Raw genomic sequence first — 115,343 nt, 5'->3', positions numbered from 1 at the left:
TCACGTTTTCAAAGTACCTGCCATTTCCAGCAAGGAGTGAATCATGCAAGCCGTACAGCGCGAGATTGCTGAACAGCTCAAGGTGCAAGCGCCGTTCAACGACCAAGCCGCCCTTGAGGCCGAGGTTGCCCGACGCGTGACCTTTATCCAGGACTGCCTGCGCAATTCCGGACTCAAAACGTTGGTGCTCGGCATCAGCGGTGGCGTCGACTCCCTGACCGCCGGCCTGTTGGCCCAGCGCGCGATGCAGGAACTGCGCGCCAGCACCGGTGACGAGGCGTACCGCTTTATTGCCGTGCGCCTGCCCTACGAAACCCAGTTCGACGAAATCGACGCCCAGGCATCGGTGGACTTTATCGAGCCCGACGAGCGCCACACCGTGAACATCGGCCCGGCGGTGAAAGCCCTGGCCAGTGAAGTGGCGGCGTTTGAAGGCAAGGCGGCGGTGTCCCGTGACTTCGTGCTTGGCAACACCAAGGCGCGCATGCGGATGGTGGCGCAATACACCATCGCCGGCGCGGCCAGTGGTTTGGTGATCGGCACCGACCATGCGGCGGAAGCGGTGATGGGTTTTTTCACCAAGTTCGGTGACGGTGCATGCGATCTGGCGCCGTTGAGCGGGCTGGTAAAAAACCAGGTACGCGCGATTGCACGGCACTTTGGCGCGCCGGAGTCGTTGGTGGAGAAGGTGCCGACGGCCGACCTTGAAGACCTGTCGCCAGGTAAGCCGGATGAAGCGTCACATGGCGTGACGTATGCCGAGATCGATGCATTCCTGCACGGTGAACCGGTGCGCGAAGAGGCGTTCAGGATTATCTGCGAGACCTATCGCAAGACTGAGCACAAGCGGGTGATGCCGTTTGCGCCGTGAGGTGAGCCAGATATTTTTGTGTTGATTGGCAGGCCGCTATCGGGAGCAAGCCCCCTCCCACATTTGATCGCATTCTCATGTTAGAACTCGGTCAAGTGTGGGAGGGGGCTTGCTCCCGATAAACGATAACCCGGTCTTACTTGACGACCACAGTGCCTTTCATCATCGAGATGTGGCCTGGGAACGAGCAGAAGAACGCGTAGTCCGTACCAGCAGCCAGCTTGGAAACATCGAAAGTCACCGAATCTTTCTCGCCGGCACCGATCAGCTTGGTGTGGGCGATGATGCGGTCGTCACCCTCTTTCAGGTAGTTCTTGTCGATGCCAGCGGCCATGCCGTCAGTGGCAACCGGTTGCATGTTGGCGGCAGTGGTCAGCACCCAGTTATGGCCCATGACGTTTTTCGGCAAGCTGCCCGAGTGTTCCAGGTTCACGGTGAACGTCTTGCAGCTCTTGTCGATCACGATTTCCTTGGTGTTGAAGGACATCTGATCGGTGGAGTCGACGGTGACATTGCACTCTGCGGCAAACAACTGGCCACTGGCCAAAGTCAGCAGGGAAACAGCAACGAGTTTGGCAAACATGTGAATCTCCAAGGCAGGGTTTATAAAACGCGGATTGCGGTAAGGGTGCCTCAAGCAGGCTTGAATTCTTATGATCTGAATCAACAGATTGTATACAACTTTAGGCTATCAGACTTATCAACACAATCTACCAGCCAAAGTAGCAGTACCTGCCTATGATCGGCCCATCACCCACTGGAGTCCGAACCATGCGCCTCAATCACCTGTTCAATGGCCTGCTGGCCGCGTACGCCTGCGGTAAGTGAAGGCAAAGCGCCCCTTGAAGCTGCTACCATGTCGTCACAAGGCAGCTGCGCGCCGCCACCCTCACCTTCGACCCTAGAGGATCGCCCATGGCCAAACCTAATTACTCCTTCGCCAAACGTCAGAGAGACTTGGCCAAGGAACAGAAGAAAGAGGAAAAACTGCAACGCAAGAAAGCCGCTGTCGATGAAGAAGCGGGCGCACTGAACCCGGACGCGGAAGGTGAAGTGGCAGCAGACGAGACCGAAACCCCGAAAGACCCGGCTGAATAAATTCTGTTGTGGTGAGCAGGCCCCCCCTGTCTCACCACACTCCACCGTTATTCCAGCGGCATCACCGTCACCCGCACCTCCGGGTCATGGTTCCCTCCCCCCAGAATTACCCCACGCAACGGCGACACATCGGAAAAGTCCCTGCCCCAGGCCAAGGTGATGTGCTCCAGTGCCGGCTGCACATTGTTCGTCGGATCAAAATCCACCCAGCCTGACACCGGGCAAAACACCGATACCCACGCGTGGGACGCATCAGCACCGATCAGCCGTGGCTGGCCGGGCGGTGGCTGGGTGAGCAGGTAGCCGCTGATATACCGCGCAGCCAAGCCCCGCGAGCGCAGGCAGGCGAGCATCAGGTGGGCGAAGTCCTGGCACACGCCACGGCGGCGTTCCAGCACTTCCACCAGCGGTGTGGCGACTTGGGTCGCTTCGGCATCGAAGGTGAATTCACTGAAGATCTTTTCCATCAGCGCCTGCACGCCCAACAACAAGGGTTCGCCAGGGGGAAAACAACTTTCGGAGAACTCGACGAAGGTTTTTTTCAGGTGCACGTAGGGTGATTCAAAGCGATACCGACAGGCTTCGATTCGCTCAGGGGTCATCGGCTGGCTGCTGTAGGTCAGGCTGTCACGGGTCTGATCCCAGGCCGGCGACTGCCGAAAATCCAGTACAGGCCGCGCCAGCACCTCCACGGTCAGCCCAGCGTTGACCAGCAATTCATCGTGAGGCCGTTCGAACGCCAGGCGGGTGATCGGGTTTCCGTATACATCCAGCTCATCGCGGCGCGAGGTCGGCTCCGGGCTGATATCCAGTTGTTGCGACGTGCAGCGTTGCCAGGCACAGGGTCGTGGCCATAAGTGCGCCAACTGCTGGGCCAGGGACACCGGGCTGTCGTAGTGGTAGTGGGTATCGTGGAAAATCTGATAGCGCGCGCTCATTACACCGACACCGTTTGCTGGCTGACATCATCCACATGGGCAAAATGGCGCAACGCGAGGCGATCCGACACTTGCCCGCTTTCATCGGCCACCGCTTGCAGCAGGTCGGCCAGGCCGTCCAACGCAGCACGTACGCTGGACTCGCCAAACAGCGGGTTCTCCAGGCAACCCAAGTCGAAACGCGCCAGGCGCTCCACCAAGGGCGCCAAGCCTGTTTCCCGTGGCACACCAAAATCATCATTAAGGCGACGCAAAGTGCGACTGACCAATTTGAGCTGGAACAGCACGGCATGGGGGTTCTGCTCGTCGAGCAGCAACAGGTCGAGCACCGGAATCAACTGCGGCACCGCCAAGTAGCGCGAGCGGTATGTGATGCTGCTGTTGCCCAACTCCAGCAACCACTCCAGCCCCGCCTGATCGAACACCGCGACGCCACGCAGGAATGCCGCCAGGCTGCTGCTTAAGAATTGCAGGCGTTCTATGCGCCGCCCCATCATCAGGAAACGCCAGCCTTCGTCGCGGGTCATGTCGTCCAGGGCAAACCCGGACAGCGCCGCCAAGGACATCACCAGGCGGTTGAGAAAATCCAGCAACTCGCCAAAGTCCGGCGCTTCACTTTCCAGCTCCATGGCTTCGCGTTGCAGCTCCACCAAGGCCTGCCAGTTCTCGCGGGACAACTTGCCACGCACCTGGGACGCCGCCCACTGCAAGCGTTGCAGGTTGGCGCGCAGGCTCGATGGCCAGTCATCACCGAGCAACGCTGCGAGCAGACGCTCCGGCAGTTCGCCCTCTTCCGGCAGCAGGCGCAGGTTTTCGCCCAGCTCCACCGCCGCCAGCAACGCCAAGGGATCGTCGCCGTCGACATAACGCGCCAGCACGATTCGCAACCAGCGCGCGCTGTCATCGCAGCGCTCGCAGTAACGGCCAAACCAGAACAGGTTTTCCACCACCCGCGACGGCAGATAAGGATCGCGGCGCACCAGGTCATGGGCACCAATCGTGCGCTGGGCACGCCACTGCTCACCACCGGGGGCGCGTTCGCCGAGCACCCAGGTGTCTTTGCTCGCACCGCCGCGTTGCATCGACACCACTTCGGCATCGGCTTCAGCGGCCACACGGGTCAGGCCGCCGGGCAATACGCGATAGCCCTCGTCACTGGCCACGGCGTACACACGCATGCCGATGGCACGGTGCTGCAGGTGGTCATCCACGGTGTGCCACACCGGTGCCTGGGACAGTTGCGCCAGCTCCTGGGCGACGTAGGCGTAAGGCCGAGCACGCATGCGTTCGGCCAGGGCCTCGCGTTGCTCATCGTTCAGATCGCGGCCAAACACCGGGGCGAAACTCTGCGAGGGGAACGCGGGTTTGATCAGCAGCTCCGGCAGTTTTTCCAAGGCTTCGGCGAGCACCGGTGCTTCACCGCACCACCAGGTGGCGATGGACGGCAGGATCAGTTCTTCGCCAAACAAAAACTCGTTGATTTTCGGCAGGAACCCCAGCAACCCGGGCGACTCCAGCACGCCGCTGCCCAAGGCATTGGCCACCAGCACATTGCCCTGGCGCACCGCATCCAACAGGCCCGGCACGCCGAGGGCCGAGTCGGTGCGCAGTTCAAGCGGGTCGCAGAAGTCGTCGTCCAGGCGCCGCATGATCGCGTGCACCCGGCGCAGACCGCTGAGGGTTTTGAGGAACACGGTGCTGTCGCGCACGGTGAGGTCGCCACCTTCCACCAGCGGATAGCCGAGCTGGCGCGCCAGGTAGAGATGTTCGAAGTAGCTTTCGTTGAAGCGGCCTGGGGTGAGCAGCACGATCAGCGGTGTCTGATCATCGCCGGGCGCCTGGCGAACCAGGGTTTCCTGGAGCGTGCGGAAGAAACCGGTGAGGTGCTGCACCTGCAAGTCACGGTACAAGTCCGGGAAGGCGCGAGACACGATGGTGCGATTTTCCAACGCATAACCGGCGCCCGATGGGGCCTGGGTGCGGTCGGCCGTCACCCACCAACGACCATCCGGAGTGCGCGCCAGGTCCACCGCGTACAGATGCAGGAAAGCACCGTCGGGGGGCTGGATACCCTGGCACGGCCACAGGAAATTGTTATGCCCGAACACCAACTCCGCCGGCAGCAAGCCTTCTTTGATCAAGCGTTGCGGACCATACAGATCAGCGAGCACGGCATTGAGCAGGCGCGCCCGCTGGGCGATACCGGCCGACAGGTGCTGCCATTCATCCGCCGCCAACACATGGGGCAGCAGGTCCAGCTCCCACGGCCGATCGGCCCCCTTGGGGTCGGCATAGACGTTGTAGGTCACGCCGTTTTCCTGGATCTGCCGCGTCAGCAGCGCCTGGCGCTGGGCCAACTGCGCGGGGGTGCTGCGTTGCAGGTGATCAAGCAAGCGCCGCCAATGGGCACGCACCGCGCCGCTGTCATCCAGCAGTTCGTGATAAGTGCCCGCAGTCAGCGGGTAACGGTCGAGCAAGTCGGACATGGAACGCTCGGCAGAGGCAAAGGGGCTCAGATTACCCTAACAAACACTGCAAATCCCTCTGTGGTTTCCAGGCTTTGTGGTGAACGGGCTTGCCCCGCGCGAGGCATGCTCGCTCACTACATTATCTGGAGTCACAGTTGGATAGGGCTCAGTCATTTTTATTGGGGAAACGCCGCAGATCCAGGGTCATAGGGAATTCGTCATTGATCACAACACTCGGTACGGTGAGCTTCCCAGGCGTGTGGCCGAGACGGAAAAACCGCGCCATGCGCCGGCTCTCAGCCTCATTGGCGTTCACCGGTAAGCTGTCGTAATTGCGCCCGCCCGGATGCGCGACGTGGTACTGGCAACCGCCCAACGAGCGTTGCATCCAAGTGTCCAGTAGGTCGAACACCAGCGGCGCATGGACCGGGATGGTCGGTTGCAAACAGTTGGCCGGTTGCCAGGCGCGGTAACGCACGCCAGCGACAAACTCGCCGACTCGCCCGGTGGGTTGCAGCGGCACTGGGATGCCATTGCAGGTCAACAGGTAGCGTTGCGGTGGCAACCCGCTCAACTTCACTTGCAGGCGCTCCAGGGACGAATCCACATAGCGTACCGTGCCGCCCACCGCGCCCTCTTCGCCCAATACATGCCAAGGTTCCAGGGCCTGGCGCAGTTCCAGTTCGATACCGCTGACGGCATAGTCGCCGACCTTGGGGAAACGGAACCCCAAATGCGCGGCGAACCATTCGGCACGCAGTGGGTAGCCGGCGGCGTTGAGTTCGACGATCACGTCGGCAAAGTCCTGCTCGATAAAGTGCGGCAGCAAAAAGCGGTCATGCAACTCGGTGCCCCAGCGCGCCAGTTTCGGCGGTGCGTAAGGCTCACGCCAGAACCGCGCCACCAGCGCCCGCAGCAGCAGTTGCTGAGTCAAACTCATGCGCGCGTGGGGCGGCATTTCAAAGGCGCGCAGCTCCAACAGGCCCAGCCGGCCGGTGGCGCCGTCGGGCGAGTAAAGCTTGTCGACGCAGAATTCGGCGCGGTGAGTGTTGCCCGTCACGTCGATCAGCAGGTTGCGCAGCAGGCGGTCCACCAGCCAGGGCGGGCAGTCCTCGCCGGGCTCGGGCATTTGCGCGAAAGCGATTTCCAGCTCATACAGCCCGTCGTTACGCGCCTCATCCACTCGCGGCGCCTGGGACGTCGGGCCGATAAACAAGCCAGAAAACAGGTAGGACAGTGACGGGTGGTTATGCCAGTAGCTGATCAGGCTGCGCAGCAAATCGGGACGACGCAGAAACGGTGAATCCTTGGGCGTCGCGCCCCCGAGCACAAAGTGGTTACCACCACCGGTGCCAGTGTGGCGCCCGTCGATCATGAATTTTTCGGTGGTCAGGCGGGTCTGTCGCGCCTCTTCATAGAGAAACTCGGTGCGCTCGACCAACTCATCCCACGTGGCGGACGGCTGCACGTTGACCTCAATCACACCCGGATCCGGCGTCACCCGGAAGTTGCTCAGGCGCATATCGAACGGCGGTTCGTAGCCTTCCAACAGCACCGGGCAGTGCAGCTCTTCAGCAGTGGCTTCGATGGCGGCAACCAGTTCCAGGTAATCCTCGACGCGCTCCAGCGGCGGCATGAACAGGTACAGGCGCCCTTCCCGTGCTTCGGCGCACAGTGCGGTGCGGGTCAGCCAGTCAGCGGACTCGTCGACCTCGGGCACTCGCTCATCGCTCGGCGCTGCTTCGCCGTGGCTTTGCAGTTGGGCACTGGTTGGCAGTTCCGGCTGATCCTGATTAGGGTCGGTGGGGTGCACGAACGGATACTCCGCCGCCGTCACCCACGGCTGCGAGGCCAACGGCAGGCGATAGCCAAGCGGTGAATCTCCCGGCACCAGGCGGCAGTGGTTATCGCGCAGGTACCAACGCCCACTTTGCCAGCGGTCATTCGCGGCCGTACGTGCCAGCGGCAGCACCTGGCCGATGACTTTATCCAGGCCCTGGCTGAACACTTTGCGCAGGCGTTCGCGCTCTAGGTCGTCGCTCAAGCGCGGGTCCTGGGCGGTGACGTTCTGAGGCAACGCACCTTCGCGCCACAGGTAGTAAAAATTGTCTTCGAAGGCCGGGAATACAAAACGCGCCGGCAACTTGAGGCGTTCGGCAACACTGGCCAGGAAGCGCCCGGCCAGCACGCCATCGGCACCGTAGTCCTCTTGCTCATCGGCAATCAGTGCACTGTTGTGCCAGATCGGCACGCCGTCGCGGCGCCAGTAACAGTTGAGCGACCAGCGCGGCAGTTGCTCGCCGGGGTACCACTTGCCCTGGCCGAAGTGCACCAGGCCCTTGGGTGCATAGTGCTTGCGCATGCGCTGAAACAGTTCGGCGGACAGGCGGCGTTTGTCGGGGCCAAGGGCCGCGGTGTTCCACTCGGCGCCGTCGGGGTCGTCGATGGACACAAAGGTCGGCTCACCGCCCATGGTCAGGCGCACGTCGTCCTTGAGCAGGTCGCCGTCGATCTGCCGGCCCAGGGCCTGGATCGCCAGCCACTGCTCTTCGGTGTAGGGCTTGGTGACCCGTGGCGCTTCCCAGATGCGCTCCACCGACATTTCGTGGGTAAATTCGCACTCGCAGGGTTCCACCAGCCCGCTGATCGGCGCGGCAGACGATGGATCGGGACTGCAGGCCAACGGGATATGCCCTTCACCGGCAAACAATCCGGAGGTTGCATCCAGCCCGATCCAGCCGGCGCCGGGCAAATACACTTCGCACCAGGCATGCAGGTCGGTGAAGTCCACCTCAGTGCCGGACGGGCCATCCAGGGCTTTGACGTCGGCGGTCAGTTGGATCAGATAGCCGGACACAAACCGCGCCGCCAGCCCTAGATTGCGCAGCAATTGCACCAACAACCACGCCGAGTCGCGGCAGGAGCCGGAGGCGTTTTCCAGGGTGAACTCCGGGGTTTGCACGCCAGGTTCCATGCGGATCAGGTAACCGATATCGGTGGCCAAACGCTGATTGAGCCCCACCAGGAAGTCCACGGCGGGCAGTGGCGTGCGGTCGATGCCGGCCAGGTAGGCGGCAAACTTCGGCGTCAGCGGCAGGGTTTCCAGGTACGGCGCCAGCTCGCGCTGCTCATCGGCGGCGTAGCTGAAGGGGATTTTTTCGGCATAAGGTTCGAGAAAGAAGTCGAACGGATTAAAGACTGCCATCTCAGCGACCAGGTCAACTTCGATCCGCAGCTCATCGGTCTTTTCCGGGAATACCAGGCGCGCCAGGTAGTTGCCCTGGGGGTCTTGCTGCCAATTGATAAAGTGCTGCTCGGGCAGCACTTTGAGTGCGTAGGACAAAATCCGCGTGCGGCTATGGGCCGCCGGACGTAAGCGCACGATCTGTGGCCCGAGTTCGACGGCACGGTCGTAGCGGTAATGCGTAACGTGGTGCAACGCGACATGAATCGACACGGCGGCCTCCTGCGAGCCAGGGCATGAACACAACGCGCGCAAGACTTATGCCAGAGCGGCAGCCATTGCGCTTTATCGTAAGACCCGGTGCAGTACAGCACCAAAACGGCGCCATCGTAGGTGCCGTGGTGCGAGGGTTGCACATATTTGTGGCGAGCGTGTGCAAACAGGTGGCGAATCTACCCAGTCAGCCGCGCTTACCCTTCGCGATCACCGCCTGGCGCAGGTGGCGTATTTCGAAGAGCTTTTGGCGCATTTCACGATGGCGCTTGCTGTTAAGCAGCAATAACCCCAGCAACGGAAACAGCACGGCCGAGCCATAGACCCAGCCATTGAGGCCGTATTGAATCATCGGCAGTACGAACAATAGGCAGGCGCCCAAATACCCCGCGACGAGCCGCGTCGCCCAGGGATACCCGCGCGCAATCATGACATTGCCAAAAACCAGCACCGCCACCAGCACCAGGATGGCGCCTCCCGAATAGCTGGACTTGAGGGCAGGATCGACACCGCGCAGATACGTCACGCCGGCCATGGACACCGCAGCCGAACCGGAGAAGATCGCCATAAAAATAGTGCCCATGAACACCGGGAAATATCGGGCCAGAAATCCGCCCATATCGGGAAAGCCGTTCATTCCGTCAGATCCTCGTACAGGCCGATAGCAATAGTTTCGGCCGTGCCCACGTGGCCGGTTCGATGGCTGCCCCAGATCCCCAACAGCCCCCCGATGGCATCCTTGAGCTGAGTCAGTGTGGCATGCCGGATTTCGGTGGAGCTGTAGCTCTTGGTCAACGTGCCGGCGCGCTGCTGCAATTTAAGCAACTTGGGGGTAAGGCTGGGGTCTTTCAGGCTCAGCAGTTCTTTGGTCAGCTTCTTGCGTTCCTGGCGGCTCAGGCTCTTGAGCAACTCGTACCAACTTTTGCCCAACGCAGCTGCTTTGTTGGCCTTGAGCAACCGAATCGTGGTCAAGGCACCTGTTCCGATACCCACCAACGAAGCCGCATCGAGAAGGGGGGAAACGGCGCCGTACCATGCGGCGTCATCCATGCGGTCGTTGGCATCCGGATCAAGCACTTCGTTATAAGTGCGCGCCACGCCAAACCCGCATTGAGCGCTGCTGGCCAATGCCGCCGTGATGCCAATGCCGACCACAAACGCGCTGGCACCGGCGGTGAACGGCACCGCGACGCTGCCGCTGAATACCACGATCCAACCGATCACCGCGGCGCTACAGGAAAGGCCCATGTCAAACGCTTCCTTCTGGAGGCGCCCTTCCCGGGGATCGGTCTTCACCTGCTCCACAAACTGTGCGGGCGAGATGTACTTCTGCGCCTCGCGCAAGATGATGCGCTTGGGTTTGATGCTGCAGATCGGCTTGAATTCGCGCAGGGTGATGACGTTGAAGTCGGCGTCGATGTACACAACGCCCGCGCCGACGATGCCGGGGTCGGCGTCGATGGCAGCGAACAGGCGCGGTAGGTTGATCTGGCTTTCGATGCGCTGGCGCGCCATGAACTGCGAACGGTTGAAGTCCATGCCGATGCCGGCCAGGGGGTTGCCCATGGGGGTGTTCTTCCTTGAAGGGGTGGTGACTGAGCTGACGCTATCGGGGGCAAGCCCCCTCCCACACTTGATGTGTGAATACATTCAACATCTGGGAGGGGGCTTGCCCTCGATAGCGATTTAATGGGCGCCACCTTAACAAACAGACTCCCCACCGCCTAGAAAGCAAAACGCCAGCACGAGGCTGGCGTTTTACATAGTCAAGCGGCGATCAACGCGGCACAACCGGCTTACGCGCGGGCTTGCCGCCCTTGCCCTTGGCCGCATCGCTGCGCTCTTTGGCCGCCTGTTTGTTACGTGCCTGGGCCGCGGCCTTGGCTTGCTCACGCTTGTCCCACGGATTGCTGCCATCGCTGCCACGAGGCGGCAGGCCAGTATGCTGGGTGAGGATCTTGGTGGTGGTTTCCTTGGCGACCTTATGGCTGCCGACCGGCGTCGAATTCTTGCGACGGGCGCTCTGGTAGCTGTCGGTGCTCGGCTGGTGCAGCGGGATCAGTTGGTCCTTGCCCGGCCCGATCAGGTCGGCACGGCCCATGCGGGTCAACGCTTCACGCAGCATCGGCCAGCCTTTCGGGTCGTGATAGCGAAGGAATGCCTTGTGCAGACGGCGCTGCTCCTCGCTCTTGACGATGGTCACCGCGTCGCTCTTGTAGGTGACCTTGCGCAGCGGGTTCTTGCCCGAATGGTACATCGCGGTGGCAGTGGCCATCGGCGACGGGTAGAACGCCTGCACCTGGTCGGCGCGGAAGCCGTTGCCCTTGAGCCACAGGGCCAGGTTCATCATGTCTTCATCGGTGGTGCCTGGGTGGGCGGCGATGAAGTACGGGATCAGGTACTGCTCCTTACCCGCTTCCTTGGTGTACTTCTCGAACATGCGCTTGAACTTGTCATAGCTGCCGATGCCCGGTTTCATCATCTGATTGAGCGGACCTTCCTCGGTGTGTTCCGGGGCGATCTTGAGGTAGCCACCGACGTGGTGCGTTACCAACTCTTTCACATATTCCGGCGACTCGACCGCGAGGTCGTAGCGCAGGCCGGAAGCGATCAAAATCTTCTTCACACCCGGCAAGGCTCGGGCGCTGCGATACAGCTGGATCAACGACGAATGGTCGGTGTTCAGGTTCGGGCAGATACCAGGGAACACGCACGACGGCTTGCGGCACGCGGATTCGATTTCCGGGCTCTTGCAGGCGATGCGGTACATGTTCGCGGTCGGGCCGCCGAGGTCGGAGATCACGCCGGTAAAACCAGGCACCTTGTCGCGGATCTCTTCGATCTCGCGGATGATCGACTCTTCGGAACGGTTCTGGATGATGCGGCCTTCGTGCTCGGTGATTGAGCAGAAGGTGCAGCCGCCGAAGCAGCCACGCATGATGTTCACCGAGAAGCGGATCATGTCGTAGGCCGGGATTTTTTCCTTGCCATACGCCGGGTGCGGAACGCGTGCGTACGGCATGCCGAACACGTAGTCCATTTCTTCGGTGGTCATCGGGATGGGAGGCGGATTGAACCATACGTCCACTTCACCGTGCTTCTGCACCAGGGCGCGGGCGTTGCCTGGGTTGGTTTCCAGGTGCAACACGCGGTTGGCGTGGGCATAGAGCACCGCGTCACCACGGACTTTTTCCACCGATGGTAGGCGGATCACGGTCTTGTCGCGGGTCATGCGCGGGCTGGCCAGGATCTGCACGACCTTGGCTTCTTCCGGGTCATCAACCGGACCCTTTTCCTGCTCGATGGCGCAGGCCTGGGTGTCTTGGGTGTTGACGTACGGGTTGATGATCTTGTCGACCTTGCCCGGACGGTCGATACGGGTGGAGTCCACCTCGTACCAGCCTTCGGGCGTGTCACGGCGAATGAACGCGGTGCCGCGCACATCGGTGATGTCTTCGATCTTGTGACCCCACGACAGGCGCTGGGCGACTTCGACGATGGCCCGCTCGGCGTTGCCGTACAGCAGGATATCGGCGGTGGCGTCGATCAGGATCGAGTTGCGCACACGGTCCTGCCAGTAGTCGTAGTGGGCGATGCGGCGCAGGGAGGCTTCGATGCCGCCGAGTACGATCGGCACGTTCTTGTACGCTTCCTTGCAACGCTGGCTGTACACCAGGCTCGCACGGTCCGGGCGTTTGCCGGCCATGCCGCCTGGAGTGTAGGCGTCGTCGGAACGGATTTTCTTGTCGGCGGTGTAGCGGTTGATCATCGAGTCCATGTTGCCGGCCGCGACGCCGAAGAACAGGTTCGGCTCGCCGAGCTTCATGAAGTCGTCTTTGGACTGCCAGTTCGGCTGGGCAATGATCCCGACGCGGAAGCCTTGGGACTCCAGCAGCCGGCCGATGATGGCCATACCGAACGACGGGTGATCCACGTAGGCATCACCAGTGACGATGATGATGTCGCAGGAATCCCAGCCAAGCTGATCCATCTCCTCCCTGCTCATGGGCAGGAATGGCGCAGGACCGAAACATTCGGCCCAGTACTTGGGATAGTCAAATAACGGCTTGGCTGTTTGCATGACGGTGACCGGTGTTGAGATGAAAAATCGCGGGCGCGGAATATAGCACAAATTTTGACCAATTCCGACGGTAATGGTCGGCTTTTAAACCGGCGATCTGCCGCTCCCGTATTCACCCCAGTTAATCAAGCACATACGGGGCTATTCCACTAACTCATCGGCAAAAACATCCTCGATAGGCTGGTTTCAATCAACCACAGCCCCTGGTGGCCCAGCCCATGAATACACGCCCCACCCCACCACCACGCCGCCCTCTCCTGACGGCACATCACGCGATGATAGGGCCTCAGTTGCCGTCCTGGCTGCGTCAGGCACCCGCCTCGCAGCTCAAGGATTTTCGCGACTGCCTGATCAACAGCAACCTGGCCCGGCACGACCTCAAAGCGCTGCTGGGCGAGATCCAAAGCCCTGAAGACTTTGCCCGCCCCCGCTTGCGCGCGGCACTGACTGCGCAGTTTTTCACGCTGATTGCCGATGAAAACGCGATCCTAGTGCGCGAATGGAAAAACCATCACCTGCTCGGGCTGATAAAAACCCATGCCAGAACCACCCGGCAGACGCTGCTAGAGGCGGCCCTGCAGAACTTCGAAGCCTCTGAAGCGCAAGAAGGCGGCATGGAAACCGGCACGGCAATTTATAACGTCACGGCAACCGGCGAGGTATCCAGTTCGATCACTGGCCCGGCATTCGCCAAGTTCTGCCGCAATCTGGACTTGGGCGGCCAATACCTTGCACATATCTTCAGCGCGCTTGAGCCGTCGTCGAGCTCCGCCTCGGGGCGCACGCCGCAAGAGGTGCGAAGGGTGTTTCGCGCTCAGGTGCAGCATGCCTTTGGGGTCGCGATACATATCGCTTATATGAACCGCCGCCTCACCGCCAAGCAGCATCTGCAACTGAACAGTCTGTACCGGTCGGGGTCACCCCCGGATATGCAGTGCCATCACCTGACGATCAACGAGGTGGTATTGCCGGGCGTGCTGGTGATTGAGGCGCCAAAGATCGGCCTCCCGTTCATCCTCTACACGCCCGACGATCCAAGCGCTGCGCTACGTCCGCACGCGAGCCTAGCCGAACTCAAGCGCAAGCTGGCCGAACGGCTGCTGGATGAAAACTACCGCGCCGTCTTCGAGCGGCTGGTGCCCTTGCAGCACCAAGGCAGCCTGCTGGACGCAACGCCGGAGCATTCCGGCTCAGACAATATCGAAATGGGAGGACGGATCTACACCGAGCCGGCCCATCTGAACCTTCCTGTGGACCTCACCGCATGCAGCGCAGATGTGTTCCTGTCCATCGCCGAGCACACCATCGCGCAGATCAAAAGTGATGCCCAAACCCTCGCGGCACTCACCGCAAACGTCGACGTGCTGAGCCGGCAAAAGCGTCTGCAGGGCTATATCGATGCGGGCAAATCCGTGCTGTTCTTTGCAGCGTCGTTCATTCCGATTGTGGGCGAAGTGCTGCTGGTGGTCAGCGCCGCCCAGTTGATCGACACGATTTACGAGGGATTCTCCGCCTGGAGCCGCGGCGACAGTGACGAGGCGCTCAACGATCTGCTGGATGTGGCGGACAATCTCGCCCTCGCCGCTGCAACCGCCGGCGCGATCAAGACCGCAGGTTTCACCGCCGGCTTGATAAAAGTCCGAGTGCGCAACAAAGGCTGGCGCCTGTGGCACTCGGACCTCACGCCGTACCGTCATCCCGACGGGCTGCCGGAACATCTGGTTGCCGACAGCCAAGGCTTGTATCAGCACGGGCAACAGCAGTTCCTGAAGCTGGATGATCACGCCCACGCCGTACGCCGTACCGCTGAGGGCAAGCAATGGGAACTGGCGCACCCGACTGACCCACACGCCTATTCACCACCGCTGCTTAGTAACCAAGCGGGCGGCTGGCGCCATCTGCACGAAACGCCCGGCGAGTGGGAGGACATCAAGCTCATTAAGCGTCTGGGCCCGGATGCGACGCAGATCAGGCAAGCGACGGTGGAGCCGATCCTGTTGCTCAGCGGCGTGGATAAGGCGGCGCTGCGTCAGATCCATCAAGAGATGGTGCGCCCACCGCCATTGCTGCTAGATACCCTCAACCACTTCAATCTGGAACAAGAAATCAATGACTTCGACCTGAGTCGCGCCGAGGGCACGACGCTCAGCCCGCATTCGCCGCAGATTCAATTCCACCTCCTCACGTCACTGGCGCAATGGCCCGCCAACCGCGTGCTGAAAATTGTCGATGAACAACAGCAGGAGGTGCTGAGCCATGGCACCGGTACAGCCGAAACCCGGATAGACGCGGCGCGTTTCCGGCGTGGCGAGTTGCTGCACGCACTGCAAGAGCAACTGCCCCAAGACGAATTCAACGCGCTGCTGCCACCGGTGTATATCGACTACTTCACCAAAGTCGAAAACCTGGCGCGGACCTTGGAAGAGCAAGCCGTGGGGCAAAAGCAGCGGCTGTTTACCTTACTCACCGCGCCGAATGAAAAACTGATGTCTCAGACCGAAAAGAGCCTTCACACCGCCGCGCCGACACTCTCCAAACGCCACCTTGAAGACATGCAAGGCACACTCTCGCAATCCGAGCGCCAGCAGCTGGAGGGGCTAACAACCTTACCGAACGCACAGCGCTGGGAAGCCGAGCAATACGCCCAGACCCAACAGGCAACGCGTTTGGGTGAAAGTATTTTTCTTGAATGCCTACGCAGCCGTGAGAGCGTGCCACTTGTTCTGCACACTCTGGAGCGCATCCCTGGCTGGCCGAAGGCGCGCCTGATCGAAGTACATGACGTAAGCCACGGCGGCCCGCTGCTGGGTCGGATCGGCACCGCGGAGGTCACAGCCCGCGATGTGTTGATTCGCCAAGGCGAGCTTTACGCCCTCCACAATGACAAAGGTGCGCCCATGCCTTTGCTCGGGGCTATCGAGCGCATGCTGCCGGAGTCAGAGCTCAGCGTAATCCTGCAACGCTCAGGAGCCGATTCGCTCGAGCAGGCGCTTTATAAAACCGGCTTGTCGGTGATGAACGAAGGCCCGCCACCCATTCGCACCCGAGTCGCCTCCGCACAGACATCAAGCGCAGTCGGCTTACCCTTAGACCCCTTATTCAGCGACCCCTCGCCGCCGTTGGGCCTGACACTACGCGCAGACGGCATTCATCAAGCTCCCCCGCTGGCCAACGGCAACTATCGCTATTACATCCAGGACAACCAGAAATATTACCAAGTCAAATACGACACCATGGGATGGCGCCTGCTCGATGCCCGCAGCCGCTTTCGTGCCTATCAGCCCTACCTGCGCCAGAAAACCCAGGGCGGCTGGGAAATTGATCAGGCCAAAGGCGCATTGCTCGGCGGCAAGGACTCACCTGTACGGCTGGAGGAAGGCATGGAATCCGGTGAGGAGTTTGAGTCGGCCGAATCGGTTAGTTTGAGCAGCGACTACGAGTCAGCCGAAGAGGGCGTGGTGAGGGCGCACTATTCTGCAACCGAGCTTAGCCAAATGCGCACCCACCGCGGCTACCAGTACAGCCAGAACTACCGGCGCATCTACGACCGCGCCAACAACGGCCGATACCCGTTGCGCGACACACTGGGCCGGCCTATGCGAATCCGGCAGATACAGAGCCACGGCAAATCGTTGACCACAGAAGCCGTCTTCGCCGCCAGCGAATTGCACCCCTACATTCGGTGGCAAGGTTACGAAAATGTGGCCCGCCTGTATGAAGACAAGCTTGAGGTCACCTCCTTCACCGCAGCTCATCAGAAATGTGCACAGGAAGCGTCGCTGATTGGCGAGGCCACAGTCGTCACCCGCCGCGCCCTGAAAAAAGGTCAAGCATTGGGCGTCTACGGTGGAGAACTCTTGCCGCTATACGTCGCCAGAGCAAGGCAGGATCCTTACCTGATGCCGATCAAAAACCTCAGGCCTACTACCCCGCACGCCGTGAATATGCAATTGGTGCTCTCGGGAGACAACGCGCTCTCAAGGATAAACACGATTTTCGAGTACGAAGGCGAATTGCCGATCCGGCAGGCGAGCGTGGGCTATAACGTTGAGGCCGCGCAATTTCGTATCCAGGCGCAAGTGGACGACAACACACAGGAACAACTGATACTCACGGGTCTGTTCGCCAGCGAGGACATAGCCGCCGGCGCCGAATTACGCTGGAACTACCAGTACGACGAATCTACCATCCGGGAGCTGTTTCCTCGCCCTTAGTACGGTTACTCGTCTTCGAAGTTGTAACTGCCCGGCGCCAGGTTTTCGAAGCGGGTGTATTTGCCGATAAAGGCCAGACGCGTGGTCCCGATCGGGCCGTTACGCTGCTTACCGATGATGATTTCAGCGATGCCTTTATGCTCGGTTTCCGGGTGATACACCTCGTCCCGGTAAACGAACATGATCACGTCAGCATCCTGCTCGATCGCTCCAGACTCCCGCAAGTCGGAGTTGATCGGGCGCTTGTTCGGGCGTTGCTCCAGGGAGCGGTTGAGCTGCGACAGGGCAACCACCGGGCAGTTGAATTCTTTGGCCAGGGCTTTCAACGAGCGAGAAATCTCGGAAATTTCGTTGGTACGGCTGTCGCCGCTGGAGCCTGGGATCTGCATCAATTGCAGGTAGTCGATCATGATCAGGGCGATATCGCCGTGCTCGCGCACGAGACGTCGGGTACGCGCGCGCATTTCCGACGGACTGATGCCCGCTGTGTCATCAATAAACAGCTTGCGGTCGTTGAGCAGGTTGACCGCCGAGGTCAGGCGCGGCCAATCATCATCTTCCAGGCGACCGGCACGCACTTTGGTCTGATCGATGCGGCCCAGGGACGACAACATACGCATGATCAGCGATTCACCTGGCATCTCCAGGGAGTAGACCAGTACCGCCTTGTCGCTGCGCAACACAGCGTTTTCCACCAGGTTCATGGCGAAAGTAGTTTTACCCATGGACGGACGGCCGGCGACGATGATCAAGTCAGCTGGCTGCAGGCCGCTGGTCATACCATCCAGATCGGTATAGCCGGTGGACAGGCCGGTGATGGCGTTGTCTGTGTTGAACAGGGTATCGATGCGGTCGATGGCTTTGGTCAGCAGGTCGTTGACGCTGACCGGGCCGCCGGTTTTCGGCCGGGCCTCGGCGATCTGAAAGATCTGCCGTTCGGCCTCGTCAAGAATCTCTTCAGCGGTACGGCCTTCCGGGTTGAAAGCACTGTCGGCGATCTCGGTGGCGATACCGATCAACTGGCGCAACGTGGCCCGCGCACGAACGATCTGCGCATAGGCCTTGATGTTGGCGACCGATGGCGTGTTCTTCGCCAGCTCACCCAAGTAACCCAGGCCGCCCACTTGGGAGGTCTGGCCCTCCTTGTCCAATTGCTCGGCCAGGGTCACTACGTCGATCGGCGAGTTCTGGTCGGCCAGCTTGGCGATGGCACGGAAGATCAGGCGGTGGTCATGACGGTAGAAATCGCCATCCGAGACTTGATCCAGCACGCGTTCCCAGGCGTTGTTGTCCAGCATCAAACCACCGAGCACGGCCTGTTCGGCCTCGATGGAATGCGGCGGCACCTTCAGGGCAGCGGTTTGCAGATCGTATTGCTCAGGAGCTGAAATATCGTTCATGGCCACTTGGAATTTGGGGTTTGTAGAAAAACAAAAGGCACGACCTGTAAACAGGATCGTGCCCGATGTTAACCGTCCGGCACACGAGGTGCCAGCCAGTTAGGTGTTGCTTAAGCTGCTACCACGACAACGCGTACGGTGGCTTCAACTTCAGCGTGCAGGTGCACGGCTACGTCGAATTCGCCTACGTTGCGGATGGTGCCGTTCGGCAGACGAACTTCGCTCTTCTGCACTTCAACGCCGGAGGCGGTCAGTGCATCAGCGATGTCGTGGGTGCCGATCGAACCGAACAGCTTGCCTTCGTCACCGGCGGTGGCAGTGATAGTCACTTCCAGCTCAGCCAGTTGGGCAGCGCGAGTTTCGGCCGAAGCTTTTTTGTCTGCTGCTGCTTTTTCCAGCTCAGCACGACGCTCTTCAAACGCAGCCAGGTTGGCAGCGGTTGCAGCGGTGGCTTTGCCATATGGCAGCAGGTAGTTACGACCGTAACCGGCCTTAACGTTCACTTTGTCGCCCAGGTTGCCCAGGTTGGCGACTTTTTCCAGAAGGATCAATTGCATGTGAAAATCCTCTAACTTTTAACCTTCACCGTTCGCGTTATCGGCGTCTTTCGGCGCAGAACGTCCGCGAAAATCAATCAGGCTGTCGACAATGGCCAAGACCACGAGTAACGGACCAATCAAGTGCATAAGCGGCAAGACAGTGACGTAAAACCCCACCAGCCAAAAACTGGCCAATTTTTTCTGCGCAACCAACCCATGAATCAAGGACAGGCCAGCGAAGAACAGCGGTACACCGCACAACGGCAACAAGATCAAGGTGTGCCAACCGATAAACGGAGCGACACACATGACGGCCAGCAGTGACAGCGCAACGCGCTTGGGGATTCGGATTGCGCGAAACTCGCTTCCGAAACCTCCGGGGTTATACAACAACGCTTGCCAGTAGCGCCCAAGAATCAGGCACAACACACTAAAGATCTGCACCGAAACCGACGTTGAAATGATCAACAGCGGGACTGTCAACGAAGCGAGAACTGCTTTCTGATCCGCCGAGAACTTCTCGTAAGACTCACCCATCACCAGCGGCAAAACGTGTTGAAACGTCTGCGCCAATGACTCGATGAAAGAACCGAATACGGTCCCCAGGCTCACCGCACACAACAACCCCACGGCCGTGCTGACCAGCAGCACACGATTCCAGGAATGACCAGCGCGCAAAACCAACGCCAGACTACAACTCCCAAACAGCACAAGAAGCGCTGTCGGGTCTTGCAGGAAATGCCAGCTCACCAACACTGACAACAACCCTAGACCCAGGACGCTCAAAGCGTCCGAACCGCGCCGCAGAAGCACAAGGCAACCTGCAGCAGCACTCAACCAAAACAACATCGGCAACACTGCACATCCAGCCACTACCAGAGTGGCCTGCACACGACCGCGCATGATGAACTCAGCTAAGGCGCGCATGCATTCAATCCCTTACTACTTGTCGACTGCCCGGTCTCAGCGGCCGTGGCTGTCGGTGTAGGCCAGCAGGGCCAGGAAGCGGGCGCGCTTGATAGCGGTGGCCAGCTGACGCTGATAACGTGCTTTGGTACCGGTGATACGGCTTGGAACGATTTTGCCGGTCTCGGATACGTAGGCTTTCAGAGTGTTGAGATCTTTGTAATCGATCTCCTTCACTTCTTCAGCGGTGAAGCGGCAAAACTTACGACGACGGAAGAAACGTGCCATTTGATAGGCTCCTTAATAAGGTCCGTGGATTACTCGTCAGCGTTATCGCTGCTGTCGCTGTCATCACTATCAGCGCTATCAGCGCCTTCGTGCTCAGGACGGTCGCGACGCTCACGGCGCTCACTGCGGTTTTCTTCAGCCTTGAGCATCTCGGATTGGCCGGTAACGGCTTCTTCGCGACGGATGACCAGGTTACGGATCACTGCATCGTTGTAGCGGAAGTTGTCTTCCAGCTCGGCCAGGGCCTTGCCAGTGCACTCAACGTTCAGCATCACGTAGTGAGCCTTGTGAACATTGTTGATTGCGTAGGCCAGTTGACGACGACCCCAATCTTCCAGACGGTGGATTTTGCCGCCGTCTTCTTCGATCAGCTTGGTGTAACGCTCAACCATGCCGCCGACTTGCTCGCTTTGATCCGGGTGGACCAAAAAGATGATTTCGTAATGACGCATGAATGCTCCTTACGGGTTGTAGCCTGCCGCTCAAAAACGGTCAGACAAGGAGTGAATGACACTTATGGATCTTGCCGCAGGGAGGCACATGCGTGCCTGCCGAGTGGGCAAGGGGCGCAATTGTAGAGAAGGGGAAGAACGGGCGCAAGGTGATTGGTGATTATTTGAACAATCTCCCACACCTCACAAAAACAAATGTGGGAGGGCGCTTGCTCCCGATTGCAGCGGGCCAGTCACAACAGCTGTAACTGAACCACTGCTATCGAGGGACAAGCCCCCTCCCACATTTTGACGCTATGTCAGGATCAGAATTACTTCTTCACCTTGGCCTTGACCTGGGCACCACGCTGACGCTGAGCTTCAAACAGGCACACGCCGGTCGCAACCGACACGTTGAGACTGCTGACGCTGCCTGCCATCGGCAAATGCACCAGATAATCACAATGCTCACGGGTCAAACGACGCATACCCTTACCTTCAGCCCCCATGATCAGAATGGTCGGTCCAGTGAGGTCCTGGTCATAAATACTGACCTCGGCCTCCCCCGCCGTACCCACGACCCACAGGCCGCGCTGCTGGAGTTTCTCCAGAGTGCGCGCCAGGTTGGTCACGGCCACCAACGGAATCACTTCCGCCGCGCCGCAGGCGACCTTGCGCACAACCGGCGTCAGGGTAGCCGACTTGTCTTTAGGCACAATTACTGCCAACGCGCCGGCAGCATCCGCCGAACGCAGGCAGGCGCCAAGGTTGTGCGGGTCGGTCACGCCGTCCAGCACCAGCAACAGCGGCGCACCTTCGGTGCGGTCGAGCAGCTCGTCGAGCATGGCTTCGCCCCAGACCTGGCTAGGACTCACGTCCGCGACCACACCCTGGTGAACGCCTTCGACCCACACGTCCATTTCACGACGCTCGGCCTGGCCGATGGCAACCTTGTTTTGGGTGGCCAACTCAACCAGCGCCTGCACGCGAGGCTCGCTGCGACCTTCCGCCAACCACACTTGTTTGACGCGTTTAGGGTGATGACGCAGCAGTGCTTCTACGGCGTGGACGCCGTAGATTTTTTCCAGACTCATGACTTGGCCTTAGGTTTGCGCGACCCGCCGCTTTTCGCGGGGGCCGAACCCGCTTTTGGCGGGCCTTTACGATGTTTACTGGGTTTGCTCGACGGCTTTTCCGCCCCTTGGGACTTTCCCCCAGACGCCGCTTTACCACCGCTTTTGGCTTCGTTGAGCAACTGCTGCTTCAACTCGCGACTCTTGCGCAGCTCGGCGTTTTTCGCCGCTGCGTCACTTGGACGGTAGGCTTCGGGGGCCTTGTCCTTGACGGAGGACCGGCGACCAGCCTTGGCTGGCGCAGGCTCGGCGGCCGCTGCTTTCGCAGGAGTTCCTTTGCCTTTGGCGGTCGGCGCTGCGGTTTCGACGCCGCGCTTTTTACGACCCGCCGGTTCGGCTGGCTTGTCTGGCATACCGAAGTCGATCTTGCGCTCGTCAAGGTCGACGCGCATGACCTGCACTTCCACCGTGTCACCCAGACGGAAGCTGCGACCTGTGCGCTCGCCCGCCAGGCGGTGATGCACGGGATCGAAGTGGTAGTAATCACCCGGCAAGGCCGTGACGTGCACCAGGCCTTCGACGTAGATGTCGGTCAGCTCGACGAACAGGCCAAAGCCTGTCACGGCGGTGATTACACCTGGGAAGGTTTCGCCCACGCGGTCTTTCATGAACTCGCACTTGAGCCAGTTCACTACGTCGCGCGTGGCTTCGTCGGCGCGGCGTTCGCTCATGGAGCACTGCTCGCCCAGCTGTTCCAGGGCCGCCTCGTCGTACGGATAGATCCGTGCTTTCGGTATGGTCATGGCGCCAGCGCGCTTAACGTGCGGGGTGTTCTGCTTGGAATGGATCACGCTGCGGATCGCGCGGTGCGTGAGCAGGTCAGGATAACGGCGAATTGGCGAGGTGAAGTGGGTGTACGCCTCGTAGTTCAAGCCGAAGTGGCCCTGATTGTCGGCGCTGTACACCGCCTGGCTCAACGAACGCAGCATCACGGTCTGAATCACATGGTAATCCGGACGGTCCTTGATGCTGGCCAGCAATGCCTGGTAGTCCTTCGGCGTCGGACCGTCCTTGCCTTTGTGCAGGGACAGGCCGAGCTCTCCGAGGAACGCGCGCAGTTTTTCCAGACGCTCCGGCGGAGGACCATCGTGCACGCGGTACAACGCAGGAATCTCATGCTTCTTCAAGAATTCAGCGGTGGCCACGTTGGCCGCCAGCATGCACTCCTCGATCAGCTTGTGCGCATCGTTACGGGTCGTCGGGGTGATTGCGGCGATCTTGCGCTCGGAACCGAAGACAATACGGGTTTCCTGGGTTTCAAAATCGATCGCGCCACGCACATGACGAGCACCCAACAGCACCTTGTACAGCGAGTAAAGCTGCTTGAGGTGCGGCACGACATGCCCGTACTCACCACGCAAAGCCTTGGCTTCGCTTGTTTTAGGCTGTTCCAGAATGGTACTGACCTTGTTGTAGGTCAGGCGCGCCTGGGAGTGGATCACCGCTTCGTAGAACTGGTAGTCGGTCATTTCGCCGGTTTTCGAGATAGTCATCTCGCACACCATGGCCAAACGGTCGACTTTCGGGTTCAGGGAGCACAGCCCGTTGGACAATTGCTCAGGCAGCATCGGGATCACGCGCTCCGGGAAGTACACGGAGTTGCCGCGCACCTGGGCTTCGTTATCCAGTGCAGAACCGATCTTCACATAGCTGGACACGTCGGCAATCGCGACGAACAACTTCCAGCCGCCAGAGAACAGACGCAACTTGCCGGGCTTGGCTTCGCAGTAGACCGCGTCGTCGAAGTCGCGAGCATCTTCGCCGTCGATAGTGACAAACGGCAGATGGCGCAGATCGATGCGTTTTTCTTTGTCTTTTTCTTCAACTTCAGGCTTGAGCTTGGCGGCTTCTTTCAGCACAGCTTCAGGCCAGACGTGAGGAATATCGTAGGTGCGCAGCGCGACGTCGATTTCCATCCCCGGCGCCATGTAGTTGCCGACAACTTCAACGATGTCGCCCTGAGGCTGAAAGCGCGCAGTAGGCCAGTGGGTGATTTTCACCTCAACGAACTGACCGACCTTCGCAGCGCCATTGCGGCCCGGGGTAATCAGCACTTCCTGCTGGACCTTTGGGTTATCCGGCACAACAAAGCCAATACCGCCTTCTTCGAAGTAACGACCAACGATGGACTCGTGGGCACGGGACACCACTTCGACGATCACGCCTTCACGGCGACCGCGACGGTCCAGGCCGGAAACGCGCGCCAAGGCACGGTCACCATCGAACACCAAGCGCATTTGCGCCGGGCTCATGAACAGGTCGTCACTGCCGTCATCCGGGATCAAGAAGCCGAAGCCATCACGGTGACCGGCAATGCGGCCAAGGATCAAGTCGAGCTTATCCACAGGCGCGTAAGTGCCACGGCGGGTGTAGATCAGTTGAGCGTCGCGCTCCATGGCACGCAATCGGCGGCGCAGGGCTTCAAGCTGGTCTTCGGTGGTCAGACCGAATTCTTCAACCAACTGCTCGCGGCTAGCAGGCGAACCCCGATCGGCGAGATGCGCCAGGATCAGTTCGCGGCTAGGAATAGGGTTTTCATATTTTTCCGCTTCACGAGCGGCCTCGGGATCGAGGGACTGCCAATCGGCCATTAGAGAGTTTTCACCTTGTCTATATGTGGGTTAGTTTGGCATACGCGTATTGAAACGGGAAATTTCAGGCATCAACAAGCGTTTTAAAGCCCTTAATGGCCCTCGCTGCGCACCTTGCACGACCATTGGCGAAATATTCCAGGCTTTTTTCATAGCAGGGGTTTACAGCTTATAAGCCTCTCCGTATAGTGCGCGCCATCGACGACGGCAACGTTGTTGATGATGCCCAGGTGGTGAAATTGGTAGACACGCCAGCTTCAGGTGCTGGTGATCGCAAGGTCGTGGAAGTTCGAGTCTTCTCCTGGGCACCAAATTCAGATCAAACCCGCGAAAGCGGGTTTTTTCGTTTCAGGCTTCTGATTTTTAACGTAAATCCCGATTTATTTTATTGAATCAGGGGTTTACAGATCAAAAAGCCCGCCGTATAGTTCGCCCCATCAACAGCGGCAACGTTGCTTGATAAAGCCCAGGTGGTGAAATTGGTAGACACGCCAGCTTCAGGTGCTGGTGATCGCAAGGTCGTGGAAGTTCGAGTCTTCTCCTGGGCACCAAATTCAGATCAAACCCGCGAAAGCGGGTTTTTTCGTTCCTGGGGCTGAAACTTTGCAGGTGATTCCCTCCTGGGTCGCACTTGAGAAGTTTTATCGTTTATCCTTGTAAGAATTTGTTGCTTACAAGTGAGGAACACCCCGGATGATGATCCGCGATACCCGCCCCAAGACATCCCTTCTGCGTGGCCTTACCATCACTCTGCTCGGCCTGGCCCTGCTCTCGCCCGCGGCCTACTCTACCGACAAAGTTTCCCTGACCCTATACAACGGCCAGCACAAAGAAGTCGGCGACGAACTCGCCAAGGCTTTCGAAGCCAAGACCGGCATTCACGTCAACGTACGCAAAGGCAGTAGCAACCAACTGGCCAGCCAGGTGGTGGAAGAAGGCGACCGCTCTCCCGCCGACGTCATCTACACCGAAGAATCCCCTCCCCTGAACAAACTCGGCGAGCAAGGCCTGCTGGCCAAGATCGACGGGAGCACCCTCGACGTGCTGCCCAAAGATTACGTCGGCAGCAACGGCGACTGGATGGGCGTGACTGCGCGCACCCGCGTCGTGGCCTTCAACCCGAAACTGATTGCCGAAAAAGACCTGCCCAAATCCGTGCTGGATTTCGCCGGCCCCGAATGGCAGGGCAAGGTCGGTTTCGTGCCCACCAGCGGCGCGTTCCAAGAACAGGCCGTGGCGATCATCAAATTGCACGGTCGAGAGGCAGCTGAAGAATGGCTGACCGGCCTGCGCGCCTTTGGCAAGGTTTACAGCAACAACATGGTCGCCCTTAAAGCCGTGGAGAACGGCGAAGTGGCCACCGTACTGGTGAACAACTATTACTGGTTTGCCCTTAAGAAAGAAAAAACCAACCTGGACTCCAAGCTGCATTACTTCACCGACGGCGATGCCGGCGGCCTGATTACCGTGTCGTCCGCTGCCGCATTGAAATCCAGCAAACACCCCAAGGAAGCCCAACAACTGCTGGCGTTCATGGCCAGTGAAGAAGGCCAGCGGGTCATCACCAACACCTCCGCGGAATACCCGCTGCGTAAAGGCATGGAATCCAACCGAGGCCTTAAGCCTTTCAGCGAGCTGCAACCGCCAAAAGTCACGCCTGCGGACCTTGGCAACGCCGAAGAAGCGCTGGAGCTGGAACGTGATGTTGGCTTGAACTGATGAACCCATCGCTACCCGCCACCGCCCTGCGCAGGGGATTGAGCCCTCGACGCAAACGCCCGTCAATCTGGCTGCTGCTTCCAGTGCTGTTTCTGGTTGGCCTGAGCCTGCTTCCATTGGCCTATGTCGGCCTTAAAGCCTGGCAAGCTGGATGGGCGGAGGCGGTGCATCTGCTATGGCGGCCTTATGTGTTCGGGCTGCTGCGCAACACCTTGGCGCTGATGGTTGGGGTAACGGTAACCTGCGGCGTGATCGGCCTGTCCCTGGCTTGGCTGCTGGAGCGCAGCAACCTGCCAGGGCGACGTATATGGGGCGTGATCCTGTGCCTGCCGTTTGCGGTCCCAGCGTTTGTCAGCAGCTTTACCTGGGTGTCCCTGAGCGCCAACTTTGAAGGGCTGGGCGGGGCGATCCTGGTGATGAGCCTGTCCAAATACCCGCTAGTGTTTCTGCCAGTGGCAGCAACATTGCGTAATCTTGACCCCTCCCTTGAAGAATCTGCTCGCACGCTGGGCCTCAATCGCTGGGCAGTTTTTCTGCGCATTACGTTGCCGCTGCTGTGGCCATCGCTGCTGGCCGGGGCACTGCTGATCGCGCTGCATATGCTGGTGGAATTCGGTGCGCTTTCGATCATCGGCTTGCAAACCTTCACCACCGCGATCTACCAGCAGTTCGAGCTGGAATTCAGCAACGCCAACGCTGCGATGCTTTCAGCGGTACTGCTGGTGATGTGCCTTACCCTGCTGTGGCTGGAACTGCGCGTGCGCGGCAAGGGCCGACATGTACGTATCGGCCAAGGCGCGGCGCGGCATGCCGAGCAGGTTCGATTGGGCAAGTGGGCGCCACTCGGCCAGGTGTACTGCCTGGCATTGGCGGTCATCGGTAGTGGGATTCCGCTGGGCATGCTCGGCTACTGGCTGGCCGTGGGTTCGTCGGCGGCTTTTCCAGTGGCAGAAATTGGCGAAGCGCTTCTATCCTCGCTGGCGCTGTCCCTGGGCGGTGCAGCGTTGTGCCTGGTACTGGCCGTGCCGGTCGGCCTGCTGGTGGTGCGCTATAAAGGCAAACTGGCGATCTGGGCTGAGCGTCTGCCGTACCTGCTGCACGCGCTGCCCGGCCTGGTGATTGCGCTTACGCTGGTGTATTTCGCCTTGCATTACGTGCCTGCGCTGTACCAGACGTCTGCGTTGTTGCTGATCGCCTATGCGCTGTTGTTCTTGCCACTGGCTCAGGCGCCGATTCGCACCGCCTTGAATAAGGCCGCGCCGCAGCTGGAGGAAGCAGCGCGCACACTGGGTGCTTCGTCGTTCAGTGCGTTTTGCCGAGTGACTTTGCCGATTATCTTCCCGGCGCTGGGGGCAGCGTTTGCGCTGGTATTCCTGGATGCGATGAAGGAATTGACGGCGACGCTGCTGCTCAGCCCGACTGGGCTGAACACACTGGCCACGGCGGTATGGTCGCATACGTCCAATGTGGAATTCGCGGCGGCAGCCCCTTATGCGGCGTTGTTGATACTGGTGTCGGGGCTGCCGGTGTATCTGCTCACAACGCGGATGTATCTGAGTCGCTGAAACCGCTATTGAGACAATGCTAAGCGCGAAACTGCCCCAAGCTCGCCTTCAACTGCGCCGCCAGCCCATCCAGGACTTTGCCACTGGCGGTCGTTTCCACCACCGCCTGCGCGGCACGCTCAGCCTGGGCATGGATCACCTCCACCCGACCACGCACTGCATGGGCGCCCTGGGCCTGATGCTCAGCCGCACGGGTAGCCAAGCCGATCGCGGCATGCACCTGCTCTACCGAAGCCTGCACCGTCTGCTGCAAGCGCTCGCTCTCACGCAGCACCAGTAAACCTTCGCTGGCCTGGCGCCCGGCCTTGCCAATGGTTTCCACAGCCTCACGCGCTCCCTGTTGCAACGCCACGATATGCGCCTGGATATCACCGGTGGAGCTCTGGGTTTTACTGGCCAGCGCACGCACTTCGTCCGCCACCACCGCAAAACCGCGCCCGGTCTCACCAGCGCGTGCCGCCTCAATGGCCGCGTTGAGCGCCAGCAAGTTGGTTTGCTCGGCGATACCATGGATTACCGTCAACACCACTTCAATCTGCTCACTTTGCTGAGCCAGCCGTTCGATCACCTGTGAGCCAGCCTGGACCTGCCCCGCCAACGCCTCGATCAAGCTGCCGACTTCAGCCGAAGTGCGTGAGTTTTCATCCGTGGCCTGGCGAATATCGACGACCTGTTGCAATGCCGCCTGCATGGCGTGGCTTTCGGCCTGGGCTTCGTCGGCCATCTGCGACAACGCGCGCAAGCTCTCGGCCACTTCGTCGCGCTGCAAGCCAGCCGCCGCATCAGCACCGGCATTACGCAAGGTCATGGCACCAATCTCCACACCGGTACGCTGGGCCACATCGCCCGCCTCGCGCACGATGGGCTGCAACTTATCCACAAAGCGATTGACCGCTGAGGCCATGTCGCCGATTTCGTCCTTGCTGCTGATCTGCACGCGCTTGGTGAGATCCCCCTCGCCCGCCGCCAGATCATCCATAGCGGCAATCAACAACTTCAGGCGATTGACCACGCGGCGACCGAGCACGACAGCGATCAACACCAATACGCCGAAACCCACTACGGCCAACCCCATGCCGATACGCCAGCGCAGCGTGCCCGCGGCCTCCTGCACGGCCTCGGTGGTGTTAGCAGTCATCTGGGTCGCAGTGGCCTGTGCCGACTGCAGGCGAGCACCCATGGCCGCCGCACTGTCGGCTGCGGCGCCTTTGAGACTATCGCCGACCAACTGATCACCACTGGCAATCAGGGCGGCAAAGCGCTTGTCCAGTGCTTGCAGGTCGGCCTCTACCGAAGCAGTCGATACGCCCATGAGCACTTTGCCGATTTCTACGCCATTGGGGCTGATGGAGGCCTCAACGTAGAACACCGAAGGGTCGTTTTTCGCGGCATTCAGCACTTTGTCCAAGGCGCGGTCACCTTGGCCTTTTTCCAGCAGCGCCTTGTTGATCGGATTTTCGCGATTCAGGTAACGGGTTAGATGCTCACCCGCTGCGTCGTCGTAGACCACAAACAGCACGTTGGGATTGCGCTGGGCCCGTCGGGCAAACTCGGACAATGTAGGTACGTCGCTGTCCCACATGGCGCGGGGCGCCACCGAAGCCAGCAGCTGCGCCATGTCGTTGGCGGAATCCTTCAAGTCTTTTTCCAGGGTCGCACGCAGCTGCTTCTGCTCTTCCTGCAGGCGTGTGGAAAGCCCTGCCGTCAGACGTTGCCGAGTGCTGGCAGACAAGCTATCGAGGCTTGACGTGACCTCCTTACCGGCTTGGGCCAACTCACCAGACAGCTTCTGGCTATCGATACCCAGACGATTACCCAAATCAGCTTCCAATGCGGTGACGGTGCTCCGGGTTAGAGCGACCGCCACCAGCACTTGCACCAAAAGGGCGATACCCAAGGTAACGAAGACCGGTCGCAACAGACGACTTTGTAACAACGACAGAACGGCAGACATCAAGAATCCCTCCACCACGGGTGCCATTAATTTGATAGCACCGCGAAAAAGAGAAACACAGCAAGGGTCGTGCCGCTTGGCAAACAGAAACGACAAAGGGCTCCCGAAGGAGCCCTTTGCTTTTTACATCAACAGCTTATTAAGCGAACGGATGACGCAGAACGATAGTTTCGTTGCGGTCCGGGCCCGTCGAAATAATGTCAATCGGCGCACCGATCAGCGCTTCGACACGCTTGATGTAAGCGCGGGCGTTGGCCGGCAGCTCTTCCAGGGTCTTAGCACCCACGGTCGATTCGGTCCAGCCCGGCACTTCTTCGTACACAGGCTGCAAGCCTACGTAGCTGTCAGCATCAGTCGGAGCAACATCATTGCCTTCCGCATCTTTGTAGCCGACGCAGATGTTGATGGTTTCCAGACCGTCGAGTACATCCAGCTTGGTAAAGCAGATGCCCGAGATGCTGTTCACATCGATAGCACGACGCAGGATAACGGCGTCGAACCAGCCGCAACGACGGGCACGACCGGTGGTAGCACCGAACTCGTGACCTTGTTTGGCCAGGTGCGCACCGACTTCGTCAAACAGCTCAGTCGGGAATGGGCCCGAACCTACGCGCGTGGTGTAAGCCTTGGTGATGCCCAGGATGTAGTCCAGGAACATCGGGCCAACGCCAGACCCGGTCGCAACGCCGCCAGCGGTGGTGTTGGAGCTGGTCACGTACGGGTAAGTGCCGTGGTCGATGTCCAGCAACGAACCTTGGGCGCCTTCGAACATGATGTCTTTGCCAGCGCGACGCAGGTCGTGCAGCTCGGCCGTCACGTCCAGCATCAGCGGCTTGAGCAGCTCAGCGTATTCCTTGCACTCGGCCAGGGTCTTGTCGAACTCAATGGCTGGCTCTTTGTAGTAACCGACCAGCATGAAGTTGTGGTAGTCCACCAGTTCACGCAGCTTGTCTTCAAAACGCGGCATGTTGAGCAGATCGCCCACACGCAGGCCACGACGTGCAACTTTGTCTTCGTATGCTGGGCCGATGCCGCGACCGGTCGTACCGATCTTCAGCTCGCCACGGGCCTTTTCACGGGCCTGGTCCAGCGCAACGTGGAAGGACAGGATCAGCGGGCAGGATGGGCTGATACGCAGGCGCTCGCGCACCGGTACGCCCTTCTCTTCCAGCTTGATGATCTCGCGCAGCAGGGCGTCAGGTGCAACCACCACGCCGTTGCCGATCAGGCACTGCACACCTTCGCGCAGGACGCCCGATGGGATCAGGTGCAAGACGGTTTTTTCGCCATCGATGACCAGGGTATGGCCAGCGTTGTGGCCACCTTGGTAGCGCACTACGGCGGCAGCATGTTCGGTCAGCAGATCAACGATCTTGCCTTTGCCCTCATCACCCCATTGGGTGCCCAGGACTACGACATTCTTACCCATAACACTTGTCCTCATTCGCGCAAACTTGGTGCCGGCGATGGCCGGCAGGAAAACTCAAGAAGCCAGTGGCGATACTTGCCAAAGCCCGTTCTGCAGAATCAATTGCCGGTCGCAGTCCGCTTCACGGGCGGCGGCCAATGGCTGGCCAGGCAAGGCCTGGACAACACGCTGACCCTCACTGCGCAACTGGCAAACCTGCTGCCAGAGTGCTGCGTCCGTACTGTCGGGCATCCAAATGCCACCAGACGGCAGCTCGACCTCAGCACGCCCCAGGGTCACCAGGGTTTTCAAATCGGTGGAGAAGCCAGTCGCCGGACGCGCACGACCGAAGTCGGCGCCGATATCGTCGTAACGACCGCCTTGGGCGATGGCCTGGCCAACGCCCGGAACAAACACCGCAAACACCACACCGGTGTGGTAGTGGTAACCGCGCAGCTCGCCCAAATCAAAGTACAGCGGCAAATCAGGGAAACGTGCCGACAGCTGCTCGGCAATCGCCAGCACATCATCCAGCGCCGCCAGTACCGGCGCAGGCGCACTGGCCAGGCGTTCACGCGCAGCTGCCAGCACTTCACGGCCGCCGCACAGATTCACCAGCGCGCGCAGCATGCCAGCCAGGTCGGCAGGCACACCTTCGGTCAGTGCGATTACTTCATCGATAGCCTTACGCTGCAGGGCATCGAACAGCTGTTGCTCTACTTCACCGGACAAACCGGCCGCACGGGCCAGGCCACGGTAGATACCGACGTGACCCAGGTCCATGTGGACATCGGGCACGTCAGCCAGTTGCAGCATGGCCAGCATCAAGCTGATCACTTCAACGTCGCTGCTCGGGCTGGCATCACCGTACAACTCGGCGCCCAGCTGGATAGGGCTACGGGAAGACGACAAGGCACGCGGCTGAGCATGCAGCACGCTACCGGCGTAGCACAGACGGCTAGGGCCTTCGCGGCGCAGGGTGTGCGCATCGATGCGCGCCACCTGCGGCGTGATGTCTGCCCGAAAGCCCATTTGCCGGCCCGATTGCGGGTCAATGACCTTGAAGGTGCGCAGATCCAGGTCCTGGCCCGCGCCGGTCAGCAGGGATTCCAGGTACTCGATATGAGGAGTTACGACAAACTCGTAACCCCAGCTCTGGAACAGATCCAACACCTGGCGACGCGCTACTTCAATGCGCGCAGCTTCTGGTGGCAGTACTTCTTCGATGCCATCTGGCAGCAGCCAGCGGTCTACCGTTGCCATTACGCCATTCCCCTTTGATCCGGGCGGCCAGCCCTCGGCCGAGCCTTGAGTGAAGCAGAAAATACCCGCCCCCTGCATAAACCACGCGCAAGAGCGACGTGACGAACGGCCTGTAAACGGCCTCGTCGGGCACTTTCCTCGAAAAACCTGTCACGCCTGCCGAATCAAACATGCAGACGCAAAAAAGCCGGGAATTTCCCGGCTGCCGCATCATACACCCGTTTTCTGAAAGGATCACCCCGCCAGGCATTTTAGCCGCCCGACGGAGTGCGCCCTACAAAATCACAGGCTGATTACTTGGACTTTTCCAGGTAGCGGAAAAAGTCGCTGCTTGGGTCCAGCACCATGACGTCGGTTTTGTTTGCGAAGCTTTCACGATAGGCGCGCAGGCTACGGTAGAACGCGTAGAACTCCTGGTCCTGGCCGTACGCCTTGGCGTAGATCGCCGCAGCTTGAGCATCACCATCACCACGGGCCTCTTCAGACTCGCGATAGGCTTCTGCCAGCAGTACGCGACGCTGACGGTCGGCATCCGCGCGGATACCTTCAGCCAGCTCGTTACCCTTGGCGCGGTGCTCACGAGCCTCCCGCTCACGCTCGGTGCTCATTCGCTCGAACACGCTGCGATTCACTTCCTTAGGCAGGTCGATAGCCTTGACCCGAACATCGACCACTTCGATGCCCAGCTCTTTTTCCGCCATCGTGTTGAGCGAACGCGTGATGTCAGCCATCAGTGCGTCACGCTCACCGGATACCACCTCGTGCAGAGTGCGCTTACCAAACTGGTCACGCAGGCCCGATTCCAGACGGCGCGACAAACGCTCGTCGGCAATCTGCTTGAGGCCGGAGGTCGCAGTGTAGAAGCGCTCGGCATCCTTGACGCGCCACTTGGCGTAGGCGTCAACCATCACGGCTTTCTTTTCCAGGGTCAGGAAGCGTTGTGTTGGTGCATCCAGGGTCATCAGGCGGGCGTCGAACTTGCGCACTTGGTTGACGTAGGGCACTTTCACATGCAAGCCCGGTTGGACATCCGCCTGAACCACGCGACCGAATTGCAGCAGCACCGCACGCTCGGTCTGAGCCACGATGTAGAAGCAGTTCCAGGCAGCGATGACAACGACGACGCCCACAATCAGGGCTGTCAGCGATTTATTGCTCATCAACGACTCTCCCTGGTACGTGATTGCTGTTGCAGCAAGTCAGCGGCGGCACGGGCGCTCGCTTCGTTGGCAGCGGCATTGGAGCCGGAGGCCGGTGCGCTGGTGCTGCTACGACCACCTTCGATCATCTTGTCCAGCGGCAGGTACAGCAGGTTGTTCTGCCCACCCTTGCTGCCGGTCACGAGGACCTTGCTGGTGTTGCTGAAGACTTCCTGCATGGTGTCCAGGTACAGACGCTCACGGGTGACTTCAGGAGCTTTGCGGTATTCGGCGACCAGTTTGGTAAAGCGATCCGCCTCACCCTTGGCGCGGGAAACCACTTCGTCACGGTAACCGTTGGCATCCTCAAGGATACGCTGGGCCTGACCACGAGCTTCCGGCACAACGCCGTTGGCATAGGTTTCAGCCTGGTTGCGCGAACGCTGCTCGTCTTCACGGGCGCGGATCACGTCATCGAAGGCTTCCTGCACTTCGCGCGGTGCAGCTGCGCTCTGTACGTTTACCTGAGTGACAGTGATGCCGGTGCGATAGGTATCGAGGAACCGTTGCAGGCGCTCCTTGATCTCGCTGGCCATCAATTCACGACCTTCGGTAAGCACCTGGTCCATCGCAGTGGAACCCACCACGTGGCGCAGGGCGCTTTCGGTTGCGTGCTGCAGGCTGATTTCCGGCTGATCAACGTTCAGCACGAAGTCCTGCAGGTTGCTGATCTTGTACTGCACGGTCAGCGGCACTTCGACGATGTTCTCGTCTTCGGTCAGCATCTGGCCCTGCTTGGTGTAGGCACGCTCACGCGTGACATTCTCCATGTACTTCTTGTCGATCGGCGGGAAGTAGATATTCAGACCCGGCCCGACCGTTTCGTAGTACTTGCCGAAGCGCAGCACCACGGCCTGCTCCTGCTCGTCCACGACGTAGACTGCGCTGTACAGCCATACGGACGCCAGCACGACAAGACCGAGGCCCAGCAGGCCATAGCCGCCGCCCTTGCTTGTGCGACCACCGTCGTCACCACCACGTTTTTTTCCACCACCGAACAACCCATTCAGGCTTTCCTGCAGCTTTCGGAAGGCCTCGTCGAGATCTGGTGGCCCCTTGCGGTCGCCATTATTGCGGCGCTTACCACCCCAAGGATCCTGATTATTCGAGTTGCCACCCGGCTCATTCCAAGCCATAGCGCTCTCCATCTGATAAAGCAAAGACGCGCCCACGGCGCGCCGACCAATGCTACAGAATGCCTGCTACTGCGGCACAACCGCTTTCGGAGGCTTTTATTGCAAAGTGTGTTGTTCGATGAACTCTGTCGGGACTACACCTTCACGGCTGACCAGCCGATTGAGCTCCGAGCGTGGCAACCGAACGGCCAGCAAGCTGACACCTTCTTCGTCGTGTTCTTCTTTCTGTACCGCGCCCAGCTCGAAAAACTGTGCACGCAGTCGAGCAAAACGCTGAGGCAAGCGCAAGGTGCCGACAAACAAATCGCTGCCGAGCAATTCGGCAATAGCCTGTTCAAGCAGCTCCAAACCACTGCCATCACGCGCCGACAGCCATACCCGTTGGGGCCTGCCATTCTCGTCGCGCTGGATTTGTGGCTCAACGCCTTCAAGCAAATCGAGTTTGTTATACACCTCAAGGATCGGCAAGTCCTGGGCACCAATCTCGCCAAGCACCACCATCACCTGCTCAATCTGCAACATGCGATCCGGTTCGGCCGCATCGATCACGTGCAACAGCAGGTCGGAATTGCTCGACTCTTCGAGCGTAGACCGAAATGCCTCGACCAGCTTGTGGGGCAAGTGACGAATGAAACCCACCGTGTCAGCCAGGACGATCGGGCCGAGGTCGTCAATGTCCAAACGGCGCAAGGTCGGATCGAGGGTGGCGAAGAGTTGGTCGGCTGCGTAAACGTCGGATTTGGTCACGTTGTTGAACAACGTGGACTTGCCTGCGTTGGTATAGCCCACCAGGGACACAGTAGGGATATCCGCTCGGGAACGCCCGCGTCGCGATTGCTCGCGCTGGCTGCGCACTTTTTCCAGGCGCCCCTTGATCTGACGCAGGCGAACCCGTAACAAGCGTCGGTCGGTTTCGAGCTGGGTTTCACCCGGGCCGCGCATGCCTATACCACCACCTTGACGCTCAAGGTGAGTCCAGCCGCGAACCAGCCGGGTGCTCATGTGGTCAAGCTGGGCCAGTTCTACCTGGAGCTTGCCCTCATGGGTACGGGCGCGCTGGGCGAAAATATCGAGGATCAGGCCGGTACGGTCGATCACGCGACACTCGAAAACACGTTCGAGGTTACGTTCCTGACTGGGCGTGAGGGTGTGATTGAAGATCACCAGATCGGCTTCTTCGGCGTGGACCAGGTCGCGCAATTCCTCGACCTTGCCGCTGCCAATCAGAAATTTGGCGGTTGGCCGATGACGCGGCACGTTAAAAAACGCAACGGTCTCGGCGCCGGCCGAATTTGCCAACTCCTGAAACTCCTGCGGATCTTCGCGCGCCTCAGGGTCCTGTCCATCCAAGTGAACGAGGATTACTCGCTCACCACCACCGTGGCGCTCAAAGAACAAAGGAGACTCCTATCAGGCGTTACCTGGCTCAGCGTCACCTTGTTCGTCACCAGCTGCGCTAGGCAGACGGATTGGACGAACTGGAACGACTGTCGAGATAGCGTGCTTGTAAACCATCTGGCTGACGGTGTTTTTCAGCAGGATCACGAACTGGTCGAACGACTCGATCGTGCCTTGAAGCTTGATACCGTTGACCAGATAGATGGAAACCCCAACTTTCTCTTTACGTAAAGTATTCAAGTAAGGGTCTTGTAGCGAATGCCCTTTTGACATGTGCCGCACTCCTTTAAGGATCAATAATAAAAAATCGGAAAATAGATAGCTCAAGGCCGTCACACCCCCAAGGATAGACGGCAATTGCAAGGACTCAGCTCAATATGGAGACCGTTCCCAAGTATTTCAAGGCGCGTGACAGATTGTCGCTGTCCAGGCTGTCCAACCAGTGCAAATCGCTCCAGCTGCGCAGCCAGGTGAACTGGCGTTTCGCCAATTGGCGCGTGGCAATGATTCCGCGCTCCTGCATTTCGGCTGACGTCAGCTTGCCATCCAGATGATCCCAGACTTGGCGATAGCCTACAGCACGTATCGAAGGCAACCCTGGATGCAGGTCACCTCTGGAACGCAGTGCTACGACCTCGTCGATAAACCCCTGTTCCAACATAATTGTGAATCTTTGTGCAATTCGTTCATGCAGCACCTGGCGATTTGCCGGAGCGATGGCCAGATTCGCCACAGTATAGGGCAATTGTGACTGTCCAGATGCGCCTGCGTCAGCACTTTGCGCACTTTGTTTAAGCCGCAGTTCAGTCATGGTCTGGCCGCTGACACGCCAGACTTCCAGGGCGCGACTGAGACGCTGGGGATCGTTAGGGTGAATGCGCGCGGCCGAGACTGGATCAACCGCAGCCAACTGATCGTGCAGGGCCTGCCAACCGAAGCGTGCAGCTTCTTCTTCGAGCTCCGCACGCACTTGAGCGTCGGCCGGCGGCATATCCGCCAGACCTTCCTGCAAGGCTTTGTAATAGAGCATCGTGCCGCCCACCAGCAGCGGAATATTGCCCCGCGCGGTGATCTCGGCCATGGCGACCAAGGCGTCGGTACGAAAGTCAGCGGCCGAATAGCTCTCGGCCGGGTCAATGATGTCGATCAGGCGGTGCGGATGCTGAGCCAATTGGGCTTTAGACGGCTTGGCCGTGCCGATGTCCATGTCCCGGTAAACCAGGGCAGAGTCGACACTAATAAGCTCGCAAGGCAACACCTTGGTCAGCTCAATGGCCAGGTCGGTCTTACCGGCGGCCGTAGGGCCCATCAGGAAGATCGCGGGGGGCAGGGCACTCATCAACGGCCGCGCAAGAACAGTTTGTCCAGATCGTCCAGGCCCATCTGGGTCCAGGTCGGCCGGCCATGGTTGCATTGTCCGCTGCGCTCGGTGTTTTCCATGTCGCGCAACAGGCCGTTCATTTCCGGCAAGGCCAGGCGCCGGTTAGCGCGGATGGCGCCGTGGCAGGCCATGGTGCCGAGCAATTCGTTGATGTGTGCCTGGATACGGTCACTGGTGCCGTACTCCATCAGGTCCGCCAGCACGTCGGCCACCAGCCGGTTGGCTTCGGCCTGCTTGAGCAGCGCGGGAATCTGGCGGATCGCCAGGGTTTCCGGGCCCAGGCGTTGCAGTTCAAAGCCCAGTTTCTGGAACACGCTGTGATGCTCTTCGGCGCAATCGGCTTCACGCTGACTGACGGAAAGAGACTCCGGCACCAGCAGCGGCTGACCGCTGAGGCCTTCGCTGGCCATGGCGATTTTCAGGCGTTCGTACATGATCCGCTCGTGGGCGGCGTGCATGTCCACCAGCACCAGGCCATGAGCGTTTTCCGCGAGGATATAGATGCCTTTGAGCTGCGCCAGCGCATACCCCAGCGGAGGAATATCACCGCCACCCTCCGGCAAGGCGACTGCGCCCGGCTCGGCGCCTGGCAGAGGCGCGAAGAATTCGCGGTAGGCCGCCTGGGCCTCGGCCACTGGCACGGTCGATTGCGGGCGCGGGGTGTATTGGTATTGATAGCCCGCGCTAGCCCCAGAGCCCGGTGCGGTGTAAGCAGGCTGCGACTGCGGCGATTGCAGCAGGTTGGCCGCCAGGCTCATTTCGCCCTGGGGGCCGAACTCACCCGCTTCGGGACCGCTCGGACGCACCACAGCGGTCACTATCGGAGCCGACAGTTGATCGTCCGGGCGCACATCGCCCAGCGCGCGGTGCAAGGTGCCATAGAGGAAGTCATGCACCATGCGCCCATCACGGAAACGTACTTCGTGCTTGGTCGGGTGCACGTTGACGTCGACGACCGAGGGATCGACCTCAAAAAACAGCACAAATGTCGGATGACGCCCGTTGAACAGCACGTCGCGATACGCCTGACGCACCGCGTGGGCCACCAGTTTGTCGCGCACCGCACGGCCATTCACGAAAAAATACTGCAAGTCAGCCTGGCTGCGGGAGAAGGTCGGCAAGCCAACCCAGCCCCACAGACGCAGGCCATTGCGCTCGATCTCGATCGGCAGCGCCTGCTCCAGGAACCCGCCGCCGCAAATCGCAGACACTCGCCGAGCGCGCGCGGCGTCGTCATGAGCCTCGTGCAGGCTGAGGATGGTCTTCCCGTTGTGCCGCAGATGGAAGGCCACGTCGAAGCGGGCCAGGGCCAGGCGCTTGATGACTTCTTGCAGGTGATCGAATTCGGTTTTCTCGGCCTTGAGGAATTTGCGCCGCGCCGGGGTGTTGAAAAACAGGTCGCGCACTTCCACCGAGGTGCCCACCGGGTGTGCGGCCGGCTGGACCCGAGGTGCCATGTCGCGGCCTTCGGTTTCCACTTGCCAGGCCTGCTCGGCATCGCGGGTGCGCGATGTCAGGGTCAGACGGGCCACGGAGCTGATCGAAGCCAAAGCCTCACCGCGAAAGCCCAGGCTCATGACCCGCTCAAGGTCTTCCAGATCGCGGATTTTGCTGGTGGCGTGACGGGCCAGGGCCAGGGGCAGGTCATCGGAAGAGATGCCGCTGCCATCGTCACGTACCCGCAACAATTTGACACCGCCCTGCTCCACATCGACATCGATGCGCTTTGCACCAGAGTCGATGCTGTTTTCCAGCAGCTCCTTGATCACCGATGCAGGGCGCTCAACAACCTCACCCGCTGCAATCTGGTTAGCCAGGCGTGGGCTGAGCAACTCAATGCGCGACCCGCTGTTCAAGGTAGATTCGCTCATTACTGCGCCGCCAATTCTGTGCCTGGGATGGTCAACACCTGACCGACTTTCAACTCATCGGTCTTCAGGTTGTTGGCACTGCGCAACGTCGCGGCCGAGACTTGGAAACGCACCGCAAGCATCGCCAAGGTATCGCCGGGCTGCACGCGATGGTCACGCGGGCCTTGGGCGATCTTGCCGGAGTCACGCAGCCAAGCGACGTAAGTGCCCGGCGGCGGGTTCTGCTGGAAGAACTGGCGCACGCCGGCACTGATGGAACGCGCCAACGCCTGCTGATGGCTCGCGCTGGCCAGCTTGGAGGCTTCGTTGGCGTTGGAGATGAATCCGGTTTCCACCAGAATCGATGGGATGTCCGGAGACTTCAACACCATAAACCCGGCCTGCTCCACACGCTGCTTGTGCAGCGAAGTCACGCGACCGATGTTGCTCAAGACCTTCTGGCCGACATTCAAGCTGGAAGTCAGCGAAGCGGTCATCGACAGGTCGAGCAGAACGCCAGCGAGCATCTTGTCCTTGTCATCGAGGGACACGTTGCCGGCACCGCCGATCAAGTCGGAACGGTTTTCGCTGTCCGCCAGCCAACGAGCAGTCTCGGACGTGGCCCCGCGATCAGACAACGCAAACACCGAGGCACCGAACGCAGCGGACGACGGCGCAGCATCGGCGTGAATCGACACAAACAGGTCGGCACCTTTCTTACGGGCGATTTCGGTACGGCCGCGCAGCGGAATGAAGTAGTCGCCGGTACGGGTCAGTTCGGCGCGATAGCCTTTCATACCGTTGATCTGACGCTGCAACTCACGGGCGATAGCCAGTACCACGTCTTTTTCATGCTGGCCGCGTGAGCCGGAAGCACCCGGGTCTTCACCACCATGGCCGGCATCGATCACTACGATAATGTCGCGTTTGCCAGCCGGGGCCGGTGGCGGCGGTGGCAACTTGACCTGGGGTTGCGACGGGCTGACAGGCACGGCAGGCACCGTTGCCACGCTCGGGGTTGGCGCAGGCGGCGGTGCCGCATCGGCAGCGTTGTCGAACAAGTCGACCACCAGTCGGTTGCCATATTGGGCATTCGGCGCCAGGGAGAAGCTTTTCGGCGTCACGACTTTTTTCAGGTCGATGACAACGCGCAAATCGGTGGGCGTGCGCTGGGCCGAGCGCATGGCGGTGATCGGGGTGTTGGCAGTAGACACTTTGAGCGGCGCGGCCAAGGTCGCACCGTTGATGTCGATCACCAGGCGATCAGGCGCCGTGAGAGTAAAGACGCTGTGCTGGACCGGGCCAGACAGGTCGAACACCAGTCGCGTGTTATCCGGTGCTCGCCACAGGCGAACACTTTTCACCTGTGAAGCAGCCAGAGCATTGACAGTCATTGCCGCAAGCAACACCCCTACGACAGCAACCAACGCGCGAAAGCGCATACCTAACCCCACCAATTATTTGAATTCCAATGCCAAAGCGGCGCACCACGACTCTGCGCGCGCACTCTGGGGCAACAACCTCAGCTGACGTCCTGATTCACGCGGCGTAATGGTAATGGTCAGGTCCGGCTTTGGCAAAAAGCCTGTGCCTTTATCTGGCCACTCGATCAGGCACAGTGCGTCTTCGTCAAAGTAATCACGGATGCCCATGTACTCCAGCTCTTCGGGATCGACCAAACGATAGAGGTCGAAGTGGAAAGCACGCAACGCACCGATCTCATAGGGCTCGACCAAAGTGAACGTTGGGCTTTTCACCGCCCCTGCGTGCCCCAAACCGCGAATGATGCCTCGGGACAACGTCGTCTTGCCCGCCCCCAGGTCACCTTCGAGAAAGATGAGCCCCGCTGCGCCCGTGACCTGCGCAATACGATGACCGAACGCGACCATGGCGTCTTCATTGGCCAGGAAAAGGATTACTTCAGGCACGGCGACTGCTCCTCCAACAATTGACGAATGGCCGGTATCAGGTCGCTGGCCGCCAAGCCGCGACCCAGGCTGCCCTGGCGGTCCCCCGCCGTAGCGTGCAACCACACAGCCAGGCAGCTCGCTTCATAAGCAGGCATGCCTTGGGCCATTAACGCGCCCACCAGCCCGGCCAGTACATCGCCAAGGCCCGCTGTGGCCATCGCTGGATGCCCCTGATCACAACGGGAAACACGTCCATCGGGGCAGGCAATCAAACTGCCAGCACCCTTGAGGATAGCCACTGCACTGAATTTCTGGCTCAACGCGCGCGCCACCTTAAGGCGATCGGCCTGAACCTCGGCTGTAGAAATGCCCAATAAGCGCGCAGCCTCGCCCGGATGCGGCGTAATCACGCTACCGCTCGGAAGACTCATATTGCCGGTAGCCAGCTGATTCAGCGCGTCTGCGTCCCACACCTGCGGCAGCAGCGCGTTGGCGGCAACCGATAGCAGGCTTTTACCCCAGGACGCCTCACCTAACCCCGGACCAATAACGATTACCGAGATTTTTTCCAGCAAGCCCATAAGCTGGTTCGCCGAACTCACGCCCACGGTCATGACCTCAGGCACGCGGGCCAACGCGGCAGGCACGTGTTCAAGGCGAGTGGCCAGGGACACCATGCCGGCGCCGCTGCGCAAGGCACTTTCCGCGCTCAACAGCGCAGCGCCGCCAAAGCCGCAGTCGCCACCAATGACCAACAAATGGCCGAACTGGCCTTTATGGGCGTCCGAGGAACGCGCAGCCAGTTGCGGCAAATGGCCGTGCAACAAGGACTGAACGTCGGTTATTTCGTGTTTTGTCTGCGGCATGCGTCTTCAAGCTCCGATGTCTGGCAGAATTATACGCATCTAACCTGTGGTTTCCCGTGTCTCATGCCCGCTATTACCTCTGATCTGCCCGCCCTCGCCCAATCGATCAAAGACTGGGGCCGCGAACTGGGCTTTCAACAAGTCGGCATCAGCGGCCTGGACCTGGCCGAGCATGAACAGCACCTGCAACGTTGGCTAGACGCGGGTTACCACGGCGAGATGGACTACATGGGCGCCCATGGCAGCAAGCGCTCCCATCCCGACGAGCTCGTGCCCGGCACGTTGCGCGTGGTGTCGCTGCGCATGGACTACCTGCCTGGCGACACACAAATGGCGCAACTGCTGGCCCAGCCGGAAAAAGCCTACATCTCGCGCTACGCCCTGGGCCGCGACTACCACAAACTGATCCGTAAGCGCGTACAGCAACTGGCCGACCGCATTCAGGCACAGATCGGCCCATTTGGCTTTCGTGCGTTCGTCGACAGCGCCCCCGTACTGGAAAAAGCCATCGCCGAAAAAGCCGGCCTGGGCTGGATCGGTAAAAACACCCTGGTACTCAACCGCAAGGCCGGCAGTTATTTCTTCCTCAGCGAACTGTTCGTCGATTTGCCGCTGCCGGTCGATGAGCCACACAGCACCGAACACTGTGGCCGCTGCACCGCCTGCCTGGATATCTGCCCAACCAATGCCTTCGTCGGTCCCTATGTGCTGGACGCCCGGCGCTGCATTTCCTACCTGACCATTGAACTGAAGAACGCGATCCCTGAAGACCTGCGCCCATTGATCGGCAATCGGGTGTTCGGTTGTGATGACTGTCAGATCGTTTGTCCGTGGAATCGTTTCGCTCGATCCACCGCGGAGGGCGATTTCAAGCCACGGCATAACCTGGATAACGCAGAACTGGCCGAACTGTTTATGTGGGACGAGGATAAATTCCTCAGCAGCACCGAAGGTTCACCCCTGCGCCGCGCGGGCTACGAGCGCTGGCTGCGCAACCTCGCGGTGGGCCTGGGCAATGCGCCGTCAAGCATTCCGGTGCTGGAAGCCTTGAAGGCACGCAGGGATTACCCGTCGGAGTTGGTGCGCGAACATGTGGAATGGGCGCTGAACCAACACGCTACGCGCTAGTGCACGTCGTCGTTGTAGACGAACTTGGGCATTTCCCAGTGAAAACGGATCGCCAGCAGGCGCAATAGAAAGCCGCTGAACAGGGTCAGCAGAATTGCCTGCTCGCTGGGCAATTCCAGATACAGACAGAGCAAGTAGAACCAGGCGGCCAGGAATGACACGCTGGCGTACAGCTCACGGCGGAAGATCAGCGGAATGTCGTTGCAGAAGATATCCCGCAGAATGCCGCCGAAGACGCCGGTGATCACCCCGCTGACCGAGGCCACCAGCATGCCGTGGCCCATTTCCAATGCAGTCATGCAGCCGATCAGCGTGAAGGCCACCAGGCCTACGGCGTCCAGCGCTAGAAACAGCGAGCGCAGGTGACGCATCAGCGGCGCGATAAAGATCGTCACCAGCGCCGCCACCGAGGTCAGCACCAGGTATTCCGGATGCTTGACCCACGTCAGTGGGTAATGCCCCAACAGCACATCGCGCACCGAGCCGCCGCCCAGCGCCGTTACGCAAGCGATCAGCACCACACCAAACCAGTCCATGCCGCGCCGACCAGCCGACAAGGCACCGGTCATGGCTTCGGCGGTGATGGCGATGAGGTAGAGCATCAGCAGCATGATGGCGATCCTTGCAAAGAGGCCGGCAGTCTAATCATTTGCTGATGGCACCAAAAGGGGGCGCTTGGCGATAAAACGAGTTGCCTGCATCGGGGGCAAGCCCCCTCCCACATTTGGACCTGGGAATACATTCAACTGTGGGAGCTGGCTTGTCTGAGATGGCGCCCGGTCAGCCGCCCCCATTTCAAGCCTTGATGAAATGCTTGCGGTAATGCTGCAGCTCGGCGATCGACTCGCGAATATCATCCAGCGCCAGATGGGTGCTGCCTTTATGGAAGCTGTCTTTGACTTCCGGCGCCCAGCGCGCGGCCAGTTCCTTGAGCGTGGACACATCCAGGTTGCGGTAGTGGAAGTAGCTTTCCAGCGCCTTCATGTGGGTATAAAGGAAGCGGCGGTCCTGGCAGATGCTGTTGCCGCAGATCGGCGATTTGCCCTTGGGCACCCACTGTTCCAGAAAGGCGATGGTTTCGGCTTCGGCTTCGGCCATGCTGATTCGGCTGTCGCGTACACGCTGAGTCAGGCCGGAGTTGCCATGGGTGCGGGTGTTCCACTCGTCCATGGTGGCGAGCACGGCGTCGCTGTGGTGGATGGCGATCACCGGACCTTCGGCCAAGGTGTTGAGGTTGCTGTCGGTGACAATGGTCGCCATCTCGATGATGACGTCGGTGTCAGGGTTCAGACCGGTCATTTCCAGATCGATCCAAATCAGGTTCTGTGGGTTTTGCATGGCTTGATTCTCTTGGCACCTTGGCGTAGCTGCGCAGTTTAGCAGGCGGGGCCGTGCTAGACTCGCGACCGTTTCACCCAACCTTTGCATTATCGACACGGAACACCAATGGCCAAACGCCAGCTCAACCGTCGCCAAAACTGGCGCATCGAAAAGATTCAAGGTGAGCGCGCCGCACGCGCCGCCAAACGTGAATCCTCCGCCGTGGAAGCGCTCGAGGGCGGCGACCTGGGCCCCGAGCAAACGGGCTTGGTGATCGCGCACTTTGGTGTGCAGGTCGAAGTCGAGGCGCTGGAAGGCGAACTCGCAGGCCAAGTATCCCGCTGCCACTTGCGCGCCAACCTGCCTGCACTGGTCACCGGCGACAAGGTGGTGTGGCGCGCCGGCAACCAGGGCATCGGCGTGATCGTCGCCCAACTGCCGCGCACTACCGAACTGCGTCGTCCTGACAGCCGCGGCCAACTCAAGCCGGTAGCGGCCAACGTCGACATGATCGTGATCGTGTTCGCACCGTTGCCCGAGCCCCACGCCAACCTGATCGACCGCTATTTGGTGGCGGCTGAGCATGCTGGTATTCGCCCGCTGTTGCTGCTGAACAAATTCGACCTGATCGACGAACAGAACGCCCCAGCGCTCAATGCGCTGCTGGCGGTCTACCGCACCTTGGGTTACCCAGTGCTGGAAGTCTCGGCTCACCACGGCAACGGCATGGAACAGCTGCAACAGCAGTTGGACGGACGCATCAGTGTGTTTGTCGGCCAGTCGGGCGTTGGCAAGTCATCGCTGGTCAACAGCCTGCTGCCGGAAGTAGACACCCGTGTAGGCCCGCTGTCGGAACTGTCCGGACAGGGCACTCATACGACCACCACCGCGCGATTGTTCCACTTCCCCGGCGGCGGTGAGCTGATCGACTCCCCAGGCATTCGCGAATTCGGCCTCGGCCACGTCAGCCGCAGCGATGTGGAAGCGGGCTTTATCGAGTTCAACGACCTGATCGGTACGTGCCGCTTCCGCGACTGCAAACATGACCGCGAGCCGGGCTGTGCGTTGCTCAAGGCCCTGGACGATGGCCGTGTGCAGCAGCAGCGGATGAACAGCTATCGGTCGATTATTGCGAGCTTGCCCGAGAGCAGTTACTAAATCGCCCGCCCGCCGCGTTGCGGGTGAGCGGGCTTTTGGTGATGAGCGGGCTTGCCCCGCTCATCACAACCGCAAAAGAACTTACGAGCCCGTCTTAGGCGCCGTAGGATCCTTCATCCCACCATCGTCAAACAGGTTCAGCTTCTGCCGCAGTTCATGGGCCGGCAACGGCTCCTGCCCTGACGGAATGGCATTCGGGTCAACCGGCACTTCGCCCGGCGCGCCCGCACCTGGGGTTGGCACGACAGGTGGCTGATCACCTTCAATCGCACGCTGAGCCTTCTTGGTCAGCACGACGATATCAATGCGCCGGTTAATCGGATTGAACGGATCCTTGGGTTCAAATAGCTGCGAGGAGGCAAAACCCACCACGCGCGCCACTTGCGGGTCGGGGTAGCTGCCTGCCACCAACGCACGACGGGCAGCGTTGGCGCGGTTGGCCGAGAGTTCCCAGTTGCCGAAGTCACCCTGGCCGGCATACGGCTTGGCGTCCGTGTGGCCGCTGATGCTTATCTTGTTCGGCACTGCCTTGATGGTGTCAGCCATGGCCAGCAGGATGTCTTCGAAGTACGGCTTCAGCCGCGCACTGCCGGAATCGAACATCGGCCGGTTGGCTGCATCAGTGATCTGGATGCGCAAGCCTTCCGGAGTGATCTCGAACGAGATCTGATCCTTGAATTTCAGCAACTGCGGATTTTCATCCACCTTGGTCTGCAACTCTTGCAGCAACAGCTCCAGGCGTTCCTGCTCAACCTGTTCAGCCATGCTCTCGACGGTGTCGCGCTCGATCGGGATGTTCTCCTGAGGCGATTCGGTCTTGACCTCTGGATTGATGGTGCGCTCAGGGGCCAACTGCGGCGAGCCGCCCAGGTCGATCACAAAGGGCGTGCCACTCTCCGAGAAGCCAATCGGGTCTTTGAAGTAACCGGCGATGGCGATCTTCTGTTCGGGCGTGGCGGTCGACATCAGCCACAGCACGAGGAAGAACGCCATCATCGCCGTCGCAAAGTCGGCGAAGGCGATTTTCCAGGCGCCGCCATGGTGCCCCGCAGCGAAGCGCTTGACGCGCTTGATGATTATCGGCTGGTTGTTTTCCATGGCTTAGCGACCGCGAACCGCTTGTTCCAGCTCGGCGAAACTTGGGCGATGCTTCGGGTACAAGACCTTGCGACCGAACTCCACTGCCAACGATGGCGGCATGCCGGACGCGGACGCTACCAGACTGGCCTTGATCGATTCGTACAGGTTGATTTCTTCCTTGGCATCGTGAGCCAGGGAGGTGGCCAGCGGGCCGAAGAAACCGTAAGCGGCGAGAATACCGAAGAAGGTACCCACCAGCGCCGCACCTACGTGCATACCGATGGCCGCCTGATCGCCCTCGCCCAGGGAGGCCATGGTCACCACGATACCGAGTACCGCCGCGACGATACCAAAGCCGGGCATGCCGTCGGCCACACCGGTCACGGCGTGGGAAGGATGCTCCAGCTCTTCTTTAAGGCTGAACAATTCCATGTCGAACAGGCCTTCCAGCTCATGGGGAGCCATGTTGCCGGAGGACATGATGCGCAGGTAATCGCAGATATAGGCGGTCATGCGCTCGTCTTTGAGCACGGCCGGGTACTTGGCGAAAATCGGGCTGGCAGAGGCGTCCTCGATGTCGGCCTCAATGGCCATCATGCCTTCGCGGCGGCTCTTGTTGAGGATCTCGTACACCAGGCCCAGCACTTCCAGGTAGAAGGTATGAGTGAAGCGCGAACCGAACATGGCCAGCGATTTCTTGACCACGTGCATAGTCATGTAACCGGGGTTGGCCTGAAGGAAAGCGCCCAGTGCAGCACCGCCAATGATCATCACCTCGAAAGGCTGGATCAGTGCCGCAATTTTACCGTGGGACAGGACGTACCCGCCGAGCACGCTCGCGAAGACGACGATGATGCCGATAATTTTAGCCATAGGAGATGAGTACTTGCGCCGTCGGGTTCATGGACATATTTGGGGGAACTGGAAAACTCTTGTTCCTCTTATCGGCAAAACTGCGCCAGACTATAGCCCGTTAAGGCGAAAAGCCAGTTCGGCCCGCTCCGGGCGTGTTGACCGCAAGTGATGATCGCGCCCCAATCATGGCTAATGAAACGACAGTCCCATCTGTAAGACCTATCTCTCTCGCCGCTTGGATCAAGCGCCTGGACGACGTGCTGCTGCCAGTTCCCCAGGCCAGCCACGACCGTGTGTGCAAAGCCATCCGCGACAGCCGCAGTTCGTTGCGAGATATTGCCGAGCTGATGCAAAACAGCCCGGCTTTGGTACTCAGCGTCATGCGCGAGGCCAACAGCCATAACCATGGCAGCCTGGCGGAGCCGGCGGAAAACCTCGAAGTAGCGCTCAACCGCCTGGGCCTCAAGCGCGCCGAGGAACTGCTGGCGCGCCTGCCCTCGGTGCCCGCCCAAGAGATTCCCGTAGCATTGCGTCAACTGTTGCTGGTGAGCCAGCACGCGTCGCAGCAAGCCAACGGTCTGTTCGGCAGTCGTCTGGCGCGGCTTTGGCAAGACATCCACTGGGGTAGCCTGCTGTTTCTGTCGCCGCTGTGGCCGATGGCCGTTGCCTACCCCAAGCTCCTTGAAGAGTGGGAACTGCGTGTCATCCATAAGGGCGAGCCTGCACGCAAAGTCGAGCAGGAGCTGTTCGGCGTGCGCCTGCTGGACCTGTGCCTCGGCCTGACCGAAGCCTGGCACCTACCGATCTGGGTATCCCAGGGCTATAACCTGCTGTTGAACGAGCAACGCTTGCTGGTCAAGGCACTTCATATCGCCCGTGAAGACGACTCGTTGCGCCATCAGCAATTGCTAGACGCCGAACCCAACCTGCGCCGTTGGCTGAACCAGCCGGCCAATACCGTGCTGCTAGCCAACGGCCTGGCGATGTCAGCCCAAGAGTCCTGGACCTGCCCGCACACTCAACGCTGGCAATACCTTACCGCGCTGTATTTGCAGCAACCGCTGGCTGAAGTGCAGCAACAATCTCACCAACAAGCCGTCACCAGCGCCCGCAGCACTCTAATGCCCGACCTCTGGCACCCGGCGCTGTCGCTGATCTGGCCGTGGAATGTGCAGAAGATTCATCGCGGCCTGCTGCCGGCGCCGCCACCGACTGCCGAGGCCCTGGCCGTGTGGCGTAACCGCTGCACCGAACTGCTGTTGGAACCAAGCCGCTTTGCCAACGCCATGCATTTGACCACCTGCGCCAAGGAAGCTCTGGTGGCCAGCGGCATGCAGCGAGTCTTGTTGTTCATGGCCGATCGCGCCCTGAGCACCTTGCGCGTGCACCAGGCCGACGGTCTGCCCAAAGACGCCGCCAACCTGAGCCTGGACGTGGTCAACAGCACGCTGCTACAGCGCCTGCTGGAGAAATCCGCCCAAGTACGCCTCACGCCGGACAACCACGCGCAGTTCTCGGCCTTGCTGCCGCCGATCCTGCGCCGTCTGTTCACAGGCGAACACCTGCTGTTGCGTTCGATGAGCTGCAACGGCCGTGTGGTAATGCTGATGGTCGCCGACCAGGGCGGCGGACCGTTTTCGGAAACCACCGTGCAGGCTTTCGGCAAAACCGCCCAGTGCATAGAGAAAGCCCTGCACAGCTTTACCAACCGCAGCGCCTGATGCTTGCGCTACAATCGCCGTCCTTTATCGCCAACATTTGTGCCCAGGAGACCTCACATGCCTGACTTCTCTGGCTTGCCGCTGGTGATCGAATCCAGCGACCTGCTCGGTCAACTGGATGCCGAACACCTGATTCTGGTGGACCTCACCAGTGCCGCCCGCTACGCCGAAGGGCATATCCCCGGCGCGCATTTCGTTGACCCCAAACGCACCCAACTGGGCCAGCCGCCGGCTCCCGGCCTGCTGCCCAATAAAGCCGACCTGGAAAAACTCTTCGGCGAATTGGGCCACACGCCCGACGCCACCTACGTGGTGTACGACGACGAAGGCGGCGGCTGGGCCGGGCGTTTTATCTGGCTGCTCGACGTAATCGGCCACCAGAAATACCACTACCTCGACGGCGGCCTGCTGGCCTGGCTGGAGGAGAAATACCCCGTTTCCACCGAAGTGCCTGGCCCCGCCGGCGGCCCCGTCAGCCTCACGCTGCATGACGGTCCCACGGCCACCCGCGAATACCTGCAAAGCCGTCTCGGCGCGGCCGACCTGGGTATCTGGGACGCACGCGGCCCGCTGGAATATTCCGGCGAGAAGGTACTCGCCGCCAAAGGCGGGCACATCCCCGGCGCGGTAAATTTCGAATGGACTGCCGGCATGGACAAGGCACGCAACCTGCGTATCCGCCGCGACATGCCGCAGATCCTCGAAGACCTCGGGCTGACGAAAGATAAAGAAATCATCACCCACTGCCAGACTCACCACCGCTCTGGCTTCACCTACCTGGTGGCCAAGGCGCTCGGTTATCCCCGAGTCAAAGGTTATGCCGGTTCCTGGGGCGAATGGGGCAACCACCCCGACACCCCCGTTGAGATTTAAGGTTTAAGGACAGTTATGAAAAAGCAGTTGTTTATCCTCAGCCAGTACTTGCTGCCGCACCATTTGCTGTCGCGCCTCGCTGGCTGCATTGCCGAGTGCCGCGTGCGTTGGTTCAAGAACGCTTTCACCACCTGGTTCGCTAAACGCTACCAAGTAGACATGTCCCAGGCGTTGGTTGAAGACGTGACCGCCTACGAGCACTTCAACGCCTTCTTCACACGCGCCCTCAAAGATGGCGCGCGCCCGCTGGACCAAGCCCCAGGCGCGGTGCTCAGCCCCGCCGATGGCGCGGTCAGCCAGCTTGGTCCGATTGAGCATGGGCGTGTGTTCCAGGCTAAAGGCCATAGCTTTAGCGTGCTGGAGTTGCTGGGTGGCGATGCGGCCTTGTCGGCACCGTTCATGGGCGGGGACTTCGCAACGGTTTATCTGTCGCCGAAGGACTACCACCGTGTGCACATGCCATTGGCTGGCACCCTGCGGGAAATGGTCTACATCCCGGGCCGTATCTTCTCGGTGAACCAGACCACCGCCGAAAATGTGCCGGAGCTGTTTGCGCGTAACGAGCGTGTTGCCTGCATCTTCGACACCGAACGCGGTCCGATGGCCGTCGTGTTGGTGGGTGCGATGATCGTCGCGTCGATTGAAACCGTATGGGCTGGCCTGGTGACCCCACCGAAGCGCGAACTGAAAACCTTCCGCTACGACGAAGCGGCGCGTGCGCCTATTCATCTGGAGAAAGGTGCGGAGCTGGGTCGCTTCAAGTTGGGTTCGACCGCGATTGTGCTGTTTGGGCCGGATCAGGTGAAGTGGGCTGAAGAACTGGTGGCGGGTTCGCCAGTGCAGATGGGCCAGGGTATCGCTTTACCTAAAGCCTGACACCGAACCCAATGTGGGAGGGGGCTTGCTCCCGATAGCGGGGAATCAGTCAACACATCAGTGACTGAACCACTGCCATCGGGGGCAAGCCCCCTCCCACATTTAGTCAGTTACAGCTGACCGTCGCGGTCGCGAAAGCCCAGCAGATAGAGCACGCCATCCAACCCCAAGGTCGAAATCGCCTGCTTGGCCGATTGTTTGACCAATGGCTTGGCGCGGAACGCCACACCCAAACCGGCGATCGCCAGCATCGGCAAGTCATTCGCCCCGTCGCCGACCGCAATGGTCTGCTCCAGACGCAAACCTTCCTTGTGTGCCAATTCCTTCAGCAGATCCGCCTTGCGCTGCGCGTCGACAATCGGCTCGACCGCGACGCCGGTCACCTTGCCATCGACCACTTCCAGCTCGTTGGCGAACACATAGTCGATGCCCAGCTTTGCCTGCAATTGCTTGGCAAAGTAGGTGAAGCCGCCGGACAGGATCGCAGTCTTGTAACCCAGACGCTTGAGTTCGGCGAACAGGGTTTCGGCACCTTCCGTCAGGCGTAGCGAGGCGCCGATGGAGTCCAGCACGCTGACATCCAGGCCTTTGAGCAGTGCCAGGCGCTCCTTAAAGCTGGCGCGGAAGTCCAGCTCGCCGGCCATGGCGCGCTCGGTGATCGCGGAAACCTGCTCGCCCACGCCGGCGGCTTTGGCCAGTTCGTCGATGACTTCGGCTTCGATCAGCGTGGAGTCCATGTCGAATACCGCCAGGCGACGGTTACGACGGAACAGCGAATCTTCCTGGAACGCGATGTCGACATTCAGCTCCTGGGCCACGCTAAGGAATTCGGCGCGCAGGGCCTGCGGATCGGCCGGCTCGCCGCGAACGGAGAACTCGATGCAGCCCTTGCCCTGATCTGCCGGCGTGTCCAGCGGCATGCGCCCCGACAGACGGTCGATATGGTCGATATTCAAACCATACTGCGCGGTAATGGAGCTGACGCGCTGCAGTTGTTCGGCGGTGACCTTTCGGGTCAGTAACGTGACGATATGGCGTTTCTTCCCTTGGCCAGCCACCCAATGCTGGTAGTCGTCTTCGGAAACAGGGGTGAAACGCACCTGTTGATCCAGCTTATACGCCGTAAACAGGATGTCCTTGAGTACGGACGAGGCCTGTTCGGTGCTGGGGATTTCCACCAGGATGCCGAACGACAGGGTGTCGTGGATCACTGCCTGGCCAATGTCGAGAATGTTCACACCACCCTGGGCCAGAACACCGGTAATGGCGGCGGTAAGACCCGGGCGGTCTTCACCGGTGATGTTAATCAGGACAATTTCGCGCAAGGCGCACCCCCAGGCTGGAAAAAAACCGCATTCTACCCACTTTCAGTGACCATCGGGCACAGCCAGCGCTTTGCCGGTCCTAGGCCTGTCGCTATACTGCGCGTCAACTTCACGGACCGAGAGCCGAGCGCAAGTGAACCGGCCCACGCCAGTAAAAACCGATAACTTCTTCCTGCTGATCTTCCGGGCACTGCGCCACCGCCGTGTACCGATCGCATTACGCATCGCCAGCCATAACGTGATCCTGGTGGCCTTGGCCCTGGTGATCTACGCCTGCGTGATGGGTTTGCAGTTCAAACAGGCCATGCACGAGCAAGCCGACGCCCTGGGCGAGAGCTTGACGACCCAGACCGCCACCTCGGCGACTGAGCTGTTGGTGTCCAACGACATCCTCAGCCTCAACGTGCTGCTCAACAACCTGACCAAAAACCCGCTGGTGGCCCACGCCGCCATCTACAGCGTGGACAACCGGATCATGGCCGAAGCCGGGCAACGCCCGAAAAACGGCCTGCTGGGTGAAGCCGAAGGACTGTACCAGAGCAACATCACGTTCCAGGATGTGAAGGCCGGTCAACTGCGCATCAGCCTGGACATGCAGCAATTCCAGCAGCCGATGACCATCAGCCTGCAAAGCATGGGCATCCTCAGCGCAATCCTGCTGGCACTGGCCTTGGCCTTAAGCCTGCGGCTGGGTCGGCACATTTCTACGCCATTGATGCAACTGCGCATCTGGTTACGGGATATCGACGAACACACGCCAGCCACCGACCGCCAGGACGAAATCGGCGACCTCGCCCGCCAACTCCACGCCAGCTTCGCCCCGGAGCCAGTGGTTCGTGAAGTGGAGCCGGAACCTGAGTTCGACGACACCGATTACGACGACGAGCCCGAGTTTGAAGTGCGCGACCTGCGTGATCCTGGCTTCGACGAAAGCACCCCGGTGGCAGGCCTCAAGCCTGCAACACGCAAGGTCATCCAGGCTGAAGAAGACGAGCTGGACGATGAAGACCCGTTCGCCGACCTGCGCGACACCTCGGCCAACAGCCCGGCCGTCGCGCCGAAACCGGTACCTGCGAGGAACACCGAGCCCCAGCACAGCGCCGTATTGGCCGTGCAACTGGGTGCCCAGGACCAACTGCGCCGCCTGCCCCGCGCACGCCTGACGGAACTGCTGGAACGCTATCGCGATTGCCTCGACCAAGCGGCCTCGCTGTACCAGAGCGAACTGCACACCCTGAACGATGGCAGCACGCTGATGCTGTTCCACAGCGAAGACAGCGGCGAAGACTACCTGACCAACGCCATCTGCTGCGGCGAACTGCTGCGCGCCCTGGGCCATGCCCTGCAGATCGAAGTGGCGGACAGCGGCATCACGCTGCAACTGCAACTTGGCTTGACGGTCGGTGACGACCTGTTTGGCATGAGCCAGATCGACCTGCTGCTGACCGAAATCGCCCAAGACGCCCTGGCCCTGTCGCAACACAGCCGCAACCTGCTGCTAGTGGAGCGCAAGATCAGTGAAGACACGCTGATCCGCCAACGCGCTCGCATCCGACCGATTGCCAGCCCTGAAGGCGCAAGCTGTGTGGAGCGGTTGATGGAGCCGTATCCCTCGATGCTTGAACGCCAGTTGGCGCGCATGCATGAGACTCGCTCCAAGCCCTGAAGAACACCGCCAAACTAATTGGGAGGGGGCTTACCCCCGACTGCGGAGCATCAGTTAGCACATCATTAACTGAACCGACGCTATCAGGGACAAGCCCCCTTCCACACTTGATCTGCGCCGTGACTTATATCTCCACAAACAAAAAGGCCCGCTAAGTCAGCGGGCCTTTTTTGTTGGAGTTGTTTCAGATCAGAACCTGAACACTTCCATATCCGTACGAATGGGCGTAGCCATCGGCATCTTCGGCTTCTGCGGCTCTGCTGGCTTGGCCTGCACCGCCGGAGCTTGCTTGCGCGGCGCCTCGGCAATCGGCGGCTGGTTAGCCAGTGGTTTGAGGGCCACCGACAACTGCTGTGCCAAGTGCTGCAACAGCACGCCCTGGGCCTGGACCTGGGATGCCGTGGAACCGGTGTGTTCTTCCTGCAGGTGCACGATACGGTTATCGCGCACCTGGCCACGACGGTCGATCAAGCGCCACTGTGCATCCAGGATTGCCGGTTGCGACACACCCGAGTCGAGGCGCGTAATGGTCAGCAGCACCTGCACATCCGGGCTGAAACCCGTCGGTGCGGGTGCCAGTACCACGCGCTGGCTATCGAGATGGCCCGCGACTTGGCGCAATACCAACTGGTTGATATCCGAAGACAGGCTACCCGCCCAACGACCATCGGTGGAACCTTGCAGGCTACCGTCATTCTGACGCTGCAGCAGGGTTTCGCGTTGCAGGTAGTCGGCAACGACCACCGGGCCCAGCAGAACTGCCATACCGGCACTTTGTGCAGGTTGCGCCGGACTTCCGCTGTCCAGCTGGTACAGCGACACCGGTTGGTGTGTGCTGCAACCCGCCAACCCCAAAAGGCCAGCGAGCATCAAAAATAAAGGAAGGCGTGGAGCAGTCATCATCCCATCCAGGTGGCTGCCACAAGGCGAACCACAATGTAATACTAAAAATAACCTAAACACGCTCGGCCACGCCGGCGCTGGAAAGGCCATATCATCCGTGAATATGCGCCATGACTCCAGCGCCAAAGAGTCGATCTACGCTTTAAATCGTAGATCGAGGGCTCTAATACGCCTTAAACCGGCGTTTCCACCAGCAAAGCATCCACACGCTGGAAGCCGCGAGGCAGTTTATTACCGCGACGACCACGCTCGCCCTTGTAGTGTTCAAGGTCGTCAGGGCGCAATGACAACGTGCGCTTGCCGGCCTGGAGCACCAGGGTGGAACCTTCCGGGATCACCGCGATGTCGGTCACGTACTCTTCGCGACTGGCCACCCGCTCCCCTGGAATACCAATAATCTTGTTGCCCTTGCCTTTGCCCAGCTGGGGTAGATCGCTGATCTTGAACACCAGCAGACGCCCTTCGGTGGTCACCGACGCCAGCCAATTGCTCTCACGGTCATCTACCGGTCGCGGCAGGATCACCTTGGCGTTATTCGGCAGGCTCAACAATGCCTTCCCCGCCTTGTTCTTGGCCTGCAGGTCTTCACCCTTGACCACAAACCCGTAACCGGCGTCGGAGGCGATGACGTACAGCGAGTCATCGTCCGGCAGCAGCACGCATTCAAAATTCGCCCCTGGTGGCGGCGTTAGACGCCCGGTCAACGGTTCGCCCTGCCCCCGTGCTGACGGCAAGGTGTGCGCCGGCACTGAATAGCTGCGCCCCGTCGAGTCGATAAACACCGCAAACTGGTTAGAACGCCCGGCCGCGGCGGTTTTAAAACCATCACCCGCTTTGTACGACAAGCCAGTGGCGTCAATATCATGCCCCTTGGCCGAACGAACCCAACCCTTTTCCGACAGAACGACGGTAATTTTCTCGTTTGGCAGCAGTTCGGTTTCTGTCAGCGCCTTCGCTTCAGCACGCTGCACGATTGGCGAACGACGTTCATCGCCGTAGGTTTCGGCGTCTTTGATCAGCTCGGTACGCACCAGCTTTTTCAGCTTGGCTTCACTGCCCAACAGGGCTTGCAGCTTGGCTTGTTCCTTGAGGAGCGCGTCTTGCTCGTCGCGTAGTTTCATTTCTTCCAGTCGCGCCAATTGACGCAAGCGGGTGTCGAGAATGTAGTCAGCCTGGATCTCGCTCAGCTCGAAGCGCGCGATCAATTCGGCTTTCGGGTGCTCGGCGGTACGGATGATGTGAATCACTTCATCCAGGTTGAGATAGGCAATCAGCAAGCCGTCCAACAGGTGCAGGCGGCGCTCGACCTTGTCCAAGCGGAATTGCAGGCGGCGACGAACGGTTTGTACGCGGAACTCCAACCACTCCACCAGCAGGTTGCGCAGGTTTTTCAGCTGCGGCTTACCGTCCAGACCGATGATGTTGATGTTGACCCGGTAGCTGGACTCAAGATCGGTACTGGCGAACAGGTGCTGCATCAGCACTTCGTGATCGACCCGGCTGTTGGTCGGGATGATCACGATACGGCATGGGTTTTCGTGGTCGGACTCGTCACGCAGGTCGGCGACCTGGGGCAGTTTCGACGGTTTGGCCTGCATCAGCGCAGCAATCTGCTCCAACACTTTGGCGCCCGACACCTGATGCGGCAGAGCGGTGACGATAATGTCGCCGTCCTCAATGTGGTACACAGCGCGCATGCGCACCGAGCCCTTGCCGGTTTCGTACATCTTCAGCAGGTCGGCGCGCGGCGTGATGATTTCCGCTTCGGTCGGGTAGTCCGGGCCCTGGATATGCTCACAGAGCTGCTCGACGGTCGCCTTTGGCTCATCCAGCAAGCGTACGCAGGCGGTGGCGACTTCCCGCAGGTTGTGCGGCGGTACGTCGGTGGCCATGCCGACCGCGATACCGGTGGTGCCATTGAGCAGGATGTTCGGCAAACGTGCCGGCAACACCAGAGGCTCGTCCAGTGTGCCGTCGAAGTTCGGCCCCCAATCCGCAGTACCCTGGCCCAGTTCGCTGAGCAGCACTTCCGAGTAACGCGACAACCGCGCCTCGGTGTAACGCATCGCGGCGAAGGACTTGGGATCATCCGGCGCACCCCAGTTACCCTGGCCGTCCACCAGCGTGTAGCGGTAGCTGAACGGTTGGGCCATCAGCACCATGGCCTCGTAGCACGCCGAGTCGCCATGGGGGTGGAACTTACCCAGCACGTCACCGACGGTACGCGCCGATTTCTTGTGCTTGGAATCGGCATCCAGGCCCAACTCACTCATGGCGTAGATAATGCGCCGCTGTACGGGCTTGAGGCCGTCGCCGATATGCGGCAACGCGCGGTCCATGATCACGTACATGGAGTAGTTGAGGTAGGCATTTTCGGTGAAGTCAGCCAGCGACCGGCGTTCTACGCCGTCTAAGCTGTCTGCGAGGATGTCACTCATGCGGGCCTCATCATTGTTTGGTAAGGCGCAGCGGAAATGCCGCTGCGCTGAGTCAATTCAAGTGTTTGATCATTCACGGCTGGGCACTCCAGCCGCCGACCGGGGCGGCAAAACGATAGACCACCGGGCGTTTTTCACCATCGGCGCGAGGGCCGAAGTTGTTGTCGATACCCAGCCATGCGCCTTCAGCATCAACCACAAGGGCTTCGGCAAGACCATAGGGCTGGGCATAACGCCGCTCGGGCGCCAAGGTTTCGTCGGCAAACGACCAGCACAGCTCGACCTTGGCGGTGACCGCATCGCGCCGGCAAATCTGGAACGCGTTGCGCTCCAGCGTAAACAGCTTGCCGTTGAACAGGGAGAGATCAGCGAAATCCTTGGACACGGGCTTGGCGTCGGTGAATTTAGCCGGTTGTACCTCCTGGCCGGCCTCACTTAACAACACGCAAGGGCCCTCACAACTCCACAGGCTTTGCCCACGCTTGATGGAAATTAAGCCACGCCGCTCACGCTCGGCCGCCAGCCAGATTTGATTGCCTTCAGGGTTCACCGCCAAGCCTTCAAACAGCGCATTGAAGTGCAGCAACATGCCACTGGCCCGGGCCTCACGCACCATGCTTGGGGCAATCTTCAGCCATTCAGGTGCGCCGGTGGCCGGCACTTGCAGCACTGCCGCATGGGCTTCACTGACGATGTAGCGATTACCGGCAACATCGCAGCTGATGCCTTCAAAGTCCAGGTCGCCACCGCGAATAAACGAAGCAGCCGTGGTGCGCGAACGCAGCCCCCAAGGCAGACCGGACTCTGGCACGGGCGGCACTTCGATTTTCACCGTTTCGGCCTGCCAGGTCGGCGCGCTGATATCCAGACGGTAGATCTGATCGTCGTCACGGTCGGAAACCGTCCACAATTCCTTGCCGCACACAGCCAGACCCGACAGATTGCCGCCGCGCATGCCATCCACCGGGTGCTCGGACACGAGTTTGAGCTCTGCCACGGGCGCAGCAACCACCGGGGTGGCCGCCAGCCCGCTCATCATCAGGATCGCCAGGGCGACGCCTGTGCGCATCAGCCCACCACCTCGGCCAGGTTGCCTTTGGATTCCAGCCAGGACTTGCGGTCCGGCGCGCGTTTCTTCGCCAGCAGCATGTCCATCATTTCCGAGGTGGCGGCGTAGTCTTCCAGGGTCAACTGCACGAGGCGCCGGGTGTTGGGGTCCATGGTGGTTTCACGCAATTGTGGCGGGTTCATTTCACCCAGACCTTTGAATCGCGTGACCTGCGGCTTGCCACGTTTCTTCTCGGCCACCAGGCGGTCGAGGATGCCATCGCGCTCCGCTTCGTCCAGGGCATAGAAAATCTCCTTGCCCAGGTCGATGCGATACAGCGGTGGCATGGCGACGTAGACGTGACCGGCATCCACCAACGGGCGGAAGTGCTGCACGAACAGGGCACAGAGCAACGTGGCGATGTGCAGCCCGTCGGAGTCGGCGTCGGCGAGGATGCAGATCTTGCCGTAACGCAGTTGGGCGATATCCGCAGAACCTGGGTCGACACCAATGGCCACGGCGATGTTGTGCACTTCCTGGCTGGCCAGGACTTCGCTGCCGTCGACTTCCCAAGTGTTAAGAATCTTGCCGCGCAACGGCAGGATCGCCTGGAATTCCTTGTCCCGCGCTTGTTTGGCGGAACCGCCGGCGGAGTCACCCTCCACCAGGAACAGTTCGGAGCGCATCGGGTCCTGCCCCGCGCAATCGGCCAGCTTGCCTGGCAGTGCTGGGCCTTGGGTGATGCGCTTGCGTTCAACCTTCTTACTGGCTTTGAGGCGACGGCCGGCGTTATTGATCGCCAGTTCAGCCAAGGCCAAGCCCAGCTCAGGATGCTCGTTGAGCCACAGGCTGAAGGCGTCCTTAACCACACCAGAGACAAACGCCGCCGCCTCGCGGGACGACAGACGCTCTTTGGTCTGGCCGGAGAACTGCGGTTCCTGCATTTTCATCGACAGCACGAACGCAATGCGCTCCCACACGTCTTCCGGCGCCAGCTTCACGCCGCGCGGCAGCAGGCTGCGGTATTCGCAGAATTCGCGCATGGCATCGAGCAGGCCCTGGCGCAAACCATTGACGTGGGTGCCGCCCTGAGCCGTGGGAATCAGGTTGACGTAGCTTTCCTGCACGCTGTCGCCGCCCTCGGGCAACCACAGCAGCGCCCAGTCGACGGCTTCTTTATTGCCGGCCAGACTGCCGCAAAACGGCTCGTTGGGCAGGCGCTCGAAGTCGCTGACGGAATCTTCCAGATAAGAGCGCAGGCCGTCTTCGTAATGCCACTCGACCTTCTCACCGGTGCCTTTATCTTCAAAGGTCACCAGCAGGCCCGGGCACAACACGGCCTTGGCCTTGAGTACGTGTTTGAGGCGGCTGATGGAGAATTTCGGCGAATCGAAGTATTTCGGGTCCGGCGCGAAGTACACGCTGGTACCGGTATTGCGCTTGCCCACGGTGCCGATCACTTCGAGGTCGGTGGCTTTGTAGCCATCGGCGAAGGTCATCTGGTACTCGTTGCCGTCACGCTTTACCTTGACCCGCACCAGCGTCGACAGGGCGTTGACCACGGAAATACCCACACCGTGCAAGCCACCGGAAAACTGGTAGTTCTTGTTGGAGAACTTACCGCCGGCGTGCAGCTTGGTGAGGATCAGCTCAACGCCTGACACGCCCTCTTCCGGGTGAATGTCCACGGGCATGCCGCGGCCATCGTCGGACACTTCGAGGGAGTGGTCAGCGTGGAGAATGACGTGCACCGACTTCGCGTGCCCGGCCAAGGCTTCGTCAACGCTGTTGTCGATGACTTCCTGGGCGAGGTGATTCGGCCGGCTGGTGTCGGTGTACATGCCGGGGCGTTTGCGCACCGGGTCGAGGCCCGAGAGGACTTCGATGGCGTCGGCGTTATAAGAGCTAGCGCTGGGAGTGGCCATGGGGTCTCGTCGTGAGTCGTTCGATTAAAAAGTAACCTGCGGTTTTCAAGGCAATTACAGTGCCGAAAAATCGAAGGATTGATACTGATCTGCGCCAATGCCGGCAAAGCTCAACAGCGCCGGCAGTTGCTGGGCGAACCCCTGGTAACCGTGGTCGCCACCGGCCTGGATGCGCAAGGCGCAGGCCCGGTAATACTGTTGGGCGAGGCGATAATCCAGGGTTTCATCCCCGGTCTGCAACCACACCTGATAACGCGCAGCATCCTGGGGTGCCGGCACTTCCAACTCGGCGAGTGCCGTGACGTGGTCGTGGGTCAGTTCCCAGGTTTCATCGGTGTAGAGGTTCTTCTGGGTGCCCAGGTAGCCGTCGAACATCCGATGGGGGCTCACAGCCGGGTTGACCAGCAGCGCCTTGAGGCCATGGCGCTCGGCAAGATGGGTTGCATAGTAGCCGCCGAGTGAGCTGCCGACCAGCAGTGGCCGCCCCAGTTGGGCAATGGCTTGCTCCAACTGAGGAATTGCCTGACGGGGGTGGTGATGCAGCGCCGGCACGCGCAGTTGGTCGGCCAGGCCGAGGCTGTTCATCACGGTGATGAGCTGGCTGGCCTTGTTGGACGCCGGCGCACTGTTGAAACCGTGGATATACAGGATCGAAGCAGACATACCGGGCTCTCCGTGCTTGCGCCAAAAGCGCGCAGTTTACAGGTAAATCTCAGTAGCCGTTGCTACCGTAATCCACCGTAAACGCGAACCCGACCAAGCGCTCTACCCCGGTCTCCAGCCGCCCGTCGGCATGCAAACGCAACCAACGATACCCCGGCGCCTGCTCACTGACCTTGAAGTCCTCGCTGCCCGGCGCAAACTGGATGCACGTAGACGGCGACGCTAGCAAGCGCACGCCATTACGTTCGCGGTCGATTTCCTGGTGCACATGCCCCCAGAGCACTGCCCTGACTTGGGGAAAGCGGTCCAGCACGGCAAACAACGCTTCGGGATTGCGCAGGCCGATGGGGTCCATCCACGCACAGCCGAAAGACACTGGGTGATGGTGAAAGCACACCAGATGATGACGGCCGGGGGCTTCACTCAGGGCTTGGGCCAGCAATTGCAGTTGCGAGTCCTGAAGGTAGCCTGGCACCGAGCCCGGTACGGCAGAGTCCAGCAGTGTGATGCGCCAGTTGCCCACATCCACCACCGGTTCAAGCAGGTCGCTGTGCGCAGCGGCGTGCGCCATGATTTGCGGCTCGTCGTGGTTACCGGGAATCCAGCGGGCAGGGGCGCCGATGGATGCGGTCATGTCGCGAAATTGCTGGTACGACTCCAGCGTGCCGTCCTGGGACAAGTCCCCGGTAGCCACTATCAGGTCGATTTGCGGCTGTTGCTGGCACACCAACTCAATTACACGCCGCAGGCTCTCACGGGTATTCATACCCAGCAGCGTGCCGTCGGCCTCGGCAAACAGGTGGCTGTCGGACAGTTGCACCAGCAACGCCGGCGCATCGGGGTTCACGGTGGATACGCTCGGCAAGGCGCTCTCCCAAGGCAATCACAGGAATAGACAACTGGGGCGATTATGCTGGGGCAGAACGCAAAGAGGAAACCCAAGGAAGCAGACGCAGTTCACATCTACCGCACGACCTCAAACTCATGACCCAGAGCCAGGCAATGGCTCAACCACTCGCCGAGGAACACATTGAGCTGTGCTTTCTCATCGGGCTGGTGCATGAACACATTTGGGTAAGGATAGATGCTGCGAAAGCGTCGTGCATGTTCGGCGCTGATCACTTCGGCCATGCGGGCGTCGTGGTAGACCTGCACTTCCAGTTGCGGCACCGGCAGCCAAGGCAGGCTGTGCTCCTGACGAACGCGCAGGGTGGTGGTGTACGGACAGTTGACGATAACTTCCAGGGCCAGTACGCCGAGCATTTGGTCGCCATGGGTTACGCCGATGCGCCGTGCCTCGGGGGCGTGGCGCATATCGGGCAACAGGCGCATCAGCCGCGCATAGTTGGCTTCGCAGGCGGCTTGCAGCCCGATCAAGTCGACTCGATAACGTTCCCGTGCCTTTACTGCCATAACCCCCTCACTTCCGCGCGATTAAGCGCAAGCCATTGCAGGGCGATAATGCTGGCTGCGTTGGAAATCTTGCCGTCGCGCACCGCTTGCAGGGCATCTTCGAAGGCCCAGACGGTGACGCGGATATCTTCTGCCTCTTCTTCCAATCCATGGACACCACCTGCACCGGCGCTCTCGCAACGGCCCAGGTACAAATGCACAAACTCGGTACTGCCACCGGGCGACGGGAAATACTTGGTAATCGGCCACAGCGCGGAGAACGTCAGCCCAGCTTCCTCCTCGGCTTCGCGGTGTGCAACCTCCTCCGGCTCTTCATCCTTGTCGATCAGGCCCGCGACCATTTCCACCAGCCAAGGGTTGTTGCTGCGTCCCATGGCGCCTACACGGAACTGCTCGATCAACACCACTTCATCGCGCTGCGGGTCGTACGGCAAGACACACACCGCGTCGTGACGGACGAAGACTTCGCGGTTGATCACCCGGCTCATGCCGCCATCGAATTTTTCGTGGCGCAGTTGCACGCGATCAAGCTGGTAGAAGCCCTTGTAGGCATTGTCGCGCTGAACAATTTCGATTGTGCTCGGCGTCGATTTTGCTGTGTCCGTCATATCCCTTCCTCGTTATGCCTGAGCAATTCGCGCCATCCTAACGCGCTCCCGCCCTCGGATGCAGCCCCTTTCCGGTTGCCGGGATAGACGGCGGGCGTCAAACTCACTCTAATCAGCTTAGTGGCGAACTGACTGCCTTGCTGGTAGTCGAAGCTGCACAATTTCGCTCTTATCGATAGACGAAGGACACCCATGTCGCTTTTAAAAATCGCCTCCGTGGCCTGCATCGCCTTGACCCTCGGCGCCTGCCAAAGCTTGTTCCAACCCAACTGGCGTACCCCGCTGGAAGCCACCCGCGACACCACTGAACAAACCCGGCCGGGCTGCGCCAGCGCCGATTGCGCGCTGGTGAATATCGACACCGTGCACTTCGCCAAGGAACCCAAGCTGGACGCGCTGATCGAACAGCGCCTACTGGAAATGACCGGCGCCAACCCGCTGCCGACCAGCCTTGAGACCTATCGCGAGCAATTCCTGAAAACCGCGGCCCCAAGCAACAGCATGTATTTGCAGGCCAAGGTACGGGAGCAGCATGACGGCTTGGTGATCATCGAACTGTCCAGCTATCTGGACCAGGGCGCCACCCATGGCGAGCCGGGCCGCGCATTCATCAACTATTCGCGCCAGCAGCAAAAGGCCCTCTCGCTCACCGACATGCTACTGCCGGGTAAAGAGGACGCCTTCTGGAAAGCCGCCCAAGTGGCACACAACAGTTGGTTGATCAGCACCCGCCTGAGTCTGGAGCCGGAGTTTGTGAAAACCTACCCCTTCCAGAAAACCCCGAACGTTGCGCTGACCTATGGTGGCGTGATCCTCAAGTATCCCACCACCACAATCGCGCCGTATGCCTTGGGCCATGTCGAGTTGCAGATTCCCTACTCGCGCCTGGACGGCATTCTCAAGCCTGAGCTGGTACCCGCACGCCGCTGAAGGCCCGACCCAGGATGAACTGCAGCAGCCCTGCCAGCACCAGCGCCGGCAGGGTTGCGCCGACATCCGGGTACAGATTGGCCAACAGATGGTAAGTGGCAATGCCACCTAACCAGGCCAACAGCGCCGGCCAACGCAGGCCGGCAACCACACCCTGACCACGACGGCGCAGGATGAAATGATCCACCAGCACCACGCCGAACAACGGCGCAAACACTGAGCCGATCAATAGCAGGAAGTTCTGGTACTGGGCCAACGGCGCGAAACAGGCGATCAAGGTGCAGATGACACCGATGGCCAACGCCAGATGCTCGACTTTCAAGCGCAACAGAACCCCGCTGGACACCGCCGCCGAGTGAATATCGGCAAAAGCATTTTCCGACTCGTCCAACAGGATCAGCAGCAGCGGAATCCCCAGGCCGGCGCCAGCCAAAGCCAGGAGCAGCGCGTTCACTTCACCGCTCGGCGCAAATGCCAGGGTGTAGGCCACGCCCAGGCTCATCAGCCAGAAATTACCGATAAAGAAGCCCACCGCGGTGCCGCCGAACACGCTTTTAGCGCGCTTACCGAAACGGGAGTAATCGGCAATCAGCGGTAACCAGGACAGCGGCATGGCGATGGCAATATCGAAGCCCACAGCGAACGGCATCGAACCGTCACCGGCCTGAGCCCATAGCGCGGCCAAATCAGCCTTGGCGAACAAGTTCCAGGTGAGCCACAGACAGGCGGCGAGCAGCAGCCAGATGCCCCATTTGCGCAGGATCTGACGCACAAAGGTCAATGGACCGCTGACTGCCAGCAGCGTCGCCAAGCCGCCGAAAAACAGCGTCCACAGCAACGGGCTGGCCAGCAGGCTGCCCTCGCTGAATGCTCGCGTACCCAACAGGCTGGCCGCATCGCGCATCACAATGATTTCGAATGAACCCCAGCCGATCAACTGCAGCAAGTTGAGCAACGCGGGCAGGCTCGCGCCTTTGGCACCGAGGCTGAGCTTGAGCGCGGCCATGGCGGACAGGCCGGTGTCGCTGCCGATCACGCCGACGGCGGCCAGCAACAACACGCCGACCAGAGTGCCGAGGAAGATTGCCAGCAATGAACCCGACAGGCCCAGCCCCGGCGCAAGCAAAGCGCCGGTTTGCAGGACCATCAGGCCAATGCCGAGGGAGAACCATAGGGAGAACAGGTCACGGGCGCCGAAGACACGTTTGTCTTGGGGGACTGCGACGTCCGGTGAGTAGGTGCTCGGTTGAATGTTCAAGGGTGTTATCTCTGAGGGGCATGTGTTGTTTGAAAGATTGCTATCGGGGGCAAGCCCCCTCCCACATTTTGAATGGCGAACACGTTCAAGTGTGGGAGGAGGCCTGCCCCCGATGAGGCCCTTAAAAGCACCTGCAACCTCGGATCAGACCTTCTTATAAAGCTGACTGCCTTCCTGCTTGAACCGCTCTGCCTGCTCCGCCAAGCCCTTGGCCACGTCCACATCAACCGCTTCAATGCGCTGGTTGGCCGCGTATTCACGCACTTCCTGGGTGATTTTCATCGAGCAGAATTTCGGCCCGCACATCGAGCAGAAATGCGCGACCTTGGCCGAGTCCTTCGGCAGGGTTTCATCGTGATAGGAGCGCGCGGTATCTGGGTCCAGGCCGAGGTTGAACTGGTCTTCCCAGCGGAACTCGAAGCGCGCCTTGCTCAAGGCGTTATCGCGGATCTGCGCGCCCGGGTGGCCTTTGGCAAGGTCGGCGGCATGGGCGGCAATCTTGTAGGTGATGATCCCGGTCTTCACGTCATCCTTGTTCGGCAGGCCCAGGTGTTCCTTGGGCGTGACGTAGCACAGCATGGCGCAACCGAACCAACCGATCATCGCCGCACCGATACCGGAGGTGATGTGGTCGTAACCCGGCGCGATGTCGGTGGTCAGTGGCCCGAGGGTGTAGAACGGCGCCTCGTCGCAGCACTCCAGCTGCTTGTCCATGTTCTCTTTGATCAACTGCATCGGTACGTGGCCGGGGCCTTCGATCATGGTTTGCACGTCGTGCTTCCAGGCGGTTTTGGTCAGTTCACCCAGGGTTTCCAACTCGCCGAACTGCGCGGCGTCGTTGGCGTCGGCAATCGAGCCGGGGCGCAGGCCGTCGCCGAGGGAGAAGCTGACGTCATAGGCCTTCATGATTTCGCAGATTTCGTCGAAATGCGTATAGGTGAAGTTCTCTTTGTGGTGCGCCAGGCACCACTTGGCCATGATCGAACCGCCACGGGACACGATACCGGTGACGCGCTTGGCAGTCAGCGGCACGTAGCGCAGCAGCACGCCGGCGTGGATGGTGAAGTAGTCGACGCCCTGCTCGGCCTGTTCGATCAAGGTGTCGCGGAACAGCTCCCAAGTCAGGTCTTCGGCGGCGCCGCCGACTTTTTCCAGGGCCTGGTAGATCGGCACGGTACCGATTGGCACTGGCGAGTTACGGATGATCCACTCGCGGGTTTCGTGGATGTGCTTGCCGGTGGACAGGTCCATCACCGTGTCCGAGCCCCAGCGAATGCCCCAGGTGAGTTTCGCCACTTCTTCTTCGATGGACGAACCCAAGGCGCTGTTGCCGATGTTGCCGTTGATCTTCACCAGGAAGTTACGGCCGATGATCATCGGCTCCAACTCGGTGTGGTTGATGTTGGCCGGGATAATTGCGCGGCCACGGGCGATTTCTTCGCGCACAAACTCGGGGGTGATGATTTTCGGCACGCTGGCACCGAAGCTGTGGCCGGCGTGTTGCTGGTCCAACAGACCGCTGGCGCGGGCTTCTTCGAGCTTCATGTTTTCGCGGATGGCGACGTATTCCATCTCGGCGGTGATGATGCCTTTGCGCGCGTAGTGCATCTGGGTGACGTTGGCGCCGGCCTTGGCGCGGCGCGGATTTTTCACATGGGCAAAGCGCAGTGCGGTCAGTTCGGCATCGCTCAGGCGCTGCTGGCCGAAATGCGAGCTGAGGCCGGACAGGCGCTCGGTGTCGCCGCGTACTTCGATCCACGGCGAGCGCACATCGCCCAGGCCTTTACGCACGTCGATGATTACATTGGGGTCGGTGTACGGGCCGGAGGTGTCATAGACCACCACGGGTGCGTTGATTTCACCGCCAAAGTCGGTAGGGGTCACGTCCAGGCTGATCTCACGCATCGGCACACGAATGTCCGGGCGAGTGCCTTGTACGTAGATTTTTTGCGAGCGGGTAAACGGCTGCACAGAACCGGAGTCGACCTTGGCCGATTCACTTAAATGCACAGTGCTTTTTAGTTTTGTAGTCATCACGGGCTCCAACTTATCCAGGCGGTGGATTTTTGTCGGAGCGAACCTGTGACGGATGGACGCACTGAAACCAGTGCTGTGCTTGGCGCACGAGGACTGTTCGATTGTCGAACAGCATCCCGGACGAAGCACAAGAGGACTCGCCGGGTGACGAGAAATCTTGTTCCCTACGCAGGCGTTAACCTGATCAGGTTCAACGGGATCCGGTATTTACCGATCTCAGCCTTCCAACAAGGCACCCCGACAAGAACGCGGCCAGTCTAGACCATGGCGTGGGCAAATTGCCAACAGTGGAGCATTCAGCGTGATGAATGGCGCAATTACAGGATTGTTGTGCCGGGGTCGCGCCACTACACTCGGATGCCGCCTCAAGGCTTGACGCCAGAAATGACCAGCCGTAGCCTTGGGCGCTAAATTATCGCCGTAATATTCACACTAGGGATCGCCTCATGCTGCGCAAACTTTCACTGGCTGTTGCCGTGTCTTGTGCGACCAACGGAATGGTCTGGGCAGCTGAAGCGCCCTTGTCTGCCAGAACCGATCTGGTCAGCGTCTATCAGGAAGCGGTGGATAACAACGCCGACCTGGCCGCCGCCCGCGCCCAATACGGTGCGCAAAAAGAAGTGGTACCCCAGGCACGCGCCGGGTTGCTGCCGAATCTGTCGGCTGGTGCCGATATCAACAATGTGCGCACCCAGATCGACACGCCCTCGGCCACCGCCAACCGTGACGCCCATTCCTGGCGCGCGACCTTGAGCCAGCCACTGTTCCGCGCCGACCGCTGGTTCCAGCTACAAGCCGCCGAAGCCGTCAACGAGCAGGCCGCATTGCAACTGTCGGCCACCGAACAGAACCTGATTCTGCAGAGCGCCGAAAGTTACTTCGCCGTGCTGCGCGCCCAGGACAACCTGGCCTCCACCAAGGCCGAAGAAAATGCATTCAAGCGCCAACTGGACCAGTCCAACGAGCGCTTCGATGTGGGCTTGTCGGACAAGACCGACGTGCTGCAATCCCAGGCCAGCTACGACACCGCTCGCGCCAACCGGATCCTGGCTCAGCGCCAGGTGGAAGACGCCTTTGAAGCGCTGATTACGCTGACCAACCGCCAATACAACTCGATCCAAGGCATCGTGCACACGTTGCCGGTGTTGCCGCCGCTGCCGAACGACGCCAAGGCGTGGGTCGAAACCGCTGGCCGCCAAAACCTGAATCTGTTGGCCAGCAACTACGCCGTCACCGCCGCTGAAGAAACCCTCAAACAGCGCAAGGCCGGTCATGCGCCGACTCTGGACGCAGTGGCGCAATACGAAAAAGGCGACAACGACGCGCTCGGTTTCAGCAACCCGAATGCCTTCGGCACGCCGTATCGCGGCGACGTCGAGCAGCGCACCATCGGCCTGCGCCTGAGTATCCCGCTGTACAGCGGCGGCCTGACCAGCTCGCAAGTGCGTGAGTCCTACTCGCGTCTGGGCCAGACCGAGCAGCAGCGCGAGGGCCTGCGCCGCCAGGTGGTGGAAAATACGCGCAACCTGCACCGCGCGGTGAACACCGATGTGGAACAGGTGCAAGCGCGCCGCCAGTCGATCATCTCTAACCAGAGCGCGGTGGAAGCCACGGAAATCGGTTACCAGGTGGGTACGCGCAATATCGTCGACGTGCTGGATTCACAGCGCCAGCTCTACTCGTCGGTGCGCAACTACAACAACAGCCGCTACGACTACATCCTCGACAACCTGCGCTTGAAGCAGGCGGCGGGCACCTTGAACCCAGGGGATTTGCAAGACCTGGCACGCTACCTCAAGGCGGACTACAACCCGGACAAGGACTTCCTGCCGCCGGACCTCGCCAAGGCCGCTGCCGAACAACTCAAGGCCCGCCCGGGATACTGAGCACACGACAAAACAACTGTGGGAGGGGGCTTGCTCCCGATAGCAATCTTTCAGGTCAGTCGTTTTGACTGACACTCTGCTATCAGAAGCAAGCGCCCTCCCACCTTTGGATCGGCGCGGAGTCAGCGAGCGATCAATCGGCCCAAACCATCCAGCAACCGCTTCAGCGCGCCCTGATTAGCCTGCATCACTTTGAGCCCCGCCTGCGCCATTTTGCGCGCATCCTGCGGCAGTTCGAACAGCTGTCGCACGGCTTCGGCCAATCCTTCAGCGTCATCCACCTCACGCAACGCACCCGCTTCGCGCATCATCGCGGTGATTTCGAGGAAGTTGAACACATGGGGCCCCATGATCACCGGCTTGGCCAGTGCCGCCGGCTCCAGAGGATTGTGCCCACCGGTCGCCACCAGGCTGCCGCCGACGAAGGCGCTGTCGGCGAGGGCGTAGAGAAACAGCAACTCGCCCATGGTATCGCCGAGCAGCACTGAAGTTTGTGCGCTTACGGGCTTGCCTGTAGAACGGCGCACCGTGGCAAATCCTTGCTGCTTGCACAGCTCGAACATCGGGCCGAAGCGTTCCTGATGACGCGGGACCAGAATCAGTAACGCGTTGGGATAGTGGCTGAGCAACTGACGATGAGCGGCCAACACCACTTCATCTTCACCTTCGTGAGTACTGGCGGCGATCCACACGGGACGCTCGCTGGCGCCCCATTGCTCGCGCAAGGCGGCGGCACGCTCAAGTAGCTGTGGGTCGATGGTCAGGTCGAACTTGATAGAGCCGGTCACTTCCACAGTGTCCGGCCGCGCGCCCAGGCTCAAGAAACGTTGGGCCTCGGTGTGCGTCTGCACAGCAAACAAGCTCATCTCAGCCAGCATCGGCGCCGTCAGCTTGGCGAAACGCCCATAGCCCTTGGCAGAGCGCGCCGACAGCCGCGCATTGGCCAGCGCCACCGGAATTCCGCGCTGGGCGCAGGCGTGGATATGATTGGGCCACAGTTCGGTTTCCATGATCACCGCGAGCTTGGGCTGCACGCGATCGAGAAAACGCTTGGCGGCGCACGGCAAGTCATAGGGCAAATAGCAGTGCTGGATACGCGGCTCGTTGGCGAACAACGCCTGGATCCGCTCGGAACCGGTGGGCGTCATGCAAGTGACGGTGATCGGCAGCTGTGGATAACGCTCCAGCAGCCCACGGATCATCGGCGCAGCGGCAATGCTTTCGCCCACTGACACGGCATGCACCCAGATTCCGCCAGGCTGCATCACCGGCAAGCCATAGGAAAACCGCTCGCCCACGCGCCAGGCGTAGGCCGGTGCCTTGCGCGCGCGCAGCCACAGACGTAAAGCCACCAACGGCAGCGCCAGGTAAAACAGACAGCTGTAGAGAGTTCTATTCATGGCGGCGGAGTTTATCCACTTTTTCAATCAATCGCCCGCAGGCACTCGGCAAAACGTTCGGCAAGGAAACGCGCAGCAGGCCCAAGGTGCTCGTCGCGACGCCATACCAGCTCCACGACCAGGGCCGGCGGCGTCCATTCGCTGTCCAGCTCCACCATTTGTTGCTGATAGGTCGGGTATTGCACGATATGCCGCGGCAACCAGGCCCAGCCCAGCCCACTCATCAGCCATTCGGCCAATACGTAGAAACTGTCGGCGCGCCACACCAGCGGACTGGCTGCTTCGCTGCCGGGGTAGACACTGGTCTGAGTCGACATCAACAGCTGCCGGTACTGGGCCAAGCGCTGGCACGTCACGTACCCGTCCTTGGCCAGCGGATGGTTCACGCCGCAGACGGTGACCATTTCCACACTGCCCACCACGCGCCGCTCAAGGGCCTCGGGAATCTGGTCGTGATAGAACAACAGGCCCAGGTCTGCCTTGCGCTCCACCAATTTGCGCGCCACGTCGCCTTGGGCGGCACTGGACAGTTGCACTTCCAGCAACGGGTATTGCACCGCCAGCGCCTCAAGGCTATCGAGCACCGGCTGGAACAACATCGCCTCGTCCTGAGCCAATCGCAGGCAGGCTTCTTCACCACGGGTCAATGACAGCGCGCGGCCATTGAGCCGCTCACATTGGCGCAACACTTCGCGTGCTTCCTCCAGCAACACGCTACCGGCTTCAGTCAGGCGCGGCTGGCGCCCGCTGCTACGCTCAAACAGGCTCACCCCCAAGTCCGCTTCCAGCAATGCAATCCCATTGCTTACCGCCGATTGCGCCTTGCGCTGCCCACGCGCCACCGCTGAAAACGAACGCTGCTCGGCGACGTCGACAAATAGACGCATCTGTTCAAGATTCCACTGCATGGCCAACCCATCTTCAAATCGGATAGGTAATGACTTTACCCCATCTGGTAAAGCCCTAAAATGCCGACCTTATCAAGTGCGCTGTACACCGAGGATTGACGCCATGAACCCTGCCTACTACTACCTGGCTATCGCCATTTGCTCGGAAGTGATCGCTACCGTCTCGATGAAAGCCATCAAGGGTTGGAGCACGCCGATCCCGTTGTTGCTGGTAGTCGTCGGCTACGGCGTGGCCTTCTGGATGCTGACGCTCGTGGTACGCACGGTGCCGGTGGGTGTGGCCTACGCCGTGTGGGCCGGGATGGGTATCGTGATGGTCAGTATCGCAGCGCTGTTTATCTATGGGCAGAAGCTGGATGTCCCGGCGATGCTGGGGATGGGGCTGATTGTGCTGGGCGTGGTGGTCATCCAGTTGTTCTCGAAAACCGCCGGGCACTGACCGCTACTCAACAGCCTGTATACTGCGCCTCTTGTCTTGAACACTGAGGTCGCCCATGCCATCCGTTATTTCCACCGACGTTCTGATTGTCGGCGCCGGGGTTGCCGGCCTCTGGCTGAATGCGCGGCTGCGCCGCCAGGGGTTTTCCACGGTGGTGGTGGAGAGCGCCACCTTGGGTGGCGGGCAAAGCGTGAAGTCCCAGGGGATTATTCACGGCGGTGCGAAATACGCCCTTCATGGCGCCCTTACCGGCGCCTCCGAAGCGATCGCCGACATGCCGCGCCGCTGGCGTGAAGCCTTGGCGGGCAACGGCGAACTGGACCTGTCGGGCGTGCGTTTGCTGTCCGAAGCCCATTACCTGTGGTCCCCCGGCACCCTCGCCGGCAACCTCACCAGTTTTTTTGCCAGCAAGGCCGTGCGTGGCCGTGTCGATCAGGTCAAGGGCGACGACCTGCCACCGGCACTGCAAGACCGCCGCTTCAAGGGCAAGGTGTATCGCCTGGCCGAGTTGGTGGTTGATGTACCAAGCCTGATCGAACGCCTCGCGCAGCTTGCCGGTGACGGCTTGCTTGCAGGTCAACATATCGAACCGTTGCTGGACGCCAACACGCTGGTGGGCTTGAAGGTGGATGGCCGTGAAATCCGCGCCCAGCGCATTGTCTTGAGCGCTGGCGGCGGCACCGCTGAACTGCTGAGCACCCTTGGCCTGAACAATCCGGCCATGCAAAAACGTCCACTGCATATGATCATCGCCAAAGGCCCAGGCCTGAAGCCGCTGTACGCTCACTGTCTGGGCGGCGGCACCAAGCCACGTATCACCGTGACCACCCACCCGGCTGCCGATGGCAACTGGGTGTGGTACATGGGCGGTGATATTGCCGAGGCCGACGGCGTTGCACGTACGCCCGAGGAACAAATCGCCACCGCCCAGAAAGAACTCGCGCAATTGCTGCCCTGGATCGACATGAGCCAAACCCGCTGGGCCACTCTGCGCGTCGACCGCGCCGAACCGCTGCAATCAGGCCTCAGCCGTCCCGACAACGCCTTTGTCGCCGACGAAGGTCGCCTGCTGGTGGGCTGGCCGACCAAACTGGCCTTGGCGCCTGACTTCGCCGATCGCGTAATTAACAGCCTCGAACGTGACGGCATCCGCCCAAGCGCAGCTGAACCGCTGCCGGACCTGCCAAAACCCGCCCTCGGCGTTCCAGCTTGGGAGCAACTATTGCCATGAGCCTGCCAACTTTGCACGACCTGCATCGCCCTTTGGGCAGCACCGGCATTCTGGTATCGCCGCTGGGCCTGGGCACCGTCAAGCTGGGCCGCGACCAGGGTGTTAAATACCCCAACGGTTTCCAGATTCCGGATGACGACGAAGCGCGAATGCTACTGCGCCAGGCTCGTCAGCTTGGCATCAATCTGATCGACACCGCCCCTGCCTATGGCCGCAGCGAAGAACGCCTGGGGCCGCTGTTACGCGACCAACGTAAGGATTGGGTGATCGTCAGCAAGGTAGGTGAAGAGTTCGAAAATGGTGTCTCCCAGCACGATTTCAGTGCCGCCCACACTCGGCTGTCCATTGAGCGCAGCTTGAAACGACTTGAAACGGATTTTATCGACCTGGTGCTGGTGCATTCCGATGGTAACGACCTGCACATCCTCAACGAGTGCGAGGTCTACCAGACCCTCGCAGAGCTGAAAAAAGAGGGCAAGATTCGCGGTTTCGGCTTCTCCGGCAAAACCGTCGAAGGCGGCGTGAAGGCTCTGGAACAAGGTGATTGCGCGATGGTTACCTACAATTTGAACGAACAGGCGGAGAAAGCCGTCATTGATTATGCAGCGGCCCATGGCAAGGGCATCTTGGTCAAAAAGGCACTGGCCAGCGGCCACGTTTGCCTGGAGCCCGGAATGGATCCAATACATGCCAGTTTCATGCTGTTGTTTGCGCAAACCGGCGTCGCCAGTGCTATTGTCGGGACCATTAATCCGCTGCACCTGGCCCATAACGTGGCGACCGCTGCCAAGGTCATTCGTCAACTCTGATGCCGCCCACGCGGCCGACCCCGTCGCAAAAAGGAGCCGACATGCCGCGAACGCTCATAAGAAAAAACCCCAGCAACTTTAAAACACTGCCGCTGCACGTCGAAGCCACCCCTGAAGGCCTGAGCTATCAGAGCGTGGGCATGCCGCTCAACTTCGCCCAGACCCTGCAACGGCGCAAGCCGGTGGAGGTGGCAGACTCGGAACGTTTCGTGCTGGAACTGGCCAACCTCGGCGTGTCGGTACGCTTGACCCTGCACTGGCAAAACCGCGATTACTGGGTGCTGGTGCGCCAGCGTCGCCAGGACCGTGGGGATGTGGTGCTCAAGCTGATCTCCGGCTACGTCCCGGCCCACGAGCTGAACTTGCCACTGCACACCGCCATCCAGGAGATTGCTGAAGAGTGCCTGCTGGAAACACCCGAAGGCTGGCTCGGCGGGCGCTTCAATGACACCTGGCTGCCGGCGCCCTACTCCGCGGCGCTGCATTACCGCGAAGCGCTGCCGTTTCGCCTGAGCCCGCTATCCGGTGCGGCCCGCCCGGTGCGTTGCGCCACCACCCAGTTGATCGAACGACCACGGGCCTATGTGCATTTGCCCACGGCATCGCTGCAATTGATCTACGACCTTCGCCTGGAAGTGCCGAAGGAAGCCAAGTCGCTGAGCCTGTTCCATGTGGATGAGCGCCTGGAAGGCGACCAGTTGGTCGCGCGCCTGGACCGCAAGCGTCCGGACTTGTACCTGATGCCGCTAAAAGACGGCCAGCCCCTTCCCGAGTTGTACACCGTGAAGAAAGACCAACTGTACCCGGCCAGTACGCGGGGTTTGTACCTGGCGGAAAGCTTCGCCCAGCAGGAAGGCTGGCTGGTGCGGGAAGAGCGCATTCGCTGGAAGGATTGGCTGAGACAGCAAGGTCTGGCGGAGCCGGAGAAGGAGTCGAAGTTGAAGGGATTGGCGCGGCGCGTGTTGCGCAAGATCGTGCCGAAGAAAAAGGCCAAGGGCTAAACTGCAATCTAAATGTGGGAGAGGGATTGCCACTCCCACATTAGATTGGGGTTAGCCGTTAAGCAGTCGTTCCAGGCCGACTTTCAGCGGGGTAGGTTCCGGCAACGTGAAACTCGCCAACAACCGCTGGTTGTTCGCCCGTGAATGCCGAATATCCCCCGACCGCGCCGGCCCGTAAGTCACGGATGGCAAGGAGCCCACCGCTTCTTCCAGCGCCTGCAGCACTTGCTTGAGCGTAGTGGTACGGTTCCAGCCCACGTTGATCGCCCCCAAAGGAGCCTGCGGCGCTTCGATCGCCTGCACCAACACGTCAACCAGGTCTTCCACGTACATGAAGTCGCGGGTTTGCTCGCCATCGCCAAACACGGCAATCGGCAAACCCAGCTGTGCACGTTCGCTGAAGATACTGATCACGCCGGAGTATGGCGACGACGGGTCCTGGCGCGGCCCGAAGATATTGAAAAAGCGGAAAATCACCGGCTCCAGACCATGCTGGCGGCGATAGAAATCAAAGTAGTGCTCGCCGGCCAGCTTATCGGACGCATAGGGCGTCAACGGCGCCTTGGTAGTCTCTTCGTCAATCGAAGCACCTTCGCCGTTGTTGCCATACACCGCTGCGCTGGATGCAAAGACCACGCGCTTGACGCCTGCCTTGCGCATGGCTTCGCAGACATTCAGGGTACCGACGAAATTGCTCTGGTGCGTGCTGACCGGATCATCCACCGAGGCCTGCACGGACGCGACCGCAGCCAGGTGCACCACCGCCGTTGCGCCAACAGCGGCACGCGCAACCAGCCCGGCATCGGCGACATCACCTTCGAGCAGCTCGACAAGCGGGTTGTGCAACGGCAGGTTGCTGCGTTTGCCTGTGGACAAGTTGTCCAGCACACGCACCGCGTAGCCCTTAGCTAGCAAGGCATCCACGAGGTGCGAGCCAATAAAGCCCGCGCCACCGGTGATCAGAACCAACGGATCAGCCTTACTCATTATTGCGGATCTTCTCGACAATCGCCGTGGTCGAGCTGTTCTCAACCAGACCCAACACTTTGACCTTGCCGCCGTAGGCGCTGACGATATCTGCACCGACCACCTGGTCGACGGAATAGTCGCCGCCCTTGACCAGAACGTCCGGCTTGACCTGAGCCAGCAGATTTTCCGGGGTCGCTTCAGGGAAACTGATCACCCAGTCCACTGCTCCCAACCCAGCCAGCACGGCCATGCGCCGGTCGACGCTGTTGATTGGACGGCCAGGGCCTTTCAGGCGGCTGACCGAAGCGTCGTCGTTGACCGCAACGATCAGGCGATCGCCTTGGGCGCGCGCCTGCTCCAAGTAAGTCACGTGGCCGGCGTGCAGGATGTCGAAGCAGCCGTTGGTGAACACAATGCTTTCGTTATGCGCGCGAGCGTCGTCAATCGCCAGCAGCAATTGCTCGATGGTCAGCACACCGCGCTCCGAGCCTTCGGAGCGTTGGATGGCGCGGCGCAGCTCAGGTGCGCTGATGGCAGCGGTACCCAGTTTGCCGACCACGATGCCCGCCGCCAGATTGGCCAGGGCCACGGCGTGAGGCAGCTCTTCGCCGGCCGCGATGGAAGCGGCCAGGGTAGAAATCACGGTGTCTCCGGCGCCAGTGACGTCGAACACTTCACGGGCCCGCGCCGGCAGGTGCATCGGCGGGTGGCCTGGACGCAGCAGGGTCATGCCGTGCTCTCCACGGGTCACCAGCAAGGCACCGAGGTCGAGATCGGCCATGAGTGCCGCGCCTTTGGTCACCAGTTCGTGCTCATCGGCACAACCGCCGACGATGGCTTCGAACTCGCTGAGGTTCGGCGTGATCAGGCTGGCGCCCCGATAAATCGAGAAGTCCTTGCCCTTGGGATCGGCCAACACCGGGATGCCCTTGGCCTTGGCGGCCTGGATCAGCACTTGGTGATTCTTCAATGCGCCTTTGCCGTAGTCGGACAGCACCAGCACCTTGATGCCTTCGAGCAACTCGTCGACCTGCCCACTGAGGGCCAAGGCGTCGGTGGCGAAGGGTTCTTCGAAATCGATACGCAGCAACTGCTGGTGCCGGCTCATGACCCGCAGCTTGACGATGGTCGGCTGGTGGGCAATGCGCTGGAACAGCGCACGCACACCAGCACCGCGCAGGCTGTTGGCCAGGCTGTCGGCGGCTTCGTCGTCGCCGGTCACACCCACCAGGGAGGCCGGGGCGCCGAGGGCGGCAATATTGAGGGCAACGTTGGCAGCGCCACCCGGACGGTCTTCGATTTGCTCGACCTTGACTACCGGTACCGGCGCCTCAGGGGAAATCCGTGAGGTACCGCCATGCCAGTAACGGTCGAGCATGACATCGCCGACCACCAAGACAGGGGCTTGATCGAATCGCGGCATGGACAACTTCATGGAGCAACCCACATACAAAATGAACAGGGGCGCGATATTAGCACAGGGTGAGCGCTGCCTAGTTCGAGAGCTTTATCCGCAATGCGCCATGCGCCAAAACTGGTTATTTTTTAAACAAAACCGCCAAGATATGCTCAACGGCATCGGCCAGCTCGACCTCATCGGTATTGATCTCACAGTCAGCCGCGCTCGGCGCTTCATAGGGGCTGTCCAAACCGGTGAACGCTTTGATACGCCCATCCAACGCCGCTCGGTACAAGCCCTTGGGGTCACGCCGAGCACACACGTCGAACGGCGTGCTGACGTAAACCTCAAAGAATTGCCCCGGCCCGAACAGCGCCTTGGCGGTTGCTCGGTCGACGCTGAACGGCGAGATCGCTGACACAATCACAATCAATCCCGCATCGACCATCAACCGCGCTACTTCGCCAATGCGCCGGATATTTTCCTTGCGCGCCGCATCGCTCATGCCCAAGTCATTGCACAACCCCGTGCGCAAATTATCGCCATCGAGCACAAAGGTGTGCCGGCCCTGCTCGTTGAGTTGCACCTCAAGGGCATTGGCCAGGGTCGACTTGCCGGAACCGGACAACCCCGTCAACCACAGGCAGCACGGCTGTTGATGCTTGAGCGCCGCCCGTGCCGCCGCCGACAACGACAGGGCAAAGGGACGAATGGCAGCGGACCCACTGGCAAGCGACTGGTTATTCATAACCCAACACCTCGTAATCACGCTGATAGGCGCGCCTGACCAAACGGCGCGTACGCACCGAGCAGAACGCCCTGACCGGCTCGCTGCGCCGCCCCAGTGAAACATTCAGATGTGGCAGAGATGAGGTCACGCCGAGGCGCTCGCACAGGTGCTGGAAATCTTGTTCCAGCGATTCCTGACGGCCGAGAAAATCCATAGCCATCCCGCCCAGGTGATCAACCAGAAAGTCGGTCTGGGGCGCGAAATGCAGTTGGCGGCGCAGGTTGTCCGGGTGCAGCCAGCCGGCCACAAATTGGTCGAAGTCACGGTAGCTGCTGACCAGTGCCTGGGCTTGCACGTCGCGGGCACCCATGTGGTTGCCGCGCAAGTACGTGTAGGCCGAGTAAGCCCGCTCCAGCGGGTCACGCACAAAGGCAAACTTGAAACTGCGCTCGCAGTGTTCGGGAAACTGCTGCTGATACCAGTAATACGGCAGATGCCCCGGCCAGCGGCCATCAAGAAGCGCCGAGCACACGCTGCTGCCGGCGCATTTTGGCACATGGATAAACACGCATTTGTGTCGCTCGAACGCGGGATTAAGGGTGGTCACCCCAGACAGGGATTTGTTCACCGCCTGACGGTCAACCACCGACAAACGCCCCAGCAGAAACACCCTCTGGTGCTTGGGAAGCATTTTCCAGAACAGACGTTGCAACATTCCATTACCCACGCAAGAAGGTTAGCCCTCTCGTTCGTCATTCGAATCGAGAAGGCCAACATAACAAACGATAGGCAACGAATTATTTGGCTTTGGTCAAGCCCTGTAAGGAACTCGATACAAACAACGGGGCGCATTGCGCGCCCCGTCGGATCAGGTGATGTTGTTCGCGACCGGCTCGTCCAGCCCCATCGCATGCAACCGCGAGTAGTAGCCGCCTTTGGCGAGCAGTTCGACATGCGTACCACGCTCGACAATTTCACCGTGGTCCATCACCAGAATCAGGTCGGCTTTCTCGATAGTGGACAAACGGTGCGCGATCACCAGGGTGGTGCGACCTTTCATGACCTTATCCAACGCAGCTTGAATGTGCCGCTCGGACTCGGTATCCAACGCCGATGTCGCCTCATCCAGGATCAGCAGCGGGGCATTTTTCAGCAGGGCCCGGGCGATTGCCAGACGCTGGCGCTGACCACCGGAGAGCAGCACGCCGTTTTCACCGACCTCGGTGTCCAAGCCTTTTGGCAGCTCCGAGATGAAGTCCATGGCGTAGGCATCGGCCGCAGCTTTCTCGATGTCGGCACGCGGCGCGTCGGCCAGGTCGCCATAGGCGATGTTGTTGGCCACGGTGTCGTTGAACAGAGTCACGTGCTGGGTAACCTGGGCTACATGCCGGCGCAGGTTGCGCAGGCGGTAGTCTTCAATCTCGACCTCGTCCAGCAGGATTTCCCCGGTTTCATGATGGTAGAAACGCGGGATCAGGCTGGCCAGGGTCGACTTGCCGCTGCCTGAGCGGCCAACCAGAGCGATCATCTGCCCAGGGGCTGCGCTGAAGCTGATGTTCTTGAGCACCTCGCGTTCAGTACCTGGGTAAGTGAAGCTCAGGTTGCGCACGTCCAGGCGACCGCTGACGCGATCACGCTCCACGGTACCGCCGTCGACTTCAGGCACTTCATCCAGCTGTTCGAAGATGCTCTCGGCACCCGCCACGCCTTTCTGGATCGTCGAGCTGACTTCCGACAACTGGCGGATCGGCTTGGGCAGCAGGCCCGCCGCGGTGATGTAGGCAACCAGATCGCCCGCCGTGGCGTCACCGCGCAACAGCAGGACCAGGAACATCAACACAGCCATGGCCGTGTAGATCACCAGCTGCAGCATCGGCGTATAGACCGCACCGGTCTTGTTCATGCGCAATTGCTTGTCGGTGTTGCCCTGGCTGGCGGCGGCAAAGCGACGCTGTTCATAGTCTTCGCCACCGAAACTGCGCACCACACGGTAGCCCTGGATGGTCTCGGAGGCGACGTGGGTCACGTCACCCATCGCCACCTGGATCTTCTTGCTCTGCTTGCGGAATTTCTTGCTGGTGCTGCCGACCATGATTGCGATCAGCGGCAGGATCGCCAGCATCACCAGGGTCAGTTTCCAGTTCATCCACAGCAGGTAACCGAACAGGAACACCACCGTCAGGCCTTCGCGGATCACGACCTTGATTGCATCCGTGGCAGCGCCGGTGACCATGGTCACGTTGAAGGTGATGCGTGAGATCAGGTGCCCCGAGTTATGGGTATCGAAGTAGCGGTTAGGCAGCACCAATAGCTTGTTGAACAGCTGGACCCGCAGGTCATGCACCAGCCCCAAGGAAACCTTGGCCAGGTAGTAGTTGCCCAGGAAAGACCCGAGGCCTTGCCACGCGGCGATCAGGATGATCAGCAGCGGCACGGCCATCAGCAACTTCAGGTCCTTGAAAAACGGAACCTTGGGCAGGAACACCACATCGGGATTGCTCAAGCCATCCACGAAGTACTTGAGAATCCCGGCGAGCATTGGCTGGGTCGAAGCAAAGATCACGAAGCCCACGATACTCAGCAGGAACATGCCGAGGTACGGTTTCACATAGCCCAGCAGCCGGAAATAAATTTTCAGGCTGGATTCCTGGTCCGCTTTGGGCGGTGCGTCACTCATGTGTCGAGCTCACTGATTGGGTAGGACGCGAACTTTATCACACACGTCGGGTTTGGCCCGCGCCCAGACCAAAACACTGGCCAGCGCAACCGGCAACCAGGTGATGAACCACTCGGCCCGAGGAGTGCCTGTGAGGCTTGCCGCATCGAATTGCATCGCCAGGGACGAGAACACCCACATGCCGATAATGCCCTTGCCGTAAGGGGTGTCGCGCATTTTCAAGGCTTGCCACAGCACGCCGAACCATACCGCCGACCACAGGATCAGGCCTGGCAGGCCCAACTCGATGGTCACATGGGTGAAGAGGTTGTGGGAGTGATCGAAACGGTAGTCCCCCCAGAACAGGTTGTAATCACCACCCAGGCCCAGGCCCGTCCAGGGACGCTCGCTAATCATCTGCATCGCTGCCATAAAAATCTGCGGCCGGAACGACGCGCCACGGGATAGCATCAACGACTGCATCGACAGGAATACCAGCACTGCCGCCACCACTGACGCAATGGCAATCAGGGTGCTGCGCCGGTCTCGGCACCACAGCGGCATGGCCACCACACTCAAAAACAGGGCCAATGCGGCGCCGCGGCTTTGGCTGGCTACTACAAACAGGCCGAGCAAGCCGATCGCCGCCATGCAGGCCACTTGCATCCAGCGCTCACGCGGCATCCAGTGCAGCAACCACACGGCAGCCAGACCAATCACATACGCGCCCAGGATCGGGTGAGACAACTGACCCAGCCCTTCAAGACGCGCGTACCAAACGTTCCCTTCCATGCCATAGAACTTGATCATGGCCAGCAGCGACGACAAGGCAAGACCAAAGCCTCCCCACTGCATCAAACGAATCACGCGCTGGGGCTGAGCTTCAGCGAGTATCGGAAAGAACAACAGGAACACGCCGATATAGAGCAGGCGCTTGGCCTCGCGGGAGCCGTCTTCGGCATTGGTCCACCACAGGCTGATCAAGCCCCATGCCGCCAGCGCGGCGAGTGCCAGACAGATCCAGCGCTGAGCGCGCCAGACTTGTTTGAGTTGCTCACGGGCAGACCAGGCAAACACCAGCGCCGGCAGCCACAGAAAGAGCGCCAGCCCCTGTTGATAAACTTTGTTGGTCGGCGCGAACGCTATCGCCAGCAAAAACCACAACAACCCAAAACACATCCATCCGCGCGCCCAACGACCTGCTTGCATCACCCGCTCCTAATACGGCCAACCTGCCAACCTGGCATGGTTAAAACTAAAAACTTTCGGCATCATTGCCGACCACTGTGCCCGTGACTCCAACAAGGCTTTCCGACGATGCAATGTTCAAGGCTCCCCCAAACCACGCTAAACACGATGATTGAAGGCGCCAGAATCCTGGAAAAGGACAGCTACGGGCCCAAAGTCTACCTGCTGACGAACGGGAACATTCTTAAACTGTTTCGTCGTAAACGTTTTTTTTCGTCGGCACTGTTGCGCCCCTACTCCAAGCGCTTCATCGATAACGCGGTCAAGCTGCAAGAACGCGGTATTCCAACCCTGACCGTCCTTGAGTACTTCCAACTGGACGCTGCAGGCATGACCGCTGTGCTGTATAGCCCGCTGCCGGGCGAGACACTGCGCCAGATTGCCAACAAAGAAGGCTTTGACTGGGAGCAGAACCTGGACCCGCTGGTGGCGCTGATTCGCCGCTTGCACACTGCCGGCATCTACTTTCGCTCCCTGCACCTGGGCAACATCGTCGTCACGCCGGACAACCAGATGGGCCTGATCGACGTAGCAGACATGCGCTTCCTGCGCGCGCCGTTGAGCCCGGCACTGGCGCGGCGCAACCTGCAGCATTTCGCCCGCTATATTGCGCGCGAGAAGCTGAACGAACGCTTTCCAATGCAGGCACTGGAGCAAGCGCTGCTAGGTGCATGAGAACAGACGCCGGGTGGTTTCACTGAATTCATTCCAGGCTTGCTCCGGCGCCAACGCCCGCGACTGAGCCTCGACAACCTCCTCACCCGAACTCGCGAACGCGCGGGTCAGGAGCTCGCCCCAAAACGCGGCATTGTCTGCCGGGGCGTACCAACCGGCATCCCCCAGTTGCTCGCGGAACACTGCCAGTTCACTGGTCAGTACAGGCACGCCGACCATCACCGCCTCTTGCAGAATCAACCCCAGGCCTTCTTCCGTCGAAGGGATGGCAACCCAGTCAAACGCCCGGTAAAGGCTGGCCGCATCAGGCAGATGCCCAGGCAGCGACACTTGGTCCTGCAAGCCAAGCGCTGCGATACGTGCCTCAAGCCCGGGCCTCGCTGGCCCTTCGCCGAGGATCACCAGGCGCGCATCGGGCTGATCAGCCGCCGCACGGGCAAAGGCCTCCAACAAACAGGCAAACCCCTTGCCGTCTACCAGTCGACCAACCGCACCCACTACGGGCGTGCCAGACAACGGCAAGCCCAGACGGGATCGCGCCTGCTCACGGGAAAGCGCCGCAGCGCGAAAAACGGCCGGATCAAAGGCGCTGCGCAGCACCGTCACTGGCCGTTGCAGAGAACGCTCCAGCGAGTGTGCGAGGGTTTTCGAGACGGCCGTCAGCGTCAGTTGGGACGCCGGGAATTGATCGAACAACTGTTGATCTGCACGCCGCAAGCGCGTGGCACCATGAAAAATCACCACCGCACGCACGTTCGGTAAACGCTTGAGCACGGGCAAAAGCACCCGCGCAACACCGACCCCATCAAGAAGCACAACCTGTACATCCTCAGGCAGGGCCTTCTGGAAGCGTGCACGCATCAAGGGCATCAACCATTTCCAGAGGTGCCGCCCCTTGAGCCTGGCGGACGAGAGGTTCCACTCCACGGCCTGTTCAACCAGGCCGTCACTCGAATCAGCACTGCCTTGAAGCAACCAGGTGTGAATCGGTACGCCGCTGTCGGCGCGGGACAGTATCTGCCGATGAACCTTCTGCACCGAAGCAAATGCAGAACCACCGGCCCACATGATGTTGAGAATACTCATCGCAAAACCTTATGAGGCGTTGTTGTCGCGTGTTGGAATTACCAGGGAATCGCCCACCCGATAACCAGCCCCAGGCTCAGCATGACTGCCAGCTTCACCCGCTCTCTGCGCTTACGCCGTGCTTTGGTCGCGCGCTCTTCTGATGTCGACACATGCAAGCCAAAGCCAGTGTGCAACACCGCATCGCCTTCCAGGGTAACGGCAGGCAGATTCAACTGGGCGTACCGCTTGGAAAGCCCCTTCTCACCCTCGAACCCGGCGTAAGGTGCGCACAACCAGTATTCCTTGATACGCCGCAGGCCGGGGTTGAGAGAAAACCCCTGCCATTCAGGTTTCTCAGACAACAACGGATAACACGGTACGCCACCAATCACCTCGCGTGGCCCACGGTGGATATAGGGGCTGTGCACCTGCAAATCGTAGACAAAGTTACGCAACCAGACTTGCAGGATATCGGGACGCTGCTCCAGCACCACCTTGGAATCTTCGACAAACCCAGGCCGGTAAAACGCCCAGTCATCTTCGCAATGGAAGATGTAGGGGGTTTTGACCGATCCATAGGCCAGGTCGATGGAAGCCAGTTGCCCAAGCTTCGGACGGTTGATCAAAAAAGTGCAATGACTGTGCCAGTGCTCGGGAATCGCGAGACGTACCGCTTCATCGCCAGAGTCTTCAGTAATGAAGACTTCGCGTATGTCTGCGGTATTGAACAGGTCGAAGCTCTCAAGCGTACGCTTCAACAAATCGAAGCGGCCGCAACTGGTCACGACGAGGGTTATGTCGCTCTGATCGGAGAATTGCATTCAAGTCTCGATAGGTTGTTTAGCCATCATTGGCTGCCATGCGTCCGATGTCACACGCCCAGTTTCAGGCGCAGCGTTTCCAGCAAACTCAGTGGAGCACGCGGCCGCAACGGCGGCTTCAGGGCTTCGACAATACGCTGCCCGATGCGCGCAAAGCTGAACTGGCTGACGGCGAGGTCTTGCCCGTTGCGCGCAATCTCAGCAGCGAGTTGCGGGTTGGCGCGCAGTTGCGAGAGCTTTTGCTGCAACTGTGGAATGTCCTTGTAGAACACCACATTGACCATGTCCTTGAAGCCAAGGGCCTCGTTCTCCGCAGCCCCTTGGTCAAACGCCAGCAGCACACACCCGCAGGCCATGGCTTCGAAGTTCTTGATCATGTACTCGCCCATGCCCACGTCGGCGCTGACGAAAAAGCGAATCCGGTTGAGGGTCGCGCAGTACTCTTCACCCGACTTGGTGCGCGTGACCACCAAAGGCTCAACCCGTGCCAACTCATCGAGCAGTGCTTTGCGTCCGCTATAGGCCACGCTGTTGGTGCTGCCGACAAATGCCAGCTCGATGTCGCGCTCAAGCCCCTGGGGCTGCAACAGCGCCTGGTCGTAACCCTTGGGCACAAACACCGCATCAAAGCCTTCGGCACGCAGGCGCTCGGTCACCATGTGGCCCGAGCTGATCACCCGTGCCCACGGCAAACGACGGTAGTGGGCACTGAATTTACCGGTGTACTTGCAGGGAATGTAGTTCTGGTAGGCATCGTGTTCGAGGATCACCAGATTCGGGATCGTACGGATGAACCCGGCCTGGCGGATTTCCTGCTTGAAGCGCAGGAAGAACACGATGCGGTCATAGCGCGTCACGTCGACTTCGCGTTTGAAGTACCCGCGCAGGTTGCGCTGCTCAGCACTGCTCAGCCAGCGGGTATCACACTCGCAGTGCTCGGCAATGCCTTCGTACAAGCGATCCAGAATCGCACGCTGCTCTTTCTGCACCAGAAATAAAACTTTCATGACTTTCCCTTTCACAAATGCCTTCACAAACGCCAGAACAACTCATGCCGTCGTACGGCCTTGCGGAAAAATTCGTTCTCACCATAAGGCGACCGCGCCCGGCCCGCCAACACCCGCTGCAGCCAGCGGCGCACACGACGCTTGAACGGCGGAGCGGGCTGCAGGTCATGCATCATGCCCAGCGCCATGGCTTTGTCACGCTGCTGCGCCAACGACAGTGGCAGGCTGCACGGGCGTAGCTCAAGCGTATCGTCGAACAGCGGCGGCAAGGCAATACCGGCGCCCGCGTCACCCATGGGCCAGCGGTCGTTGTCATGCAGATGGTTGGCGTAACCCAGTACGACGGTCGGCTGCCATTCCAACCCTTGCAACGCCTCGACCACCGCTTGCTGCGCGCAGATATGGTCTGGGTGAGGGTCGAGCACTGGATGCGGCAATACGATCACTTCGGGACGTGCCGTCAGCAGCAACTGGCGCAGATCGGCCAGCAGGTTGTTCCAAGTCGGCAGGCCGTCAACATCCGCCGGCAACGGGAACGGATTGAACTGGCGAAACAGGCGGATATCCGACAGCTCAGCTTCGCGCGAGGCCACTGGCTGATCAGGCGTTGCGCGCATCGCCGGCAGTTGCAGGCAGAAGTAGCCCAACTGCACGCAATGCGCCTGCGGCACACCGGCCCAAAGCGGCACGGCAATGCTGTCCCAGGCGCGCAGGCGGCCCTTGGTACGCGAGGCTTCGACCGGGTCCAGACCCATTTGCTGATAATGCTCGGCTTCGATTTCACCGGCGGTGAGGGTCACGATCCACGGTTTTTCAGCCTGGCTGTATAAGCCAAAAGCGGCCAGCTCGGCGTCGTCGGCATGGGGCGCGATGACCATCACCCGCTGTTTTGAATACTCCGGATTGCCCCAGGCCCACAACCGGGGCGCGCCGTGCAACGTGCAAAAGCGCCCGCGCAAACGCAGCTCGCCCGCCGCCAGGGCAGGCGCCAGATCACTGAGATTGAGATAACGAATGCCGTTCACACCGCGCTCGAAAGCCTGGCGATCAGTGCTGTCACCGCCTGTAATCTCAACGGCCGGATCCAGAAAGCGACCTAACCAACCGCTCTTGATCTTGATGGCCAATACCAAGGTCGCATCGGCTTGCAGGGGTGAATCAACCCGCAGCTGCCCGCCTTCGAAGCGAACCCCAGCCACTTCGGCTTCCGCCGAAAAACGGTATTGATAGTCTTCGCTGGGGGCATAAAACAGATGGTCGGCAAACCACGCCTCATGGGCGATCCAGGCCAGCACTCCGAGTACCAGCGGCAGCCACCAGGCAACCCAGACACCGATCACCACCAGCAGCAACAGGCCGATCAATACGGCGACACGTTTGTTGCGCCGATGGCGCTTGAGCAATTGTTGTTTGCGGCTCATACGGTCAGCACCGGCACGGGGTTGCACCAACGGTCCTTGTACTCACGGTCGGCACGCCCGAAGGAAAAGCGCAGCGGCTTGCCGACTTCACGCGCCTGTTCCCAAGCGCTTTGGGTGTTGAGGAAACTCAGGACGCTGCCCGGGCTGAACGCGCGGGTTTCAGGGTCGACACCGCCGTTGACGTACTCCACGCTGATCCACTCGGGCGATTCGACCCGGTACACCAACTGGACAGCGATGGGCGCATCGTTGAGAAAAATAACCGAGCCGATCAGCCACTCGCGCAACAGCTCGATCACTTCAGCCATACGCTCGGCCCCCGTGGCGACAAATCCCCAGCGGCGTAGGAACAGATCGCAGTAGATCGCAGCCAATTCCTGACTGGAAAACTCACTGACCGGGCGCACGACACCGCCTGCCTCTTCGAGCAAACGCAGTTCGCGGCGCTGGTTGTAGCGGAATTTCTTCGACAGTTCTTCCGGGGTGCGGGCCATGGCCAGTTGCTCGGCCTGGGGCTTGAGGCCGCTGAAACGGCCTTCGTTCAGGACCGACAGGTAGCGTGCGCGGTGGCGCAACGGCGCCTGGGTGTTCGCGGCGGCCGGCAGGATCAACTCGGCGTTACCCAAGTCAAACAGGCCTTTCTTGCCCTTTTGTTTGAGTACGTCCTTGGACAACGCAAGGTCGCGGCCCCAGGTGGCGATGCACGCCTGCAGTTCACCGCCCTGCTCCCAGGCCAGGTAACGCACCGGGATATCGGCCAACCCGGCCAGACGTTCGATCACTTGAGGATGGGTCGCGACACTGCCGCCAAAACGTTGCCAGGCGTCGTTGTACGCACGCGCGTCGACGACGGACCAGCCGCGCTCGCGCCAGCCTTGAAATCGATTGAGCATCAAGCCCCCGCGGTCAGTTCAATAACGTGCGGCAGTTGCCAGAAGGTATCGCGTACCGCCTGATCCGAGAAACGCTTACGCAGGCGTTCCAGCATCATCTCGGCACACTGCCGTTGCTGGTGCTGATCCATCCCGGCCAGGTGCCGCAGCCCCTGCGCGAGATGTTCGGCGTCGCCGAAGGGAAACAGAATACCGACGCCTTCGACCACTTCCTTCGCGCCGCCACAGGCCGTGGCCAGCAACGGTACGCCGGCTGCCATGGCCTCCAGCAGCACCATGCCGAACGGTTCGTGATCGGAGCTCAGGGCAAACACATCGAATGCGCGGAAATACCGACGCGCATCCGGCACCTGGCCGAGGAACAGCACCTTGTCGGCAATCCCCAGCTCACGAGCCTGATCCTTGAGCGCTTGTTCAAGGCGTCCGGTACCGAGGATCGCCAAGCGACTCTCGGCCGGTAAGTGCAGCAATGCCAGGGCAAAACCCTTGAGCAGCGTGGCCTGGTCTTTATCCGGGTGCAGGCGGCCGACATTGCCGACCACCCACTCATCCGGCGACAGGCCCAAGGCATCGCGCGCCTCATCCACAGGCACCTGGATGGCCTGCAAAGCGTCGACATCAATGCGGTTATACAACGTCTGGATGCGCGCAGCGGGCCAGGCCGGCAGGCAGCGGCGCATGTCATCACGCACAGCGTCGGAAACCCCCAGCAAGCTCAGGCGCTTGCGAAAGATCCCGGCAAACAGCTTACGGCTGCCGCGCAGGTAATCACCGAACGCGTGATGCACGCCGATGACCGGCAACCGCGTGCCAAGCAAGGCGATATAGATCGGCTTGAACCGGTGGGCGATACAAAAGCTGAAATTGCGCGACGCGGCGATCTTGCGCAGTTCACGGATGGCACCCAGCTTCAAGCCACGAATGGCTTTGGAGCTGAATTCCATGAACAACACTTCATCGGACGCACACCCGGCCGCTACAGCAGGGTCAGCGACCCCGGTGAGAAAGACCGTGGTCACTTTGTAGCCAGAGCCTGCGAACAGACTCGCGTACTGCCGTGCGCAGTCCAGGAACGGCCCGTCATAGCCATGGCAGAACTGCAGGACGTGGCGGTCAGCCGAGCGCGTCATAAGGGTCCACGCCGTCTTTGACGACCAGGATGTCTTCCATGATCAGGTACTGCAGGTCGGAGCCGAAGAACATGTCCAGCGCGTCTTTCGGCGAGCAGATCATTGCTTCGCCACGACGGTTGAGCGAGGTGTTCAGGGACACGCCGTTGCCGGTCAGCACTTCGAGCTCTTTCATCATGTCGTAGTAGCGCGGGTTGTATTCGCGCTTGAGGACCTGGGCGCGGGAAGTACCATCTTCATGGACCACTTCCGGTACGCGGGTCTTCCATTCTTCCGACACTTCAAAGGTGAAGGTCATGAACGGCGCCGGGTGATCGACCTTGATCATCTGTGGGGCCACGGTGTCGAGCATCGACGGGCAGAAAGGCCTCCAGCGCTCGCGGAACTTGATCTGGTGGTTGATGCGGTCAGCCACGCCGGTCGCGCTTGGGCAACCGATGATCGAACGACCACCCAACGCACGCGGGCCAAACTCCATGCGGCCCTGGAACCAGGCCACGGGGTTGCCATCGACCATGATCTTGGCAATGCGCTTGGGCATGTTTTCGATTTTGCGCCACACCGGTTTGCTCTCGTGCTTGGCGCACGCAGCAATCACCTCTTCGTTGCTGTAGGACGGGCCGAGGTAGACGTGCTCCATCTTCTCCACCGGCACACCACGGGCGTGAGACACATAGGCCGCCGCGCCAACCGCAGTGCCGGCATCGCCGGACGCAGGCTGCACGAACAGCTCTTTCACGTCGTCGCGGGCAATGATCTTCTGGTTCAGCTTGACGTTCAGTGCACAGCCGCCGGCGAAGGCCAGCTTGCCGGTGTCCTTGAGGATGTCGCCCAGATAGTGGTCGATCATCTGCAAGGCCAGTTTCTCGAACAGCGCTTGCATGCTCGCGGCGTAGTGGATGTAAGGCTCGTCGGCGATGTCGCCTTCGCGCTTCGGACCCAGCCACTCGATCAGTTTTGGCGAGAAGTAGAAGCCCTTGCCCTTCTCTTTATACCGGCGCAGGCCGATGACGTTGGCGTAGTCGGTGTTGATCACCAGCTCGCCGTTCTCAAAGGAGGCCAGGCGCGAGAAGTCGTACTTGCTGGCGTCGCCGTACGGCGCCATGCCCATGACCTTGAACTCGCCGTCGAGCATCTCGAAACCGAGAAACTCGGTGATCGCGCCGTACAGGCCGCCGAGGGAGTCTGGATCGTAGAACTCCTTGATCTTGTGGATCTTGCCGTTTTCGCCGTAGCCGAAGAACGTGGTGGCGTACTCACCCTTGCCGTCGATGCCGAGGATCGCGGTCTTCTCCTGGAAGCCGGAGCAATGGTAGGCGCTGGAAGCGTGGGCCAGGTGGTGTTCAACCGGTTCGATCTTGATTTTCTTCGGATCGAAGCCCAGTTGCTCCAGGCACCAGACGATCTTGTTGCGATAGCGTTTGTAGCGACGGTTGCCCATCAGGATCGCGTCGAGGGCGCGGTCCGGGGCGTACCAGTAACGCTTGGCGTAGTGCCAACGTGCCTCGCCGAACAGGCTGATCGGGGCGAACGGGATCGCTACCACGTCAACGTCGGAAGGCTTGATACCGGCCTGTTCCAAGCAGAACTTCGCCGATTCGTAGGGCATGCGGTTCTTTGCATGTTTGTCGCGTACGAAGCGCTCTTCTTCGGCGGCCGCGATCAGCTTGCCGTCGATATACAAGGCTGCGGAAGGATCATGGCTAAGGGCGCCGGACAGGCCAAGAATCGTCAATGCCACTGGGGTCTAGCCTCTTTTAGTCTGCATGCAGGCGGGTTGCGCCTGAAAAAAGTGTGCTTCCCACCTGGGCAGGAAACAGCTAAAGGGCGGGATTATAGCTTAAAAATGATGGGAAACTGCTAGCCGCAAGGGGTTAGCGAAGCTCAACACTCCCGTCAGCACGTTGCCGGTAGATCGTGTAGGGCAGGATGAGCGTATCGAGAACACCGGATACCGGCACATCGAGAACAGCCCAGGGAATTCCGTTCAGCGAAAGCCCATCGGCAGAATTCGCCGGCCCATGCAGCACGCACAAGTCATACGCCACGCCGCTGTAGACACGCGGAACAGACTGACAATAGGTTTTTTTCCCCTTGAGTTCCCGCACGGTGACGTCATCACCACGAAACACCGTGGTGACCGTTCCGCAGCCGCCCATGATTAACGTCATGCCCATCAACACCAACAACCGCACGATAGGGGTCCGCATATCTAATTCTTCTTTTAAATTCAGGGAGCGAAAAGCTAGCACTGCGAAACCCGCGGCTCAGGCATCCGGAACCGACGCCTAGCGTAGGACGCTTCCGGTTCTGACCAGTTGCAACGAATTCGGCAAAACAAGGGTTGAATCGTTAAACTCGCACTTTTTACGCCTACGCCAATCACTCGCGTTGCGCCATAGACCCGGCCTCATCATGACCCCAATTATCCCCACTCGCCTTGCCGTTCTGCTGCTAGGCCTGTGCACCACCGCCCTGGCCGACGATGCGCCCCTGGTCCTCGATCCCAGCGTGGTCACCGGCTCGCGCAGCGCCAGCCCGACGTTCGACCTGCCGTACTCGGTGGACAGTGTCAGCCGCGAACAGATCAGCGACGGCCAATTGGGTATCAACGCCTCCGAAGCCCTCTCCCGCGTGCCCGGCCTGGTGGTGCAGAACCGCCAAAACTACGCCCAGGACCTGCAGATTTCCTCACGCGGCTTTGGCGCCCGGTCGGCCTTTGGCGTACGCGGCATCAAGTTGATCGCCGACGGCATCCCCGCCAGCACCCCGGATGGCCAGGGCCAGGCGGCCACATTCAACCTCGACACCGCCGAACGCATCGAAGTGCTGCGCGGACCGGCCGCCACCTTGTACGGCAGCAACGCCGGCGGCGTGATCCAGATGTTCTCCCGCGACGGCGAAGGCCCGCCACGTATCGGCGCCGAAACCCTGATCGGCAGCGACGGCCTGAACAAAAACCACCTGAGCGCCGAAGGCGCGACCAACGGCGCAGGTTTTGTGCTCGACGCCTCGCGCATGGACACCAACGGCTACCGCGACCACAGCAGCGCACGCCGGGACCAGACCTTTGCCAAGCTCAATGTCCAGCCCGATGACGACAGCAAACTGGCGCTGATCTACAGCAGCCTGGAACAGAACGGCACTCAGGACCCGCTGGGGCAAACGTGGGAAGCGTACAAAGCGGACCCGCGCTCTGTGAGCAGTAATGCGCTGACGTACAACACGCGCAAAAGCATCGATCACCAGCAATTGGGGATGAATTACGAGCGCTACATCGGCGATGCGACGTTGCAGGTAAATGCCTATACGGGGCGTAGGAGTGTGATTCAGTACTTGTCGATTCCAGGCACTATCCCCGCGGGCAAACGCGGCGGCGTAGTAGCGTTCGACCGCAAGTTCTACGGCGGCTCTGTCCACTGGCTGCAACCTATCAACAGCGCGCCCGGCGACCTGACCCTGATCGCCGGCCTGGACTACGATCGCAGCCAGGATGATCGCCAAGGTTATTCCAACACCGTCAACGGGGTGCAAGGCGTCAAAGGCGCCTTGGGCCGCGATGAAACCGACACCGCCACCAGCCTCGACCCGTTCGTGCAAGCCAACTGGTTGCTGGGCGACTGGACCCTGCAAGCCGGCCTGCGTCACAACACTATGAAAATGGACGTGGACGACCGCTTCGTCAGTGGTACCGACGGCGACGACAGCGGCAGCAAGACCTACCAGAAGAACACCCCATCGGTCAGCGTGATGTACGCTTTCACGCCCGACCTGCACGGCTATGTGAGCGCGGGCAAAGGATTTGAAACGCCGACACAAGCCGAGTCGGCCTACTCCAGCAGCTCAAACGGTTTCAACTTCGCGCTCAAACCGTCGGTCAGCACGCAGTACGAAGTCGGTTTGAAAGCACGACTTGGCCAAGACACACGCATCAACGCTGCCGTCTTCCAGATCACGAGCGAAGATGAACTGGTGATACAGCAATCCGTTGGAGGGCGTTCCACCTATCAAAACGCCGGCCGCACCCTACGCCGCGGCTTCGAACTGGGCCTCGAAAGCCAACTCGCCGAACACTGGACCACCAGCCTCGCCTATACCCGCCTGCAAGCCACCTACGACAGCGACTTCGTCAGCGGCACCAGTACCGCCGTCGATAAGGGCAACTACCTCCCTGGCGTCCCGCAAACCACGCTGTTCGCCGAACTCAACTGGAAACCCCGCGACTGGGTGAGCACCGCCATCGAGGGCATGTACCGCAGCAAGGTCTACGTCGAAGACACCAACAGCCAGCACGCCGCGCCGGGCTACAGCGTGTTCAACTGGCGCGCGCGCTTCGAACAGAAAGTCGAGCACTGGACCTTCCACCAGACCCTGCGCCTGGACAACCTGCTGGACCGCCAGTACGTCGGTTCAGTCATCGTCGGCGACAGCAACGGTCGCTACTACGAAGCGGCACCGGGCCGCTCGTGGTACGCCGGCGCAGGTGCTGAGTACCAGTTCTGATCAGCGGGACTCCAGCAACCGGCGACTGGCAAAGCTGAACGCCAGCACCACAAAAATCAGCACGCCGGTCGCCACTTGCTGCCAGTAGAAATTCCAGCCGATCAGCAGCAAGCCGTTGGCGATCACGTTGATAAACAACACCCCCAGCAGGGTTCCGGGAACATTCGCCCGCCCCTGCCGGCTCAAGGTGGTGCCGATAAAGACCGCGCCGATGGCATTGAGCAAAAACGCATTGCCCGACAGCGGCACATAGGCGCTGACCGTCGAACTGAGCAACACCCCCGCCACACCACAGGCCAAGGCAGTCGCCAAGGCCACGACGGTGACGATTCGCTGCACCGATAAGCCTGAGTAATACGCCAGCAGCGGCTGGGTGCCCTGGGCCAGGAGTTCGCGGCCCAGGCGTCCGCGCGCCAATACCAGGCCATAGAACAACGCCAGTCCCAGCACGATCAGCAAAGGTGTAAGGCCGGTCAGTTCAGGCTTCACACCCTGGCTGATGTAGATAGGCTGGCCGCCGTCCGAGAGCAATTGCTGGGCACTGGTGCCGATAAACAGCGTGCCCAGGGTGGCAAGGAATGGACTGATCCGCAGGCCGGCGATCAACCCCGCATTCACCACACCGACCAACAGGGCCGCGACCAACGCCCCGGTCGCGGCAACTGCCCAGCCATGCCCACCATTGAGCAACACCACAAAACTGAAACTGGCGAAATCCAGTGCCGTGCCCACTGACAGGTCAATGCCACCGGCCGCCACGGCGTATGTCATGCCGATGGCGACAATCGCCAGCAGCACGAAGTTATTCAGCACCAGGCTTTTGAGGTTGCCGCCGCTCAGGAAGCCCGGCGCCTGCAAGGCAAACACCAACACGATCACCGCGAATACCAGCGGCAACGTCAACGGCAGTAAAACGCGTGGGTTCATGAGCCGGCTCCCCGATTCAATGCGCTGGACGCGGCCACCACCAGCAGGATCAGCACGCCCTGCACACCGTTGACCCAGAAATTCGACAGGTTGAGCAGTTGAAATCCATTGATCAGAAAACCGATCAGCAACGCCGCCAACAACGTCCCAGGAATACTTGCCACCAGCCGCCGCGAAAACACCACGCCCAGAAAGGCAATCGCCACCACCGACAGCAACATGTCACCGGAGCCCGTGGTGCTGCCGCTGAAAAACGCTGCCGAACATAACGCCGCCACACCAGCGCACAGGCCAGACAGCGCGTAACTCGACACCCCATAAGCCCGTACGCGAATGCCCGCTGCTTGCGCCGCCTGGGGATATTCACCCACCGCATGCAGGCGCAGGCCGTAGGCCGAATGCTGGACCAACAGGGTCAGCAACCCGGCCGTCAGCAGCAACACCCAGGCCAGTGCCGGCACCGCCAGCCAAGTGCCGCCGCTGAGCACGTCCAGCAACGGCGAGTCGGTGGAAACCACGGTATTTTCCGTCAGCACCAATTCCAGTCCCGCCAGCACATTCATGCTCGCCAGTGTGGCCAACAGCGGCGGCAAGCGCAGCAACACCACGGCCAAGCCGTTGACCAGACCGACTGCCAGGCCGCAGCCCAAGGTCAGCAGCAGGGTGAGCCAAAGCTCCAGCCCGGCATTGTTAAGGCGGCTGAACACGGCCGCGCACAACCCCAGATTGGCCGCCAGCGACAGGTCGAGCCCACCGGCCAGCACATTCGAGCCGCCGCCGATAATCACGCAGGTCAACCCGAAGGCCAGCACGCCGAGAATCGCTGATTGGCTGAACACATTGGCCACGTTGCCCAGCGACAGAAACCCCGGCGCCGCCAGGGCAAACCCCAGCAAAATCGCCAGGAATACACCCGCCGACCCCCGTCTCAGTAATACCTCAAGCATGCTCGACCTCCCGCACCGGCACAGCAGCAGCGGGCACGGCGCCTGTAGCACAGGCGAGCAACTGATCGCTGTCAGCCTCCCCCGCACGAAATTCACCCGCAATCTCGCCGCGATGCAGCACCAGGATTCGATCACTGATCCCCAGCAATTCCTGCAAATCCGATGACAGCACCAACACCGCTGCGCCCTCTTCTACCAGGCGCCCAATCAGGCGATAGATTTCCACCTTGGCGCCCACGTCCACGCCCACACAGGGCTCATCCAGCAGGTACACCGCCGAGCGGCGGCTGAGCCATTTACCCAGGGCGACTTTCTGCTGATTACCCCCACTCAGTTGGCTAACGGCGGCGTGAGGCCCAGGCGTCTTGATCGCCAGCTCTTCAATCAACCGCGCGGTTTCCGTCTGCTCGCTGCGCCGGCTCAGCAAGCCCCAGCGGCTGAACCGCGAGAGCCCCGCCAGTGTCAGGTTTTCCAGCACCGACAACACCGGCGAGATGCCCTGACTACGCCGTTCCTCGGGCACCAGCGCGATGCCGTCGGCAATCGCCTGGCCCGGTGAACGCAGGCGCAGCAAGCGCCCGTCCAGATGCACACTGCCGCTGTCGGCCCGCTCGACACCAAACAGCGTCTTGAACAATTCCTTCGCGCCGGAACCGACCAATCCGGTGAGGCCGACGATTTCTCCGCGCCGCACCTCCAGGTCAATTTGCCGATAACGCCGTGCCAGACTCAGCCCGCGCACCTGCAACAGCGGCGCCCCCAACTCGACCTTGGCCTTGGGGTACATCTCCTGCACGTCGCGGTTGACCATCAGCCGTGCAATCTCTGCGCTCGACGTGTGCCGTGGCTGCACCACCGCCACATCCCGACCGTTGCGCAGCACCGTGACGTCATCGCACAGGCTGTCGATTTCCTGCAGGTAGTGGGAGATGTAGAGGATCGACAGCCCCTGGTCGCGCAGGCGCTTGACGATGCGCAGCAACTGGTCGACCTCGCGCTTGACCAGCGCCACGCTGGGCTCGTCGAACACCAGGATCTTCGGCTGGCGAATCAGCGCCCGGGTGATTTGCAGTACCTGGCGTTCGGCGCTGTTCAACTCGCCGACCAAGGCACCAGGCGGCAGTTGCAGGTCAAAGTATTCCGTCAGCAGGCGCTGCGCTTCACGCTGTTGCCGCCGCCGGTCCACAAACGGCCCCCGGCGCAACTCATGCCCAAAAAACAGCGCTTCGCCCACGGTAAAACTGGCGGGCAGCAGGCGTTCCTGATGGATGAACTGCACGCCCAATGCGTCCACTTGACGCGGCGACAGCGCTGCATAGGCCTGGCCGTCGATACTCACCTGCCCGGCGTCGGCCGTGTGGATACCGGCGAGTATCTTGATCAACGTCGACTTGCCCGCGCCGTTCTCGCCCACCAGCCCATGGATACTGCCGCGCTCGACCTTAAGGCTCGCATCATCCAGCGCCTGGGTGGCGCCAAAGCGCTTGCGCAGGTGTTGCAGGTGCAATGCCGCCATCAGTCACCCCGCAACTGTTGAACCTGTGCCAGGTTGCCGGCGGTGGTCAGCAAGGTGGCGACATGGGTTTCCTTAGGCAGGTCACGTTGCCCGGCCAGGTAGCGCGCCACGTTTTGCACCGCCGTCTTGCCGATCAGCGCCGGTTGCTGCGCGACCACCGCGCCCACCGGCGAGTTCGCCTGACCGAGCAGCGCCAGCACTTCGGGGGTGCCATCGACGCCGTAGGTCTTGATCTCGGTGCGCTTGGCATCGATCAACGCTTTGCTCGCGCCCAACTGCGGAATGTCCCAGGCCGACCAGATCGCCGACACGCTGCCCGCCGGGTACTTGTTGAGCAACGCCGACACTTGGGAGTAGGCGTCCTGCACGGTATTGGGGATCACATCGCGCAGCTCGGGCTGGATGATTTCCAGCTGCGGATAATCCTTGAGCGCCAGCTTCAACTGGTCATAACGAATCGCACACACCGGCACACCGTAGAAGCCGTTGAACACCAGAATCTTGCCCTTGCCGCCAGCGTCCTTGATCAGTTGATCGGCCAGGGCTTTGCCGGTGGCGACGTTGTCCGAAGTGGTGTTATTGAGGCTGTACTGCGACGGCGCATCGATGGTGAACAGCGGAATCCCGGCCTTGCTGATGCGCTTGAGCCACGGGTCGATCACGCTGAGGGTGCCGAGGGTCTGGATCACCGCGTCGGGCTTCTGGGTGACCACGGTTTGCAGTTGGGTCACCAGGTTCTTGTCATTGCGCCCGGCGTCGAGGGTGATCGGCGTACCCCCCAGGCGCTTGATCTCATCCACCTGGGCCTGGAACGCCTTGATATCGAAATAATGACTGGTGCCGGTCATGCTCACCGCAATGCGCTTACCGGCCAGGGACGGCACGGCATCATCGCCTTCGGCAGCGTGGACGACGGCAGCGTGGCCCAGCAGCACAGCAACGCCGAGGCAAATCAAACGGGTAAGCGAGGAAAGGCTGGAAGGCATACAAGGCTCCGCGGGCGGCTGGTGAAAGGGTTCACCAGGAGACTTTGCAGAGGCCATGCCAGGTTTTTTATCTATAAAAATCAGTCAGATAGAAAATACTGAGTGCGTAAGCGCTGTCGTTCTTCACTCACAAATGCCCAAGCACTGTTGCTGACACAACACTTAAGAAGAGCACCACAGGAAGACCGCTCACCACGTGTAAGCGCTGTCGTTCTTCACTCACAAATGCCCTAGCACTTTTGCTGACACAACACTTAAGGAGAGCACCATAACTGTGGTGAGCGGGCTTGCCCCGCGCTGGGCTGCGCAGCGGCCCCAAAACCAGCCGCTGCGATTTACCTGAAGCATTGCGGTGCTTCTACTAGTGGGGCTGCTGCGCAGCCCAGCGCGGGGCAAGCCCGCTCACCACAAGAAGCACACTCACCACAGGAAGACCGCTCACCACAGGAAGCACACTCACCACAGGGAGACAGCTCACCACAGGAAGCCCATTCACCGCAGGAAGACCGCTCACCACGGGAAGCACGTGTTCAGTCGATGGTTTTGGGCAGTCGCTGATCAATCAGTTTGTACAACGCACTGTCCTGCGGCCAATTACGCATAAACCGCGCACGATCCTTCGCGTATGCCGTGGCGAAGCTGGCGGCGGAGGTGTGTTGGCACATTGCATCGAGGTCGATCAGCGACCAGCGATCCTTGTCCCAGAACAGGTTATGGCCCTTGAAATCGCCATGGCTGATGCGTTCGCGGATCAGTTCGGCAAACAGCTTGTCGAGTGCCAGCAGCTCACCTTCCGGTGCATCACCGTGTTCAATATAGGGCGCGAAACGCTCGATGATGTCCGGGCCCGGCAGGTATTCGGTGATCAGATAAGCCCGACTGCGCAGCCACAAAAAGCGCTTTTCCAACACAGCCAAAGGCTTCGGCGTGGCGATACCAAGGAACGCCAGGCGATTGCCTTCGCGCCAGGAATGCCAGGCGCGACTTGGGCGCCAGAAGCGCTTGAGCCAGTGGGCAAAGCCCTTGATGTTGTAGCGCTTGATAACCAGCGGGCGACCGGCTACCTCGACCTTGGCCACGCTCGCGGCACCACCGGTCTTGTACAAGTGGCCCTGATCGAGCAGCGCATCGGCCTGTTCCAGCACCGGCAGCATTGAGGCCTCTTCTTCGCGACGAATCGCGCGCAAACCAAAGGCGCCGCGTACCACGCTGAACAACGTGCATTCGCGGCCGACCTTGTTCAAAAAGTCCTTCAAGCGCCAAGCGCTGACCTTGCGCACCTGCTTCTCCAGGGCTTCCAGCGGCAAGGCGTGTTCGCCGTTGCTCAGCAGGTAATACACCAGCAACTCTTCGGTAAACGGCTCAAGGTTTTTCGGCAACTGGGCGAAAAACACGCCGAGGTTTTCCAGCACGCGGTTACGCGACAGCGGCTTGCCGGCCTCTTCGACGCGGATACCGGCACCGTCGATCAGGTACAGCTTGCCGTCCTGGCGCAGCAGGTTGTCCAGGTGCAGGTCTTCCTGCCACAAGCCTTTGGTGTGCATCTGGGCAATCGCGCCCAGTGCTTCGGCGAGCACGGCGGTTTGCTCGTCAGCCAACGGTGGCAGGCCTTCGACGGCATGCCAGGCATCGGCCAGGCTTTCGGCGCCTTCGATAAATTCAAACAGCAGCCAGCCGCCTTCGCCTTCCTGCAGGCCATCGGCGAGCAACAGCGGCGTGGTCAGGCCTTGTTCGGCCAGTAGTCGTACGCCATTCAGCTCACGCTGAAAGTGCCGCGCGGCCTTGCTGCCCACCAACAACTTGGCCAGCACCGGACGCCCGCGCCAGACTGCCGCGCCCACGTAACGCTCGCCCGGTAACACGCGCAAAAGGCTCAGCAGTTGCAGTTGGCCGGGGCCAGCGGCATCCGCCAGGTCAAGGGTCAGGGGCAGGCTCGGTGTGCGGCCGGCGCTTTTCAGCTCGGACAGGCGCATCAGCGGTTCTCCTTGTGGCTACGCCGAGCCGTCAGGCGTTGCAGCCAGGTCGCGACCAGCGCGCTGTCTTCGGGCTGATCAAGGTAGGCCGCCAGCAGTTGACGCACCTGCACGTCCGACCACTGCCGTGCACGACGCAACAACGGTTCCAGGTCTTTGACCCGATCACGCCAGCCGAACAGCAGCGGGCGGGTTTTTTCCAGGTCGATCAACTGCGCGGCATAACCGTCGCCGGTCGCCTGCAGGAAAATATGCTTGGGGTAAAAGCAGCCATGGACCTGGCCGAGGCTGTGCAACCGGCGCGCCAATTGGCCGCACGCCAGCAGGATCGCGCGGTGCTGGGCGTCGCTCAGTTGCGGCCACTGCTGCAGCAATGAATCCAAGTCATTCCAGCCGTCGAGGGCGCGGGTCAGCAGCATTGCGCGGTGTTCACCGGCGACCTTGCGCTCCCCGTAAAACGCCGCCTGCAAGGCCGGGATACCCAGCGAGCGGTAACGACTGATATTGCGAAACTCACGGGAGAAACTCGGCTCGCCCAGCGGTCGGTGCAAGCTGCGCGTGAGGTAGTTGCTCTGGCGCTTTAGGTAATACCCGTGGCCATCGAGCTCCAGACGAAACACGCTACTCCAGCCGCCACGGCTGGTGTTGGGCTCGTCCACCGCGTCCAGTTGCTTGGCCCACAGCGCGTCGAATGTCGCGAGGCCGTGGCGCTCCAGCAAGGCACGGTCTTCAGCCGCCAGAAAATCACTCATTCGCGTCCCTCGAAAAACTTCACTACGTGGCGGATCCGCCGCTTGTCCGAATCGCTCAGGTGCCGACACCCACGGTACTGCATGTAGAAACGCAGACGCTGGGTAGCCGACAGGTGATACTTGGCCACCTTGTCGAGGCAGGCCAAGTCCTTGGTGATGCGGTACTTGAGCCAGAAACCGCGCCAGAAATCGCCGTTGGGGCAATCGATCAGGTACAGGGTCTGCTGGTCGTCGATCAGCAGGTTGCGCCACTTCAAATCGTTATGGGTAAAGCGCTGGTCGTGCATCGTGCGCGTGTACTCGGCGAGTTGGCGGCTGACGACATCGACCCACTTGGGGTCGCGCAGGCGCGCATCTTTACGCTCGGCCACCACCGAAAGATCTTCGGTATTAGGCAACTCACGAGTGATCATCGCACCACGGTCGTAGGCCAGGCCATTGCGCTCCAGGCCCCAAGCCACCACATCGGCGGTGGGAATGCCCCACTTGGCGAAGCGCTTGAGGTTCTGCCATTCGGACTTTACCCGCGGCTTGCCCAGATAACGCCGCAGGCCCTTGCCGGCGCCGGTGTAGCGCTTGACGTAGTAATTGACCCCGCCGCGCTGCACCCGGATCACTTCCGATAACGGATCGCGGGTCAGCCGCTCGCCTTGCAGGGCGAACACCGCGTCGAGGCTTCCAAAATCATCCGCCAGGGCGGCATAAGCAGGTTCCAGGTTCCAACCCGCCATCAGATCGCATCCCCGTAGCGTTGCTTGCGTGCGTACAGCTTGTCGGCCTTGCGCTGCATCAGACTCAGCGACGCCGATTGCTCGGTCAGGATCTGGCGCAGCGGCTGGCGGAAATAGCCCTTGAGGAAGCGCAGTTTGTCGCGACGGGTCAGGCCGATGTCCAGCGCTGAGTAATACAGTGCCGACAGGTCCTTGTCGCGCCAGCGCAGCGGCAAATGGGCCCGCATTTGGGCGCGGTGCAGGTCGATCACCGAGAGTTTGATGTCACGCGCGTCGATCGGCTTGGACGTGTCCAGCAGGAAGTGGCACAGGTAGCAGTCGCGATGGTTCACGCCGCCCCGATGCATGTCGCCGACCATGCGCGCCAGCTCTGCGGTGAGGGCATGACGCAAGGCAGGTGCGGGTGGCTCGGCGGCCCAGTTGAGGGTCACGTCTTCAAGGCTGAGGGTCGGCGCCAGTTCTTCGGTGATGATGAACGAGTGTTGGTCCGCCGGGTTGCTGCCTTTTTCGCCGAAGGCCACGCCGGTCATAGTCGGTACGCCGATCTCCTGCAAGCGGTGAATGGCATCCCATTCCAGGCCGGCGCCCAGTACCGGCAACTTGGCGGTGATCAGGTTCTTGAAGATTTCTGCCCAGCCAATACCGCGATGAATCTTCACGAAATACGGGCGGCCATCCACCTCGGTGCGCAGCGTGCGACGCGCTGCCAGTTCACGGAATACCTGGCCTTGCAGTTTCTCGACTTCGGCGAAAGCATCACGCCCGGCCCATAACGTCTTGAACGGTTCGGCAAGAATCAACTTCATCGTTTTGGCTCCGCCAGAATCACATCCGCAGCGTGCTGCGGCATGCTGTAGAGGTCGGCCGTCTCGGCGAAGGCCAACCCATTGCGGCCCCAGGCCGCGCGCTGTGCAGAATCGGTCAACATTTGCGCCAGGTACTGGTTCAACTGAGCCTGTTCAAACGGCTCGTCCAGCACCAGCCCACTGTCAGCTTCGGCGATGTAGTGCGCATAGCCACACACGGCAGAAACCAACACCGGCAACCCAGCCACCAGGGCTTCGAGCAACACGGTGCCGGTGTTTTCGTTGTACGCCGGGTGGATCAGCAGGTCGGCGCCCAGCAGGAAACGCGGGATATCGCTGCGCCCCTTGAGGAACTGCACGTTGTCGCCCAGCCCAAGAGTGGCGCTTTGCAGTTGGAATACCTTGGGGTCGTCCTGGCCGATTACAAACAGGCGCGTACGTTTCTTCAGTTCAGAGGGCAACGCGGCCAAGGCTTTCAGGCTGCGATCGACGCCCTTGGTCTTGAATCCAGAGCCGATCTGCACCAGCAACAGATCGTCATCGCCGAGGTTGAATTCCTTGCGGAAACCTTCGCGGATTTCAGCCGCGTTCGGCGGCGCGCGACGGTCCTGGGCAATGCCCGGCGGCAGCAGATGGAAGCGTTCCAGCGGGGTATCGTAATGCTTGATGAACAGCGGCTGCTGCACCTCGGAGATCATCAGGACTTCAGTCTTGGCGTCCTTGGCGAACACCGCACGCTCGTATTCGGCAAAGTGCTTGTAGCGGCCAAAGCTGCGGTACAGCGAATGGCGCAGGTTTTGCGCCTTGTCTTCAAAGCAGCCATCGGCGGCGTAGTACACGTCCAGGCCTGGCATCTTGTTGAAGCCGATCAGGCGGTCCACCGGGCGCTTGGCGAGGTCGGCCTCCATCCACGCACTGAGCTTCTCGTTGCGCTTATGGTTGAAGAACGCCTTGACCGGCGCCACCAGCACTTCGAAGCCGGGCGGGATGTCGCCTTCCCAGATCAGCGTGTAGACACGAATCTGATGGCCGCGCTGCTGGCACTCCAGGGCGATGCGCATGAAGTCGCGCTGCAGGCCACCGAAGGGGAAGTATTTGTACAGAACAAAAGCCAGTTGCATCAGTGCAGCTCCTCAGCCAATAACAACGTGCTCAGCCGGCTTGCCACACGCTCAGGGTTCAGGCGCGTGAAGCACAGGGGCGACTCGCGCTTGATGTCGAACCGACGCAGGTCGTCGGCCGTGGGTTGATAGGTACATTGCTTTTGCAGACACGGTGCGCACGACCAGTCGCTGCCCAAGTGAATCTGGCCCTTGCCGTAAGCGCCGGTCAGGCCGGGGTTGGTGGGGCCGAACAGGGAAATAGTCGGCACGTCCAACGCGGCAGCCAAGTGGCCGAGACCGGTGTCCACCGCGACGCAGGCACGGGCGCCAGCCAATACCCGAGCGACGCCGGCCAGGTTGAGTTTGGGCAACACTTCGGCGTTGCCCAGGCCTTGGGCCAGGCGTTCGGCGCGGGCTTTTTCGGCGGCATTGCCCCAAGGTAATTTCACGTCCACACCCAAGCGGCCCATGCGCTCAGCCAGCTCGCGCCAATAGGCTTCGGGCCAGTGTTTAGTGTCCCAGGTGGTGCCGTGCAACAGCAGCACAAACGGTTTTTTCGGCGGCAGGCCGAGCAGTTTTTCGGTGCTCAGGCCGTAGTCACCCAAGCCTTTGGGCAAGTCATAACCCAGCGCCACGGCGAACAGCTGGCGCAGACGCTCCACCGCGTGTTGCCCACGGGCCACGGCCAGGCGTCGCGAGTAGAAGCGCGCCGCAATGGGTTCACGGGCGGAGTTCTTATCGAAGCCCGCTACCGGAGCACGCACATAGCGGGTCAACCAAGCACTTTTGAGCAGGCCTTGGGCGTCGATCACCAGGTCGTATTTGGTCGACTGGATCTGCTGCTTGAAACGCCGCCACTCGCCGCTTTTGATGGTCTGCCAGAGGTTCTTGCGCCAGCGGCGGATCGCCACCGGGATCACTTTGTCTACGGCCGGGTGCCAGGTCGGGATCTCGGCGAAGCCTTCTTCCACCACCCAGTCGAATTGAATGCCGGGGATCGCGCGCGCCGCGTCGGTGAGTGCCGGCAACGCATGAATCACGTCGCCCAGGGATGAGGTCTTGATTACCAGTACCCGCAACTCAGTGAACCTCGACCGCAGTGCCCTGCAACCGCTGCAAAGCCTCGTTCACCGGCTGTGGCAGCAACTGGCGCATGCAGTTGTAGTGGCCGAAACGGCAAGTACGGTCAAAGCACGGGCTGCATTCCAGGCCCAGGCGCACCACTTCAACCTTTTCGGCCAGGGGCGGGGTAAACCCTGGAGACGTCGAACCGTACACGGCCACCAATGGGCGGTTCAGCGCTGCGGCCACGTGCATCAGGCCGGAGTCGTTGGACACCACCGCATCCGCGCAAGACAGCAGGTCAATCGCCTCGGCCAGCGATGTGTCGCCACTCAGGTTCACCGACTCTTCGCGCAGGCCAGGAATCAGGCGCTGGCGAATCTCTTCACCCACCGGATGATCTTTTTTCGAGCCGAACAACCACACCTGCCAGCCTTCGCGAATCTTCATCTCGGCGACTTTGGCGTAGTGCTCCGCCGGCCAGCGCTTGGACTCGCCAAACTCGGCGCCAGGGCACAGGGCAAGCACCGGGCGATCAAGCGTCAGGCCGAACTTGGCCAGGGCCGCGTCGCGGGTTACTGGGTCGATCTGCAGGCTCGGGCGCGGGTACGGCTTGGGCAGCTCCGCGCCTGGCTCATATGCCAACGCCATGAAGCGTTCGATCATCAGCGGATAGCGCGCCTTATCCAACGTGCGCACATCGTTAAGCAATACGTAGCGAAACTCGCCGCGCCAGCCGGTGCGCTTGGGGATGCCAGCAAAAAACGGCACCAGCGCCGACTTCAGCGAGTTGGGCAACAGGATCGCCTGGTCATAATGGCCGGCCAGGGATTTGCCGATGCGACGGCGGGTTGCCAGCTCCAGGGCGCCGTGGCCGAGCGGGAAGCTCAAGGCGTTGCGCACTTCGGGCATGCGCTCAAGGATCGGCCGGCTCCACTCAGGAGCGAGCACGTCGATCTGGCAGTCTGGGTGGCGCTGGCGCAAGCACTGGAACAGTGTATGTGCCATCACCATGTCACCGACCCAACTGGGCCCAACGATCAGAATATTCATGTAGTTTCCACAAACGATGCGGGGAGGCTTATGCCTCCCCGCCCTAATAGTGTTTCAGCTCAACCCCAGCTCCTGCCAGATGCGCATCACCTGTCGCCGTTCGTCGGCGAACTGATCCCCAGCCACCGTACCGGCCTCGTTTTGCAAGGCCTGGCGATGCGCAGCGGAACGGTAGGCCTTATACACCTCGCGCAGCAGGTGGGCATCGGCGGCGGGCATCAACCCCACCTGCTCCAGGCCTTCCAGAATGCGGATATTGTCGGTGTAGCGCAGCAACGATGGGTGCTGGGCAGACCACGCCAAAGCCGCGTATTGCACCATAAATTCAATATCGACGATACCTCCGGCGTCCTGCTTGAGGTCGAACACGGCCGCGGCGTCGAAGGCATTGGCGCCGGTACCGGCTGTGGTGGCCTTGGTGCCCAGGTTGTCACGCATCTTAGTGCGCATCTCGCTGACCTCCTGGCGCAGTTTCGCCAGATCCCGCTCACGCCCCAACACTTTAGCCCGTACCTGCTCGAACGCACGGCCCACATCCTGACTGCCAACCAGCACCCGCGCGCGGATCAGGGCCTGATGCTCCCAGGTCCACGCTTCATTTTGTTGATAGCGATCAAATGCACCCAGCGAACTGACCAGCAAACCGGACGCACCGGAAGGTCGCAGGCGCATATCCACTTCGTACAACTGACCGGAGTTGGTCTGGGTGGTCAGCAGGTGAATGATGCGCTGGCCAAGGCGCGTGAAAAACTGCGCGCCGTCAATCGGCTTGGCGCCATCGGTTTCGGCCTGCGGATCGCCATCATGGATAAACACCAGATCCAGGTCCGAACCATGCCCCAGTTCGATCCCGCCGACTTTCCCATAACCGACAATAATGAACCCAGGATCGCACAGGGTGCCGTCCAGACGCTGCGGCGAGCCGTGGCGCGCCACGGTCTGGCGCCAGGCCAGGGCCAGCACTTGTTCGAGGATGGCTTCGGCGAGCCAGGTCAGGTAGTCGCTGACTTTCATCAACGGCAGGCTGCCGGCGATTTCCGAAGCGGCCACGCGTAGGCGGTGGGCGAGCTTGAAGTGACGCAGCGCTTCCATCTGCTGCTCAAGGTCGTCCTCGGGGATACGCGTGAGGCGCTCGCGCAATTCGGCGGCCAACTCCGGCGCCAGCGGCGGCTTGAACAGGCGGCCTTCGTTGAGCAACTCGTCCAGCAACAGCGGGAAACGGGTGATCTGCTCAGCAATCCACGGGCTGGCGGCGCACAGGGTCAACAGGCGGCGCAGGGCGTCGGGGTTTTCCGTGAGCAGCACCAGGTAAGCGGAGCGACGGGCGACGGCCTCCACCAGCGGCAGCACGCGCTCCAACACCAGGTCCGGGTTGGCGTGTTCGACCGCCTGGGCCAACAGGCGCGGGATAAACGCATCCAGCCGTTCGCGACCGAGGCGTTGCATCGCACGTAACTGCGGGCTGCCGCGCAAACCAGCCAGGGCCTTGAGCGCCCTGGGCGCGTCAGTGAAGCCGCCTTCGGTCAATTGGCGGCAGGCGGCGTCTTCATCCTGGGATTCTTCCCATAGCGGCAACCACTCACCGCCCACTACCAACTCGCTTTCTTCGCCCTCTTCTTCATCGGGGTCGGCAATCACTTGGCGGAAGTGCCAGTCCACCCGGCCACGCCAGTGCATCAGGCGCTCATGGAACGCGGACCAGTCGGCAAAGCCCAGCATAAAGGCAATGCGCGCCTGATCTTCCGGAGTGCTCGGAAGCATTTGGGTCTGGCGGTCAGCTATTGCCTGGATGGCATGCTCGGTGTAGCGCAGGAACTCGTAGCCATTGCGCAACTCGGCGATCACCGCCGGCGGCAGGTAACCCTGGCCCTCCAGGGTACCGAGCACTTTGAGCAGCGGGCGTTGTTGCAGGCTGAGGTCGCGACCGCCGTGAATCAACTGGAAGGCCTGAGCGATGAATTCCACCTCGCGGATACCGCCCGAGCCGAGCTTGATATTGTCGGCCATGCCTTTGCGCCGCACTTCCTGCTGGATCAACTGCTTCATGGTGCGCAGCGCTTCGATGGCGGAGAAGTCCAGGTAGCGGCGGTACACAAACGGTCGCAGCATATCGAGCAATTGCGCACCGGCCACCTGGTCGCCTGCCACTACGCGCGCCTTGATCATGGCGTAGCGTTCCCAGTCGCGGCCCTGATCCTGGTAGTACTGCTCCAGCGCATTGAAACTGAGCACCAGCGCTCCGGCCGAACCGTAAGGACGCAGGCGCATATCAACGCGGAACACAAAACCGTCGACGGTCATGGGGTCGAGGGCCTTGATCAGTTTTTGACCAAGGCGAATGAAGAACTCCTGGTTATCCAGTGAACGCTTCACGCCCACTGTTTCGCCGCCTTCGGGGTAGGCGAAGATCAGGTCGATATCCGACGAGAGGTTCAGCTCCACCGCGCCGAGCTTGCCCATGCCAAGGATGACCATGTGCTGCGGCTCGCCGCTGCGCCGGCCGGTGGGCGTGCCGAACTGCACGCAGTGGCGTTGGTACAGCCATTGGTAGGCTTGGTCGATGCAGGCGTCAGCCATGTCGGACAGATCACGACAGGTCTGCACCAGATCAGCCTGACGGGTAAGGTCGCGCCAAATAATCCGTACTTGCTGGCGCGTGCGCTGGCGACGCAATACGCGGCCCAGTTCGTCTTCGGTTTCAGCCTGTTGCACAGCGCCTGCAATTTGCCCGCACAGCTCGCCCGGCGCAAAGCCGCGGTCCAGCTCACCCCAGGCCACCAGCTCCAGCAACATCAAAGGGTCACGAACACTCTGTTCAATGACGAAATCACTGGCGGCGCACACCCGGGCGAAGTCGGCCCAGCGTTGCGGCGTCCACGTACAAAGTCCATGATCGTCCTCCAGCGCGGCCACTGCGTCACGAAATGACTGCTCGGCCCGCTGGGCAATTGGGAGGAGAATGGCCGGCAATTCGGCCAGCATTGGAAGGCTCATGGTCTATCCTTGATCGGCGCGTAATGGGCTTGTTGCTGCGAACGCAAGAAGCACGCTCGATGAAGGACTGTCGAACAAAGGTTATAAATAGCTGAAAATTTATAGTTTTTGGCAGACAACATTAAACTTCTACCTTTTCTTGTTCGCAAAAGATCAACAATAACGATTATGCTCACCAGCCAGACCGAGCCATACGCTCGGTCTTGTGTAGTTTTACTACTCGTATATACATTCGAAAGGCTGAAATGGCCGACGATTTGTAGTAAAACTACAGGACGCCGAAGCAACCTTCGGCCATCCAAGAATTTATGTCGTCTGCCCACAAGGCCAGTCGCAAACTTCAGGCAACCGATTCTGGTAGCCTTTCCGCCCTGGAGCAAGCCATGCAAGACCTCGATCCCGTCGAAACCCAGGAATGGCTGGACGCCCTGGAATCGGTTCTCGACAAAGAAGGCGAAGACCGTGCTCACTACCTGATGACCCGTATGGGCGAACTCGCGACCCGCAGCGGCTCGCAACTGCCCTACGCCATCACCACGCCATACCGCAACACCATCCCCGTTACCCACGAAGCACGCATGCCTGGCGACCTGTTCATGGAACGCCGCATTCGCTCGCTGGTACGTTGGAACGCCATGGCGATGGTAATGCGCACGAACTTGAAAGATTCGGACCTGGGCGGTCACATCTCCAGCTTCGCTTCCAGCGCAACCCTGTATGACATTGGCTTCAACTACTTCTTCCAGGCCCCGACCGACGAACACGGCGGCGACCTGATCTACTTCCAGGGTCACACCTCGCCAGGCGTTTATGCCCGCGCGTTCATGGAAGGTCGCATCACCGAAGACCAGATGAACAACTTCCGCCAGGAAGTCGACGGTGGCGGCTTGTCGTCCTACCCGCACCCTTGGCTGATGCCTGATTTCTGGCAGTTCCCGACCGTTTCCATGGGTCTGGGTCCAATTCAAGCGATCTACCAGGCACGTTTCATGAAGTACCTGGAAGCCCGTGGCTTCATCCCTGAAGGCAAGCAGAAAGTCTGGTGCTTCCTGGGCGACGGCGAGTGCGACGAGCCGGAATCCCTGGGCGCCATCTCCCTGGCCGGCCGCGAGAAGCTGGACAACCTGATCTTCGTCATCAACTGCAACCTGCAGCGCCTCGACGGCCCGGTTCGCGGCAACGGCAAGATCATCCAGGAACTCGAAGGCGTGTTCCGCGGTGCTCAGTGGAACGTGACCAAAGTCATCTGGGGCCGTTTCTGGGACCCACTGCTGGCCAAGGACGTTGACGGTATCCTGCAACGTCGCATGGACGAAGTCATCGACGGCGAGTACCAGAACTACAAAGCCAAAGACGGCGCGTTCGTACGTGAACACTTCTTCAACACGCCTGAACTCAAGGCAATGGTTGCAGACCTGTCCGACGACGAGATCTGGAAACTCAACCGTGGCGGCCACGACCCGTACAAGGTCTACGCGGCGTACCACGAAGCGGTCAACCACAAAGAACAACCAACCGTCATCCTGGCCAAGACCATCAAGGGTTATGGCACCGGTGCTGGCGAAGCGAAGAACACTGCGCACAACACCAAGAAAGTCGACGTCGACAGCCTGAAGTTGTTCCGCGACCGCTTCGACATCCCGGTCAAGGACGAAGAGCTGGAAAACCTGCCGTTCTTCAAGCCAGAGCCAAACAGCGCCGAAGCCCGCTACCTGAGCGAGCGCCGCACTGCACTGGGCGGTTTCGTACCACAGCGCCGCGCCAACAGTTTCTCCGTACCGACCCCGGACCTGAGCACCCTCAAGGCTATCCTGGACGGTTCGGGCGACCGTGAAATTTCCACCACCATGGCCTTCGTGCGGATCCTCGCGCAGTTGGTCAAGGACAAGGAAATCGGTCCACGCATCGTTCCGATTATCCCGGACGAAGCCCGTACCTTCGGTATGGAAGGCATGTTCCGTCAGTTGGGCATCTACTCCTCCGTCGGCCAGCTCTATGAGCCAGTCGATAAAGACCAGGTGATGTTCTACAAGGAAGACAAGAAGGGCCAGATCCTCGAAGAAGGCATCAACGAAGCGGGCGCCATGAGCTCCTTCATCGCTGCCGGTACTTCGTACTCCAGCCACAACCAGCCGATGCTGCCGTTCTACATCTTCTACTCGATGTTCGGCTTCCAGCGTATCGGCGACCTGGCTTGGGCAGCAGGCGACAGCCGTACCCGTGGCTTCCTGATCGGCGGCACCGCCGGCCGGACCACGCTGAACGGCGAAGGCCTGCAACACGAAGACGGTCACAGCCACATCCTGGCTGCCACCATCCCGAACTGCCGCACCTTTGATCCAACCTACGGCTATGAGCTGGCGGTGATCATCCAGGACGGCATGAAGAAAATGACCGAAGAGCAGCAGGACGTTTTCTACTACATCACCGTGATGAACGAGTCCTACCAGCAGCCAGCCATGCCGGCCGGTGTCGAGGAAGGCATCATCAAGGGCATGTACCTGCTCGAAGAAGACACCAAGGAAGCAGCGCACCACGTACAGCTGATGGGCTCCGGCACCATCCTGCGTGAAGTGCGTGAAGCAGCGAAGATCCTGCGTGACGAATTCAACGTCGGCGCCGACGTGTGGAGCGTTACCAGCTTCAACGAACTGCGTCGCGACGGCCTGGCCGTAGAGCGCAGCAACCGCCTGCATCCTGGTCAGAAACCCGCGAAGAGCTACGTCGAAGAGTGCCTGGCCGGCCGTAAAGGTCCAGTCATTGCCTCTACCGACTACATGAAGCTGTTCGCTGAACAAATTCGCCAGTGGGTCCCGTCCAAGGAATTCAAAGTCCTGGGTACCGACGGTTTCGGCCGCAGTGACAGCCGTAAGAAGCTGCGTCACTTCTTCGAAGTCGACCGTCACTTCGTGGTGTTGGCAGCCCTGGAAGCCTTGGCTGACCGTGGTGAGATCGAACCTAAGGTGGTGGCTGACGCTATCGTCAAGTTCGGGATCAACCCGGAAAAACGCAACCCACTGGACTGCTGAGGAGATTTTTTGTGAGCGAACTCATTCGCGTACCTGACATCGGCAGCGGTGAAGGTGAAGTAATCGAGCTGTTTGTGAAGGTCGGCGACAAAGTCGAAGCCGACCAGAGCATCCTGACCCTGGAGTCGGACAAGGCGAGCATGGAAATCCCTGCTCCCAAGGCCGGCGTGGTCAAGAGCCTAAAAGTGAAGCTGGGCGACCGCCTGAAAGAAGGCGACGAACTGCTGGAGCTGGAAATCGAAGGTGCCGCTGATGCTGCACCTGCGGCGGCTCCTGCTGCCGCTGCTGCACCAGCGCCTGCCGCTGAAAAGCCTGCCGCTGCAGCCGAGGCCCCTGCGGCCCCGGCTGCTGCACCGGCCGCCGCCTCTGTTCAGGACATTCATGTTCCGGACATCGGTTCGTCGGGCAAGGCCAAGATCATCGAGCTGTTGGTCAAGGTTGGCGACACCGTCGAAGCCGACCAATCGCTGATCACCCTGGAATCCGACAAGGCTTCCATGGAAATTCCTTCGCCGGCTGCTGGCGTGGTGGAAAGCATCGCAGTCAAGCTGGAAGACGAAGTCGGCACCGGTGACTTCATCCTCAAGCTGAAAGTACAAGGCGCCGCACCGGCTGCCGCTCCAGCCCCCGCCGCCGCCGCTCCGGCTGCTGCCAAAGCTGAAGCTGCACCGGCCGCTGCACCCGCACCTGCTGCAAAAGCCGAGGCCGCACCGGCTCCAGCTGCTGCTGCACCTGCGCCAAGCGGTGCCAAGGTTCACGCTGGCCCGGCGGTACGCCAACTGGCCCGTGAATTCGGCGTCGAGCTGAACGCTGTGTCGGCCACTGGCCCACATGGCCGCGTGCTGAAGGAAGATGTGCAGGTTTACGTCAAAGCCATGATGCAGAAAGCCAAGGAAGCTCCGGCTGCCGGCGCTGCTACCGGCGGCTCAGGCATTCCACCGATCCCGGTCGTGGACTTCAGCCGCTTCGGCGAGACCGAAGAAGTGCCAATGACTCGCCTGATGCAAATCGGCGCGTCGAGCCTGCACCGCAGCTGGCTGAACATTCCGCACGTAACCCAGTTCGACCAGGCCGACATCACCGACCTGGAAGCTTTCCGCGTTGCGCAGAAAGCCGTGGCCGAGAAGGCTGGCGTGAAACTGACCGTGCTGCCACTGCTGCTCAAGGCGTGTGCACACCTGCTCAAGGAGCTGCCGGACTTCAACAGCTCACTGGCGCCAAGCGGCAAAGCGATCATTCGCAAGAAATACGTCAACGTGGGCTTCGCTGTAGACACCCCTGACGGCCTGCTGGTACCGGTCATCAAGAACGTCGACCAGAAGAGCCTGCTGCAACTCGCTGCCGAAGCGGCTGCGTTGGCTGCCAAGGCCCGCGACAAGAAGCTGACCGCAGACGACATGCAAGGCGCCTGCTTCACGATCTCCAGCCTCGGTCACATTGGCGGCACTGGCTTCACGCCAATCGTCAACGCGCCGGAAGTGGCGATCCTGGGTGTTTCCAAGGCAACCATCCAGCCGGTCTGGGACGGTAAAGCGTTCCAGCCGAAGCTGATGCTGCCACTGTCGCTGTCCTACGATCACCGTGTGATCAACGGCGCGGCCGCTGCACGCTTTACCCAGCGTCTGAGCCAGCTGCTGAACGACATCCGCACCATCTTGCTGTAAGCCAGATCAGGTCTCCCCTTCACCGGGGAGACTTGGTTGCACCGATTTCCGAGCGCCACGCTCGTACCTCAACCCCGTCAATTTGGCGGGGCTTTTTTTGCTTTTCGATACAGACAGAACAGGTTTGTACACCTTCTGTCATCTCGATTGAAGAAATCCCTCGCCCGGCCGATAACCCCCTTATAGCACTTAGCCTTCATCCTCTCTTGTCAGTCTGTGCCGCATGATGCAACCTTGCCACAGGCAACAAAAAAAGAGGGCGTGAGCCCTGCGCCGTGCGCGTTTTTTGAAGTGAGTCTCCCCATGAAAAGCCAACCCGATGTCGCCCGTATGGCGGCCGAGGTAGTGACGCAGTTACCGGTGCCTTCGCGCCTCGGTATGCTGCGTTTCGAGCGGCTTAATGAGGCAAGCTGGGCTCTCCTGTACCTTGACCCCAATTGCGAGCGCCAATTCGGCCTGCCTGCGGTCGAGTTGTGTGCCCTGCTCGGCACGCCATACGCCAGCCTGATGGAACCCCAGGCCCGCTATCAACTGCACGACATCATCCAGCAGCAATTGACCCAGAGCCCTCATTACCTGGTGCGCTACACCCTGCACACCAGTGACGGCCCCCTGAGCCTGCTGGAAATGGGCGAAGCCTATAAACAACACAATCGCCATCTGCTGCGCGGCTACCTGATGGTGGTTGATGGTCTGTTCAGCGAGCTTCCCTTACCCGTCCCGACCGAGGATCTGGAAAGCCAGAACAGCCGCCTGCAAATCGCCCTGGAGCTGAACCAGCGCGCCCAGCAGGAGCAATTGCAGCACCTTGAACGAGTGCGCGCCCAGCAGGAACTGATCCTGCTGCTGGCCCGCCAGCGCTACACCGCCAACAATTCGCTTCAGGAAGCCGCCGAGCTGATCACGCGCAGCGCCTGCGATATCTACCAGATCGACTGCGCCAGCATCTGGAACCTCGAAGACCAGCGCTTGGTGCCAATCTCGGCTTACCACCGCAATAACCAACAGCACCATCTGCCCGAACCCATCGATGCCAGCCGCTTCCCGGATTATCTGGAAGCCTTGCAAAGCAGCCGCGCCATCGACGCCACCAACGCCATGCGCGATCCGCGCACCCGCGAAATGGCCGAGAATCTACGCAACAGAGACATCCACGCCATGCTCGATGCGAGCATCCGCGTCGACGGCCAAGTGGTCGGCGTATTGTGCCTGGAGCAGTGCGGCAGCCCGCGTGACTGGCAGGCTGACGAGATCGCCTTCGCCGGCGAGCTCGCGGACCAGTTCGCGCAAGTGATCAACAACCACAACCGCCGTACTGCCACCAGCGCCCTGCATTTGTTCCAGCGTGCGGTGGAGCAAAGCGCCAACGCCTTTCTGCTGGTCAATTGCGACGGCGTGGTGGAGTACGTCAACCCAAGCTTCACCGCGATCACCCAGTACAGCGCCGAAGAAGTCCATGGCCACCGCCTGGCGCAATTGCCCGCCCTGGAAAACCTCAGCGAATTGCTGTTCGACGCCCCATCGAGCCTGGCCAAGAGCAACAGCTGGCAGGGCGAGTTCAAGAGCCGACGCAAAAACCTCGAGCCCTACTGGGGCCAGCTGTCGATTTCCAAGGTGTATGGCGACAACCGTGAGCTGACCCACTACATCGGCATCTACGAAGACATCACCCAGAACAAGCTGGCCCAGCAGCGCATCGAGCGCCTGGCCTACACCGATAACCTGACCAACCTGGGCAACCGTCCGGCATTCATCCGCAACCTCGATGAACGTTTTGCCCGCGACAGCGACAGCCCGATCAGCCTGTTGCTGGTGGACATCGACAACTTCAAGCGCATCAATGACAGCCTCGGCCACCAGACCGGCGACAAGCTGCTGATCAGCCTGGCCCGCCGCCTGCGCAACAGCCTGAGTGCCAGCGGCAGCCTGGCGCGCTTTGCCAGTAACGAGTTTGCGGTGTTGCTGGACGACACCGACCTGGAAAGCGGCCAGCAGGTCGCCAGCCAATTGCTGGCGACGCTCGACAAACCGATGTTCGTCGACAACCAATTGATCAGCGTCACCGGTTCCGTGGGCCTGGCCTGCGCGCCGCTGCACGGGCGCGACCCGCAGACCCTGATGCGCAACGCCGGCCTGGCCCTGCACAAGGCCAAGGCCAACGGCAAACACCAGGTTCAGGTGTTTACAGAGGCGCTGAACGCCGAGGCCAGCTACAAGCTGTTCGTGGAAAACAACCTGCGGCGCGCACTGACCCAGAACGAACTGGACGTGTTCTACCAGCCCAAGCTGTGCCTGCGCAGCGGGCGGTTACTGGGCA

The 115,343-nt window shown here is 60.6% G+C and carries 92 protein-coding genes, 2 tRNA genes and 1 riboswitch (2 of these 95 cut by a window edge); of the genes, 25 read left to right on the top strand and 69 right to left on the bottom strand.

Translation table 11 applies throughout. The features are described from left to right. Together pncB and nadE are read left to right on the top strand one after the other, a co-directional pair. A protein-coding gene (gene pncB, locus ACEN2T_RS06155) for a nicotinate phosphoribosyltransferase (RefSeq protein ID WP_032890522.1) crosses the window boundary here: on the top strand, positions 1-40 show its 3' end. Its footprint begins 1,175 nt before the window's first position; only the last 40 of its 1,215 coding nucleotides appear in the window; the start codon falls outside the window, past its left edge; it ends in the stop codon at positions 38-40. A gap of 3 nt (positions 41-43) precedes the next feature. Continuing rightward, complete coding sequence (gene nadE, locus ACEN2T_RS06150) at positions 44-871, top strand: ammonia-dependent NAD(+) synthetase (RefSeq protein ID WP_442116459.1); 828 nt, start codon at positions 44-46, stop codon at positions 869-871. Between the two features lie 136 nt (positions 872-1,007). Here nadE and azu read toward each other — a convergent pair whose 3' ends face one another. Then, positions 1,008-1,454, bottom strand: coding sequence for an azurin (gene azu, locus ACEN2T_RS06145; protein WP_032890518.1), 447 nt, complete (start codon positions 1,452-1,454; stop codon positions 1,008-1,010). 332 nt (positions 1,455-1,786) lie between these two features. On the opposite strand from azu, the gene ACEN2T_RS06140 reads away from it, so the two are divergent. Further along, on the top strand, positions 1,787-1,969 hold the full coding sequence (locus tag ACEN2T_RS06140; RefSeq protein WP_032890516.1) for a hypothetical protein: 183 nt from the start codon (positions 1,787-1,789) through the stop codon (positions 1,967-1,969). Positions 1,970-2,016: 47 nt separating this feature from the next. On the opposite strand, the gene ACEN2T_RS06135 is transcribed toward ACEN2T_RS06140, so the two are convergent. The 6 genes from ACEN2T_RS06135 to ACEN2T_RS06110 all read right to left on the bottom strand — a co-directional run bounded on the left by ACEN2T_RS06135 (position 2,017) and on the right by ACEN2T_RS06110 (position 12,913). Then, positions 2,017-2,907, bottom strand: coding sequence for a transglutaminase family protein (locus tag ACEN2T_RS06135; protein ID WP_032890514.1), 891 nt, complete (start codon positions 2,905-2,907; stop codon positions 2,017-2,019). Further along, entirely contained in the window at positions 2,907-5,393 is a 2,487-nt protein-coding gene (locus tag ACEN2T_RS06130; RefSeq protein ID WP_442116458.1) for a circularly permuted type 2 ATP-grasp protein, read from the bottom strand. Before ACEN2T_RS06130 ends, ACEN2T_RS06135 begins: the two co-directional genes overlap by 1 nt. Before the next feature lie 148 nt (positions 5,394-5,541). Then, positions 5,542-8,832, bottom strand: coding sequence for a transglutaminase family protein (locus ACEN2T_RS06125; RefSeq protein ID WP_442116457.1), 3,291 nt, complete (start codon positions 8,830-8,832; stop codon positions 5,542-5,544). Between the two features lie 187 nt (positions 8,833-9,019). After that, positions 9,020-9,469: a hypothetical protein gene (locus ACEN2T_RS06120; RefSeq protein ID WP_095186062.1), complete on the bottom strand. Its 450-nt coding sequence runs from the start codon at positions 9,467-9,469 to the stop codon at positions 9,020-9,022. After that, on the bottom strand, positions 9,466-10,398 hold the full coding sequence (locus ACEN2T_RS06115) for an NAD synthetase (protein ID WP_442116456.1): 933 nt from the start codon (positions 10,396-10,398) through the stop codon (positions 9,466-9,468). The genes ACEN2T_RS06120 and ACEN2T_RS06115 overlap by 4 nt, the downstream gene beginning before the upstream one ends. Positions 10,399-10,609: 211 nt before the next feature. After that, positions 10,610-12,913 (bottom strand): YgiQ family radical SAM protein, encoded by a 2,304-nt coding sequence (locus tag ACEN2T_RS06110; protein WP_032890504.1) that lies wholly within the window; start codon positions 12,911-12,913, stop codon positions 10,610-10,612. A 206-nt stretch (positions 12,914-13,119) separates the two neighbouring features. Here ACEN2T_RS06110 and ACEN2T_RS06105 point away from each other — a divergent pair, with 206 nt between their 5' ends. Beyond that, positions 13,120-17,127 (top strand): dermonecrotic toxin domain-containing protein, encoded by a 4,008-nt coding sequence (locus tag ACEN2T_RS06105; protein WP_442116455.1) that lies wholly within the window; start codon positions 13,120-13,122, stop codon positions 17,125-17,127. Positions 17,128-17,132: 5 nt separating this feature from the next. Here the strand turns inward: ACEN2T_RS06105 and dnaB are convergent, their stop codons facing one another. The 7 genes from dnaB to rnr all read right to left on the bottom strand — a co-directional run bounded on the left by dnaB (position 17,133) and on the right by rnr (position 24,415). Continuing rightward, entirely contained in the window at positions 17,133-18,527 is a 1,395-nt protein-coding gene (gene dnaB / locus ACEN2T_RS06100) for a replicative DNA helicase (RefSeq protein WP_003217484.1), read from the bottom strand. A 110-nt stretch (positions 18,528-18,637) separates the two neighbouring features. Then, positions 18,638-19,084 carry a 50S ribosomal protein L9 gene (gene rplI / locus ACEN2T_RS06095; RefSeq protein WP_003171376.1) on the bottom strand — a complete coding sequence of 149 codons (447 nt, stop codon included), beginning with the start codon at positions 19,082-19,084 and terminating at the stop codon, positions 18,638-18,640. A gap of 18 nt (positions 19,085-19,102) precedes the next feature. Then, positions 19,103-19,993 (bottom strand): hypothetical protein, encoded by an 891-nt coding sequence (locus ACEN2T_RS06090; protein WP_032890500.1) that lies wholly within the window; start codon positions 19,991-19,993, stop codon positions 19,103-19,105. A gap of 36 nt (positions 19,994-20,029) precedes the next feature. Beyond that, complete coding sequence (gene rpsR / locus ACEN2T_RS06085) at positions 20,030-20,260, bottom strand: 30S ribosomal protein S18 (protein ID WP_003171373.1); 231 nt, start codon at positions 20,258-20,260, stop codon at positions 20,030-20,032. A 29-nt stretch (positions 20,261-20,289) separates the two neighbouring features. After that, on the bottom strand, positions 20,290-20,712 hold the full coding sequence (gene rpsF, locus ACEN2T_RS06080) for a 30S ribosomal protein S6 (RefSeq protein ID WP_003171371.1): 423 nt from the start codon (positions 20,710-20,712) through the stop codon (positions 20,290-20,292). A gap of 311 nt (positions 20,713-21,023) precedes the next feature. Further along, positions 21,024-21,785, bottom strand: coding sequence for a 23S rRNA (guanosine(2251)-2'-O)-methyltransferase RlmB (rlmB, locus tag ACEN2T_RS06075; protein ID WP_032890499.1), 762 nt, complete (start codon positions 21,783-21,785; stop codon positions 21,024-21,026). Beyond that, positions 21,782-24,415, bottom strand: a complete 2,634-nt coding sequence (rnr, locus tag ACEN2T_RS06070) for a ribonuclease R (RefSeq protein ID WP_122682076.1) — start codon at positions 24,413-24,415, stop codon at positions 21,782-21,784. The genes rlmB and rnr overlap by 4 nt, the downstream gene beginning before the upstream one ends. A gap of 224 nt (positions 24,416-24,639) precedes the next feature. Here rnr and ACEN2T_RS06065 point away from each other — a divergent pair. The 4 genes from ACEN2T_RS06065 to ACEN2T_RS06050 all read left to right on the top strand — a co-directional run bounded on the left by ACEN2T_RS06065 (position 24,640) and on the right by ACEN2T_RS06050 (position 27,699). After that, positions 24,640-24,726: transfer RNA gene (locus ACEN2T_RS06065), tRNA-Leu, on the top strand. Positions 24,727-24,879: 153 nt separating this feature from the next. Further along, a tRNA-Leu gene (locus tag ACEN2T_RS06060) sits at positions 24,880-24,966 on the top strand. A gap of 142 nt (positions 24,967-25,108) precedes the next feature. Then, positions 25,109-26,134, top strand: a complete 1,026-nt coding sequence (locus tag ACEN2T_RS06055) for an iron ABC transporter substrate-binding protein (protein ID WP_442116454.1) — start codon at positions 25,109-25,111, stop codon at positions 26,132-26,134. After that, on the top strand, positions 26,134-27,699 hold the full coding sequence (locus tag ACEN2T_RS06050; RefSeq protein ID WP_122682078.1) for an ABC transporter permease subunit: 1,566 nt from the start codon (positions 26,134-26,136) through the stop codon (positions 27,697-27,699). The genes ACEN2T_RS06055 and ACEN2T_RS06050 overlap by 1 nt, the downstream gene beginning before the upstream one ends. A gap of 19 nt (positions 27,700-27,718) precedes the next feature. Here the strand turns inward: ACEN2T_RS06050 and ACEN2T_RS06045 are convergent, their stop codons facing one another. The 12 genes from ACEN2T_RS06045 to ACEN2T_RS05990 form a co-directional block, all read right to left on the bottom strand. Continuing rightward, the gene (locus tag ACEN2T_RS06045; protein WP_095186067.1) at positions 27,719-29,653 is read right to left on the bottom strand and encodes a methyl-accepting chemotaxis protein; all 1,935 of its coding nucleotides are present in this window, start codon (positions 29,651-29,653) and stop codon (positions 27,719-27,721) included. A gap of 139 nt (positions 29,654-29,792) precedes the next feature. Continuing rightward, on the bottom strand, positions 29,793-31,082 hold the full coding sequence (locus tag ACEN2T_RS06040) for an adenylosuccinate synthase (RefSeq protein ID WP_032890489.1): 1,290 nt from the start codon (positions 31,080-31,082) through the stop codon (positions 29,793-29,795). A gap of 54 nt (positions 31,083-31,136) precedes the next feature. After that, positions 31,137-32,324: an ATP phosphoribosyltransferase regulatory subunit gene (locus ACEN2T_RS06035; protein ID WP_442116453.1), complete on the bottom strand. Its 1,188-nt coding sequence runs from the start codon at positions 32,322-32,324 to the stop codon at positions 31,137-31,139. A 293-nt stretch (positions 32,325-32,617) separates the two neighbouring features. Continuing rightward, the gene (gene hflC, locus ACEN2T_RS06030) at positions 32,618-33,484 is read right to left on the bottom strand and encodes a protease modulator HflC (RefSeq protein ID WP_010213607.1); all 867 of its coding nucleotides are present in this window, start codon (positions 33,482-33,484) and stop codon (positions 32,618-32,620) included. Beyond that, a complete protein-coding gene (hflK, locus tag ACEN2T_RS06025) occupies positions 33,484-34,659 on the bottom strand; it encodes an FtsH protease activity modulator HflK (protein WP_032890485.1) in 1,176 nt (391 codons plus the stop codon). The genes hflC and hflK overlap by 1 nt, the downstream gene beginning before the upstream one ends. 96 nt (positions 34,660-34,755) lie before the next feature. Next, complete coding sequence (hflX, locus tag ACEN2T_RS06020; protein WP_032890483.1) at positions 34,756-36,057, bottom strand: ribosome rescue GTPase HflX; 1,302 nt, start codon at positions 36,055-36,057, stop codon at positions 34,756-34,758. A gap of 12 nt (positions 36,058-36,069) precedes the next feature. Further along, entirely contained in the window at positions 36,070-36,330 is a 261-nt protein-coding gene (gene hfq / locus ACEN2T_RS06015) for an RNA chaperone Hfq (RefSeq protein ID WP_003188059.1), read from the bottom strand. Positions 36,331-36,424: 94 nt separating this feature from the next. Next, on the bottom strand, positions 36,425-37,396 hold the full coding sequence (gene miaA / locus ACEN2T_RS06010; RefSeq protein ID WP_122756659.1) for a tRNA (adenosine(37)-N6)-dimethylallyltransferase MiaA: 972 nt from the start codon (positions 37,394-37,396) through the stop codon (positions 36,425-36,427). After that, on the bottom strand, positions 37,396-39,309 hold the full coding sequence (gene mutL, locus ACEN2T_RS06005) for a DNA mismatch repair endonuclease MutL (protein ID WP_442116452.1): 1,914 nt from the start codon (positions 39,307-39,309) through the stop codon (positions 37,396-37,398). The genes miaA and mutL overlap by 1 nt, the downstream gene beginning before the upstream one ends. After that, the gene (locus ACEN2T_RS06000; protein WP_032890478.1) at positions 39,309-40,730 is read right to left on the bottom strand and encodes an N-acetylmuramoyl-L-alanine amidase; all 1,422 of its coding nucleotides are present in this window, start codon (positions 40,728-40,730) and stop codon (positions 39,309-39,311) included. The genes mutL and ACEN2T_RS06000 overlap by 1 nt, the downstream gene beginning before the upstream one ends. A 15-nt stretch (positions 40,731-40,745) precedes the next feature. After that, the gene (gene tsaE / locus ACEN2T_RS05995) at positions 40,746-41,216 is read right to left on the bottom strand and encodes a tRNA (adenosine(37)-N6)-threonylcarbamoyltransferase complex ATPase subunit type 1 TsaE (protein ID WP_442116451.1); all 471 of its coding nucleotides are present in this window, start codon (positions 41,214-41,216) and stop codon (positions 40,746-40,748) included. Then, complete coding sequence (locus tag ACEN2T_RS05990) at positions 41,204-42,064, bottom strand: NAD(P)H-hydrate dehydratase (RefSeq protein WP_442116450.1); 861 nt, start codon at positions 42,062-42,064, stop codon at positions 41,204-41,206. Before ACEN2T_RS05990 ends, tsaE begins: the two co-directional genes overlap by 13 nt. A 63-nt stretch (positions 42,065-42,127) precedes the next feature. On the opposite strand from ACEN2T_RS05990, the gene queG reads away from it, so the two are divergent. After that, positions 42,128-43,192 (top strand): tRNA epoxyqueuosine(34) reductase QueG, encoded by a 1,065-nt coding sequence (queG, locus tag ACEN2T_RS05985; RefSeq protein WP_032890472.1) that lies wholly within the window; start codon positions 42,128-42,130, stop codon positions 43,190-43,192. Here the strand turns inward: queG and ACEN2T_RS05980 are convergent. After that, positions 43,189-43,806: a trimeric intracellular cation channel family protein gene (locus ACEN2T_RS05980; RefSeq protein ID WP_172681530.1), complete on the bottom strand. Its 618-nt coding sequence runs from the start codon at positions 43,804-43,806 to the stop codon at positions 43,189-43,191. The two genes, queG and ACEN2T_RS05980, sit on opposite strands and share 4 nt — an antisense overlap. 181 nt (positions 43,807-43,987) lie before the next feature. After that, a complete protein-coding gene (gene orn, locus ACEN2T_RS05975) occupies positions 43,988-44,530 on the bottom strand; it encodes an oligoribonuclease (RefSeq protein ID WP_024073074.1) in 543 nt (180 codons plus the stop codon). Positions 44,531-44,638: 108 nt separating this feature from the next. On the opposite strand from orn, the gene rsgA reads away from it, so the two are divergent. Further along, complete coding sequence (gene rsgA / locus ACEN2T_RS05970; protein WP_095186071.1) at positions 44,639-45,670, top strand: small ribosomal subunit biogenesis GTPase RsgA; 1,032 nt, start codon at positions 44,639-44,641, stop codon at positions 45,668-45,670. Positions 45,671-45,751: 81 nt separating this feature from the next. Here the strand turns inward: rsgA and motB are convergent, their stop codons facing one another. Both motB and motA read right to left on the bottom strand, forming a co-directional pair. Continuing rightward, positions 45,752-46,768, bottom strand: coding sequence for a flagellar motor protein MotB (gene motB / locus ACEN2T_RS05965; RefSeq protein WP_181644096.1), 1,017 nt, complete (start codon positions 46,766-46,768; stop codon positions 45,752-45,754). 3 nt (positions 46,769-46,771) lie between these two features. Beyond that, on the bottom strand, positions 46,772-47,623 hold the full coding sequence (gene motA / locus ACEN2T_RS05960) for a flagellar motor stator protein MotA (RefSeq protein WP_032890464.1): 852 nt from the start codon (positions 47,621-47,623) through the stop codon (positions 46,772-46,774). 167 nt (positions 47,624-47,790) lie between these two features. On the opposite strand from motA, the gene ACEN2T_RS05955 reads away from it, so the two are divergent. The 3 genes from ACEN2T_RS05955 to asd are packed head-to-tail and all read left to right on the top strand — an operon-like array spanning position 47,791 to position 51,075. Then, positions 47,791-49,326 carry an HDOD domain-containing protein gene (locus ACEN2T_RS05955; protein ID WP_032890462.1) on the top strand — a complete coding sequence of 512 codons (1,536 nt, stop codon included), beginning with the start codon at positions 47,791-47,793 and terminating at the stop codon, positions 49,324-49,326. Between the two features lie 57 nt (positions 49,327-49,383). Further along, a complete protein-coding gene (locus ACEN2T_RS05950; protein ID WP_442116449.1) occupies positions 49,384-50,199 on the top strand; it encodes a rhodanese-like domain-containing protein in 816 nt (271 codons plus the stop codon). Between the two features lie 15 nt (positions 50,200-50,214). After that, complete coding sequence (asd, locus tag ACEN2T_RS05945; RefSeq protein WP_442116448.1) at positions 50,215-51,075, top strand: archaetidylserine decarboxylase; 861 nt, start codon at positions 50,215-50,217, stop codon at positions 51,073-51,075. A 110-nt stretch (positions 51,076-51,185) separates the two neighbouring features. On the opposite strand, the gene serB is transcribed toward asd, so the two are convergent. Then, the gene (gene serB, locus ACEN2T_RS05940; protein ID WP_032890457.1) at positions 51,186-52,400 is read right to left on the bottom strand and encodes a phosphoserine phosphatase SerB; all 1,215 of its coding nucleotides are present in this window, start codon (positions 52,398-52,400) and stop codon (positions 51,186-51,188) included. Positions 52,401-52,533: 133 nt separating this feature from the next. On the opposite strand from serB, the gene ACEN2T_RS05935 reads away from it, so the two are divergent. After that, the gene (locus ACEN2T_RS05935; protein WP_032890455.1) at positions 52,534-54,066 is read left to right on the top strand and encodes an AhpA/YtjB family protein; all 1,533 of its coding nucleotides are present in this window, start codon (positions 52,534-52,536) and stop codon (positions 54,064-54,066) included. Positions 54,067-54,255: 189 nt separating this feature from the next. Here the strand turns inward: ACEN2T_RS05935 and ACEN2T_RS05930 are convergent, their stop codons facing one another. From ACEN2T_RS05930 to ACEN2T_RS05895, 8 genes are all read right to left on the bottom strand, one after another. Next, positions 54,256-54,966, bottom strand: a complete 711-nt coding sequence (locus ACEN2T_RS05930; RefSeq protein ID WP_032890454.1) for a PqiC family protein — start codon at positions 54,964-54,966, stop codon at positions 54,256-54,258. 176 nt (positions 54,967-55,142) lie between these two features. After that, on the bottom strand, positions 55,143-57,407 hold the full coding sequence (gene parC / locus ACEN2T_RS05925) for a DNA topoisomerase IV subunit A (protein WP_339483372.1): 2,265 nt from the start codon (positions 57,405-57,407) through the stop codon (positions 55,143-55,145). A 73-nt stretch (positions 57,408-57,480) separates the two neighbouring features. Beyond that, complete coding sequence (locus ACEN2T_RS05920) at positions 57,481-58,476, bottom strand: esterase-like activity of phytase family protein (protein ID WP_442116447.1); 996 nt, start codon at positions 58,474-58,476, stop codon at positions 57,481-57,483. Further along, complete coding sequence (gene parE, locus ACEN2T_RS05915) at positions 58,476-60,380, bottom strand: DNA topoisomerase IV subunit B (RefSeq protein ID WP_032890449.1); 1,905 nt, start codon at positions 60,378-60,380, stop codon at positions 58,476-58,478. The genes ACEN2T_RS05920 and parE overlap by 1 nt, the downstream gene beginning before the upstream one ends. 54 nt (positions 60,381-60,434) lie before the next feature. Further along, positions 60,435-61,043, bottom strand: coding sequence for a YqiA/YcfP family alpha/beta fold hydrolase (locus ACEN2T_RS05910; protein ID WP_032890447.1), 609 nt, complete (start codon positions 61,041-61,043; stop codon positions 60,435-60,437). 49 nt (positions 61,044-61,092) lie between these two features. Further along, positions 61,093-61,908 carry a 3',5'-cyclic-AMP phosphodiesterase gene (gene cpdA / locus ACEN2T_RS05905; protein ID WP_032890445.1) on the bottom strand — a complete coding sequence of 272 codons (816 nt, stop codon included), beginning with the start codon at positions 61,906-61,908 and terminating at the stop codon, positions 61,093-61,095. 98 nt (positions 61,909-62,006) lie between these two features. Beyond that, entirely contained in the window at positions 62,007-62,456 is a 450-nt protein-coding gene (locus ACEN2T_RS05900) for a DUF1249 domain-containing protein (RefSeq protein ID WP_003171323.1), read from the bottom strand. Beyond that, positions 62,447-63,064 (bottom strand): NUDIX domain-containing protein, encoded by a 618-nt coding sequence (locus ACEN2T_RS05895; protein ID WP_032890443.1) that lies wholly within the window; start codon positions 63,062-63,064, stop codon positions 62,447-62,449. Before ACEN2T_RS05895 ends, ACEN2T_RS05900 begins: the two co-directional genes overlap by 10 nt. 192 nt (positions 63,065-63,256) lie before the next feature. On the opposite strand from ACEN2T_RS05895, the gene ACEN2T_RS05890 reads away from it, so the two are divergent. Continuing rightward, positions 63,257-63,994 (top strand): RsiV family protein, encoded by a 738-nt coding sequence (locus ACEN2T_RS05890; RefSeq protein ID WP_442116446.1) that lies wholly within the window; start codon positions 63,257-63,259, stop codon positions 63,992-63,994. Here ACEN2T_RS05890 and cytX read toward each other — a convergent pair. Together cytX and thiC are read right to left on the bottom strand one after the other, a co-directional pair. Further along, positions 63,963-65,252 carry a putative hydroxymethylpyrimidine transporter CytX gene (cytX, locus tag ACEN2T_RS05885; RefSeq protein WP_442116445.1) on the bottom strand — a complete coding sequence of 430 codons (1,290 nt, stop codon included), beginning with the start codon at positions 65,250-65,252 and terminating at the stop codon, positions 63,963-63,965. The genes ACEN2T_RS05890 and cytX overlap by 32 nt on opposite strands. Positions 65,253-65,396: 144 nt before the next feature. After that, positions 65,397-67,286 carry a phosphomethylpyrimidine synthase ThiC gene (gene thiC / locus ACEN2T_RS05880; RefSeq protein WP_032890434.1) on the bottom strand — a complete coding sequence of 630 codons (1,890 nt, stop codon included), beginning with the start codon at positions 67,284-67,286 and terminating at the stop codon, positions 65,397-65,399. A gap of 147 nt (positions 67,287-67,433) precedes the next feature. Beyond that, positions 67,434-67,539: riboswitch (TPP riboswitch) on the bottom strand. A gap of 196 nt (positions 67,540-67,735) precedes the next feature. Between thiC and ACEN2T_RS05875 the strand changes: the two genes are divergently transcribed. Beyond that, positions 67,736-69,175 carry a TolC family outer membrane protein gene (locus ACEN2T_RS05875; RefSeq protein ID WP_095186078.1) on the top strand — a complete coding sequence of 480 codons (1,440 nt, stop codon included), beginning with the start codon at positions 67,736-67,738 and terminating at the stop codon, positions 69,173-69,175. Between the two features lie 122 nt (positions 69,176-69,297). Here the strand turns inward: ACEN2T_RS05875 and waaA are convergent, their stop codons facing one another. Both waaA and ACEN2T_RS05865 read right to left on the bottom strand, forming a co-directional pair. Beyond that, on the bottom strand, positions 69,298-70,575 hold the full coding sequence (gene waaA / locus ACEN2T_RS05870) for a lipid IV(A) 3-deoxy-D-manno-octulosonic acid transferase (RefSeq protein ID WP_442116444.1): 1,278 nt from the start codon (positions 70,573-70,575) through the stop codon (positions 69,298-69,300). 23 nt (positions 70,576-70,598) lie between these two features. After that, a complete protein-coding gene (locus tag ACEN2T_RS05865) occupies positions 70,599-71,489 on the bottom strand; it encodes a LysR family transcriptional regulator (RefSeq protein WP_032890428.1) in 891 nt (296 codons plus the stop codon). A 97-nt stretch (positions 71,490-71,586) separates the two neighbouring features. Between ACEN2T_RS05865 and ACEN2T_RS05860 the strand changes: the two genes are divergently transcribed. The 4 genes from ACEN2T_RS05860 to ACEN2T_RS05845 are packed head-to-tail and all read left to right on the top strand — an operon-like array spanning position 71,587 to position 74,963. Continuing rightward, entirely contained in the window at positions 71,587-71,922 is a 336-nt protein-coding gene (locus ACEN2T_RS05860; protein WP_032890426.1) for a DMT family transporter, read from the top strand. Positions 71,923-71,977: 55 nt separating this feature from the next. After that, a complete protein-coding gene (locus tag ACEN2T_RS05855) occupies positions 71,978-73,153 on the top strand; it encodes an NAD(P)/FAD-dependent oxidoreductase (protein ID WP_032890424.1) in 1,176 nt (391 codons plus the stop codon). Beyond that, positions 73,150-73,962, top strand: coding sequence for an aldo/keto reductase (locus tag ACEN2T_RS05850; protein WP_032890423.1), 813 nt, complete (start codon positions 73,150-73,152; stop codon positions 73,960-73,962). The genes ACEN2T_RS05855 and ACEN2T_RS05850 overlap by 4 nt, the downstream gene beginning before the upstream one ends. A gap of 41 nt (positions 73,963-74,003) precedes the next feature. Further along, positions 74,004-74,963, top strand: coding sequence for a hypothetical protein (locus ACEN2T_RS05845; protein WP_032890421.1), 960 nt, complete (start codon positions 74,004-74,006; stop codon positions 74,961-74,963). Between the two features lie 51 nt (positions 74,964-75,014). On the opposite strand, the gene ACEN2T_RS05840 is transcribed toward ACEN2T_RS05845, so the two are convergent. From ACEN2T_RS05840 to ACEN2T_RS05815, 6 genes are all read right to left on the bottom strand, one after another. Continuing rightward, a complete protein-coding gene (locus ACEN2T_RS05840; RefSeq protein WP_442116443.1) occupies positions 75,015-75,950 on the bottom strand; it encodes an NAD-dependent epimerase/dehydratase family protein in 936 nt (311 codons plus the stop codon). Continuing rightward, on the bottom strand, positions 75,943-77,367 hold the full coding sequence (gene hldE / locus ACEN2T_RS05835; RefSeq protein ID WP_032890418.1) for a bifunctional D-glycero-beta-D-manno-heptose-7-phosphate kinase/D-glycero-beta-D-manno-heptose 1-phosphate adenylyltransferase HldE: 1,425 nt from the start codon (positions 77,365-77,367) through the stop codon (positions 75,943-75,945). Before hldE ends, ACEN2T_RS05840 begins: the two co-directional genes overlap by 8 nt. Positions 77,368-77,470: 103 nt before the next feature. Beyond that, complete coding sequence (gene cysC / locus ACEN2T_RS05830) at positions 77,471-78,079, bottom strand: adenylyl-sulfate kinase (RefSeq protein WP_122753861.1); 609 nt, start codon at positions 78,077-78,079, stop codon at positions 77,471-77,473. Further along, positions 78,072-78,776 carry a sulfotransferase family 2 domain-containing protein gene (locus ACEN2T_RS05825; protein WP_095186169.1) on the bottom strand — a complete coding sequence of 235 codons (705 nt, stop codon included), beginning with the start codon at positions 78,774-78,776 and terminating at the stop codon, positions 78,072-78,074. Before ACEN2T_RS05825 ends, cysC begins: the two co-directional genes overlap by 8 nt. Before the next feature lie 153 nt (positions 78,777-78,929). After that, positions 78,930-80,738 carry a lipid A export permease/ATP-binding protein MsbA gene (gene msbA / locus ACEN2T_RS05820; protein WP_032890412.1) on the bottom strand — a complete coding sequence of 603 codons (1,809 nt, stop codon included), beginning with the start codon at positions 80,736-80,738 and terminating at the stop codon, positions 78,930-78,932. A gap of 9 nt (positions 80,739-80,747) precedes the next feature. Beyond that, a complete protein-coding gene (locus ACEN2T_RS05815; protein WP_122682092.1) occupies positions 80,748-81,926 on the bottom strand; it encodes an O-antigen ligase family protein in 1,179 nt (392 codons plus the stop codon). 147 nt (positions 81,927-82,073) lie between these two features. On the opposite strand from ACEN2T_RS05815, the gene ACEN2T_RS05810 reads away from it, so the two are divergent. Next, the gene (locus ACEN2T_RS05810; RefSeq protein ID WP_442116442.1) at positions 82,074-82,640 is read left to right on the top strand and encodes a toluene tolerance protein; all 567 of its coding nucleotides are present in this window, start codon (positions 82,074-82,076) and stop codon (positions 82,638-82,640) included. On the opposite strand, the gene ACEN2T_RS05805 is transcribed toward ACEN2T_RS05810, so the two are convergent. From ACEN2T_RS05805 to ACEN2T_RS05770, 8 genes are all read right to left on the bottom strand, one after another. Then, positions 82,629-83,726, bottom strand: a complete 1,098-nt coding sequence (locus ACEN2T_RS05805) for a glycosyltransferase (RefSeq protein ID WP_442116441.1) — start codon at positions 83,724-83,726, stop codon at positions 82,629-82,631. The two genes, ACEN2T_RS05810 and ACEN2T_RS05805, sit on opposite strands and share 12 nt — an antisense overlap. Before the next feature lie 38 nt (positions 83,727-83,764). Then, on the bottom strand, positions 83,765-84,529 hold the full coding sequence (locus ACEN2T_RS05800) for a glycosyltransferase family 2 protein (RefSeq protein ID WP_099602047.1): 765 nt from the start codon (positions 84,527-84,529) through the stop codon (positions 83,765-83,767). A 50-nt stretch (positions 84,530-84,579) separates the two neighbouring features. Continuing rightward, complete coding sequence (locus ACEN2T_RS05795; RefSeq protein ID WP_122753857.1) at positions 84,580-85,536, bottom strand: glycosyltransferase family protein; 957 nt, start codon at positions 85,534-85,536, stop codon at positions 84,580-84,582. Positions 85,537-85,559: 23 nt separating this feature from the next. Next, positions 85,560-86,957, bottom strand: coding sequence for a PIG-L deacetylase family protein (locus ACEN2T_RS05790; RefSeq protein WP_442116440.1), 1,398 nt, complete (start codon positions 86,955-86,957; stop codon positions 85,560-85,562). After that, positions 86,954-87,850 (bottom strand): antimicrobial resistance protein Mig-14, encoded by an 897-nt coding sequence (locus tag ACEN2T_RS05785; RefSeq protein WP_032890397.1) that lies wholly within the window; start codon positions 87,848-87,850, stop codon positions 86,954-86,956. Before ACEN2T_RS05785 ends, ACEN2T_RS05790 begins: the two co-directional genes overlap by 4 nt. Continuing rightward, positions 87,850-88,980, bottom strand: a complete 1,131-nt coding sequence (locus tag ACEN2T_RS05780; protein WP_442116439.1) for a glycosyltransferase — start codon at positions 88,978-88,980, stop codon at positions 87,850-87,852. Before ACEN2T_RS05780 ends, ACEN2T_RS05785 begins: the two co-directional genes overlap by 1 nt. After that, the gene (locus ACEN2T_RS05775; RefSeq protein WP_095186089.1) at positions 88,964-90,721 is read right to left on the bottom strand and encodes a carbamoyltransferase family protein; all 1,758 of its coding nucleotides are present in this window, start codon (positions 90,719-90,721) and stop codon (positions 88,964-88,966) included. Before ACEN2T_RS05775 ends, ACEN2T_RS05780 begins: the two co-directional genes overlap by 17 nt. A gap of 133 nt (positions 90,722-90,854) precedes the next feature. Beyond that, positions 90,855-91,190 (bottom strand): YceK/YidQ family lipoprotein, encoded by a 336-nt coding sequence (locus ACEN2T_RS05770; RefSeq protein ID WP_442116438.1) that lies wholly within the window; start codon positions 91,188-91,190, stop codon positions 90,855-90,857. A gap of 205 nt (positions 91,191-91,395) precedes the next feature. Between ACEN2T_RS05770 and ACEN2T_RS05765 the strand changes: the two genes are divergently transcribed. Then, entirely contained in the window at positions 91,396-93,483 is a 2,088-nt protein-coding gene (locus ACEN2T_RS05765; protein WP_095186091.1) for a TonB-dependent receptor family protein, read from the top strand. On the opposite strand, the gene ACEN2T_RS05760 is transcribed toward ACEN2T_RS05765, so the two are convergent. From ACEN2T_RS05760 to glnE, 12 genes are all read right to left on the bottom strand, one after another. Beyond that, on the bottom strand, positions 93,484-94,410 hold the full coding sequence (locus ACEN2T_RS05760; RefSeq protein WP_095186092.1) for an ABC transporter permease: 927 nt from the start codon (positions 94,408-94,410) through the stop codon (positions 93,484-93,486). It abuts the gene before it with no gap. Continuing rightward, the gene (locus ACEN2T_RS05755) at positions 94,407-95,357 is read right to left on the bottom strand and encodes an ABC transporter permease (RefSeq protein WP_442116437.1); all 951 of its coding nucleotides are present in this window, start codon (positions 95,355-95,357) and stop codon (positions 94,407-94,409) included. The genes ACEN2T_RS05760 and ACEN2T_RS05755 overlap by 4 nt, the downstream gene beginning before the upstream one ends. Then, complete coding sequence (locus ACEN2T_RS05750; RefSeq protein ID WP_339483407.1) at positions 95,350-96,873, bottom strand: sugar ABC transporter ATP-binding protein; 1,524 nt, start codon at positions 96,871-96,873, stop codon at positions 95,350-95,352. Before ACEN2T_RS05750 ends, ACEN2T_RS05755 begins: the two co-directional genes overlap by 8 nt. Further along, positions 96,873-97,859: a sugar ABC transporter substrate-binding protein gene (locus ACEN2T_RS05745; protein WP_032890384.1), complete on the bottom strand. Its 987-nt coding sequence runs from the start codon at positions 97,857-97,859 to the stop codon at positions 96,873-96,875. Before ACEN2T_RS05745 ends, ACEN2T_RS05750 begins: the two co-directional genes overlap by 1 nt. 530 nt (positions 97,860-98,389) lie before the next feature. Next, on the bottom strand, positions 98,390-99,832 hold the full coding sequence (locus ACEN2T_RS05740; RefSeq protein ID WP_442116436.1) for a lipopolysaccharide kinase InaA family protein: 1,443 nt from the start codon (positions 99,830-99,832) through the stop codon (positions 98,390-98,392). Then, positions 99,832-100,584 carry a lipopolysaccharide kinase InaA family protein gene (locus tag ACEN2T_RS05735; protein ID WP_442116435.1) on the bottom strand — a complete coding sequence of 251 codons (753 nt, stop codon included), beginning with the start codon at positions 100,582-100,584 and terminating at the stop codon, positions 99,832-99,834. The genes ACEN2T_RS05740 and ACEN2T_RS05735 overlap by 1 nt, the downstream gene beginning before the upstream one ends. Beyond that, the gene (locus ACEN2T_RS05730) at positions 100,581-101,315 is read right to left on the bottom strand and encodes a lipopolysaccharide kinase InaA family protein (protein WP_095186097.1); all 735 of its coding nucleotides are present in this window, start codon (positions 101,313-101,315) and stop codon (positions 100,581-100,583) included. The genes ACEN2T_RS05735 and ACEN2T_RS05730 overlap by 4 nt, the downstream gene beginning before the upstream one ends. After that, on the bottom strand, positions 101,315-102,121 hold the full coding sequence (gene rfaP / locus ACEN2T_RS05725; protein WP_032890375.1) for a lipopolysaccharide core heptose(I) kinase RfaP: 807 nt from the start codon (positions 102,119-102,121) through the stop codon (positions 101,315-101,317). Before rfaP ends, ACEN2T_RS05730 begins: the two co-directional genes overlap by 1 nt. Continuing rightward, the gene (locus tag ACEN2T_RS05720; protein WP_032890373.1) at positions 102,118-103,242 is read right to left on the bottom strand and encodes a glycosyltransferase family 4 protein; all 1,125 of its coding nucleotides are present in this window, start codon (positions 103,240-103,242) and stop codon (positions 102,118-102,120) included. Before ACEN2T_RS05720 ends, rfaP begins: the two co-directional genes overlap by 4 nt. Next, positions 103,242-104,303 carry a lipopolysaccharide heptosyltransferase I gene (gene waaC, locus ACEN2T_RS05715; protein WP_032890371.1) on the bottom strand — a complete coding sequence of 354 codons (1,062 nt, stop codon included), beginning with the start codon at positions 104,301-104,303 and terminating at the stop codon, positions 103,242-103,244. The genes ACEN2T_RS05720 and waaC overlap by 1 nt, the downstream gene beginning before the upstream one ends. 1 nt (position 104,304) lies before the next feature. Then, entirely contained in the window at positions 104,305-105,339 is a 1,035-nt protein-coding gene (gene waaF / locus ACEN2T_RS05710; protein ID WP_442116434.1) for a lipopolysaccharide heptosyltransferase II, read from the bottom strand. A 54-nt stretch (positions 105,340-105,393) separates the two neighbouring features. After that, positions 105,394-108,333, bottom strand: coding sequence for a bifunctional [glutamate--ammonia ligase]-adenylyl-L-tyrosine phosphorylase/[glutamate--ammonia-ligase] adenylyltransferase (gene glnE / locus ACEN2T_RS05705; protein WP_442116433.1), 2,940 nt, complete (start codon positions 108,331-108,333; stop codon positions 105,394-105,396). 383 nt (positions 108,334-108,716) lie between these two features. Here glnE and aceE point away from each other — a divergent pair, with 383 nt between their 5' ends. From aceE to ACEN2T_RS05690, 3 genes are all read left to right on the top strand, one after another. Beyond that, entirely contained in the window at positions 108,717-111,362 is a 2,646-nt protein-coding gene (aceE, locus tag ACEN2T_RS05700) for a pyruvate dehydrogenase (acetyl-transferring), homodimeric type (protein ID WP_032890366.1), read from the top strand. Between the two features lie 11 nt (positions 111,363-111,373). Further along, on the top strand, positions 111,374-113,026 hold the full coding sequence (aceF, locus tag ACEN2T_RS05695; protein ID WP_122682101.1) for a dihydrolipoyllysine-residue acetyltransferase: 1,653 nt from the start codon (positions 111,374-111,376) through the stop codon (positions 113,024-113,026). Between the two features lie 303 nt (positions 113,027-113,329). After that, positions 113,330-115,343, top strand: the 5' portion of a protein-coding gene (locus tag ACEN2T_RS05690; protein ID WP_122753847.1) for a GGDEF and EAL domain-containing protein. 680 nt of this gene lie beyond the right edge of the window; the window shows 2,014 of its 2,694 coding nt (coding positions 1-2,014); the start codon lies at positions 113,330-113,332; the stop codon falls past the right edge of the window.

The sequence above is a fragment of the Pseudomonas sp. W22_MBD1_FP4 genome (assembly GCF_052113765.1).
GTDB lineage: Bacteria > Pseudomonadota > Gammaproteobacteria > Pseudomonadales > Pseudomonadaceae > Aquipseudomonas > Aquipseudomonas sivasensis.
This window is presented reverse-complemented; position numbering and strand designations above follow the sequence as displayed.

Coding starts and splice junctions, on each gene's coding strand:
- ACEN2T_RS06110 (WP_032890504.1), bottom strand. CDS start 12,913: ATGCAAACAGCCAAGCCGTTATTTGACTATCCCAAGTACTGGGCCGAA.
- ACEN2T_RS05875 (WP_095186078.1), top strand. CDS start 67,736: ATGCTGCGCAAACTTTCACTGGCTGTTGCCGTGTCTTGTGCGACCAAC.
- azu (WP_032890518.1), bottom strand. CDS start 1,454: ATGTTTGCCAAACTCGTTGCTGTTTCCCTGCTGACTTTGGCCAGTGGC.
- asd (WP_442116448.1), top strand. CDS start 50,215: ATGAAAAAGCAGTTGTTTATCCTCAGCCAGTACTTGCTGCCGCACCAT.
- rnr (WP_122682076.1), bottom strand. CDS start 24,415: ATGGCCGATTGGCAGTCCCTCGATCCCGAGGCCGCTCGTGAAGCGGAA.
- queG (WP_032890472.1), top strand. CDS start 42,128: ATGCCCGCTATTACCTCTGATCTGCCCGCCCTCGCCCAATCGATCAAA.
- ACEN2T_RS06115 (WP_442116456.1), bottom strand. CDS start 10,398: ATGGGCAACCCCCTGGCCGGCATCGGCATGGACTTCAACCGTTCGCAG.
- ACEN2T_RS05920 (WP_442116447.1), bottom strand. CDS start 58,476: ATGCGCACAGGCGTCGCCCTGGCGATCCTGATGATGAGCGGGCTGGCG.
- ACEN2T_RS06140 (WP_032890516.1), top strand. CDS start 1,787: ATGGCCAAACCTAATTACTCCTTCGCCAAACGTCAGAGAGACTTGGCC.
- rfaP (WP_032890375.1), bottom strand. CDS start 102,121: ATGAAGTTGATTCTTGCCGAACCGTTCAAGACGTTATGGGCCGGGCGT.
- ACEN2T_RS05860 (WP_032890426.1), top strand. CDS start 71,587: ATGAACCCTGCCTACTACTACCTGGCTATCGCCATTTGCTCGGAAGTG.
- ACEN2T_RS05795 (WP_122753857.1), bottom strand. CDS start 85,536: ATGAAAGTTTTATTTCTGGTGCAGAAAGAGCAGCGTGCGATTCTGGAT.
- ACEN2T_RS05740 (WP_442116436.1), bottom strand. CDS start 99,832: ATGCGCCTGTCCGAGCTGAAAAGCGCCGGCCGCACACCGAGCCTGCCC.
- ACEN2T_RS06090 (WP_032890500.1), bottom strand. CDS start 19,993: ATGCGCGCCTTAGCTGAGTTCATCATGCGCGGTCGTGTGCAGGCCACT.
- ACEN2T_RS05850 (WP_032890423.1), top strand. CDS start 73,150: ATGAGCCTGCCAACTTTGCACGACCTGCATCGCCCTTTGGGCAGCACC.
- glnE (WP_442116433.1), bottom strand. CDS start 108,333: ATGAGCCTTCCAATGCTGGCCGAATTGCCGGCCATTCTCCTCCCAATT.
- ACEN2T_RS06035 (WP_442116453.1), bottom strand. CDS start 32,324: ATGGCAACGGTAGACCGCTGGCTGCTGCCAGATGGCATCGAAGAAGTA.
- ACEN2T_RS06120 (WP_095186062.1), bottom strand. CDS start 9,469: ATGAACGGCTTTCCCGATATGGGCGGATTTCTGGCCCGATATTTCCCG.
- rlmB (WP_032890499.1), bottom strand. CDS start 21,785: ATGAGTCTGGAAAAAATCTACGGCGTCCACGCCGTAGAAGCACTGCTG.
- motA (WP_032890464.1), bottom strand. CDS start 47,623: ATGGCTAAAATTATCGGCATCATCGTCGTCTTCGCGAGCGTGCTCGGC.
- ACEN2T_RS05735 (WP_442116435.1), bottom strand. CDS start 100,584: ATGAGTGATTTTCTGGCGGCTGAAGACCGTGCCTTGCTGGAGCGCCAC.
- ACEN2T_RS05950 (WP_442116449.1), top strand. CDS start 49,384: ATGCCTGACTTCTCTGGCTTGCCGCTGGTGATCGAATCCAGCGACCTG.
- ACEN2T_RS06130 (WP_442116458.1), bottom strand. CDS start 5,393: ATGTCCGACTTGCTCGACCGTTACCCGCTGACTGCGGGCACTTATCAC.
- ACEN2T_RS05825 (WP_095186169.1), bottom strand. CDS start 78,776: ATGTTGCAACGTCTGTTCTGGAAAATGCTTCCCAAGCACCAGAGGGTG.
- hflK (WP_032890485.1), bottom strand. CDS start 34,659: ATGGCTTGGAATGAGCCGGGTGGCAACTCGAATAATCAGGATCCTTGG.
- nadE (WP_442116459.1), top strand. CDS start 44: ATGCAAGCCGTACAGCGCGAGATTGCTGAACAGCTCAAGGTGCAAGCG.
- ACEN2T_RS05800 (WP_099602047.1), bottom strand. CDS start 84,529: ATGCAATTCTCCGATCAGAGCGACATAACCCTCGTCGTGACCAGTTGC.
- hldE (WP_032890418.1), bottom strand. CDS start 77,367: ATGAAGTTGTCCATGCCGCGATTCGATCAAGCCCCTGTCTTGGTGGTC.
- aceE (WP_032890366.1), top strand. CDS start 108,717: ATGCAAGACCTCGATCCCGTCGAAACCCAGGAATGGCTGGACGCCCTG.
- ACEN2T_RS05805 (WP_442116441.1), bottom strand. CDS start 83,726: ATGAGTATTCTCAACATCATGTGGGCCGGTGGTTCTGCATTTGCTTCG.
- waaF (WP_442116434.1), bottom strand. CDS start 105,339: ATGAATATTCTGATCGTTGGGCCCAGTTGGGTCGGTGACATGGTGATG.
- ACEN2T_RS05845 (WP_032890421.1), top strand. CDS start 74,004: ATGCCGCGAACGCTCATAAGAAAAAACCCCAGCAACTTTAAAACACTG.
- ACEN2T_RS05855 (WP_032890424.1), top strand. CDS start 71,978: ATGCCATCCGTTATTTCCACCGACGTTCTGATTGTCGGCGCCGGGGTT.
- ACEN2T_RS05895 (WP_032890443.1), bottom strand. CDS start 63,064: ATGACGGACACAGCAAAATCGACGCCGAGCACAATCGAAATTGTTCAG.
- ACEN2T_RS05780 (WP_442116439.1), bottom strand. CDS start 88,980: ATGACGCGCTCGGCTGACCGCCACGTCCTGCAGTTCTGCCATGGCTAT.
- thiC (WP_032890434.1), bottom strand. CDS start 67,286: ATGACTACAAAACTAAAAAGCACTGTGCATTTAAGTGAATCGGCCAAG.
- ACEN2T_RS05790 (WP_442116440.1), bottom strand. CDS start 86,957: ATGAGCCGCAAACAACAATTGCTCAAGCGCCATCGGCGCAACAAACGT.
- ACEN2T_RS05900 (WP_003171323.1), bottom strand. CDS start 62,456: ATGGCAGTAAAGGCACGGGAACGTTATCGAGTCGACTTGATCGGGCTG.
- ACEN2T_RS05910 (WP_032890447.1), bottom strand. CDS start 61,043: ATGTCTGCTTCGATCCTGTATATCCACGGTTTCAACAGTGCGCCGGCG.
- ACEN2T_RS05750 (WP_339483407.1), bottom strand. CDS start 96,873: ATGGCGGCATTGCACCTGCAACACCTGCGCAAGCGCTTTGGCGCCACC.
- rpsR (WP_003171373.1), bottom strand. CDS start 20,260: ATGGCACGTTTCTTCCGTCGTCGTAAGTTTTGCCGCTTCACCGCTGAA.
- ACEN2T_RS05930 (WP_032890454.1), bottom strand. CDS start 54,966: ATGACTGCTCCACGCCTTCCTTTATTTTTGATGCTCGCTGGCCTTTTG.
- motB (WP_181644096.1), bottom strand. CDS start 46,768: ATGGAAAACAACCAGCCGATAATCATCAAGCGCGTCAAGCGCTTCGCT.
- parE (WP_032890449.1), bottom strand. CDS start 60,380: ATGGCCACTCCCAGCGCTAGCTCTTATAACGCCGACGCCATCGAAGTC.
- ACEN2T_RS05760 (WP_095186092.1), bottom strand. CDS start 94,410: ATGAACCCACGCGTTTTACTGCCGTTGACGTTGCCGCTGGTATTCGCG.
- mutL (WP_442116452.1), bottom strand. CDS start 39,309: ATGAGCGAATCTACCTTGAACAGCGGGTCGCGCATTGAGTTGCTCAGC.
- miaA (WP_122756659.1), bottom strand. CDS start 37,396: ATGAGTGCCCTGCCCCCCGCGATCTTCCTGATGGGCCCTACGGCCGCC.
- ACEN2T_RS05955 (WP_032890462.1), top strand. CDS start 47,791: ATGGCTAATGAAACGACAGTCCCATCTGTAAGACCTATCTCTCTCGCC.
- ACEN2T_RS05770 (WP_442116438.1), bottom strand. CDS start 91,190: ATGCGGACCCCTATCGTGCGGTTGTTGGTGTTGATGGGCATGACGTTA.
- parC (WP_339483372.1), bottom strand. CDS start 57,407: ATGAGTGACATCCTCGCAGACAGCTTAGACGGCGTAGAACGCCGGTCG.
- ACEN2T_RS05745 (WP_032890384.1), bottom strand. CDS start 97,859: ATGCCTTCCAGCCTTTCCTCGCTTACCCGTTTGATTTGCCTCGGCGTT.
- ACEN2T_RS06135 (WP_032890514.1), bottom strand. CDS start 2,907: ATGAGCGCGCGCTATCAGATTTTCCACGATACCCACTACCACTACGAC.
- ACEN2T_RS05765 (WP_095186091.1), top strand. CDS start 91,396: ATGACCCCAATTATCCCCACTCGCCTTGCCGTTCTGCTGCTAGGCCTG.
- rpsF (WP_003171371.1), bottom strand. CDS start 20,712: ATGCGTCATTACGAAATCATCTTTTTGGTCCACCCGGATCAAAGCGAG.
- ACEN2T_RS05815 (WP_122682092.1), bottom strand. CDS start 81,926: ATGCAAGCAGGTCGTTGGGCGCGCGGATGGATGTGTTTTGGGTTGTTG.
- dnaB (WP_003217484.1), bottom strand. CDS start 18,527: ATGAACGATATTTCAGCTCCTGAGCAATACGATCTGCAAACCGCTGCC.
- ACEN2T_RS06055 (WP_442116454.1), top strand. CDS start 25,109: ATGATGATCCGCGATACCCGCCCCAAGACATCCCTTCTGCGTGGCCTT.
- ACEN2T_RS05730 (WP_095186097.1), bottom strand. CDS start 101,315: ATGGCGGGTTGGAACCTGGAACCTGCTTATGCCGCCCTGGCGGATGAT.
- hflC (WP_010213607.1), bottom strand. CDS start 33,484: ATGAGCAATAAATCGCTGACAGCCCTGATTGTGGGCGTCGTCGTTGTC.
- ACEN2T_RS05720 (WP_032890373.1), bottom strand. CDS start 103,242: ATGCAACTGGCTTTTGTTCTGTACAAATACTTCCCCTTCGGTGGCCTG.
- msbA (WP_032890412.1), bottom strand. CDS start 80,738: ATGAGTGACGCACCGCCCAAAGCGGACCAGGAATCCAGCCTGAAAATT.
- hfq (WP_003188059.1), bottom strand. CDS start 36,330: ATGTCAAAAGGGCATTCGCTACAAGACCCTTACTTGAATACTTTACGT.
- ACEN2T_RS06040 (WP_032890489.1), bottom strand. CDS start 31,082: ATGGGTAAGAATGTCGTAGTCCTGGGCACCCAATGGGGTGATGAGGGC.
- cysC (WP_122753861.1), bottom strand. CDS start 78,079: ATGAATAACCAGTCGCTTGCCAGTGGGTCCGCTGCCATTCGTCCCTTT.
- ACEN2T_RS06045 (WP_095186067.1), bottom strand. CDS start 29,653: ATGTCTGCCGTTCTGTCGTTGTTACAAAGTCGTCTGTTGCGACCGGTC.
- waaA (WP_442116444.1), bottom strand. CDS start 70,575: ATGAATAGAACTCTCTACAGCTGTCTGTTTTACCTGGCGCTGCCGTTG.
- ACEN2T_RS05840 (WP_442116443.1), bottom strand. CDS start 75,950: ATGAGTAAGGCTGATCCGTTGGTTCTGATCACCGGTGGCGCGGGCTTT.
- ACEN2T_RS05755 (WP_442116437.1), bottom strand. CDS start 95,357: ATGCTTGAGGTATTACTGAGACGGGGGTCGGCGGGTGTATTCCTGGCG.
- ACEN2T_RS05810 (WP_442116442.1), top strand. CDS start 82,074: ATGATTGAAGGCGCCAGAATCCTGGAAAAGGACAGCTACGGGCCCAAA.
- ACEN2T_RS06050 (WP_122682078.1), top strand. CDS start 26,134: ATGAACCCATCGCTACCCGCCACCGCCCTGCGCAGGGGATTGAGCCCT.
- ACEN2T_RS05785 (WP_032890397.1), bottom strand. CDS start 87,850: ATGCTCAATCGATTTCAAGGCTGGCGCGAGCGCGGCTGGTCCGTCGTC.
- ACEN2T_RS06000 (WP_032890478.1), bottom strand. CDS start 40,730: ATGCGCTTTCGCGCGTTGGTTGCTGTCGTAGGGGTGTTGCTTGCGGCA.
- rplI (WP_003171376.1), bottom strand. CDS start 19,084: ATGCAATTGATCCTTCTGGAAAAAGTCGCCAACCTGGGCAACCTGGGC.
- ACEN2T_RS05990 (WP_442116450.1), bottom strand. CDS start 42,064: ATGCCGCAGACAAAACACGAAATAACCGACGTTCAGTCCTTGTTGCAC.
- orn (WP_024073074.1), bottom strand. CDS start 44,530: ATGCAAAACCCACAGAACCTGATTTGGATCGATCTGGAAATGACCGGT.
- ACEN2T_RS05890 (WP_442116446.1), top strand. CDS start 63,257: ATGTCGCTTTTAAAAATCGCCTCCGTGGCCTGCATCGCCTTGACCCTC.
- rsgA (WP_095186071.1), top strand. CDS start 44,639: ATGGCCAAACGCCAGCTCAACCGTCGCCAAAACTGGCGCATCGAAAAG.